At 67.4% G+C, this 94,479-nt stretch carries 94 protein-coding genes and 1 riboswitch; of the genes, 60 read left to right on the forward strand and 34 right to left on the reverse strand.

The features are described 5' to 3' along the window. Positions 1-23 precede the first annotated feature (23 nt). Complete coding sequence (locus tag B9C99_RS18325) at positions 24-1,196, reverse strand: Rieske 2Fe-2S domain-containing protein (RefSeq protein ID WP_088898848.1); 1,173 nt, start codon at positions 1,194-1,196, stop codon at positions 24-26. A 205-nt stretch (positions 1,197-1,401) separates the two neighbouring features. On the opposite strand from B9C99_RS18325, the gene B9C99_RS18330 reads away from it, so the two are divergent. Both B9C99_RS18330 and B9C99_RS18335 read left to right on the forward strand, forming a co-directional pair. Further along, positions 1,402-2,211: a mycofactocin-coupled SDR family oxidoreductase gene (locus tag B9C99_RS18330; protein ID WP_172415002.1), complete on the forward strand. Its 810-nt coding sequence runs from the start codon at positions 1,402-1,404 to the stop codon at positions 2,209-2,211. Beyond that, positions 2,211-3,044: a mycofactocin-coupled SDR family oxidoreductase gene (locus B9C99_RS18335; protein WP_088898850.1), complete on the forward strand. Its 834-nt coding sequence runs from the start codon at positions 2,211-2,213 to the stop codon at positions 3,042-3,044. Before B9C99_RS18330 ends, B9C99_RS18335 begins: the two co-directional genes overlap by 1 nt. Positions 3,045-3,116: 72 nt before the next feature. Here B9C99_RS18335 and B9C99_RS18340 read toward each other — a convergent pair whose 3' ends face one another. After that, complete coding sequence (locus tag B9C99_RS18340) at positions 3,117-4,769, reverse strand: NAD(P)/FAD-dependent oxidoreductase (RefSeq protein WP_088898904.1); 1,653 nt, start codon at positions 4,767-4,769, stop codon at positions 3,117-3,119. 386 nt (positions 4,770-5,155) lie between these two features. Here B9C99_RS18340 and dnaK point away from each other — a divergent pair, with 386 nt between their 5' ends. The 5 genes from dnaK to B9C99_RS18365 all read left to right on the forward strand — a co-directional run bounded on the left by dnaK (position 5,156) and on the right by B9C99_RS18365 (position 10,926). After that, complete coding sequence (gene dnaK / locus B9C99_RS18345; protein ID WP_088898851.1) at positions 5,156-6,997, forward strand: molecular chaperone DnaK; 1,842 nt, start codon at positions 5,156-5,158, stop codon at positions 6,995-6,997. Beyond that, a complete protein-coding gene (grpE, locus tag B9C99_RS18350) occupies positions 6,994-7,638 on the forward strand; it encodes a nucleotide exchange factor GrpE (RefSeq protein WP_088898852.1) in 645 nt (214 codons plus the stop codon). Before dnaK ends, grpE begins: the two co-directional genes overlap by 4 nt. A 32-nt stretch (positions 7,639-7,670) precedes the next feature. Further along, positions 7,671-8,843: a molecular chaperone DnaJ gene (gene dnaJ / locus B9C99_RS18355; protein ID WP_088898853.1), complete on the forward strand. Its 1,173-nt coding sequence runs from the start codon at positions 7,671-7,673 to the stop codon at positions 8,841-8,843. Further along, on the forward strand, positions 8,843-9,247 hold the full coding sequence (locus B9C99_RS18360; RefSeq protein ID WP_088898854.1) for a helix-turn-helix domain-containing protein: 405 nt from the start codon (positions 8,843-8,845) through the stop codon (positions 9,245-9,247). The genes dnaJ and B9C99_RS18360 overlap by 1 nt, the downstream gene beginning before the upstream one ends. 143 nt (positions 9,248-9,390) lie before the next feature. After that, positions 9,391-10,926, forward strand: a complete 1,536-nt coding sequence (locus B9C99_RS18365) for an FAD-binding protein (RefSeq protein WP_088898855.1) — start codon at positions 9,391-9,393, stop codon at positions 10,924-10,926. Positions 10,927-11,006: 80 nt separating this feature from the next. Here B9C99_RS18365 and B9C99_RS18370 read toward each other — a convergent pair whose 3' ends face one another. The 7 genes from B9C99_RS18370 to B9C99_RS18400 all read right to left on the reverse strand — a co-directional run bounded on the left by B9C99_RS18370 (position 11,007) and on the right by B9C99_RS18400 (position 17,254). After that, on the reverse strand, positions 11,007-11,459 hold the full coding sequence (locus B9C99_RS18370; RefSeq protein WP_088898856.1) for a hypothetical protein: 453 nt from the start codon (positions 11,457-11,459) through the stop codon (positions 11,007-11,009). Between the two features lie 96 nt (positions 11,460-11,555). Next, complete coding sequence (locus tag B9C99_RS18375) at positions 11,556-12,545, reverse strand: LLM class flavin-dependent oxidoreductase (RefSeq protein WP_088898857.1); 990 nt, start codon at positions 12,543-12,545, stop codon at positions 11,556-11,558. A gap of 114 nt (positions 12,546-12,659) precedes the next feature. Further along, on the reverse strand, positions 12,660-13,154 hold the full coding sequence (locus B9C99_RS18380) for a flavin reductase family protein (protein ID WP_088898858.1): 495 nt from the start codon (positions 13,152-13,154) through the stop codon (positions 12,660-12,662). A gap of 78 nt (positions 13,155-13,232) precedes the next feature. Further along, a complete protein-coding gene (locus B9C99_RS18385) occupies positions 13,233-13,622 on the reverse strand; it encodes a nuclear transport factor 2 family protein (RefSeq protein ID WP_016695964.1) in 390 nt (129 codons plus the stop codon). Positions 13,623-13,669: 47 nt separating this feature from the next. Continuing rightward, positions 13,670-14,584, reverse strand: a complete 915-nt coding sequence (locus B9C99_RS18390) for an LLM class F420-dependent oxidoreductase (protein WP_253250128.1) — start codon at positions 14,582-14,584, stop codon at positions 13,670-13,672. Between the two features lie 114 nt (positions 14,585-14,698). Further along, positions 14,699-16,165: an FAD-dependent oxidoreductase gene (locus B9C99_RS18395; protein WP_088898860.1), complete on the reverse strand. Its 1,467-nt coding sequence runs from the start codon at positions 16,163-16,165 to the stop codon at positions 14,699-14,701. A gap of 114 nt (positions 16,166-16,279) precedes the next feature. Next, the gene (locus tag B9C99_RS18400) at positions 16,280-17,254 is read right to left on the reverse strand and encodes an alpha/beta hydrolase (protein ID WP_088898861.1); all 975 of its coding nucleotides are present in this window, start codon (positions 17,252-17,254) and stop codon (positions 16,280-16,282) included. Between the two features lie 209 nt (positions 17,255-17,463). Between B9C99_RS18400 and B9C99_RS18405 the strand changes: the two genes are divergently transcribed. Then, entirely contained in the window at positions 17,464-18,384 is a 921-nt protein-coding gene (locus B9C99_RS18405; RefSeq protein WP_088898862.1) for an alpha/beta hydrolase, read from the forward strand. Positions 18,385-18,445: 61 nt separating this feature from the next. On the opposite strand, the gene B9C99_RS18410 is transcribed toward B9C99_RS18405, so the two are convergent. The 3 genes from B9C99_RS18410 to B9C99_RS18420 all read right to left on the reverse strand — a co-directional run bounded on the left by B9C99_RS18410 (position 18,446) and on the right by B9C99_RS18420 (position 21,021). After that, positions 18,446-19,087: a Dabb family protein gene (locus B9C99_RS18410; protein ID WP_253250122.1), complete on the reverse strand. Its 642-nt coding sequence runs from the start codon at positions 19,085-19,087 to the stop codon at positions 18,446-18,448. Next, entirely contained in the window at positions 19,080-19,427 is a 348-nt protein-coding gene (locus B9C99_RS18415; protein WP_088898864.1) for a hypothetical protein, read from the reverse strand. The genes B9C99_RS18410 and B9C99_RS18415 overlap by 8 nt, the downstream gene beginning before the upstream one ends. Positions 19,428-19,527: 100 nt before the next feature. Continuing rightward, positions 19,528-21,021, reverse strand: coding sequence for an MFS transporter (locus tag B9C99_RS18420; RefSeq protein ID WP_253250123.1), 1,494 nt, complete (start codon positions 21,019-21,021; stop codon positions 19,528-19,530). A 219-nt stretch (positions 21,022-21,240) separates the two neighbouring features. Between B9C99_RS18420 and B9C99_RS18425 the strand changes: the two genes are divergently transcribed. Beyond that, positions 21,241-22,695, forward strand: a complete 1,455-nt coding sequence (locus B9C99_RS18425; RefSeq protein ID WP_088898905.1) for an FAD-dependent oxidoreductase — start codon at positions 21,241-21,243, stop codon at positions 22,693-22,695. Positions 22,696-22,825: 130 nt separating this feature from the next. Next, the gene (locus tag B9C99_RS18430) at positions 22,826-23,869 is read left to right on the forward strand and encodes a hypothetical protein (protein WP_088898866.1); all 1,044 of its coding nucleotides are present in this window, start codon (positions 22,826-22,828) and stop codon (positions 23,867-23,869) included. 120 nt (positions 23,870-23,989) lie between these two features. On the opposite strand, the gene B9C99_RS18435 is transcribed toward B9C99_RS18430, so the two are convergent. Beyond that, positions 23,990-24,382 carry a VOC family protein gene (locus tag B9C99_RS18435; protein ID WP_088898867.1) on the reverse strand — a complete coding sequence of 131 codons (393 nt, stop codon included), beginning with the start codon at positions 24,380-24,382 and terminating at the stop codon, positions 23,990-23,992. Between the two features lie 295 nt (positions 24,383-24,677). Here B9C99_RS18435 and B9C99_RS18440 point away from each other — a divergent pair, with 295 nt between their 5' ends. The 9 genes from B9C99_RS18440 (at position 24,678) to B9C99_RS18480 (ending at position 35,429) form a co-directional block, all read left to right on the forward strand. Further along, complete coding sequence (locus B9C99_RS18440) at positions 24,678-25,922, forward strand: ABC transporter substrate-binding protein (protein WP_088898868.1); 1,245 nt, start codon at positions 24,678-24,680, stop codon at positions 25,920-25,922. 30 nt (positions 25,923-25,952) lie between these two features. Then, positions 25,953-28,751, forward strand: a complete 2,799-nt coding sequence (locus tag B9C99_RS18445; RefSeq protein ID WP_088898869.1) for a branched-chain amino acid ABC transporter permease/ATP-binding protein — start codon at positions 25,953-25,955, stop codon at positions 28,749-28,751. Beyond that, entirely contained in the window at positions 28,748-29,536 is a 789-nt protein-coding gene (locus B9C99_RS18450) for an ABC transporter ATP-binding protein (protein ID WP_225623620.1), read from the forward strand. The genes B9C99_RS18445 and B9C99_RS18450 overlap by 4 nt, the downstream gene beginning before the upstream one ends. 126 nt (positions 29,537-29,662) lie before the next feature. Then, positions 29,663-30,439 carry an SDR family oxidoreductase gene (locus B9C99_RS18455; protein WP_143543572.1) on the forward strand — a complete coding sequence of 259 codons (777 nt, stop codon included), beginning with the start codon at positions 29,663-29,665 and terminating at the stop codon, positions 30,437-30,439. 198 nt (positions 30,440-30,637) lie between these two features. Next, on the forward strand, positions 30,638-31,585 hold the full coding sequence (locus B9C99_RS18460; protein ID WP_088898871.1) for an SMP-30/gluconolactonase/LRE family protein: 948 nt from the start codon (positions 30,638-30,640) through the stop codon (positions 31,583-31,585). 34 nt (positions 31,586-31,619) lie between these two features. Further along, complete coding sequence (locus B9C99_RS18465; RefSeq protein ID WP_088898872.1) at positions 31,620-32,525, forward strand: SDR family NAD(P)-dependent oxidoreductase; 906 nt, start codon at positions 31,620-31,622, stop codon at positions 32,523-32,525. Positions 32,526-32,566: 41 nt separating this feature from the next. Continuing rightward, positions 32,567-33,817, forward strand: coding sequence for a cytochrome P450 (locus B9C99_RS18470; RefSeq protein ID WP_225623619.1), 1,251 nt, complete (start codon positions 32,567-32,569; stop codon positions 33,815-33,817). Positions 33,818-33,826: 9 nt separating this feature from the next. Then, positions 33,827-34,147 carry a 2Fe-2S iron-sulfur cluster-binding protein gene (locus tag B9C99_RS18475; protein WP_016695983.1) on the forward strand — a complete coding sequence of 107 codons (321 nt, stop codon included), beginning with the start codon at positions 33,827-33,829 and terminating at the stop codon, positions 34,145-34,147. Beyond that, positions 34,134-35,429 carry an FAD-dependent oxidoreductase gene (locus B9C99_RS18480; protein WP_253250124.1) on the forward strand — a complete coding sequence of 432 codons (1,296 nt, stop codon included), beginning with the start codon at positions 34,134-34,136 and terminating at the stop codon, positions 35,427-35,429. The genes B9C99_RS18475 and B9C99_RS18480 overlap by 14 nt, the downstream gene beginning before the upstream one ends. Before the next feature lie 64 nt (positions 35,430-35,493). Here the strand turns inward: B9C99_RS18480 and B9C99_RS18485 are convergent, their stop codons facing one another. The 5 genes from B9C99_RS18485 to B9C99_RS18505 are packed head-to-tail and all read right to left on the reverse strand — an operon-like array spanning position 35,494 to position 40,594. Next, positions 35,494-36,186 carry a GntR family transcriptional regulator gene (locus tag B9C99_RS18485; RefSeq protein ID WP_088898875.1) on the reverse strand — a complete coding sequence of 231 codons (693 nt, stop codon included), beginning with the start codon at positions 36,184-36,186 and terminating at the stop codon, positions 35,494-35,496. Continuing rightward, positions 36,173-37,534: a CaiB/BaiF CoA-transferase family protein gene (locus B9C99_RS18490; RefSeq protein WP_088898876.1), complete on the reverse strand. Its 1,362-nt coding sequence runs from the start codon at positions 37,532-37,534 to the stop codon at positions 36,173-36,175. Before B9C99_RS18490 ends, B9C99_RS18485 begins: the two co-directional genes overlap by 14 nt. Then, positions 37,531-38,631: an acyl-CoA dehydrogenase family protein gene (locus B9C99_RS18495; protein ID WP_088898877.1), complete on the reverse strand. Its 1,101-nt coding sequence runs from the start codon at positions 38,629-38,631 to the stop codon at positions 37,531-37,533. Before B9C99_RS18495 ends, B9C99_RS18490 begins: the two co-directional genes overlap by 4 nt. Next, positions 38,628-39,785: an acyl-CoA dehydrogenase family protein gene (locus tag B9C99_RS18500; protein ID WP_051033106.1), complete on the reverse strand. Its 1,158-nt coding sequence runs from the start codon at positions 39,783-39,785 to the stop codon at positions 38,628-38,630. The genes B9C99_RS18495 and B9C99_RS18500 overlap by 4 nt, the downstream gene beginning before the upstream one ends. Then, a complete protein-coding gene (locus tag B9C99_RS18505) occupies positions 39,782-40,594 on the reverse strand; it encodes an enoyl-CoA hydratase/isomerase family protein (protein WP_016695989.1) in 813 nt (270 codons plus the stop codon). Before B9C99_RS18505 ends, B9C99_RS18500 begins: the two co-directional genes overlap by 4 nt. Before the next feature lie 124 nt (positions 40,595-40,718). On the opposite strand from B9C99_RS18505, the gene B9C99_RS18510 reads away from it, so the two are divergent. Further along, positions 40,719-41,477 (forward strand): SDR family NAD(P)-dependent oxidoreductase, encoded by a 759-nt coding sequence (locus B9C99_RS18510; RefSeq protein WP_016695990.1) that lies wholly within the window; start codon positions 40,719-40,721, stop codon positions 41,475-41,477. Beyond that, positions 41,474-41,875, forward strand: a complete 402-nt coding sequence (locus B9C99_RS18515; RefSeq protein ID WP_088898878.1) for a VOC family protein — start codon at positions 41,474-41,476, stop codon at positions 41,873-41,875. The genes B9C99_RS18510 and B9C99_RS18515 overlap by 4 nt, the downstream gene beginning before the upstream one ends. Positions 41,876-41,957: 82 nt before the next feature. Here B9C99_RS18515 and B9C99_RS18520 read toward each other — a convergent pair whose 3' ends face one another. Then, complete coding sequence (locus B9C99_RS18520) at positions 41,958-42,728, reverse strand: IclR family transcriptional regulator (RefSeq protein ID WP_253250125.1); 771 nt, start codon at positions 42,726-42,728, stop codon at positions 41,958-41,960. Between the two features lie 214 nt (positions 42,729-42,942). Between B9C99_RS18520 and B9C99_RS18525 the strand changes: the two genes are divergently transcribed. The 6 genes from B9C99_RS18525 to B9C99_RS18550 are packed head-to-tail and all read left to right on the forward strand — an operon-like array spanning position 42,943 to position 50,216. Next, the gene (locus B9C99_RS18525; protein ID WP_088898880.1) at positions 42,943-44,145 is read left to right on the forward strand and encodes a Rieske 2Fe-2S domain-containing protein; all 1,203 of its coding nucleotides are present in this window, start codon (positions 42,943-42,945) and stop codon (positions 44,143-44,145) included. Between the two features lie 40 nt (positions 44,146-44,185). Further along, positions 44,186-45,370, forward strand: a complete 1,185-nt coding sequence (locus tag B9C99_RS18530; RefSeq protein WP_088898881.1) for an acyl-CoA dehydrogenase family protein — start codon at positions 44,186-44,188, stop codon at positions 45,368-45,370. A 28-nt stretch (positions 45,371-45,398) separates the two neighbouring features. Beyond that, entirely contained in the window at positions 45,399-46,310 is a 912-nt protein-coding gene (locus B9C99_RS18535) for a VOC family protein (RefSeq protein WP_088898882.1), read from the forward strand. Next, entirely contained in the window at positions 46,307-47,962 is a 1,656-nt protein-coding gene (locus B9C99_RS18540; RefSeq protein ID WP_088898883.1) for an NAD(P)/FAD-dependent oxidoreductase, read from the forward strand. The genes B9C99_RS18535 and B9C99_RS18540 overlap by 4 nt, the downstream gene beginning before the upstream one ends. 2 nt (positions 47,963-47,964) lie before the next feature. Further along, positions 47,965-49,959 (forward strand): NAD(P)/FAD-dependent oxidoreductase, encoded by a 1,995-nt coding sequence (locus B9C99_RS18545; RefSeq protein WP_172415003.1) that lies wholly within the window; start codon positions 47,965-47,967, stop codon positions 49,957-49,959. Next, positions 49,956-50,216 carry a hypothetical protein gene (locus B9C99_RS18550; RefSeq protein ID WP_088898885.1) on the forward strand — a complete coding sequence of 87 codons (261 nt, stop codon included), beginning with the start codon at positions 49,956-49,958 and terminating at the stop codon, positions 50,214-50,216. Before B9C99_RS18545 ends, B9C99_RS18550 begins: the two co-directional genes overlap by 4 nt. 53 nt (positions 50,217-50,269) lie before the next feature. On the opposite strand, the gene B9C99_RS18555 is transcribed toward B9C99_RS18550, so the two are convergent. Both B9C99_RS18555 and B9C99_RS18560 read right to left on the reverse strand, forming a co-directional pair. Further along, the gene (locus B9C99_RS18555; protein WP_088898886.1) at positions 50,270-51,478 is read right to left on the reverse strand and encodes an NADH:flavin oxidoreductase; all 1,209 of its coding nucleotides are present in this window, start codon (positions 51,476-51,478) and stop codon (positions 50,270-50,272) included. A 54-nt stretch (positions 51,479-51,532) separates the two neighbouring features. Beyond that, positions 51,533-52,177 carry a TetR/AcrR family transcriptional regulator gene (locus B9C99_RS18560; RefSeq protein ID WP_088898887.1) on the reverse strand — a complete coding sequence of 215 codons (645 nt, stop codon included), beginning with the start codon at positions 52,175-52,177 and terminating at the stop codon, positions 51,533-51,535. A gap of 79 nt (positions 52,178-52,256) precedes the next feature. Between B9C99_RS18560 and B9C99_RS18565 the strand changes: the two genes are divergently transcribed. The 7 genes from B9C99_RS18565 to B9C99_RS18595 all read left to right on the forward strand — a co-directional run bounded on the left by B9C99_RS18565 (position 52,257) and on the right by B9C99_RS18595 (position 58,908). Continuing rightward, a complete protein-coding gene (locus B9C99_RS18565) occupies positions 52,257-53,105 on the forward strand; it encodes an SDR family oxidoreductase (RefSeq protein WP_088898906.1) in 849 nt (282 codons plus the stop codon). A 118-nt stretch (positions 53,106-53,223) separates the two neighbouring features. Beyond that, positions 53,224-54,117, forward strand: a complete 894-nt coding sequence (locus B9C99_RS18570) for an SDR family NAD(P)-dependent oxidoreductase (protein ID WP_016692886.1) — start codon at positions 53,224-53,226, stop codon at positions 54,115-54,117. Between the two features lie 2 nt (positions 54,118-54,119). After that, on the forward strand, positions 54,120-55,004 hold the full coding sequence (locus B9C99_RS18575) for an SDR family NAD(P)-dependent oxidoreductase (RefSeq protein ID WP_088898888.1): 885 nt from the start codon (positions 54,120-54,122) through the stop codon (positions 55,002-55,004). Between the two features lie 50 nt (positions 55,005-55,054). Beyond that, entirely contained in the window at positions 55,055-55,540 is a 486-nt protein-coding gene (locus B9C99_RS18580; RefSeq protein ID WP_225623617.1) for a hypothetical protein, read from the forward strand. A gap of 118 nt (positions 55,541-55,658) precedes the next feature. Then, positions 55,659-56,531 (forward strand): alpha/beta hydrolase, encoded by an 873-nt coding sequence (locus tag B9C99_RS18585; RefSeq protein ID WP_253250126.1) that lies wholly within the window; start codon positions 55,659-55,661, stop codon positions 56,529-56,531. Between the two features lie 119 nt (positions 56,532-56,650). Next, complete coding sequence (locus B9C99_RS18590; protein ID WP_059384655.1) at positions 56,651-58,363, forward strand: 3-ketosteroid-delta-1-dehydrogenase; 1,713 nt, start codon at positions 56,651-56,653, stop codon at positions 58,361-58,363. 29 nt (positions 58,364-58,392) lie between these two features. After that, a complete protein-coding gene (locus B9C99_RS18595) occupies positions 58,393-58,908 on the forward strand; it encodes a hypothetical protein (protein WP_059384654.1) in 516 nt (171 codons plus the stop codon). A gap of 25 nt (positions 58,909-58,933) precedes the next feature. Here B9C99_RS18595 and B9C99_RS18600 read toward each other — a convergent pair whose 3' ends face one another. Further along, positions 58,934-59,725, reverse strand: coding sequence for an FAD-binding oxidoreductase (locus tag B9C99_RS18600; protein WP_059384653.1), 792 nt, complete (start codon positions 59,723-59,725; stop codon positions 58,934-58,936). A gap of 197 nt (positions 59,726-59,922) precedes the next feature. Here B9C99_RS18600 and B9C99_RS18605 point away from each other — a divergent pair, with 197 nt between their 5' ends. Further along, positions 59,923-61,476 carry an AMP-binding protein gene (locus B9C99_RS18605; protein WP_059384652.1) on the forward strand — a complete coding sequence of 518 codons (1,554 nt, stop codon included), beginning with the start codon at positions 59,923-59,925 and terminating at the stop codon, positions 61,474-61,476. Between the two features lie 100 nt (positions 61,477-61,576). Here B9C99_RS18605 and B9C99_RS18610 read toward each other — a convergent pair whose 3' ends face one another. From B9C99_RS18610 to B9C99_RS18625, 4 genes are read right to left on the reverse strand one after another with little or no spacing between them, the layout of a single operon-like run. Then, positions 61,577-62,101 carry a hypothetical protein gene (locus B9C99_RS18610; protein WP_026061274.1) on the reverse strand — a complete coding sequence of 175 codons (525 nt, stop codon included), beginning with the start codon at positions 62,099-62,101 and terminating at the stop codon, positions 61,577-61,579. 55 nt (positions 62,102-62,156) lie between these two features. Beyond that, positions 62,157-62,435 (reverse strand): hypothetical protein, encoded by a 279-nt coding sequence (locus tag B9C99_RS18615; RefSeq protein WP_059384651.1) that lies wholly within the window; start codon positions 62,433-62,435, stop codon positions 62,157-62,159. Between the two features lie 32 nt (positions 62,436-62,467). Continuing rightward, complete coding sequence (locus B9C99_RS18620; RefSeq protein ID WP_016692896.1) at positions 62,468-63,169, reverse strand: hypothetical protein; 702 nt, start codon at positions 63,167-63,169, stop codon at positions 62,468-62,470. Next, positions 63,166-63,489 (reverse strand): type VII secretion target, encoded by a 324-nt coding sequence (locus B9C99_RS18625; RefSeq protein ID WP_232622146.1) that lies wholly within the window; start codon positions 63,487-63,489, stop codon positions 63,166-63,168. Before B9C99_RS18625 ends, B9C99_RS18620 begins: the two co-directional genes overlap by 4 nt. A 226-nt stretch (positions 63,490-63,715) precedes the next feature. On the opposite strand from B9C99_RS18625, the gene B9C99_RS18630 reads away from it, so the two are divergent. From B9C99_RS18630 to B9C99_RS18640, 3 genes are all read left to right on the forward strand, one after another. Next, positions 63,716-64,183, forward strand: coding sequence for a hypothetical protein (locus B9C99_RS18630; RefSeq protein ID WP_186455207.1), 468 nt, complete (start codon positions 63,716-63,718; stop codon positions 64,181-64,183). Positions 64,184-64,228: 45 nt separating this feature from the next. Beyond that, positions 64,229-64,795: a hypothetical protein gene (locus B9C99_RS18635; protein WP_006553007.1), complete on the forward strand. Its 567-nt coding sequence runs from the start codon at positions 64,229-64,231 to the stop codon at positions 64,793-64,795. Positions 64,796-64,892: 97 nt separating this feature from the next. Further along, positions 64,893-65,459: an ester cyclase gene (locus B9C99_RS18640; RefSeq protein WP_039585569.1), complete on the forward strand. Its 567-nt coding sequence runs from the start codon at positions 64,893-64,895 to the stop codon at positions 65,457-65,459. Here B9C99_RS18640 and B9C99_RS18645 read toward each other — a convergent pair. Then, complete coding sequence (locus B9C99_RS18645; RefSeq protein WP_088898907.1) at positions 65,440-66,600, reverse strand: FAD-binding oxidoreductase; 1,161 nt, start codon at positions 66,598-66,600, stop codon at positions 65,440-65,442. The two genes, B9C99_RS18640 and B9C99_RS18645, sit on opposite strands and share 20 nt — an antisense overlap. Before the next feature lie 270 nt (positions 66,601-66,870). Here B9C99_RS18645 and clpB point away from each other — a divergent pair, with 270 nt between their 5' ends. From clpB to B9C99_RS18690, 9 genes are all read left to right on the forward strand, one after another. Beyond that, positions 66,871-69,426, forward strand: coding sequence for an ATP-dependent chaperone ClpB (gene clpB, locus B9C99_RS18650; protein WP_088898890.1), 2,556 nt, complete (start codon positions 66,871-66,873; stop codon positions 69,424-69,426). Between the two features lie 67 nt (positions 69,427-69,493). Beyond that, positions 69,494-70,405 carry a hypothetical protein gene (locus tag B9C99_RS18655; protein WP_088898891.1) on the forward strand — a complete coding sequence of 304 codons (912 nt, stop codon included), beginning with the start codon at positions 69,494-69,496 and terminating at the stop codon, positions 70,403-70,405. Positions 70,406-70,434: 29 nt separating this feature from the next. Continuing rightward, on the forward strand, positions 70,435-71,094 hold the full coding sequence (locus B9C99_RS18660) for a hypothetical protein (RefSeq protein ID WP_016691486.1): 660 nt from the start codon (positions 70,435-70,437) through the stop codon (positions 71,092-71,094). Between the two features lie 79 nt (positions 71,095-71,173). Further along, entirely contained in the window at positions 71,174-71,956 is a 783-nt protein-coding gene (locus B9C99_RS18665; RefSeq protein WP_016691487.1) for an SDR family oxidoreductase, read from the forward strand. A gap of 159 nt (positions 71,957-72,115) precedes the next feature. Further along, complete coding sequence (locus B9C99_RS18670) at positions 72,116-72,703, forward strand: LemA family protein (RefSeq protein ID WP_172415004.1); 588 nt, start codon at positions 72,116-72,118, stop codon at positions 72,701-72,703. 86 nt (positions 72,704-72,789) lie between these two features. Beyond that, positions 72,790-73,329 carry an orotate phosphoribosyltransferase gene (pyrE, locus tag B9C99_RS18675; protein WP_016691489.1) on the forward strand — a complete coding sequence of 180 codons (540 nt, stop codon included), beginning with the start codon at positions 72,790-72,792 and terminating at the stop codon, positions 73,327-73,329. Between the two features lie 4 nt (positions 73,330-73,333). After that, positions 73,334-74,449, forward strand: a complete 1,116-nt coding sequence (galT, locus tag B9C99_RS18680; protein ID WP_088898893.1) for a galactose-1-phosphate uridylyltransferase — start codon at positions 73,334-73,336, stop codon at positions 74,447-74,449. Further along, a complete protein-coding gene (galK, locus tag B9C99_RS18685) occupies positions 74,446-75,567 on the forward strand; it encodes a galactokinase (RefSeq protein WP_088898894.1) in 1,122 nt (373 codons plus the stop codon). Before galT ends, galK begins: the two co-directional genes overlap by 4 nt. A gap of 23 nt (positions 75,568-75,590) precedes the next feature. Further along, entirely contained in the window at positions 75,591-76,313 is a 723-nt protein-coding gene (locus B9C99_RS18690; protein WP_088898895.1) for a lysoplasmalogenase family protein, read from the forward strand. Here B9C99_RS18690 and B9C99_RS18695 read toward each other — a convergent pair. Beyond that, on the reverse strand, positions 76,310-76,750 hold the full coding sequence (locus tag B9C99_RS18695; RefSeq protein WP_016691493.1) for a hypothetical protein: 441 nt from the start codon (positions 76,748-76,750) through the stop codon (positions 76,310-76,312). The genes B9C99_RS18690 and B9C99_RS18695 overlap by 4 nt on opposite strands. Positions 76,751-76,817: 67 nt before the next feature. Here B9C99_RS18695 and B9C99_RS18700 point away from each other — a divergent pair, with 67 nt between their 5' ends. From B9C99_RS18700 to B9C99_RS18715, 4 genes are all read left to right on the forward strand, one after another. Further along, entirely contained in the window at positions 76,818-77,600 is a 783-nt protein-coding gene (locus B9C99_RS18700) for an SDR family oxidoreductase (protein WP_088898896.1), read from the forward strand. A 59-nt stretch (positions 77,601-77,659) separates the two neighbouring features. Beyond that, a complete protein-coding gene (locus B9C99_RS18705; protein WP_088898897.1) occupies positions 77,660-78,268 on the forward strand; it encodes a hypothetical protein in 609 nt (202 codons plus the stop codon). Between the two features lie 2 nt (positions 78,269-78,270). After that, positions 78,271-78,957: an RNA methyltransferase gene (locus B9C99_RS18710; RefSeq protein ID WP_016691496.1), complete on the forward strand. Its 687-nt coding sequence runs from the start codon at positions 78,271-78,273 to the stop codon at positions 78,955-78,957. A gap of 77 nt (positions 78,958-79,034) precedes the next feature. Continuing rightward, positions 79,035-80,177 (forward strand): glycoside hydrolase family 76 protein, encoded by a 1,143-nt coding sequence (locus B9C99_RS18715; RefSeq protein WP_037190006.1) that lies wholly within the window; start codon positions 79,035-79,037, stop codon positions 80,175-80,177. A gap of 97 nt (positions 80,178-80,274) precedes the next feature. Here the strand turns inward: B9C99_RS18715 and B9C99_RS18720 are convergent, their stop codons facing one another. Further along, positions 80,275-80,973, reverse strand: a complete 699-nt coding sequence (locus B9C99_RS18720; RefSeq protein WP_088898908.1) for a VTT domain-containing protein — start codon at positions 80,971-80,973, stop codon at positions 80,275-80,277. 212 nt (positions 80,974-81,185) lie between these two features. Between B9C99_RS18720 and fbaA the strand changes: the two genes are divergently transcribed. Continuing rightward, positions 81,186-82,220: a class II fructose-bisphosphate aldolase gene (gene fbaA, locus B9C99_RS18725; protein ID WP_016691499.1), complete on the forward strand. Its 1,035-nt coding sequence runs from the start codon at positions 81,186-81,188 to the stop codon at positions 82,218-82,220. Positions 82,221-82,351: 131 nt separating this feature from the next. Here the strand turns inward: fbaA and B9C99_RS18730 are convergent, their stop codons facing one another. Next, on the reverse strand, positions 82,352-83,359 hold the full coding sequence (locus B9C99_RS18730; RefSeq protein WP_088898898.1) for a hypothetical protein: 1,008 nt from the start codon (positions 83,357-83,359) through the stop codon (positions 82,352-82,354). Between the two features lie 79 nt (positions 83,360-83,438). Here B9C99_RS18730 and B9C99_RS18735 point away from each other — a divergent pair, with 79 nt between their 5' ends. The 3 genes from B9C99_RS18735 to B9C99_RS18745 all read left to right on the forward strand — a co-directional run bounded on the left by B9C99_RS18735 (position 83,439) and on the right by B9C99_RS18745 (position 86,047). Then, a complete protein-coding gene (locus B9C99_RS18735) occupies positions 83,439-83,855 on the forward strand; it encodes a DUF3151 domain-containing protein (protein ID WP_006552986.1) in 417 nt (138 codons plus the stop codon). 12 nt (positions 83,856-83,867) lie between these two features. Beyond that, a complete protein-coding gene (locus B9C99_RS18740) occupies positions 83,868-85,031 on the forward strand; it encodes an aromatic acid exporter family protein (RefSeq protein WP_016691501.1) in 1,164 nt (387 codons plus the stop codon). Positions 85,032-85,117: 86 nt separating this feature from the next. Next, the gene (locus B9C99_RS18745) at positions 85,118-86,047 is read left to right on the forward strand and encodes a cation diffusion facilitator family transporter (RefSeq protein ID WP_016691502.1); all 930 of its coding nucleotides are present in this window, start codon (positions 85,118-85,120) and stop codon (positions 86,045-86,047) included. Position 86,048: 1 nt separating this feature from the next. On the opposite strand, the gene B9C99_RS18750 is transcribed toward B9C99_RS18745, so the two are convergent. After that, positions 86,049-86,597 carry a histidine phosphatase family protein gene (locus B9C99_RS18750; protein WP_088898899.1) on the reverse strand — a complete coding sequence of 183 codons (549 nt, stop codon included), beginning with the start codon at positions 86,595-86,597 and terminating at the stop codon, positions 86,049-86,051. Positions 86,598-86,677: 80 nt separating this feature from the next. Then, positions 86,678-86,747, forward strand: a riboswitch (cobalamin riboswitch). Positions 86,748-86,801: 54 nt separating this feature from the next. Here B9C99_RS18750 and B9C99_RS18755 point away from each other — a divergent pair. Genes B9C99_RS18755 through B9C99_RS18770 form a run of 4 tightly spaced genes read left to right on the forward strand, consistent with a single transcriptional unit; the run spans position 86,802 to position 90,085 of the window. Beyond that, positions 86,802-86,996 (forward strand): CbtB domain-containing protein, encoded by a 195-nt coding sequence (locus B9C99_RS18755; protein WP_016691504.1) that lies wholly within the window; start codon positions 86,802-86,804, stop codon positions 86,994-86,996. Positions 86,997-87,010: 14 nt separating this feature from the next. Next, positions 87,011-87,775 (forward strand): CbtA family protein, encoded by a 765-nt coding sequence (locus tag B9C99_RS18760; RefSeq protein ID WP_016691505.1) that lies wholly within the window; start codon positions 87,011-87,013, stop codon positions 87,773-87,775. A 4-nt stretch (positions 87,776-87,779) separates the two neighbouring features. Continuing rightward, positions 87,780-89,258, forward strand: coding sequence for a cobyric acid synthase (locus B9C99_RS18765; RefSeq protein WP_016691506.1), 1,479 nt, complete (start codon positions 87,780-87,782; stop codon positions 89,256-89,258). Continuing rightward, positions 89,255-90,085, forward strand: a complete 831-nt coding sequence (locus tag B9C99_RS18770) for a cobalt-precorrin-6A reductase (RefSeq protein WP_088898900.1) — start codon at positions 89,255-89,257, stop codon at positions 90,083-90,085. Before B9C99_RS18765 ends, B9C99_RS18770 begins: the two co-directional genes overlap by 4 nt. Here the strand turns inward: B9C99_RS18770 and B9C99_RS18775 are convergent. Both B9C99_RS18775 and B9C99_RS18780 read right to left on the reverse strand, forming a co-directional pair. Beyond that, on the reverse strand, positions 89,988-90,536 hold the full coding sequence (locus B9C99_RS18775) for a hypothetical protein (RefSeq protein WP_088898901.1): 549 nt from the start codon (positions 90,534-90,536) through the stop codon (positions 89,988-89,990). The two genes, B9C99_RS18770 and B9C99_RS18775, sit on opposite strands and share 98 nt — an antisense overlap. A 122-nt stretch (positions 90,537-90,658) precedes the next feature. Continuing rightward, positions 90,659-91,180 (reverse strand): hypothetical protein, encoded by a 522-nt coding sequence (locus B9C99_RS18780; RefSeq protein ID WP_016691509.1) that lies wholly within the window; start codon positions 91,178-91,180, stop codon positions 90,659-90,661. 112 nt (positions 91,181-91,292) lie between these two features. Between B9C99_RS18780 and B9C99_RS18785 the strand changes: the two genes are divergently transcribed. After that, a complete protein-coding gene (locus B9C99_RS18785) occupies positions 91,293-91,982 on the forward strand; it encodes a haloacid dehalogenase type II (protein ID WP_088898902.1) in 690 nt (229 codons plus the stop codon). A gap of 106 nt (positions 91,983-92,088) precedes the next feature. On the opposite strand, the gene B9C99_RS18790 is transcribed toward B9C99_RS18785, so the two are convergent. Next, complete coding sequence (locus tag B9C99_RS18790; RefSeq protein WP_088898903.1) at positions 92,089-94,173, reverse strand: LuxR C-terminal-related transcriptional regulator; 2,085 nt, start codon at positions 94,171-94,173, stop codon at positions 92,089-92,091. Between the last annotated feature and the right edge of the window lie 306 nt (positions 94,174-94,479).

Consider the following 94,479-nt stretch of genomic DNA (forward strand, 5'->3'; position numbering starts at 1 on the left):
GTGGGGGATGCGACGAGGGGCCTCTAGGGGGTCGCGGTCGAGTCTTCGGCCTGCTTCGCGAGGTTCTCCGCGACCTCCTTCTGCCAGCTCGCGACCGCCCGGGTGGTGTCGATCTCGAACTCGAAGCGCTTGGTCATGTCCTCGGTGATGTCCTCGACATCGACGTAGAACTGCTGGTACCAGCGACGCAGCTGGTAGACCGGGCCGTCCTCCTCGGACAGCAGCGGATTGTCGATGGGTGCCTTGTTCTTCCAGATCTCGACGTCCTGCTCGAAACCGAGCTGCACACCCTCGGCGAACTGTGCGGCCATCCCGGCGGCCATCTCGTCCGACACACCCGGGAGCTTCTTGACGATCGCGCCGTACTGCAGCACGAACTCGTTGTTGCTCACCGGGTAGTGGCAGTTGATGAGCACCGTCTCGATGGTCTGGCCGTTGGCATCGGATTCGAGCCAGTCGATCATGTACGACGGGCCGAAATAGGTCGCTTCCGAACGCAGTTCGGCGTTGGGGTCGTCGTAGTTGGTGCCGCTGATGACGTCCTCGCGACCGGTCGAGTGCATGTACTGCGTGGCGGTGTGGCCCTCGAAGACGTTCTTGAAGTAGCGCGGGAACGAGTAGTGGATGTAGAAGAAGTGCGCCATGTCGACGACGTTGTCGACGATCTCGCGGCAGTGCGAACCCTTGATACGCAGGCTCTTCCAGCTCCAGTCCGTCCACTCGTCGGTGCCGTAGCCGGCGATCTCCGGGATGGTGACGTCCTCCGGCGGCGGATTGCCCTGCGGGTCGTTCCACACGTACAGCTGGCCGTTGCGCTCGAGGGTCGTCCAGGCGCGGGTCTTTGCGATCGGCGGGACACGCCGGGCGTAGGGGATGTCGGTGCACTTGCCCTTGCCGTTCCAGCGCCAGTCGTGGAACGGGCACGCGATCGAGTCGCCCTTGACCTCGCCGCGGCTCAGGTCGCCACCCATGTGCCGGCAGTAGGCGTCGAGGACGTTGAGCTGCCCCTTGCTGTCGGCGAACACGACCAGCTTGGTGCCGAAGGCCTCGATGGAGTGCGGCTTGCCGTCCTGGAAGTCGCGGAGCAGGCCGAGGCAGTGCCAGCCACGGGCGAAGCGGGTGGGAGCGGCCGCGGCCTGGATCTCGCGGATCTCGACGTCGTCGTCCGGTGTGGAGCGTGCGGTGTCGATGGACATGAATTCCTCCGTGCCGTCAGTGGTGGAGAGACTTGTGATGCGCCTCATGGAACTCGTCGGCCACTCGCCGCGTGAAGCGTGTCTCCCGCTGGATGGAACGCGACAAATCGGTGGGGAGGACGCCTCCCGTCACACGGGAGAAGACCTCCCGGATCGGCGTCGCCGGTCGTTAGCGTCGCGGCACATCACGGCGAAAGGAACGTTCATGGCACGGATGACCGGGAAGGTCGCGCTGATCACGGGCGCCGCAGGTGGGCTGGGGCGCGCATGCGCGACGCGGCTGGCGGAGGAGGGTGCCGACATCGTCGCGCTGGATCTGCCGGGTGGTCGCACGGAGGCCGAACTGGACGAAACCGCTCGCCTCGTCCGCGCGACGGGCCGCCGGATCGTCACCGGAACAGCGGACGTCCGCGACTTCGACGCGGTGGTCGCAGCGGTGCGGGCCGGAGTGTCCGAGCTCGGCCCGCTCGACGTCGTCGTCGCGAACGCCGGCATCAGCGACAATCCGGGCCTGTCCTGGGAGATCGACGACGAGATCTGGAACCGGTCGATCGACGTCAACCTCACCGGTACCTGGCACACCGTCAAAGCCGGTGTCGCCGAACTCGATCCCGACGGTGGATCGGTGATCATCGTCAGCTCCACCGCCGCGATCAAGGCCGTACCGGGCGCGTCGCACTACTCGGCGGCCAAGCACGCGGTCACGGGCCTGGCCAAGACCCTGGCGAACGAACTCGGGGCGCGGGCGATCCGCGTCAACACCGTTCATCCGGGTGCGGCGGCGACATCGATGACGCTCAACCCCGCGACCTTCGCGCGGCTGCGTCCCGACCTCGAGGCGCCCACCGCCGACGACGTCGCGGAGGTGCTGTCGACGAAGACGCTACTGCGTGTGCCGTGGGTCGAACCGGCCGACGTGAGCAACGCGGTGCTGTTCCTCGCATCCGACGAATCCCGTTACGTCACCGGCCTGCAGATGGTCGTCGACGGCGGTCTGACCCAGAAGGTGGCGTGATGAGTGGACGTCTGGACGGCAAGGTCGCGCTGATCACCGGCGCGGCGAGGGGGATGGGACGCGCCCAGGCGGTGCGGTTCGCGCAGGAAGGCGCCGACATCGTCGCCGTCGACGTGTGCGCCCCGGTGGACCACGCGACCACTCCCGGCGCGTCACCCGCCGATCTCGCCGAGACCGTGCGACTCGTCGAATCGCTCGGCCGGAAGATCTGTGCCTTCGAGGTGGACGTGCGCGATCAGCCGTCACTCGACGACGCGGTGGCGCAGGGGGTCACAGCGCTCGGCCGGCTGGATGTCGTGTGCGCGACCGCGGGCATCAGCTCGTCGGGCCGGGCGACGGAGATGGACTCCGAACGCTGGCAGACCATGCTCGACGTCAACCTCACCGGCGTGTGGCGCACGTGCAAGGCCGCGATCCCGCACATCGTGGCCGGTGGTCGCGGGGGCTCGATCGTGCTCGTCAGTTCGATCGCGGGTCTGCGCGGGCTCGTGAGCGTCGGCCATTACACCGCCGCCAAGCACGGCGTGGTGGGGTTGATGAAGTCGCTCGCCAACGAACTCGCCCCGCATCGGGTGCGGGTCAACACGATCCACCCCGCCAACACCCGGACCACGATGGTGGAGAACCCGGCCACGATGCGCACCTTCTGCCCGGGTGTCGAGAACCCGACGCGGGAGCAGTTCGAGGCGGCCCTGCAGTCGATGCACCTGCTCCCCGTGCCGTTGATCGAACCCGAGGACATCGCGAACGCGAGCCTGTTCCTCGCATCCGAGGAGTCCCGCTACATCACCGGTGTCACCCTGCCCGTCGACGCCGGGCACTGCATCAAGTAAGCACTGGGTCGGACCACCACCGGTTGCGCCCGGACGAATTGCTCGACGGGCGCAACCGGTCGGTCCTTTGTCCTACCGTCCGGGGTCTCGGCCCTCGAGGATCGCGAACCCCTTGTACCCGGATTCGGCCACTTCCGTGATGATCTCGCGGTAGACGCCGAAGCCACCGAGGAAGGGCATGAACACGCGGGGCCGCCCGGGAATGTTCGCGCCGAGGTACCAGGAGTTCGCGGAGTTCAGCAGCGACGCCTCGGCCCGGTTGCGGCATTCCTCCACCCAGTCGGCGACGGCCTCCGGCGTGCCCTCGATACCGGCGGCGCCGCGCGCATCGAGATAGGCGATCGCGTCCGCGACCCAGTCGACGTGGAGTTCGGAGTGCAACACCATGTTCGCGAGGACCGACGGACTGCCGGGGCCGGTGAGGTTGAAGAAGTTGGGGAAGCCGTCGATGCCGAGTCCGAGATAGGTCTGCGGGCCGGCCGCCCACTTCTCCTTCAGGGTGCGGCCACCGCGGCCGACGATCTCGAGCTTGTCGAGCGAACCGGTCATGGCGTCGAAGCCGGTCGCGAGGACGATCACGTCGAGGTCGTAGTGCGCGCCGGTGGTGACGATGCCGGTCTCGTCCATACCGACGAGCGGCGTGCTGCGCAGGTCGACGAGTTCGACGTTGTCGCGGTTGTACGTCTCGTAGTACCCGCTGTCGGTGACGATGCGCTTGGCGCCGATCGCGTGGTCCTTGGGGATCAGCAGCTCGGCGACCGCGGGATCGTCGACGACCGCGCGGATCTTCTCCTCCCAGAACGCACGGGCGGTGTCGTTGGCAGCGGGATCGGTGAGCTGATCGGGGAACGCCTTGGAATAGAGGACGCCGCCGAGCTTCCAGCGTTCCTCGTAGGCGGCGCGTCGTTCGTCCTCGGAGACCTCGAGTGCCGACTTCGGGTGCGGCCGGTGCGGCGAGCCGCCGCCGGATTCCCGTGACAGCCGGCGCCGTTCGGCGTAGTTCGCCTTCTGCTCGGCGCGGGTGGTGTCGTCGAGCGGCACGTTGCCGGCGGGGATGCTGTAGTTCGCCGAGCGCTGGAAGACGAACAGCCGCTCGGCCTGCTCGGCGATGATCGGGATCGACTGGATGCCCGACGATCCGGTGCCGATCACGCCGACGCGCTTGCCGGTGAGATCGACGCCGTCGTGGGGCCAGCGGGCCGTGTGGACGATGTCGCCGGTGAAGCGGTCGAGGCCGTCGAATGCCGGGGTGTTCGCGTTCGACAGCGGCCCGGCGGCCACGACGAGGAAGCGGGCCGAGACCTCGTCACCGCGATCGGTGCGCACGGTCCAGCGCAGGGCGTCCTCGTCGAGGACCGCGGAGGTGACGCGGGTGTCGAACCGGATGTCGCGGCGCAGGTCGAAGCGGTCGGCGACGTGCTCGAGATAGGCGAGGATCTCGGGCTGGGTGGCGTACTTCTCGCTCCAGTTCCACTCCTGCTCGAGTTCGGGGGAGAAGGAATAGGAGTAGTCGATCGACTCGACGTCGCAGCGCGCGCCGGGGTAGCGGTTCCAGTACCAGACCCCGCCCACCCCCGACGCGGCCTCGAACGCGCGGACCGTCAGGCCCTGGCTGCGGAATCGGTGGATCGCGTGGAGGCCGGCGACGCCGGCCCCGACCACGACGACGTCGTACGAGGTGGCATCGGGTGCGGTGACGACGGATCGGAAATGCTGTCCGTTCAACTTGGAGTCCTTCCACGAGCGCGAACGGTCCGGTCCCGGAACGGACACGGAGGTTCATGAAGTGGCCTCACGCTAGGGCTGCGGGAACGGGCGGGGCACCGGTCTCTCCCGCCCAGCGGGTCGTTTCCGCGGACGCGGGGGAGCAAGCGGAACAGCGCGATCCCGACGTCTGCGTGATCTGCGTCACGCTCGGAACAAAAGTCCACGACCTGCCGTTGGACGAGTCAGACAACTTGAGCGCATGAGACTCAACTTAACTTGACGGCGTGGACCGCTCGGGTGCAGGCTTGAGTCGACCGCGCTCACCTGAGTCGAACGGGCTCAGGTCGGGCATGGAACGTTTTCGCGGCGCGCACGCGTCGCGGCAGGAACATTGGAGGAAAATTATGGCTCGTGCGGTCGGCATCGACCTCGGAACCACCAACTCGGTCGTTTCCGTTCTGGAAGGCGGCGAGCCCGTTGTGGTCGCCAACGCCGAGGGGTCCCGCACCACCCCGTCCGTCGTCGCATTCGCGAAGAACGGTGAGGTTCTGGTGGGCCAGCCCGCCAAGAACCAGGCGGTCACCAACGTCGACCGCACCATCCGTTCGGTCAAGCGCCACATCGGCACGGACTGGACCGTGGCCATCGACGACAAGAAGTACACGCCGCAGGAGATCAGCGCCCGCACGCTGATGAAGCTCAAGCGCGACGCCGAGGCCTACCTCGGTGAGGACATCACCGACGCGGTCATCACCGTCCCGGCGTACTTCAACGACGCCCAGCGTCAGGCCACGAAGGAAGCCGGCACCATCGCCGGCCTCAACGTCCTGCGCATCGTCAACGAGCCCACCGCGGCTGCCCTCGCCTACGGCCTCGACAAGGGCGAGAAGGAGCAGACCATCCTGGTCTTCGACCTCGGTGGCGGCACCTTCGACGTCTCCCTCCTCGAGATCGGTGACGGTGTCGTCGAGGTCCGCGCGACCTCCGGCGACAACCACCTCGGTGGCGACGACTGGGACGAGCGCGTCGTCAACTGGCTCGTCGAGAAGTTCAAGGGCCAGCACGGCGTCGACCTGACCAAGGACAAGATGGCCCTGCAGCGTCTGCGCGAGGCTGCCGAGAAGGCCAAGATCGAGCTGTCGTCCTCGCAGTCGACCTCGATCAACCTGCCCTACATCACCGTCGACGCGGACAAGAACCCGCTGTTCCTCGATGAGCAGCTCACCCGCTCGGAGTTCCAGAAGATCACCGGCGACCTCCTCGAGCGCACCCGCGCTCCGTTCCAGCAGGTCGTCAAGGACGCCGGCATCTCCGTCGGCGACATCGACCACGTCGTGCTGGTCGGCGGCTCGACCCGTATGCCCGCCGTCACCGACCTGGTGCGCGAGCTCACCGGTGGCCGCGAGCCCAACAAGGGTGTGAACCCCGACGAGGTCGTCGCCGTGGGTGCAGCCCTGCAGGCCGGCGTCCTCAAGGGCGAGGTCAAGGACGTGCTGCTGCTCGACGTCACCCCGCTGTCGCTGGGTATCGAGACCAAGGGCGGCGTGATGACCAAGCTCATCGAGCGCAACACCACGATCCCCACCAAGCGGTCGGAGACCTTCACCACCGCCGACGACAACCAGCCGTCGGTGCAGATCCAGGTCTTCCAGGGCGAGCGTGAGATCGCGGCGCACAACAAGCTGCTCGGCTCGTTCGAGCTCGGCGGCATCGCCCCGGCTCCGCGCGGTGTCCCGCAGATCGAGGTGACCTTCGACATCGACGCCAACGGCATCGTCCACGTCACCGCCCGCGACAAGGGCACCGGCAAGGAGAACACGATCAGGATCCAGGAGGGCTCCGGCCTCTCCCAGGAGGAGATCGACCGGATGGTCAAGGACGCCGAGGCGCACGCCGAGGAGGACCGCAAGCGTCGCGAGGAGGCCGAGGTCCGCAACCAGGCCGAGTCGCTCGTGCACCAGACCGAGAAGTTCATCAAGGAGAACGAGGACAAGGTCCCGGCCGACGTCAAGGAGAAGGTCGAGGCTGCGATCAAGGAAGCCAACGACGCCCTCGCCGGCTCCGACATCAACGCGGTCAAGGCCGCCGTCGAGAAGCTCGCGACCGAGTCGCAGGCCCTCGGCCAGGCCATCTACGAGGCGCAGGGCGCCGAGGGTGCCGCTGCCGGTGACGGCGCGGCCGCAGGTGCCGACGACGTCGTCGACGCCGAGGTCGTCGACGAGCCGAACGATTCGGAGAAGAAGTGAGTGCCGACAAGCCCGAGCAGGAACCGGTGACCGTCACCGACAAGCGACGGATCGACCCCGAGACCTTCGAGGTGCGCGACCCCGCCGAGGAGCCGCGCGCCGAGGAGGGCGAGGTGATCGAGTCGGTTCCTGCGGAGGGTGAGGCCGAGAAGGCCGAGCAGACCGAAGGACAGTCGCAGGAGGCGAAGGAACTCGCCGAGCGCACCGCCGACCTGCAGCGCGTGAGCGCGGAGTACGCGAACTACCGTCGCCGCGCCGAGGCGCAGCGCACGGCGATCGCGGAGGAGGCCAAGGCCTCCGTCGCGGCGAAGTTCCTCGACGTCCTCGACGACCTCGACCGGGCCCGCGCCCACGGCGACCTGGAGACGGGTCCGCTGAAGGCACTGTCCGGCAAGCTGACCGGTGTGTTCGACAGTGTCGGACTCGTCGCGTTCGGCGAGGAAGGCGACGCCTTCGATCCCGAGCTGCACGAGGCCGTCCAGATGGAAGGCGACGGTCACCACCCGGTGCTCGGGACGGTGCTCCGCAAGGGTTACCGCTTCGGCGACCGCATCCTGCGGCACGCGATGGTGACGGTCACCGACGGCGATCCGGCGGACACGCCGGGTGACGCGCCGTCGGCCGAGCCGGGCACAGAGTAAGAACAAGAAAACGCGAGAGGAGGAGACGCCCGGTGAGCCAGCGGGAGTGGATCGAGAAGGACTTCTACAAGGACCTGGGCGTCTCCCCCGACGCAACGCAGGACGAGATCAAGAAGGCCTACCGGAAACTGGCGCGGGACCTGCATCCCGACGCCAACCCCGGTGACACCAAGGCCGAGGAACGCTTCAAGGCCGTCAGCGAGGCCAACGCCGTCCTGTCGGATCCCGCCAAGCGCAAGGAATACGACGAGACCCGGCGCCTGTTCGCCTCCGGCGGCATGCCGGGTGGCTTCCGTCCCGGCGCCGGCGGATTCTCCGGTGGCACCGGAGCGACCTTCGACATCGGCGACCTGTTCGGCGGCGGCGGCGACGGTGGGCTCGGCGACCTCTTCGGTGGCCTGTTCAACCGCGCCGGTGGCGGCACTGCTTCCACCGCCGGCCGTTCGCGTCCACGCCGCGGATCCGATGTCGAGACCGAGACGACGCTCGACTTCCGCGACGCCGTCCAGGGCGTCACGGTTCCCCTGCGGATGACCAGCCCGGCGCCGTGCACCACCTGCCACGGCAGCGGTGCCCAGCCGGGAACGAGCCCGCGGGTCTGCCCGAACTGCAACGGAAGCGGTGTGGTCTCCCGCAACCAGGGCGCGTTCGGATTCTCGGAACCGTGCGACGACTGCCGGGGCAGTGGATCGATCATCGACAACCCCTGCAGCGACTGCCGCGGTACCGGCGTGCAGAACCGCACCCGCACCATCACCGTGCGGGTTCCCGCGGGCATCAAGGACGGTTCGCGTATCCGTCTCGCCGGTCAGGGCGAGGCCGGTCTGCGCGGCGCCCCGTCCGGCGACCTGTTCGTGACGGTGCACGTGCGCCCCGACCGCGTGTTCGGTCGTGAGGGCGACGATCTGACCCTCGTGCTGCCCGTCAGCTACGGCGAACTCGTCCTCGGTGGCACCGTCTCGGTGCCGACCCTCGACGGCCGCGTCGGGCTGAAGATCCCGCCGGGAACGGCCGACGGCCGGGTCCTGCGGGTCCGCGGACGAGGCGTCCCCAAGCGCGGGGGTGGCGCCGGTGATCTTCTCGTCACGGTGAAGGTCGCGATCCCGCAGAATCTCGACGAGAAGGCGACGGAAGCGCTGCACAACTATCTTCGTGCAGAAGAGGCAAGCGGTTTCGATCCTCGAGAGGGATGGGCAGGTGCGTGATGAGCGAGACGAGAATGCCGCGGGATCTGTCACCGGACCCCGATGCGCGCGTCTACGTCATCTCGGTGGCGGCAGAACTCGCCGGGATGCATGCGCAGACGCTGCGTAACTACGACCGGCTCGGACTCGTCACCCCGCACCGCACCAGCGGCGGCGGCCGCCGGTACTCGCCGCGCGACGTCGAACTGCTGCGCGAAGTGCAGCGCCTCTCCCAGGACGAAGGTGTCAACCTCGCCGGGATCAAACGGATCATAGAGCTGACCAACCAGGTCGAGGCGCTGCAGCAGCGTGTCGCCGAACTCCACGCAGAGGTCGCCCAGTTGCGTTCGACGCGCGGCGATCTGGTGCCGATTCCGCGCAGCAACGCCCTCGTGGTGTGGAAGCCGCGCAACAGACGAGACTGACCGCACCGCGGTCGAGCGGGACTGATCCGCCGGAACGGTCGAGAACGAAAATCTCCCGCCCAGCGAGACGATCGCCCTGTGCGGACCCGACGTCTGCCTAGTGTGGCGTGTTCCACACGAACGGTCGACGGAAGGCAACAGTCATGGCGGAGTGGGCGGAAGAATGCGACGTCCTCGTGGTGGGGTCGGGAGCCGGAGGGTGCTGCGGTGCGTACACCGCTGCGCGCGAAGGGCTGTCGGTGATCCTCGTCGAGGCGTCCGAGTACTTCGGCGGCACCACGGCGTACTCCGGGGGCGGCGGCGTCTGGTTCCCCACCAACGCGGTCCTGCAGCGCGCCGGTGACGATGACACCCTCGAGGACGCGCTGACCTACTACCACGCGGTCGTCGGCGACCGCACCCCGCGCGAACTGCAGGAGGCCTACGTCCGCGGCGGCGCCCCGCTGATCGACTATCTCGAGTCCGACGACGACCTCGAATTCATGGTCTACCCGTGGCCCGACTACTTCGGCAAGGCGCCCAAGGCCCGTGCCCAGGGACGTCACATCGTCCCGTCGCCGCTGCCCATCGCCGCCGATCCCGAGCTCAACGAGTCGATCCGCGGCCCGCTCGGCCGCGAACGCAACGGCGAACCCCTGCCCGACATGCTCATCGGCGGTCGCGCGCTCGTCGGACGATTCCTCATCGCCCTGCGCAAGTACCCGAACGTGAACCTGTACCGGAACACCCCGCTCGAGGAACTGATCGTCGAGGACGGAACCGTGGTGGGCGCGATCGTCGAGCACGACGGCGAGCGACGGGCGATCCGCGCGCGCAAGGGCGTCGTCCTCGCCGCCGGTGGCTTCGATCAGAACGACGAGATGCGCGGCAAGTACGGGGTGCCCGGCGCCGCGCGGGACTCGATGGGCCCGTGGTCGAATCTCGGCAAGGCCCACGAGGCGGGCATCGCCGTCGGCGCCGACGTGGATCTGATGGATCAGGCCTGGTGGTCGCCGGGATTGACCCACCCGGACGGACGCTCGGCGTTCGCGCTGTGCTTCACGGGCGGTATCTTCGTCGACCAGGACGGTGCGCGGTTCACCAACGAGTACGCACCCTACGACCGTCTGGGCCGCGACGTCATCGCCCGCATGGAACGCGGCGAGATGACAGTGCCGTTCTGGATGATCTACGACGACCGGAACGGTGAGGTCCCGCCGGTCGGGGCGACGAACGTGCCGCTCGTCGAGACCGAGAAGTACGTCGACGCGGGACTGTGGAAGACCGCCGACACCCTCGAGGAACTCGCCGAGCAGATCGGTGTGCCCGCCGAATCCCTGAAGGCGACCGTCGCGCGGTGGAACGAGCTGGCCGCGAAGGGAGTCGACGAGGACTTCGGTCGCGGGGACGAACCCTACGATCTCGCCTTCACCGGCGGTGGTTCCGCGCTGGTCCCCATCGAACAGGGCCCCTTCCACGCGGCGCAGTTCGGCATCTCCGACCTCGGCACCAAGGGCGGTCTGCGGACCGACACCGTCGGGCGCGTGCTCGACAGCGAGGGCGCCCCGATCCCCGGCCTGTACGCGGCGGGCAACACGATGGCCGCACCGAGCGGCACCGTCTACCCCGGCGGCGGCAACCCGATCGGCGCGAGCGCGCTGTTCGCGCACCTGTCCGTGATGGACGCGGCGGGACGCTGACACAGAGGCGCGACGCCGACGCACATACGAACCGGGCCCGGAGGGATACGCAGGTATCCTTCCGGGCCCGGTTCGTCGTCTCAGGGTCGGGTGACGGCGAAGTCCGCTGTCATGAACGGATATCCGTCCTCCACCGTGGTCGCGACCTCGAAGCCGTGCCGGTTGGCACCTGCGATGTGGGTGCCGTCGCCGTTCGCGACGCCCGTGCCGTAGTTGTTGGCCATGAGCGCCACGGTCGCGTCGCCGGGCATCGTGTAGTCGATCTGGATGCCGAACCCGCGCCGGTCGGCGCTGCTCGCTGAGACCGTCTCGGTGGAACGGGCCGGGACCACCGCGGCCGGCTCGTCCACCCATCTGCCGTAGGGGTTCTCGGTCGACGTGAGCACCATCGGTGCGTCGGTGTCGTTGCGGATCGTCACCGAGATGGTGGGCCCGTCGGTGGGAAGGGAATCGGCTGTCGCGGCGGCCGGTGCAGTGATCGCCGCTGCGGCGGTCAGCACTGCCGCTGCAACAGCGCGGGTGCGGTACTTCATCGTGCTCCTGGCGGTTGACGACTCGTGGTTCTCAGCCGTGCCTGGCCGGCCGCTGAAGTGTACCCGTCGGTAGCCCGATCCGCCGGTGTTCGGCGATCAGGCCGGGACGAGGTCGCTGACCTGCGCAACAAGCTCGAGCGAGCGCAGCCACGCGTCGCGTCCGGGAGCCGACGACACGACGATCAGCTCGTCGGCCTGCGCGCGCTCGGTGAACCGGTCGAGGTAGTCGCGCACCTCCTGCGGCGTGCCCACGGCGGTGTACCGGAGCATCTCGAGAACCTGCATGCCGGCGGGGGAGTCGAGCAGCATGTCGATCTCCTCCTCGGTGAACGTGCGCCCGCGTCCGACCATCTGGACGACCCGGGCCCGCTTGGTCGCCTCGAACAGCGACTGCGCTTCTTCGGTGGTGTCGGCGGCGATCACGCCGACACCCGCGATGACGTGCGGCTCCGGGTGGTCGGGGGAGGGCTGGAACTCGCGGCGGTACAGCCGCACCGCGTCCTCGAGGGCCTGCGGCGCGAAGTGCGACGCGAAGGCGTACGGAAGACCGAGCAGGGCAGCGAGTTTCGCGCCGAACAACGACGAGCCCAGGATGTACAGCGGAACGTCGGTGCCCTTACCGGGGATCGCGTCGACTCCCGGGATCCGTGACTCGCCCTTCAGGTACGCCTGCAGTTCGAGGACGTCCTGCGGGAAACTGTCGGCCGAGGTCGGGTCGCGGCGTAGCGCCCGCATGGTCTTCTGGTCGCTGCCGGGGGCGCGGCCGAGACCGAGGTCGATGCGGCCGGGATGCAGCGTGGCGAGGGTGCCGAACTGTTCGGCGATGGTCAGCGGCGAGTGGTTCGGCAGCATGATGCCGCCGGCGCCGAGACGGATCGACGACGTGTGCGCGGCGACGTGCGCGATGAGCACGCTCGTCGCCGACGAGGCGATCGTCGGCATGTTGTGGTGTTCGGCGTACCAGATGCGCCGGTAACCCCACTGCTCGGCGAGCTGGGCCATCTTCACGCTGGCGTCGAAGCTCTCACGGGCGGTCTCGCCCTTGCCGATGTGTGCGAGGTCGAGGATGGAGAGGGGAACGGTCACCGGTAATCCTTCGCGTCGGGGCCCGGTATCGGCCGCCGGGCACACCTTCGGACCAACCTCGGCCGGTGACCGTCTATTCCCTCACCCGTCGTTCCACATCGCCGACGTTCGGTGTCACCGCCGTTCGAAACCGCCGTAGGTGCCCTGGAAGAACAGCAGCGGACCGCGGGAGTGCAGCGACGTCAGCCCCGTGACCCGGGCGAGCACGATCGTGTGGTCGCCGGCCTCGTACTCGGTCTCCACGGTCGCCTCGACCCGCGCGAGGGCTCCCTCGAGCGCCGGAGCGCCGTTGTCGCCCGGCTCCCAGCGCACCCCGCGGAACTTGTTGCCGCCGCTCACCGCGAACGCACCGCACAGGGTGCGCTGGCTCTCGGACAGGACGTTGACGGCCAGGTTGCCGACCTCCCGGATCCTCGGCCAGGTCGTCGACGTGCGGGCGGGACAGAACGAGATGAGCGGCGGGTCCAGCGAGACCGACACGAACGACTGGCATGCGAATCCCAGCGGTTCGTCGCCGTCGAGCGCGGTGATCACCGTGACACCCGTGCAGAAGTTGCCCATCACGTCGCGGATCCGTCGGGGATCCAGTACCGCGTGTTCCGCTGTCATCGAAGCTCCAATCGATCGGCGTTCGTTCCAGTGTCCGTCACCGTGGCGGGGGCTGGCGAACCGTGCCCCGTCCACCGGTCAGCGAACACGCATGTCGCTCGGTGCCCAGACCGCCCGCATGCTGGTGATTCGCCCCTCGTCGTCGAACGTCATGATGTCGATGGGCTCGATCTCGTAGGTCTGCTCGCCCGCCTTCGTGACCACACGGAAGTGGAACGCCGCGGTCGACCCGCCGATCCGGAGCGTGAGCAGTTCGGTGGTGTTCTCGGTGGCCTCGACACCCTTGTAGAACTCGGCGATCGCGGCCCGGCCCACGCGCGGTTCGCTGCCGACGGGATCCTCGAGGGTGGCGTCGTCGGCGTAGAGGGCGGCGATGTCGGCGGCCACGCCCGCGGCCACGGCATCGAGATAGGCGTGCACGGTGGTGCGGATGCGCTGGGTGCGGGCGTCTGCTTCGGACACGGTCATATCTGTTCCTCGGATCTGATGATGGTCAAGGGGCGACTTCGTCGACGTTATTCGCGTCGTGGTGGATATGGGGTCGCGCTCCCGCGCAGCGGGAGATCCGCGGCGTTCCCGAACGCCTCCCCGTACAGCTCCGTGAGAGCCTCGAGCTGCTCGCAGTAGTGGCCGACCGACTCGGCGGTCACGCCGGCGCCGATGATCGTCGCTCCCGCCGATACGGCGCGATCGAGCCTCCTTCTCGTCCGGTCCGGGTCGCCGATCGGATCCAGACCCGCAGCCGGCAGCACGACCTCGAATCCGGACTGCACCTGTCGCTCGGCCAGCATCGCCTGCACGTCGTCGAACGACAGACCGAAAGGAACCCAGCCGTCTGCCAGTTCGCACGCCCGTCGCAAGGAGCGTGGTGTACGCCCGCCGATCCACAGCGGCACCCGCGGTTGTACCGCGTTCGGTTCCACGACCATGTCGGAGAACTCGAAATACTTTCCGCGATAGGACGGTACGCGCTCGGAGAGTGCGGCACGCAGCGCTGCCAGGGAATCGTCCGCCCGCGCACCACGATCGGTGAAGGGGGCATCGAGCAGATCGAACTCCTCTCGTAGCGTGCCGACGCCGAGGCCCAATATCAGCCGACCTGCGCTGACGGTATCGAGAGTGCCGTAGCGCTTCGCGATCTCCAACGGATGGTGATAGCCGAGCACCAGTACCTGCGTGGCGAGCCGGATCCGTTCGGTCCGTCCCGCCAGGTAGCCGAGTGTCGCCGACGGATCCCAGTACGTTCCGCCACGGACTTCGGCCACAGGCACCGGCACGGCCACGTGTTCGCTGCAGGTGAGGTGATGAAATCCCAAACGGTCGGCGGTCACCGCGATCCGTGCCAGTTCGTCGATCCCGGCGGTTGCTTCCCATTCGTTGCACGCACCCGGAAGTCGCGTGACGATCGGACTGGTGATTCCGATCCGCACCTTCGGATCTCGGTTCGGCACAGGGGCCATGACAGGACACTCCTTCGCAACGTCGTCTCCGGGCAGTCTGCGCGCGGCGGGCGCAGGACGCACGAACCGTCCCGGTCTCCGGACTCAGCCGATACGACGGGCGGCGTGTTCGCCGGCGATGCGGCCGAACACGAACGCATCGGCAATGTGGAAACCGCCGTCCTTGGCCCAACTGAATGTCGAGCTCACCGTGCCTGCGGCATAGAGTCCCTCGATGACCGTGCCGTTCGTGGCGAGGACACGGGCGTGTTCGTCACGACGAGGCCCACCGTTGGTCCACGCCAGCATCGGTCCGCTGCGGTAGGCGTAGAAGGGGGGGTCGAGAAGTGGCACCAGCGTGGCGGCGGAACGCCCGAAGCGCTCGTCCACCCCCGCAGCGCATGCAGCGTTGTACTCCGAGACGCTTTCTGCGAGAGCATCTGCGGGCAGTCCTGTCACCGCGGCAAGCTCTTCCAGCGTGTCGCCGCGTCGTATCCAGCCGGCTTCGATCTCCGTCATGTTGTCGGAGCTCCACCGATAACCGTTCATCAACACGTTCCATCCGACCGGGAGGATGTCGGCCGAGCCGCTGATCGGACCGGCCGACCTCGTCTTCTCGTCGAACACGACCCACATGGGGCGATGCGGATGCAGAACGTACCGCCCGTCGATCAGCGCCTGTCCGTGCCCCGACGGGACGAACTCGTCCACGAATCGACGGCCCGTGTCGTCGACCCAGATCACCCCACGCGAATGGACGAACATCGCGAAGTAGCCGTGGCGGGAGGCCGGGTCGGTGATGCCGTTGACCGCCATCATGTTGTCCATGTGCCACAGATCCGCCCCGACCTCCTGTGCCATACGGAGGCCGTCACCGGTCGCGGCCGTGCTTCCCCACACCGGCACGTCCTCGAGTCCGAGGTGAGTGCGTACCAGTTCGGGGTCGCCTTCGAAGCCACCGGTGGCGAGCACGACGCCGCGCCCGGCGTCGATCCGTTCACCGCCGGCGGTGACGACGCCGGTCACCGAACCTGTGAGCGCGTCGGTCGTCAGGCGCGCAACGGGCGTCTCGTACCGCACGTCGATGCCGCGATCGTGCAATGCCTTCTCCAGGACCGCGAAGAGTCGACCCTGGCCGAGTGTCCCCTCGACACAACGCAATCCTCCGTAGCAGTCGCTCCCGGGCAGCTCGGGATACTCCGCTCCGGCCGCGTTGAAGTGACCGTGCGGCCCCACCTCGACACCGAGCGATTCGACCCATGCGGACACCTCTCGGGTTCCGTGGGACCACGCTCGGACGACGGGCTCGGGCAGGGGCCGATCGTCGCCGCACAGCGCGCGCAGATACACAGCAGCGCGTTCGGGATCGTCGTGATGGAACCAGCCGCTACCCGATACCCGTGTGTTCCCGCCGGCCTCGCCGGGACCGGTCTTCTCCAGTACGACCACTCGGGCACCCGCGTCGTGGGCGGCCAGAGCGGCGGCACAACCGGCGGCACCCATCCCGACCACCACGACGTCCGCGTGTTCGATCTCGTCGTGTTCCACCTGGGATCCGGGTTCTCGGGACATTGCTGCCTCCCTCGGCATCTACGAGCGAACCGGGTTGCGCGCTCGCGGACAAAATACGAGGAGTTTCACGGCTCCGGGACGGTCATGGTCTGCTCACCGGGAGGGTTTCCGGGATCAGGCGATCGGAGCGAACCGTGCGGCGACCAGGGCACCGACCTCCGTCATCGCGGCCCTGGCCCGTGCCAGTGCGTGGGTCTGCATGAAGAATCCGTGCCCGACCCCCGGATAGCGGATGACGGCCGTCGGCACCCCCGCTTCCTGCAGGCGTCGTCCGTAGTCCTCCACACCGTCCCGGAGGGGATCGGCATAGCCGCAGATCACCACCGCAGGAGGGAGCCCACTCAGATCGGTCGCCAGCACCGGGGTTCCGTACTCGTCGTCCTCTGCCGGATCATCGCCCAGATACAGCGATTTCATCCAGTCGATGTCCTCGGCCCTGAGAAAGGGACTGTCGCCGAAGTGGCGCATGGACGGTCGATCACATCGGCGCTCGAGGCCGGGGTACACCAGTACCTGCTGAGCGATCCGGGGCCCGCCTTCGTTGCGGGCCCGGAGAGCTGTGGCCGCGGCCAGCCCGCCGCCGGCGCTGTCTCCGCCCACCCCGATACGGTCCGGATCCAGACCCAGATCGTGAGCGTTGTCGTGTGCCCATCGGAGTGCCGCCCAGGCTTCGTCGTGGGCCACGGGATAGCGGTGTTCGGGGGCGAGTCGGTAGTCGACGTTGATCACCACGGCCCGCGTCGATTCGGCGACCTCGCGCGCGAGCCGGTCGAACGAATCGAGGGTGCCCATGATCATGCCGCCGCCGTGGAACCAGACCAGTGCGGGTGCGTGTCGATCCGGCGCCGAACGAGGGCGGTAGATGCGCACGGGAACGGTGCCGTGGGGTCCGGCGAGTTCCCTGGACTGCACGGAGCGCATGTCGGGGCCGGCGGGCCGGACGATCGACTCGAGGGAGTGGCGGGCTGCTTCGACCCCGGTGTCCCGCAAGGAACCGACGCCTCGCGCGCGGATCGCCTCGACCAGCTTCCTCACGTCGGGGTCGTAGACGTCGTCGGGTGCGGACGTGGCACCGTGCGCGGTGGTCATGATGTCGCTTCCTCCGGGTCTCCGGTCACCGTCGATCGGTGACCGTCGGGTGTGGACTGCTCCTCATCCTCGTGGCCGGGTCCGTCCGAGCGAAGGCTTCGTCCCACTGAAGTGACGTATTTCGGTCGACCGCTGGTCGGGAGATCGGGTTCCGGACCTGTCGCCCCCGGTCTTAGCGTGACCGGACGCACCACATCGAGGAGACCCACATGTCATTGCATCCTGAAGTCGAGTCCATGCTGAAAGCCCTGGATGCGGGCTTTCCGGATGTCACCACGGTTCCGCCCCCGGAACTCCGTGACCTGATCCGCAGTCGTCGTGCACCTCTTCAGCACCTGCCCGCCATGCGGGATGTCCACGACATCACCATCGACGGGCCCGGTGGAGACCTCGCGCTCCGTGTCTATCGGCCCGAGAGTTCCGAGGGCGCGATTCCGGTGGTGGTCTTCGCCCACGGTGGTGGCTTCGTGTTCTGCGATCTCGACAGTCACGACGAGTTCTGCCGTTCGATGGCGGAGGGGGTCGGCGTCGTCGTCGTGTCCGTCGACTACCGACTCGCACCGGAACATCGTGCGCCGGCAGCGCACGAGGACATGTACGCGGCACTCGAATGGGCGGCCGGCAACATCACGACGTACGGGGGAGATCCCACGCGCATCGTGCTCGCAGGTGACAGTGCCGGGGGGAACCTCGCCGCCACCGTCGCCCTCGCAGCGCGCGGCGGTGGGGGGCCTGCAGTGTTCGGCCAGGCGCTGTTCTATCCGGTCATCGACGACGACTTCGACACGGAGTCGTACCGGAAGTACGGGTCGGGGTACTACAACACCACCAAGGCGATGAAGTGGTACTGGGAGCAGTACGCCCCGGACGGCAGGGACGATCCCCGAGTGGTCCCGACGCGGGCCGATTCGCTTGCAGGACTGCCGCAGGCTGTCGTGATCACCGCCGAACTCGATCCACCGTGCTCGTCCGGTGACGATTACGCGCAACGACTCGCGGACGCCGGTGTGGAAGTACGGCATCGACGATTCGACGGTCTCTTCCACGGATTCCTGACGTTCCCGTCGCTGTCGCTGACGGAGCCTGCACGGCAGGAGATCTGGAAGATGATGCGCTCACTGTTCGAGTGACCGCACCCTGCTGAAGACGAGTCCTCGGACCATCACCGATGGTCCGAGGACGTCGTCGTTCTCACTCGATGGCGATGTCGTCGACGGAGCAGAAGGTGTGGCACACCCGTTCGCGGACAATCACTTCCGGACACTCCGGGTCGAACCAGCGGTCGACGATGCTCCAGTGGACCGGATGATTCAGGTACTGGCCCATGAGAGCGTCGTGATCGGTGAACTCCTGCTCCCACACGTGCGTCCATTCGGTACGGCCCACCGAATCCGCTACCCGGCTCAGGCGCCAGGCGACGATCGAGGGGATGTACCCCGGCATCTTCAACAGGTCACCTTCGAACTCCTCGACGGCTTCGACCGAGGCGTCGGGGTCGACCCGCACCAGAAGCGCGCGGTAGACCGTGTGCGGCTCGTCCGGACGTCTGTGCGCCGAGGAGGCCGGATAACCGACTCCGTCCACATACATCGCGGGGGGTGTACGGAGGGTGACGTCGAAATCGCCGATGTGGCGAGCGGCGATCTCTGCGGAAGGAAAACGGAGGTGCACAAGGACATTGCCACCGTTGATCACGCCGGGCAGGGTGGGAGCCACGAAGTGTCCGAGCGTGTCGAGTTCCTTGGCGGCGATCCGAACGGTGTCGACGTATTCGGCGCAGTCCGCAGTGCTGGCGGACTCGTCGAAGTGCACAACTCTGACCACGTTAAACATCGGCAAGTCCTTCGATGTCGGCGGCCTGGGCGGCCATCGTCCGCGAGCGCTCGGTGATGTACTGATCCATATCCGACCACCACAGTCCGAGTTCGGGGTCTCGTCGTCCCTGTCGGGTCATGTTCCACCACGACTTCACGCCGTCGACCGACCACATGATGGTGACCACGTTGGTTTCGTCGTCGGACCAGACCGGAGGACTGACGAGGATCCGGTCGAGTGTCATTCCTCGTCCACGTCCCCCCGGTACGTATTCGGCGATGTATCTGTCGACGAACGTACGTGCACATCCCGGTTTCGTGACCACACGGTCGACCACGAAGATATTCTCGTCTGCCATATCGAGAACCTACGGTCGTCGGGGAGTCCCAGGACGACCGTATCCCGCTTCGCGGGAGGGTTTTCCCGGAGGAACGAACGGGCCCACGCCGGGTGCGCTTTCAGACTGCGGCGCCGGACATGTCGGCGTCGTCCCGGCCGTCGCTCACAGGCGAGTCGACGGCCTGCGCCTGTTGCGGCCGGCCGATGAACAAACAGATCGCCGCCACGATCAGCGAGCACAACACGAACCAGCCGACCGCCAGGTCGAGCGACGCCGATGTCGGCATGGTGGTGTCCGGCACGGTCCACAGCGAGAGCATGACCGACACGATCGCAACGCTGATGGCGGAGAACGCCTGTCGGGCTGTGGCCAGCACTCCGGTCGTGACGCTGGTGACGTCCTCCGGCACGGATTCGATGACGATCTTCGGGTAGCCGGTGTAGGCGAACGCTGTTGCCACAGCGGCAACGACGAAGACGGCGATCATGACGGGCAGCGACTTGTGACCCACGAGAATCAGGAGGTTGGCCACGGCGAACAGAGCTGCTCCGATGAAGAACGCGGTCCGGCCACCCCAGCGCCCTGCGACCATCCCCGCTATCGGGGACGCCGCGAATCCGACGATGGCCCCGATGCCGCCGATGAGACCTGCCACGGTTGCCGGCATGCCGAGTCCGACGGGCATGGAGGTCGGAGCCTGCAGGATCAGGGGAGTGACGATCTGGACGGCTCCGACCGGGCCGAGCGCCAGAACCGCGACGGCGATCAGATTGAGAGTCATCCGCTTGGTTGCCAGTGCCCGGAGATTCACGAGGGGCTCTGCCAGGCGCAACTCCCACACCGTCCACACACTCAGGACGACGAGCCCCCCGATGATGAGGGCGAGAACGCCGAAACCGGCCCAACCCCAGGTCGGTCCCTGCGTGATGCCGTAGAGGAGGGCCACCAGGCCCGGGGTCAGCAGTGCAGCACCCAGATAGTCGAACCGGGGGAGGTCCGTGCGCGTGTGGGTGCCGGGTAGGGCGAACGCTGCGACCACGGACGCCACGACGGCGAGCGCGGCGGCGAAGACGAAGATCATGTGCCAGTCGGCCACATCGAGCAGTACTCCCGCGACGAAATAGCCACCCGATCCGGCCAGCAGGGCCGCGCCGCTGATGTATCCCACAGCGAGGGCCACCTTGCTCGGCGGGAGTGCTTCTCGTGCAAGCCCGTAGCAGAGCGGCAGGATCGCGCCGGCGGCGCCCTGCACACCTCGGCCGAGGATGATCGCGCCCATCGAATCGCCGAAGACGCTGATGACGGAGCCGAGTGTCGACACCATCATCGCGATGATCAGGACCTTCTTGCGGCCGTACATGTCGCCGAGGCGGCCACCCACGAGCGCTGTCGTCGCGGCGACGAGCATGTAGGCGGTCACCGCCCATCCGGTCGTCGAGGCCGGTGCATCGAAGATCTCGCCGAACCGTGGCAGGGCGATGAAGATCATCCCGGCTTCGAAGGCACTCACGCATTCCGCCAGGACCAGGGCAGCGATGACGAAGGTCGTGGACCTGGTCACCACTGCGCTGTCGCGGCGATCATCGGCGGGCGGGGTCGAGGGATCGGACATCCGTTGTCCTCCTGAGACGAGGGTGGTTTCACCGCCCGATGCGGTGAAACGTTCGTTCTTCGTCGGTTCACGCCGATCGAACCGATTCGGGACGAGTGTCGGCGGCACCGCCGTGGATGCGGCGCCCATCGACCGCTGAGCGGGAGACTTCGTCCCATTTGCGCCGGAAGAGTGGGACCGTGCGGCCGAGTGCCCTTCCGCTACTTCGAGGAGAACACGATGTCCGACGATTCCGTGCGTCCCGTACCCGAATCCGAGATCTCGACGTGGGATCTCTCCGCAGACGTCGTTGTCGCCGGCTACGGAATTGCCGGTGTCAGTGCTGCTGTCGAGGCTGCGCGTGTCGGCGCCGACGTCCTCGTCCTCGAGCGGTCCGGCGGTTGGGGCGGCGCAGCATCGATGGCAGGTGGATTCATCTACCTCGGCGGCGGAACACCGTTGCAGAAGGCGTGCGGCTTCGACGACACGGTCGAGAACATGAAGGCATTCATGAAGGCTGCGCTGGGCCCCGCCGTGGACGAAGCAAAGGTCGACGCGTACTGCGAGGGCAGTGTCGACCACTACAACTGGCTGGTCGAAGCCGGGGTTCCGTTCAAGGAGGAGTTCTGGGGCGAGCCCGGCTGGGAGCCGGCGCACGACGAAGGGCTGATGTACTCCGGAGGCGAGAACGCAGCACCGTTCGCGGGCGTGATTCCTCCGGCTCCGCGTGGACATCTACCGAAGATGGACAACAAGAAGACCGGTGAGCGCGGGGGCGGGTACATGCTGATGAAGCCCCTCGCCGAGACAGCCGAGAAACTGGGTGTGAAAGCAGAGTACGACATTCGGGTCCGGACGGTGGTCGTGAACGACGACGGCCGGGTCGTGGGTGTGGTCGCGCGCAGGTACGGCACGACGATCACCATCCGCGCCCACCGCGGTGTCGTGCTCGCAATGGGGAGCTTCGCATTCGACGAGGAGATGGTGCGCGATCACGTGCCGGCCCTCCTCGGGCGGCCCGGATCTGCGATCGACGCTCACGACGGTCGGGCGATCCGGATCGGACAAGCGCTCGGTGCTGCGACGGCGCACATGGATGCTGCCGAGGTCGCCGTCCACACGTCACCTCAGCTCATGGTGCGCGGAATCATCGTCAACGCGCACGGACAGCGGTTCATCACGGAAGACACCTATCCGGGGCGGATCGGGCAGGCGATGCTCTTCCATCAGAACAACGAAGCCTTCCTGATCCTCGATCAACGCGCGTACGACGAGGTGCTGGGAGGGGTGTCGGCCGGTCCGCAACCGACGTGGGTATGTGAAACGGCCGCAGAACTCGAGGCGGAGATGGGCCTCCCTGCCGGAACGCTGACCTCGACACTGAGTGTCTACAACATGCACGCCGAGGACGGATCCGACCCGCTGTTCTCCAAGAACGAGAAATGGGTGCGGCCGATCGGAACGCCGATCGCCGCATTCGACCTGAGAGGTATGACGAGCGGGTTCCCCCTGGGCGGATTGAAGACGGACACGGACTCCCGCGTGCTGCACATCTCGGGAGAGCCGATACCGGGTCTCTTCGCGGCCGGGCGGTGCACCGCAGGCGTCTGTGCCGGCGGTTACGCGAGCGGTGCCAGTCTCGGCGACGGCAGCTTCTTCGGCCGTCGGGCAGGTGCCGCCGCTGCACGTGGGTAGAAGGCAGGCGATCTCGACGGGAAACCCTCCCGCTCTTCGGAATCCGTCAGATTCGATGCGATCGAAAGTGCTTACTGTCACGCGGATCACCGTTCCGCCGGGGCTGATGCCGCGGCAGAGAGGAGCCCCAATGACCACCCTCGAGCGTCATCCGATGATTCCCGTGGCGCCACCGTCCGTGATCGAGAACTTCTACACACCGGAGGAGATCGAGACGATCTTCTCCGTGATCCGGAAGAACGGCCCGTGGCGTCTCATCCTTGCTCATCATTTCTCGTCGACCGAGGAGTATCTCGCGATCTCCGGTGGGAAGGATCGTAAAGCGGACGCGACACTGTCGGACTTCGTCGCACCGGTGTTCCGGGGATTCCTCGGCAACGACGGCGTGGTCTTCTATCCCGAACTACACGACATCTACTTCGGGCGTAAGCTTCTCGACACCGCACGGTCGCTCCACGGAGCGAAGTACGGCATGGTGCACGACCTGCTCTTCAACCTGTGCGGGCCGTCGCACAGCTACGATCCGGGACACTTCGACACTGCTGTGTTCCGCGGCATGGGCTTGTTCAACACGCCGATCTGGCTGTTGGCGATCATGTCGAAATCCGGCCTCTTCGACTCGTGGGAGGTCAAGTCGGCCCAGGTCCTCACGTATTTCAACCGGTCCGATATCGACGGGGGTTTCACGTACTGGCCGGACGGACCGGACGAGGACCCTGCTCGGATCGCGGCCCCGTTCTGGAACACCGCATTCCTCACGGACAACTCCCGGATGTACCACCGCAGAGAATCCAACGGGGCAAGGGATCAGCGTGACTATCCCGAGTTGGACATGACCACCCGATTGCACGCCGTCGGGGACGCGGAGTGGTCGGTCCGCAACGGAGACGAGGAGATCCGCCGTTTCGGCGAGGCCGACATGCGGCTGCTCGTCCACTACACGGCTCTGCTGTTCGACGACATCGACGACGTCCGCCGCTACCAGGACCATACCGACGACCTGACCCCCGACAAGGTCTTCGGCATCCTGATCGACGACATGCGTGCCAAGGGTCATGCCGTCGACGAGCCGGGCGATCCGATGAACGACATGGCGTTCGTGGCGGCATTGACCGAGTTCTACAAGATGGCACCCGGCCGCTATCCGGCGGAAGCTCCTCTCGAAGTGCGATGAGAGCTCGCTCTCCCGTGTCCTGCCCGCGCTGGACACGGGAGAGTGGCGCCGAGGCATGGGTTCGTTGCCGAGTCGCCGTGCCGGCAGCGTGGATGCACCCTGGCTCGGATGGTCGGCTGTCTACAGCTTCTGGGTGATCTCGATGAGGTGTCCCTCGGGATCCTTGACGAAGGCGACGGCGAACCCGAGGTCGGACATCTTCTCGATCGGTGTGTCGACGGTCCCGCCGGCCTCCTCGACCGTACGCACGGTGGCGGCGACGTCGGCCACGTCGAATCCGAGCACGGCCTCTCCCGCCGGGGGAGTGGCTCGCTCGACGTACCGCCACACGATCAGTGAGGAGTCATCACCCCGGTCGCTGGTGAGGATGATCTCCTCCACGGCGTCCTTCCCTTGCCCCACGGTGAGTCGGTTCTTCTCCCTCATGCCGAAAACTGCTGTATAGAAAGCGGCTTCGGTCTCGATGTCGTCGACGAATATCTTCGTGAAAGCGAAACGCGGGGGCTTGCTCATGGATCTCCTTGTCGGACCGGTCCCGGTGATGAAGCAGAAGTTGCACGCGACGAGCGGGGCGAGGAACTCCCGAGTGGAGAATGACGGCAGACGTCGGCAACAGAACTCGCATCTCCCGCTGAACGGACCGCCCGGATGCTCCTCCCGTTGAACGGGAGACCACCGTCCACCGGCCTCGAGCGTGCGCACATAATTCAGCGTCCACGTCGGGGGTGATGCAGATCACTGGGCGAGAAGAAATGTGTCCGGCATCTCGTCCGGTCGGACATCACCATCCTCTGAAGGAGTCCGCGTTATGAATTCGAGCGGTCGGAATCGACAGTTCCGGACGGTTGCGGGAACGAGCGCATTGCTGCTCGCCGGAATGTTCGGCCTCGCAGCATGTGCAAGCGACGAACCGCAGGACGACACAGCGGCGGCGGTCTCATCCACCTCCGCCCTGCCGAGCGACCCGGCGACCGGCGAACCGGTGAAGATCGGTTTCGTCTCGACCGAAGGGGGTGCCGCTGTATCGCTGCCGGAGATGCGTGAGGGAGCCGAGGCCGCGGTCGAGTACCTCAACAACAACGGTGGCGGACTCGCGGGCCGGCCGGTCGATCTCGTCGTCTGCAAGCAGCAGGAGGAGCCCACGTCGGCGACGGCCTGCGCGAACCAGTTCGTCGAACAGCAGGTGGCGGCCGTGCTGTCGCCCGGTACATCGATGGGCCCGGCGATCGTTCCGATCGTCATCGGGGCAGGTATCCCGTACGTCACGCTCAACGGTGTCGCACCGATCGAACTGACCTCACCCGAGGTTGCATCGTTGTCCGCAGGCCTTCCCGGAACACTGACCGCGGCCGCGACGGCAGCGCAGCAGGAAGGGATGTCGACGTTCACGATGTTCGCCAGTGACGGCGGTGGAATCGCGGCGATGATCGACCAGATGGGCAAGCCGATCTTCGAGGGCTTCGGAGTTCGGCTGGACGTGGTTCCGGTCGCTCTGGGCATTCCGGATCCGACCCCCGTGGTGACAGCCGGGCTGGCGGACAACCCCGATGGGGTCAGCTTCATCGGCGACGCCGCCACCTGCACTTCGGTGCTGAAGGCCGTGCAGACGACAGCGCCGACCGTGAAGAAGGTGCTGATCCCGACCTGCCTGGACGAGAACGTGGTCAAGGCGATCGGTATCGACAACGTCAAGGGCAACATCGGAATCACCGCGACGGATGCGCTGTCGGACCGGCCGGACACCGTACTGTTCCGGTCGATTCTCGCCGAGTACGCCCCTGACCTGTCCCCGACGGGATACGGCTCGACCGGCTACCAGACCGTGATGGCTCTTGCCGGCGCAACGGACGGCATCACCGGGGAGGTCGACGCGGCATCCATCCGTGAGGCACTTCGGACCAGTGAGAACGTCGAGATGCCGGCCGGCGGAGGAATCACCTTCACCTGCAACGGAACCGCATTCCCGATGATGCCGTCGATCTGCTCGTCGCAGATGCTGATCGGTGAGATCGACGATCAGGGTATTCCCGTCGACCTCACGGTCACGGGCTGACGGACCGGCCGAATCCCACAAGGACACGACATGACCGACCATCTCGCCTATCTCGTACTGGGTCTCGGCAACGGAGCCGTGTACGCAGCCATCGGGCTGGCACTCGTGATGACGTTCAAGAGTTCCGGCGTCGTCAACTTCGCCACCGGTGCCGTGGCCCTCTACACCGCCTACACGTATGCGTTGTTGCGTACGGGTGAGCTGATGGTCCCGATTCCGGGGCTGCCCCGAACGGTCGATCTCGGTGGACCGCTCGGGGTCGCCCCGGCGATGGCCCTGTCGCTCGTGATCGCGGCGCTGCTCGGCCTGATCTTCTATGCTCTGATCTTCCGGCCGCTCCGTGACGCACCGGTGATCGCCAAGGCCGTGGCGTCCATCGGTCTGATGATCGTGCTGCAGGCATTGATCGCCCTGCGTGTGGGGACCGAGATCGTGGCTGTGGAACCGATCTTCGCTCTCGACAGCATCGCTATCGGCGCCCGGCAGGCGCCGACCGACCGGATCTGGCTGGCTGCCACGATCATCGCGATAGCTCTGGTGGCCACACTGGTGTTCCGGTTCAGTCGCTTCGGAATCGCGACGGAGGCGGCGGCCGAGTCGGAGAAGGGTGCTTACCTGACGGGTCTTTCACCGGATCGGATCGCGTTCAGCAACTGGGCACTGTCGTCCGTGGTGGCCGGCCTCGGTGGCATCCTCATAGCGCCGATCGTGGCCCTGAATCCCGTTGCGTACTCGATGTTCATCGTTCCCGCCCTCGCGGCGACCCTCGTCGGGAACTTCCGGTCGATCTGGCTGACCGTGGTTGCAGGAATCGTGATCGGGGCGCTGCAAGCGGAGACCACGAACCTGCAGGCCACCTTCGACTGGTTCCCGCGAGCAGGTGCGGCGGAGGCCATCCCGCTGTTGCTGATCCTCGTCTTCCTCGTCTTCAAAGGACGACCGCTGCCCGATCGCGGCAGTGTCGTCCGCCAAAGGCTCGGTCACGCGCCTCGTCCCGAGCGGATCCTCGCTCCCGCGCTCGTGGCCGTCGCGATCGCCGTCGTCGCGCTGCTCGTCACCGGGGGCAGTTATCGCGCCGCGATCATCAGCAGCATCATCTTCGCCGTGATCGCACTGTCCCAGGTGGTGGTCACCGGCTATACCGGGCAGGTGTCGCTGGCGCAGCTCACGCTCGCAGGAGTGGGTGCCTACTCGATCAGTGTCCTCAACACGCATCTCGGGATCCCGTTCCCGTTCGCGCCGCTCATCGGTGCGCTGTTCGCGATGGTGATCGGTATCGTGATCGGGCTGCCGGCCCTTCGGGTGCGCGGTCTGCCCCTCACGGTGGTCACGTTGGCGCTGGCGGTCTTCCTGGAAGCGTTCTGGTTCCGCAACCCGCAACTCAACGGCGGTGTCGCGGGTGCTCCCGTCGACAGCCCTCGGTTGTTCGGATTCGATCTGGGGATCGGTGCGGGGGAGGGCTATCCACGACTCGCCTTCGCCCTGATGTGCCTGGCGGTGCTCGTCGCAGCGGCACTCGGGGTGGCATGGCTACGGCGCAGCCGCCTGGGGACCGACATGCTCGCGGTCCGGGCGAACGAGCGGTCTGCCGCGGCATCCGGAATCGACGTCCCCCGAACGAAGTTGGCGGCATTCGCCATCGGCGCCTTTCTTGCCGGACTCGCCGGATCGCTCATGGCGTATCAACAGACGTTGGCGACACCGGAACCCTTCACGGTGTTCCTCGGAATCACCCTGTTCGCGATCATGTACATCGCCGGCATCACGTCGATCACGGGTGCAGTGCTGGCCGGGATCATCGCGCCCGGCGGACTGCTGTTCCTGCTCGTCGACCGGTTCCTGCACGTCGGTGACTACTACGCGGTGATCAGCGGAATTCTGCTCATCGTCACGATCATGGTCAATCCGGACGGTATCGCCGGGAAGCTGCCACGGATCCCCTGGCCGTCGAGGCGGAGGACGTCCCTCGACGGAGCAGCGGACGCCCGCGAGGTCGAACCGGTGGCCGCGCAGGTGCCGGCGTCGAAGACGGGTGGCCCGCTCCTGTCCGTGCAGAACCTCGATGTGAAATACGGTGCGGTGCACGCGGTGTCCGGGGTCTCCTTCAATGTCCGTGCCGGAGAGATCGTCGGGCTCATCGGGCCGAACGGTGCGGGAAAGACCACCGTCATCGACGCCGTCACCGGCTTCGCTCCGGCGACCGGTGCCGTCGTCCTGGACGGGGAGGACGTCAGCGATCTGCGGCCCTACCGCCTCAGCAGGAGAGGGCTCGGCCGCAGTTTCCAGGACGTCGAACTGTACGACGACCTGTCGGTCGTCGAGAACGTGACCGTCGGTGCGGCGAGAGGACACGAGTCCTCCGCGGTAGCGGTTTCGGAGCGGGTGCGCAGGGTCCTCGACACGGTGGGTCTCGGGGATGTCGCGGATGCCGAGGTGTCGACCCTGTCCCAAGGCAGGCGTCAGTTGGTGTCGGTGGCCCGCGTGCTGGTCTCGTCGCCGAAAGTGGCGCTGCTCGACGAACCGGCCGCAGGCCTCGACAGCTCCGAGAGCCGCTGGCTCGGCGACCGGCTCCGCGCCGCTCGCGACGCCGGTACGTCGATCCTGCTCGTCGATCACGACATGGAACTCGTCCTCACGATCTGCGACCGCGTCGTCGTCCTGGATCTGGGGCGGGTGATCGCATGCGGTACACCGGAGGAAGTCCGGGCCGACGAAGCTGTGATCAGCGCGTATCTGGGCCTGCCGCCTGCTCCGGCGGAGACCGGGCACGACACGGTTCCCGCATCTGCGGCCGCACCGGCCCTCGATCCCCAGGAGGCGCTCTCGTGAGCGGACTGACGATTCGAAAACTCTCGACGGGCTACCTACCGCAGCGTCCCTGCGTCCGGGACGTCGACCTACGCGTGGAGAAGGGAACGATCACCTGCCTGCTCGGACCGAACGGAGCCGGCAAGACCACGCTCTTGCTCTCCCTCGCCGGGTTGCTACCCCGGTTCGGTGGCGACGTGGTCGTGGACGGACTCGATGTGGTTCCGGGCCGGCCGCGTGATGCCGTGCGTTCGGGAATGGTCCTCGTCCCCGACGACCGGGCACTCTTCCGAGAACTGAGCACGACCGACAATGTCCGGCTCGCGGTACACGATCGCCGTCGCCGTTCCGGCGCCGTCGACGAGATGCTCGAATACTTTCCCGCATTGGAGAAGCGGCTCCGTGTCGCCGCGGGTCGCCTGTCGGGTGGCGAGCAGCAGATGCTGGCGATCGCCCGGGCGATCCTCCAGCGGCCCAAGGTTCTGCTGATCGACGAACTGAGTATGGGCCTGGCCCCCGTGATCGTCGACGAGATCCTTTCGGTGCTACGGCGGTTGGTGGAGGAGCGGGAGATGTCCGTGCTCCTCGTCGAACAGCATGTGCGCCTTGCGCTCGATGTCGCCGACCGTGCCGCCGTACTGGTGCACGGGTCGGTGGTGCTGTCGGAGGACGCGGCATCGCTCGCTGCCGATCCCGGCCGGATCGAACACGCCTATCTGGGGTCCGTGCAGCACAACGACTCCGTGGAACACACCGGCTCCGTGCAGCACAACGGCAAGGAGAGCCGGGCCACCGCGGACACGTGATCCGAGGACGAACCACATTCGGTCTCCCGCTGTGCGGTCGGCTCCGAACATCCGAGGACGTCTGCCCGGTAGACGAAGAGACGGGTGGTGTCGCGCGGTGCGCCACCGGACAGGGAGAGGTGTCGCATGCGGTTGGACGGGAAGGTCGTCGTCGTCACGGGAGCCGGAAACGGTATCGGACGGCAGACAGCGTTGACGTTGCTCGAACGGGGAGCCCGGGTCGCGCTCGTTGATCTGAAAGAGGAGTGGTTGCGCGAGACGCAGGCACTCACCGGTGACCGGAACGCGAAGGTCTCGCTGCACGTCGTGGACGTCACGGATCGGGTGGCGGTGGATGCGCTGCCCGCAGCCGTCCTCGCCGAACATGGACGGATAGACGGTCTCGTCAACGTTGCCGGCGTCATCCACCGGTTCGTCCCGGTCCTCGAACTCGAACGGAGCGAGATCGAACGCGTTCTGCAGGTCAATCTCTGGGGCGTGGTCAACATGTGCCTGGCATTCGTGCCCGAGCTCCGGCAGCGCCCGGAGGCCTCGCTGGTGAACATCGCCAGTCTGGCCGGTCTCGTCCCGTTCGCAGGCCAGACGGTCTACGGCGCCTCCAAGGGAGCGGTCAAACAGTTCAGCGAGGGTCTGTACCAGGAACTCTCGGATACCGGCGTGGTGGTCACGACCGTTTTCCCGGGCAACATCAGTACGAATCTCAGCGGCAACTCGGGCGTGAAGATGATCGATGCGGGTGGTCGCAAGGTGCGTGCCACGACACCCGAGCGGACAGCGGAGCTGATCGTCTCCGGAATGGAGAAGGGCAGCTTCCGCGTGGTCATCGGCCAGGACGCGAACATCCTCGATCGGCTCGTCCGCCTTGTGCCCCGGTGGACGACGAATCTGTCGCCGGGCAGATGAAGAGCGTGCTCGGCACGCCCGCGAAAGGAAGCTGACCGCTCAGCGGGATGCACCCCGTATGCGGGATTTTCCGGGACCTAATGTCCCTCGTGAACGTAGTTGTGACGTAGTTCACGGCCCTCTCCCGGGTCGTCCTCGTCGCGTTGGCAGAACCACCGTGGACATCTGCGCCCGGTCCCTCTCACTGGAAGGCACGACATGACCAACGTAGTTGCCGACACCGCCGCCGCTGTCGCAGAGGCGAAGGCGCGCATCGTCGAACCCCGCAAGATCGCGAGCGGGTTCTCGTGGCCCGAGTGCCCGCGCTGGCACGACGGCGCCCTCTGGTTCACCGACATGTACACCTCGACACTGAAAACCCTCGACGCCGACGGCAACGCGACGGTCGTCGTGGACGCGTCGGGCCGTCGTGCAGGGACCGACGTTCCGATCCACCTCGGCGGTTTCGGATGGCTCCCGGACGGCCGGCTGATCGTCACCTCCATGCGTGAGAAGCTCGTCCTCGTCCACGGCGGGAAGGGGCCCGACGACCTCGAGGTACTCGCCGATGTCTCCGCACTCGCGCCGGCCCCCATCAACGACATGGTCGTCGACGCGGAGGGCCGCGCATACGTCACCCAGCTCGGATTCGACCTGTTCGCCGGTGCCGAGCCGGTGGCGTCCCCGATCATCGTCGTCGAGCCCGACGGGACCGTGTCCACGGCCGATGAGGTCGGACCGCTCATGTGCGCCAACGGCATTACCATCAGCGCGGACGGAACGAAGGTCTACACCGCAGAGGTGACGGCGCAGAGACTGACGGTCATCGACCGCGCCGCCGATGGATCACTGTCCAATCCTCGTCCGTTCGCCGCCTGCCCGTTCCTTCCCGACGGAATCGGACTCGACACCGAGGGCGGCGTGTGGGCGGCGATGCCCGGCAGCGGTTACGTGGCCCGCTTCACCGAGGACGGCATGACGGACGCCGTTCCGGTCCCGCTCGAGAACGGCGTCGCCTCGGCCTGCCTGCTCGGTGGCCCCGACCGCACCACGCTCTACATGACCGTCGGTGTCGAGGTCTTCGACTTCGAGAAGTCCGCTCGGGAAGCACTGGGAACCATCTGGGCAGCAGACGTTTCCGTGAGCGGCGGCGACACCCGTCCCTGACTCCGACACTTCCCACCACATCCGAGGACACATCATGACATTGGATTTCAACGACCGCGTGGTCGTCATCACCGGAGCAGGTCGCGGAATCGGCCGCGCCCACGCCGAACTGCTGGCCGCGCGTGGTGCCGCAGTGGTGGTCGGTGACCTGGGTGCCACCATCGACGGCTCCGGCGTCGACGGCGACGACCCGGCAGCGGAGGTCGCCGCGGTGATCACCGCGGCGGGTGGACGTGCCGTGGCATGTGCGGCCGACGTCTCGACGGAGGAAGGCGCCAACGCCCTCGTCGACATCGCCCTGGCGGAATTCGGCCGGCTCGACGCCGTCATCAACAACGCGGGCATCGTGCGTACCGCACCGTTCGACGAAGTTCCCTACGAGGAGTACCAACGTCATCTCGACGTCCACTATTTCGGTGCGCTCCGGCTGTGCCGTGCGGCCTGGCCGCACCTGCTGAAGTCGCCTGCCGGTCGCGTGGTCAACACCATTTCCCAAGCGATGCTCGGTAATCCGGACATGTCGCACTACGGCGGATCGAAGGGCGCACTGTTCGGCCTCACCCGGAACCTGGCGGTCGAAGGTCTCGCCTCGGGGGTAAAGGTCAACGCCATCGCTCCCGGCGCCGGCACCCGGATGGCCGAGGCGTCTGCGGACACCCTGTCGCCCGAGGTGATGGAGTACATGCGCACCCAGTTGCGCCCCGAGCATGTCGCTCCGGTCGCTGCATACCTGGTCCACCCGGACTGCACCGTCACCGGTGAGGTGTTCAACGTCGCCGGCGGCATCGTCAACCGTCTCGCTCTGGTCAACACGGTGGGCATCCACGACCCCGATCTTACGGTCGACACGGTGGCCGAGCGGTTCGAGGAGATCATGGCGATCACCGCCGACGCTGCGCCGCAGGTCGTCGCCCCCGCCGAGGTTCCCGCTTCGTCCTGAGCGGAATCTCCCGACATCGGTTCAGCCCCAGGAGAATTACAGTGAGCTCAACGGAAACGTCCACGACTCCCACCGGCCGGGTGGTCGACACCTCCTACCCGTTCGCGGCCGTCCCTCCGCAGGATGCCGTCCAGCGGTACGTCGCCATCTCGGCCGAGCGGCCCATGACGAAGATGACGATGCCGATCGGCGGTGACGTCTGGGTCATCCACCGGAACGCTGCAGCCCGCGACATGCTCAGCGATCCCCGCTTCGTTCGGAAGCCCTTCCGGACCGGTGAGCGGGCCGTGCCCTACTTCGTGGAGTTCCCGGACTTCCTGAAGTCGACGATCCAGTTCGAGGATCCGCCGCACCACACCAAACTTCGCAAACTCGTACAGAAGTCCATCTCCCCGAAGCGCGTGCGCGCCATGCGGGAATCTGCGGTCGAGTTCGCGAACGAGCTCATCGACGAGATGGTGGACAAGGGTGCGCCGGCGAATCTGGTCAGCGACTACGCCGTGGCGTTGCCGATCCAGATGCTGTCCAACCTGCTGGGCGTTCCGCCGGAGGATCGTCCGAAGTTCCAGAAGTGGAGCGCTGCCACGCTCGCGGTGGCGAACATGCCCGAGGACGAGGTCGTGCAGAACATGACCGAACTCTTCATGTACCTGAGTGCTCTGATCGAGGATCGGCGCAAGAATCCCCGGGAGGACCTCCTCAGCGATCTGGCCAATGCGCCGGACAAGGACGATTCGCTCACCGACGGGGAGATCCTTCCCATCGCGATGATCCTCATCGTGGCAGGCTTCGACAACACGGCGAATTTCATCTGCTCCGGTGTCCTGTCGCTCCTGAAGAACCCAGACCAGCTGGCGGTCCTCCTCGAGGATGTCGACGCCGTGGCACCCACTGCGGTCGAGGAGATCCTCCGCAACGGCCGTATGTCCATCTACGACACCGTTGCAGGAGGCGGGGGGCTCGTTCCGTTCGTCGCCACCGAGGACGTGGAGATCGACGGCCAGGTCATTGCCGAGGGGGAGGCCGTGCTGGTGGATCCCGCTTCGGTCAATCACGACGCGGTCGCAGTCTCGGACCCCGGTACCTTCGACGTACGTCGAAAGGACAACCCGCACCTGACGTTGAGTTACGGCCTGCACCACTGCCTCGGAGCACCACTGGCGCGGATGGAGATGCAGGTCGCGATCACCGAGTTGTTCAAGCGGCTCCCGGGCCTCAGGCTCGCTGGTGAGGCAGTGGTGGACAACGACAACCTCACACAGCCCATCGTCGATCTCCCCGTCACCTGGTAGGGACCCGACATGCCCAAGGTGTTCTATGTCCAACCGGACGGGACGGAACGCGTGATCGACGGTGTGCCCGGCGATTCCGTGATGTCGACAGCCGTCCGCAACGGTGTGTCCGGGATCGTCGGACAGTGCGGTGGTTCGCTCTCGTGCGCGACCTGTCATGTCTACCTCGCCGAAGAGGACCGGCATCATTTCGATGCTCCTTCGGAGGACGAGGACGACATGCTGGACTGCACCGCGAGTGATCGTGAGGACTCGTCACGACTGTCGTGCCAGTTGATTCTCCGCGAGGGGGTCGACCTGCACGTGACGATCCCCGATGAACAGGCGTGAGATGACCGGCGACCGGGCCGGCACCGGCGCACCACCACGCAGTGTGGTGGTCGTCGGTGCCTCGCACGCGGCGGTGCAACTGGCCGATCGGCTCAGGTCCGGCGGGTACACCGGACCTCTGACGTTGATCGGTGACGAGACGCATCCGCCCTACCACAGGCCGCCCTTGTCGAAGGCATGGCTGAAGGGGGAGTCGACGCCGGACCGGCTGATGCTACGTGCGGAAGATCACTACTCGGACAACGAGATCGAAGTGTTGCTGGGTACAACCGTCCGCCGGGTCGAACGTGACGTTGACGGCGTCACGCTGCACCTGGAGCGCTCCGACGGGTCCGTCGGGACGCGCGCCTTCGATCGGCTCGTGCTCGCCACCGGCGCTCGGGCACGACGATTGGCGATTCCCGGTTCCGACCACCGGGACGTCCTGGTGTTGCGTGGACTCGACCATGCACACCGACTGGCGGAACGTGTCACTGCCGGACCGGTCGTGGTCATCGGCGGTGGTTTCGTCGGAGTCGAGGTCGCCGCCACACTCCGGGGACTGGGTGTCGCTGTCACGGTGGTGGAGGCGGGCCGGCAGCTGATGGGTCGTGCTGTCGGAGCAGGAACGGCCGAGTTCCTGCTCGCGGCGCACCGGGAGATGGGCGTGGACGTCGTCCTCGATGCGAAACCCGTCGAGATCCCACTCGACGGTGATCGGGTACGTGCGGTCCGTCTCGACGACGGTCGCGAGATCGCTGCAGCGACGGTCCTCGTAGGGGTCGGTGCGGAACCGCGCACCGAACTCGCAGAACAACTCGGCCTCGCCTGCGATCGTGGCGTCCTGGTCGACGAGCGTTGTGTGACCTCGGACGGGAGAATCCTCGCCATCGGTGATTGCACCGTGCAGACGACGGGTGAGGGAACCCGGGTACGTCTCGAATCCGTCGACAACGCCACCGAGCAGGCGAACGTGGCAGCTGCGACGTTGCTCGGAAGTGAGGCAGTCGAACGGCCCGTGCCGTGGTTCTGGTCCGACCAGGGGCCGTGGAAACTGCAGATCGTCGGAATGATCGGCGGGCACACGGAGGTGCTGGTCCGTACCGATCCGAGCAAGCCTCGGCGCCGCGTCGCACTCTATTTCGAGGACGACCGCCTGCTCGCCGCCGAATGCGTCAACGCGCCCGCCGACTTCGTCGCACTGCGGTCCGCGCTCGCACGTGGGCACCGGCCGTCCCGGGAACTGCTCTCGGACGAGACGGTTCCGTTGAAGAAGCTGTTGGGGGCCGTTCGAACGGCATGAGGTGACCCGATCGGCCGGCCCGGCGTGATTGCCCCGGGCCGGCCGTCACCCGTGGGGTGCCGAGTTACGAACCTCCGCGAGCGGTGTTCCGCAGAAGCATGCTCGTGCCGGCTTCACCGCCGCGGCGATGCTCGTTCATCAGGCCGATCAGACGCTCGTTGTCGTGGTCGGCGAGCGCGTCGATCATCGCATCGTGTTCCGCGATCACACGTCGGCGCACTTCGGCATCGAAGAGATACGCCGCGTGATACGGCATCGCGAGTCGCCACAATCGGCGGATCTCCGAGACGACCAGACCGAGCGGCGAGCGGTCGAACATGGCGAAGTGGAAGTCCTGGTTCGCCAGGCGCATCTCCAGCAGGTCTCCACGTTCTGCCGCCTCGGCGACGCGCTCGCCCAGCCTGCGGACCTCGGCGAGCGCGTCGGCATCCAGGGCGGGGAGGGAGGCAAGAACCTCCCGTTCGAGGGCATCGCGCATCAGGTAGATCTGGTCGAACTCGGACTGCTCGAGCCGGACGACGGTGTACCCGGCGTTGCGGCGATGTTCGATGAGCCCCTGCGAGGCGAGCTGGAGTAGTCCTTCCCGGATCGGGAGCCGGCTGACTCCCAGCCGTTCTGCCATCTGCTCCTGACGGATCGGTTGGCCGGGGAGCAGATCACCGGTGACGATCATCCGCTCGATCTCGGTGGCGACCCAGTCGGCGCCGCGAACGGTTGCCGGGGGACCGGGCTCGGTGACGTCGTCACCGGTCCGCATCGCTCGTGGGCTCACCTCGGTCCTCTCCTGCGTCGTCCTCCCGGGTCGTCCCCGCATGCGTCGTTCGTGAACGGCCCAGCGCGCCGGTGGCCCGCAGAGCGGCGACAGTGTCTGCGCTGTATCCCATCGAACACAGCACCGCTTCGGTGTCGGTTCCGAGCGGAACCGCCGTCCTGGGTGTCCGTGTGGCCGTCCGCCCGAGCTTTATCGGCACACCCAGGCCACGATAGTCGACGGTGTCGAGGAAGAGCCCGCGGTGAACGGTCTGGGGCGCAGTGAGGGCCTGGTCGACGGTGTTGACCGGGCTGGCCGCGACACCGGCGCGTTCGAGTTCGACCGCGAGATCGTCGCGTCGCCATCCGGCGACGAGACCGCCGAGCAGGGTCGCGAGTTCGTCGCGATTCTGCGACCGCACGCCGTTGGAGACGAATCGCGGGTCGTCGGCGAGATCCGGCCTGCCCAGGACGGTCACCAGGGAGCGGAACTGCCGGTCGTTGGCGGCACTGATGAAGAAGTCACCGTCGAGGGCAGCGAAGACCTGATACGGCACGACCGTCGGGTGGTAGTCGCCGGTGCGCTGGGGCACCTTCCCGCTCGAGACCCAGTTCGATGCGTGGGGGTGCAGGAGCGAGATCACCGAGTCGAGCAGGGTGATGTCCACGAGTTGACCGCGGCCGCTGCTGTCCCGCTCCCTCAGCGCGAGCAGGATGCCGCTGACCGCCATGTGGGACGCGACGATGTCGACGATCGGAACTCCGACACGCAAGGGATTGCCGTCGGGATAGCCGTTGACGCTCATCAGGCCACCGAAGGACTGCAGCACCGCGTCGTATCCGGGTAGTCCGCCCATCGGCCCGTCCACACCGAACCCGGTCACCCTGCAGTAGACGAGCCGGGGATTCTCCTCGGCGAGCACGGTCTCGTAGTCGAATCCCCAACGAGTCATGGTGCCGGCCTTGAAGTTCTCGATCACCACGTCGGCGCCACGCAGCAGATGCGACAGTACTTCGCGGCCCGCGTCGGTCCGGAGATCGAGACAGATGTTGTCCTTGCTGTGGTTGAGACCCGCGTAGTACGCACTGCTCTCGCCGGAATCGTCGAAAGGTGGTCCCCATCCGCGTGTCTCGTCGCCGGACGGCGCCTCCACCTTGATCACCTCGGCGCCGTGGTCGGCGAGGGTCTGGGCCGTGTACGGCCCGGCGAGGACCCTGCTGAGGTCGAGTACCCGGAGTCCGGCGAGCGCGCCGACTCCGGTGCTGCGATCGGCCGCCCGCCACGCGGCACGACCGTCGATCGCGGAATCGGCCGTCGATGTGGGCGTGTGACCGGGGGAGGTGGAGACGTTCATGCCGGGCTCCTGTACGCCGTCGATGCGCTGTCGTGCTCTGTTCGTGTTCCGGTGACGACGTCCCAGACGTCGATGCCGTCGTCGAGGATCCGGCTCGCGAGGTCCTCCGTCCAGAGTTGCTCGGAGCCGAATCGGTCGCGCCCGCTCCACAACGCGGTGGTGAAGCGGCCGAGGTGGTGTTCGGAGGTCGTGCCGATGGCACCGTGGATCTGATGGCCGGCGGCAGCGACGGAGTGCGCGGACATCGCGGTCACCACTTTCGCGGCTGCTGTCGTGAGCGGGCCGATCTCCGGGTCGTCGTGCGTGGCGATCGCGGAGTCGACGGCGATCTCCATCATTGTGGTCCGGGCGGCGAGCTGTGCCAGCTGTTGCTGGACGGCCTGGAATTTCGCGATCGGGCGCCCGAACTGGAGGCGCTCGGATGCATAGCGAACGGTGTGGTCCCGTACTGCCGTGGCTGCAGCCGCCGTCGCGGCCGCGTAGGCGAGAGCGCCACGGTGCCGGAACTCGGTGAGGGGAACCGGTGAACTTCCGTGGAAGACGACCGGTGCGTCCCGGAAGACGATGTCGGCGTAGGAAACACCGGTCAGGTCGGTTTCTGCCGAGACGTCGGCGCCGCCCCCGGACATCGACACGACGGCGACCGAGGAACCGTCCGTGCCGTTCTCGGGAGGGAGGATCACGACGAGGGTGTCCGCGTCGGCCGCGTAGGGGACATCCGTCACCGTGCCGTCGAACAGGAGGGTGTCGCCCCGGCGGTGGATCGAGCATCGACCGTCCCCTCGTGCCGCGGTCGCGATCTCCGCGGTCAACTCGTGTCCGGCTGTGGCGGCGAGCCAGGCTGCGAGGATGCCGTGCTCGACGAGGGGCACCACTGCGCCGTGCCGCGCTGCGGTCGTCACGACTGCGAGTGCGTCGCCGAGTGTCGCGCCACCCCCACCGGCGGCTTCCGGTACGCCGACGGTGACGAAGCCGCCGTCCACGAGCTGCGTCCAGAGCGCGCCGGACATGCCGTCCGCAGGCGTGGCCGGATCGACCCCCACGTGCTCGATGATCGCCGCGGTGGTCTCCGCCAGCTCGGTGGTGAACTCGCTCATCGAACCTCCGATCCGCGCGCGATGATCCCGCGCAGAATCTCGTTGGTGCCACCCCTGAGGGTGAACACGGGTGTGTGCAGAACACTGTGGGCCAGCATGCGCGTCAGCGGATCGGCTCCGTCGCGCCGGGCGACGAGGTTGCTCGAAGCCCGCACGGCTTCGACCAGATCGCCCTCGAAGGTCGACCCGAGATCCTTCACCATCGCTGCGAGGATGTCGGGCTTGCGGCCGGCCGTGAGCTCGGCCGCGACCCGCAAGGACATCCGGCGCAGAGCCCACGCCCTGGCTGTGAGAGTGCCCAGGGTCTGTCTCTGTGCGGGAGTCGCCCCGTTTTCCGCGAGGTGGGCCGCCCATGCGCGCAGCAGGGGCATCGTGCTCAGATAGCGCTCGGGACCGGATCGCTCGAACGCGAGTTCACCCATGACCTGGGTCCAGCCGTTTCCGCGCTTGCCGAGGAGAGCCGATGCCGGCACCTGCGCGCCGTGGAAGACGACCTCGTTGAAATGTGCCTGTCCGTCGATGCTCCGCAGGGGACGGATCTCGATGTCGGGGTTGGGGAGGTCGACGACGAACTGGGACAGGCCGCTGTGGCGGTCGCCCGGTTGTCCGTCGGTGCGGGCGAGTAGCACCATCGCGTGCGCGAGGTGGGCTCCGGTGGTCCAGACCTTGGTGCCGGTGATCGTCCACGAACCGCCGTTGTCGACGGCGCGGGTACGCACCGAGGCCAGATCCGAGCCTGCGTCGGGTTCGCTCATGCCGATGGCGAAGAAGGCTCGGCCCGAGGCGATTTCCGGAAGGTACCGCTGCTTCTGCTCTTCCGATCCGTTGGCGAGGATGCTCGGTGCCATCTGGCGGTCGGCGATCCAGTGTGCCGCGACGGGGGCGCCGTGCGCGAGCATCTCCTCGCTGACGACGAAACGTTCGAGCGGGCTGCGTCCGTGCCCGCCGTACTCCGTGGGGACCGTCATGCCGAGCCAGCCTCGTCCGGCCACACGAGCGCTGAAGTCGGGGTCGAACCCGGTCATCCAGCTGTCCGTGTCGGGAACGAACCGGCCCGTGCTGATCTCCTGGGACAAGAAGGCCCGTACCTCGGCGCGGAGGTGCCCGAGCCCGGAGTCGATGTCCTCGAGGTGCTCGGTTCCGGTGGCGGTCACGAGCGGCCCGGTCCTCGCGACGACCACGATGCGTGGCCTTTCCGGGCCATCGACCACATCTGCACGCCGCGTTCGATCTCCAGCGCCGATTCCCAGCTCACGGCGGGTGGGCCGAGTTCGAGGCGCGCGCTCGTCATGATGCGTCGCGTCAGTTCGGGATCGGCTGCGGCCGTGCGGGTGAGCTGCTCGACGGTCGCCGGTATGTCCTCGGCGGCCACAGCGATGTAGGCGAGTCCTCGTGCCACGGCGTCGGATCCGCTCAGGGACTGTCCGCACGCCGCGAGGGCGATCGCGCCGGACCAACCCATCGCACGTCCCAGCAGGGAGATGTGGCCGCCACCCGGATGGATGTTCCGAGCGGAGAAGCCGCTGTCGAGGACGGTCTCGGGCGTCACCACCATGATGTCGGCGGCCATGGCGAGGTTCAGACCTGCCCCGACAGCGCCACCGGTCACCACGGCGACGGTGGGTACCGGGAGCGACCCGATGCGTACGAAGGCGTTGTAGACCGCCGACGTGCGTTGTACCGCTTCGGGAGAAGCGGGATCGGTGGACGAGGATGCGAGGTCGCGAGTGTCGGCGCCGCTGCAGAAATAGCTCCCGTTCGCGTCGACGACCACGGCACCGATGGTCGTATCCCGTTCGACGCGGTCGCAGAACGCCGAGATCTCGGCTGCCATGTCCAGGGTGATCGCGTTCTTGCGACGAGGATTGTTCAAGGTGATGCGGGCGAGACCGTCTGCGACGGAACAGAGAATCGGCTCCGTCGGGCCGCCGCCCAGCTCAGGTTCGGATGAGATCTGGGTCATGCGGAGACCGTAACAGATGCGTAGCGATTATTGGATCCAATATCTGTTGACAATAAATGGTTCTCTGTTGTGCACTGGCTCACATCACGATTCGTCGAATCATGTTCGACGGGAAGGAGTACCTGTGTTCAGTCTTGCCGGACGCATCGCGCTCGTCAGCGGTGCCGGTCAGAGTGTCGGTGAGGGAATCGCGAAGGTCCTTGCGCGGCAGGGGGCCTCGGTCATCGTCAACGATCTGTTCCCGGACCGCGCCGAGAAGGTCGCCGCGGCGATCGTCGAGGAGGGGAACACGGCGGTCGCATCGGCCTTCGACGTCACCGACTACGACGCCACGCTCGAATGCGTACGGGCGGCGGAGGAGACACTCGGCGGACACGTCGACATCGTCGTCAACAATGCGGGCATCGCGGAAGGACGCGTCATCAAACCGTTCCGCGAGTTGTCGCCCGAGGAATGGCGCGCTCCGATCGATCTCAACATCTACGGCGCGATGAACTGCATCAAGGTCGCCCTCGACGGGATGTGCGAGGCCGGCTGGGGACGGGTCGTCCAGATCTCGTCGGGTTCTGCACGCACGGGTCAGAACATCAATCAATCGATGTACGCAACGGGTAAGAGCGGAATCGAAGGGTTCATCCGGCACCTGGCGGCCGAGACCGGGCAGTACGGCGTGACGGCGAACATCGTGGCACTGGGGCATCAGAAGAACCTCGAGGAGAAGATGAGTCCGGAGATGATCGAGCAGATCCTCCGGACGATCCCGATCGGCCGCCTGGGCGATCCCATCGAGGTCGGTGCGTTCTGCGCCTACCTGGCCTCGAACGAGGCGGGCGGAATCACCGGTCAGACACTGGACTTCAACGGTGGGTCCCAGACGCGATGACCGTGCAGGAGACGGGTACGCCGACGTTGCTCTCGCTCACTGCGCTGAGAGTCGCCGACCTGGGAAGATCTGCCGAGTTCTACACCCGGGGATGCGGATTCGCGCACGACAAGGATCTGGACACACCGACATTCCGCGCGTCGATCGTCCGGGCCGGTGCCGCGGGCCTCGAACTCGTCGTGCCGACCGGCATCGAGGGGGAGACCCCACACGAACACGGCAACATGTTCGTCAAGATCGTGCTGAACACCGACGACGTCGAGGGGAGGATGTCCACCGCATGTAGGCACGGTGGCGTCGAGGAGGCACCGGCAACGGAACTCGAGGCCTACGGGATGGTGATCGGCACGGTTCGCGACCCGGACGGCTATCTCGTGGAGTTCGTGCAGCGAGGCTGATCCGTACCCTCGGCCCTCGCCATACTCTCGACATCACAGCGGTGGGCGCGGAACACATGTGTTCCGCGCCCACCGCCGTCGGCTAGTGCGTCGAAAGATCCGACGCGACACAGCGCTGCCAGATGTCACCGGCCAGAACGCGTAGCGGCCCGATCATCTTGTGGTGATCCAGCACGCTGACGGGGGCGCACACGGACAGCCCGGCGAGATTCCCGTACATGTGATCGGGCGGACCGATCGACACCCCGACACAGGCTATGCCGGGGAATGCCTCGGCACGGTCGAACGCGGCTCCACGATCACGCACCTGAGCCAGCTCGTCCTCGAAGCGGCTCCGTGCGGAAGGTGCTGTCCCGGAGGCAATCCGGTCACGGTCCGGACGGTGCTGCGACGAGACCGCCGAGTACGCCATGATGACCTTGCCGAGGGCGGTCGAGTGGGCCGGCACGCGTTGGCCGACGGCCGTCGGGGTCGAGCCCGATGTGCGTCCGTTCACCTTGGCCAGGTAGACGGTGTCGCCGCGGTCCACAACCCCCAATTGCACCGTGAACCCCGAGCGATGCGCGAAGGCATGCATCAGGGGACGCGCATGATGCAGGAGCCGGTTCTGATTGAGCGCGGCCTGACCCAATTCGTACGCCTTCACCCCGAACTCGTACGTCTGCTCGGGTGACCTCGCCAACCAGCCCGCGTTGGCGAGTTGTTCCAGAAGGCGGTGCGCCGACGAGCGGGGGAGCCCGGTGCGGGCCGTGACCTTGGCCAGCGTCATCGGGCCCGTGCTCAAGGCCTCCAGGACCAGGGAAATCCGGTCCACGACGGACACGGGCAGACCATCGGTGCGTGACGTACTCACATTCTCCTCCTGAACACCCCCCAGGTGTGATGGGCGTCACCATATCCGCGAAGCGCCACGTACGGCAACCATGGAACCGACCGTGCCAGGTAGATCCCTGTGACCGAAACTGCCCTCCCGCTCTTCGGGAGACGGACATCACATCGACGTCCGGGTTCTCGATCCTGGTCCCTGGTGCGACGGGCGAGTCGTCGCGATCAGTCGATCAGGAGGCATCGTGGGTTCCGCAGACACCGAAGATCAGGTCCGAACCATCGATGTAGGCACGCCGCCGGAGCGCTACGCGCGAGGATGGCACTGCTTGGGGCTCGTACGCGATTTCGCGGACGGCAAGCCCCATCAGGTCGACGCGTTCGGGACCTCGCTCGTGGTGTTCGCCGGTGAGGACGGAAAGCTCAACGTTCTGGACGCCTACTGCAGGCACATGGGTGGAAATCTGGCGCAGGGATCCGTGAAGGGCAACACCATCGCCTGTCCGTTCCACGACTGGCGCTGGCGCGGTGACGGGAAGTGCGCCGAGATCCCCTATGCGCGTCGTGTTCCACCGCTCGCCCGCACGCGGACGTGGCCGGTGGCGGAGGTGAGCGGTCAGCTCTTCGTGTGGCACGACCCGCAGGGCAGCAAGCCGCCGGCGGAGCTCGCCGTTCCGGAGGTTCCCACCTACGGCGATCCCGGGTGGACCGACTGGGTGTGGAACTCGATCGAGGTGACCGGATCCCACTGTCGCGAGATCGTGGACAACGTCGTCGACATGGCGCACTTCTTCTACGTCCACTACGGAATGCCGACCTACTTCCGAAACGTGTTCGAAGGTCATACCGCCACCCAGGTCATGTGGTCGCTGCCCCGGGCGGACGCCGTAGGCGTCAGCCAGACCACCAATTACAGTGCCGAGAGCAGATCCGATGCAACGTATTACGGTCCCTCGTACATGATCGACAAGCTGTGGAGCGCCGGCCGTGATCCCGAGTCGCCGCCGAACATCTACCTGATCAACTGCCACTACCCCATCTCTCCCACCTCCTTCCGCCTGCAGTACGGCGTGATGGTGGAAAGGCCCGAGGGAGTGCCCCCGGAGCAGGCAGAACAGATCGCCCAGGCCGTCGCCCAGGGCGTCGCGATCGGATTCGAGCAGGACGTCGAGATCTGGAAGAACAAGTCGCGGATCGACAATCCCCTGCTGTGCGAGGAGGACGGTCCCGTCTACCAACTGCGGCGGTGGTACGAACAGTTCTACGTCGACGTCGAGGACATCCGACCCGAGATGGTCAACCGGTTCGAGTACGAGATCGACACCACGCGCGCCCTGACGAGCTGGCAGGCCGAAGTCGACGAGAACGTCGCTGCCGGACGTAGTGCCTTCGCCCCGAACCTCACCCGGGCTCGTGAGGCGGCCTCCGCCGAATCGGGATCCTGACCCCGCAATTCCGCATCATCACATACCTCCTGGAGAAACCATGAGTTACGAAGTGCTCGACAACATCGTCGCGATGGCCGACGAGATCCGGGCGGGGGCCGACGATTCCGACCGGCTCGGTCGGCTGACGGACGACATGGCCGCCGGTCTCCGGCAGTCCGGGATCATCCGGTTGCTGCAGCGGAAGAAGTACAACGGGTACGAAGCACATCCTCGGGAGTTCGCCGAGACGGTGATGAAGACGGCGAGCATCTACGGTTCCGCGGGATGGGTCGGCGGGATCGTCGGCGTCCATCCGTGGCAGCTCGCTTTCGCCGATCCCAAGGTGCAGGACGAAGTGCTGGGCACGAATTCCGATACCTGGCAGGCGTCCCCGTACATGCCCGGGGGCGTCGCGGTTCCCGTCGACGGCGGGTACAGGTTGAACGGGCGGTGGCAGTTCTCGTCGGGAACCGATCACTGCGAGTGGATCTTCCTCGGCGCGTTGGTGGGTGGTGAGGACGGCGCACCGGTCATGCCCCCCGTCGGCCTGCACGTGATCCTTCCGCGTTCCGACTACGAGATCATCGACGATTCCTGGGATGTCGTCGGTCTGCGCGGTACCGGCAGCAAGGACATCGTCGTCAAGGACGCGTTCGTTCCCGAGTACCGGGTGATGAACGGCGGAGCGGTGATCGACGGGACCGCGGCCAAGGAGTACGGCGTCACCGAGACCCTCTACCGGATGCCGTGGTCGACGATGTTCCCGCTCGGTATCACCTCCGCCACCATCGGGATCTGCGAGGGCGTACTCGCGGCGGGTGTCGACTATCAGCGCGGGCGCGTGGGTGCGGCAGGGACTGCCATCAAGGACGATCCGTACGTCCTGCACGCCCTCGGCGAGGCCGCTGCCGAGATCGACGCGGCCCGGCAGCAACTCCTGGCGAACGTCGATCGGATCTGGGATCTCGTCGATGCCGGCAAGGAGGTCGACTTCGAGACCCGGGCGACGTCGCGCCGCAACCAGGTGCGCTCGGCATGGCGTGCCGTCCGCGCCGCAGACGAAGTCTTCGACCGGTGCGGCGGAAACGCCCTCCGCGTCGACAACCCCTTGCAGCGCTTCTGGCGGGATGCGCACGCCGGCCTGCACCACGCCATCCACGTCACCAGCACCACCTATCACGCGTCGGCCATGGCCTCCCTCGGAATCGACGTTCCGGACGGACCCCTCCGCGTGATGATCTGACACCCCTTGCGCACTCGAAAGGAATTCTGTGACTGAGATCAAGAGCCTCGGCTACGTTCGCGTCCAGGCCACCGACATGGCGCGTTGGCGCGAGCTCGGGTTCGATGTGCTCGGCTTCGCGCCGGGCACCGGTCCGGAGGACGACGCACTGCACTTCCGCATGGACGAACGTCCGGCTCGGATCACCGTCGAACCGGGCGACACCGACCGCGTGACCGCGGTCGGCTGGGAAGTCAGGGACGGTACCGCCCTCCGGGCCCTCGCGGACCGACTGACCACCGCGGGATACGAATTCGAGGCCATGCCCTTCGAGATGTGCGAGCGGCGGCGCGTCGAAGGTGGCCTGATCATGAAGGATCCGGGTGGCACCCCGCTCGAATTCTTCTTCGGGCCGGCTCTCGACCACAGTCCCGTCGTCACACGCTACGGACAGAAGTTCGTGACGGGACCACAGGGCCTCGGGCACGTCGTCATGCCCACCACCGCCTTCGACGAATCGTTCCATTTCTACGTGGACGTGCTCGAATTCCTTCCGCGAGGGGCGTTCCGGTTGCCGACTCCTCCCGGTATGGACCCGATGCGGATCCGGTTCCTCGGTGTCAACCAGCGCCATCACAGTCTGGCCCTCATGCCCAGCCCCGAGGATCGGGACCCGGGCCTCGTCCACGTGATGGTGGAGGTCGATTCGCTCGATGCAGTCGGCCGTGCCCTCGATCAGGTGACCGCCCGGGACTTCCCGGTGTCGTCCACGCTGGGTCGCCACACCAACGACAAGATGGTGTCCTTCTACGTCCAGGTCCCCGGCGGATGGGACATCGAATACGGCACCGAGGGCATGCTCGTCGACGAGACCTATTACACGGCCGAGGAGATCACCGCCGACAGCTACTGGGGTCACGAATGGCTGTGGGCCAAGCAGTTGCAGGAGGCGACCGAATGATTCCCGTGACCACCTCGAGCGATGTGGACGCGGTCGTGATCGGCGCGGGCATATCCGGGCTGTACGCCGTGTACAAGCTCCGGAAGCGCGGGATGACCGTCCACGGTTTCGAATCCGCTGCAGGAGTGGGAGGAACCTGGTTCCACAACCGCTATCCGGGTGCCCGCTGCGATGTCGAGAGTATCGACTACTCGTACTCCTTCGACGAGGAACTGCAGCAGGAATGGACGTGGACCGAGCGGTTCGCCACGCAGGAGGAGATCCTGGCGTATCTCGAACACGTGGCGGACCGGCACGACCTGCGAAGCGCCTTCGAGTTCCTCACCCGGGTGGTGTCGACCGTGTACGACGAGGAGTCTGCGCTGTGGACCGTCACCACCGACACCGGTCGATCGGTCAGGGCGCGATTCTGCATCATGGCCACCGGGGTGCTGTCGGCGACGAACCGACCCGACATTCCCGGTTGCGACACGTTCGCGGGCGAGTCCTACCACACCGGTGAATGGCCCCACGAGCCCGTCGAATTCACCGGTAAGCGCGTCGGCGTGATCGGAACGGGATCGTCGGGCATCCAGTCGATTCCTGTGATCGCGAAGGAAGCGGACCACGTCTTCGTATTCCAGCGGACCCCCAACTACTCGATCCCGGCCGGCAACCGGCCGCTGACCGCCGAGCAGATCGCCGAAGTCAAGGCGACATATCCGGAGCGTCGGCGACTGGCACGGATGAGCGGCGGAGGCACACCGTTCACCCCGTACCCGAAGGGCGCGATGGAGGTCGACGAGGCCGAGCGTCGCAGGGTGTACGACGAGTGGTGGCAGCGTGGAGGTTACCTCTTCGCGAAGGCGTTCCCCGATCAGATGATGGACCGCCGGGCGAACGACACGGCCCGCGAATACGTCGAGGCGAAGATCCGGGAGATGGTCGAGGACCCGGAGATCGCGAACCAGTTGATCCCGAACGACCACCCCATCGGCACGAAGCGCATCGTCACCGACGACGGGTACTTCGAGACGTTCAACCGCGACAACGTGACCCTGGTGAACCTGCGCACCACTCCGATCGTCGAGATCACCGAGAGCGGCGTGCGCACGAGCGAGGATCACCATGCGCTGGACATGATCGTCTTCGCGACCGGATTCGATGCGATGACGGGTGCGCTGGCCCGGATCGACATCCGAGGCCGCGGCGGACGCACCCTCCGTGAGGAGTGGTCCGCAGGACCGCGAACCTATCTGGGGCTCGCGTCCCACGGGTTCCCCAACATGTTCTTCATGGTGGGTGCGGGCAGCCCGAGTGTGCTGGCGAACATGGTGCTCATGGCGGAGCAACAGGTGGACTGGATCTCCGACTGCCTCGACCATCTCGACGAGCACGATGCCGCCTCGATCGAACCGACCGAACGGGCCGTCGAGGAATGGGTCGCCGAGTGCAACGAGAAGGCCGCCGGCACCCTGTTCCCCTCGGCGAACTCCTGGTACATGGGCGCCAACATTCCCGGCAAACCACGGGTGTTCATGCCGTACATCGGCGGATTCGCGAACTACGGCAACATCTGTGCCGAGATCGCGGCAGCCGGTTACAAGGGATTCGAGATCGTCCGGCGAGCGGCGATCGGGACACCCACCGAACTCGCGTCGAAGAAGGGCTGATGATGACCGAGACGATCTCCCTCGGCTCGGGTGCCGAGGACGTGGAGGACCGCGAAGGCCGGCTGCATGCCGCCATCGACGTATGCGACCCGGCACCGCTTCTCATGTCCCTGGTCCACGCCACCGGCGACACCACTCTGCTCGACGAGTTCGCGCCACGCCTGACGATCGGCGAGCCGGGAAACCACTACCGCACCGGGACGCGTCCGACGCCGCCGCCGGGGCAGTACCCGGACGACGTGGTCGCAGATATCCGGGCGCGTGCCCACGAACTGCTCACGCCGGATGCCGAGGACCGGCTGGGTGTACCCGAGCCGGAGCTGTTCCTCCGCATGGCGACGGTCGCGACCTCGGAGCGCGTCGACGAGGAGTTCGTTCCGATTCTCCGCGAACAAGCGGGTTTCGTCCTTTCCGAACGCTGCGTCCCGGTCACACGGAAACCGACGCCGGAATTCTCCGTGATCGTGATAGGTGCCGGGATCGTCGGCATCAATGCCGCGATCAAGCTCGGCGAGGCAGGTTTCACCTACCGCGTGTTCGAAGCCCGTGACGAGATCGGCGGAACCTGGTCGCGCAACACCTATCCCGGTGCTGCCGTCGATACACCCAGCCACTACTACTCGTATTCGTTCGAACTCAATCCGGGATGGTCCAAGTACTACCCGACGGGTACCGAATACCAGAAGTACCTGAAGGGGGTCGTCGACACCTACGGAATCGCGGAGAACATCTCCTTCCGTACACGGGTGCAGTCCGCGCGGTGGCTCGACGATCAGCACGTATGGGAGGTGGCCGTCGAATCCGTCGACGGAACCCGCGAGGTGCACCGCGCCAAGGCCGTCGTGACAGCGCTCGGGATGCTCAACGCGCCGAACATTCCGGATGTCGAGGGGATGGACACCTTCGGCGGCACCATCGTGCACACCGCCGAATGGGACGACAACCTCGACCTCACCGGTAAACGCGTCGTCGTTCTGGGTACGGGATGCACGTCCGTCCAGGTGGTCGCGAGCATCGTCGATCAGGTGGAGGCACTTGACGTCGTCGTCAGGTCGCCGCACTGGATCGTCCCGGAGAAGGCTGTCGTGAACCAGGTTCCGGACGGCGAGAAATGGGCGTTGGCGCATCTTCCTCGATACCACGAGTGGTTCCGATTGCGCTCGTACTGGTTCGCATCGGACAACCTCTACGTGATGCCGCGCATCGACCCCGAATGGGCGAAGACGCACTTCTCGGCCTCACCGGCGAACGAGATGGTGCTGCAGACGGCACTGAACCACCTGCACGCCAACTTCCCCGACCGTCCGGATCTCGTCGAGAAACTGACACCCGACTTCCGTCCCTACAGCAAGCGGATCGTCAAGGATCCGGGCTTCTACGCGGCGCTCACCCGTGATCACGTGACCTTGCACCGCGCGTCGTTCCGGGAGGTGACACCGGAAGGCGTGGTCACGACCGAGGGCGAGTTCGTACCCGCCGATGTCATCGTTCTCGCAACGGGTTTCAAGCTGGAGTTCACGACCTCGATCGACATCGTGGGGACAGGAGGACGCACCCTCGCCGAGCAGTGGAAGGGCGGTGACGACCCGCGGGCGTATCTGGGCATCCAGGTGTCCGGTTTCCCGAACCTCTTCGTCACCGCGGGTCCGAACTCCGCGCCCAACCACGGTGCCGGCCACAACATCCTCAGCGAGGAGCACGTCCACTACATCGTCGAGTGTCTGCAGTACCTCGTGGAGAACGGGCACGACGCGATGGATGTGCGGCAGGATGTGCTCGACGAGTACAACCGCAGGGTGGACGAGGCGCTGGACAAGACCGTGTGGGTGCATCCCGGTGCCGAGACCAACGGCTACTACCGGAACAGCGAAGGACGCGCCGTCGTACCGTGCCCGTGGCGGCTCGTCGACTACTGGACCCTGCTCCGCGAACCGCATCCCGACCACTTCGAGTTCATCGACCCGGCGCTCACGGGAGTAGAGGGAACTTCGGCATGACGATGCAGGCACTGTCGTGCGAGAAGTGCGGAGTCGGTGTGCTCGTCGAGAAGTTCAGCCCTGCCCACACCTCGATCCAGTGGGAATCCGATACCTCGGAGTGCCCGCTCATCTCACGGAACGGTTCGGTTCCCGGTGACCACGGCCGGGAGTGCAGCGCGCTGCGCGACAGCATCGACCGTGCGGTCGCGCAGCGCGTGCTGACCGAATCGCACATCGAACTGCCTGTCGGGCAGAAGCTGCCCCGATTGCACTGAGAGCGACGACGGGCCCCGCAGCAGAACCGTGCTGCGGGGCCCGTCTGCTGCTGTCAGGAGAGGGATTCGACGACCAGCGGGCACCGCGTTCCCGTGAAGATGCTGGCCGCGCAGCGATTGCAGTGGATACACAGCGACCGGGTGTCCCTGTCCCGCTGGATCTGCGCGATCAGATCGGGCTCGCGCAGCAGTGCTCGGGCCATCGCGACGAACTCGAAACCCTCGCGCATCGCGACCTGCATTCCGTCGAGATCGGTGATGCCGCCGAGCAGCACGAGCGGCAGGTCGAGTTCGTCGCGGAACTGACGGGCGTACTCGAGGAAGTACAGCGGTTCGTACGGATAATGCTGGAAGACGAAGTTGCCGAACATCTTCATCCCGAGTTGCAGGATCGGAATCTGTGTCTCGGCCATCTCGCGTAGCGGTACGTCGCCGCGGAACAGATACATGGGATTGAGCAGCGACGAACCGCCGGTGAGTTCGAGTGCGTCGAGGTGACCGTCCGATTCGAGCATCTTCGCGAACGGCAGGGACTCGTCCAGCCAGAATCCCCCGGACACTCCGTCGGCCATGTTCATCTTGGCCAGCACAGCGATCTCACCGTCCGCTGCCTCCGCAACGGCGGCGAGGATGCGGCGGGCGAACTCGGCACGGTTGGCCAGGGAGCCGCCCCAGCGATCCTTGCGGCGGTTCACCTTCGGGCTCAGGAACGAACTGGCGAGGTAATTGTGTCCGAGGTGGACCTCGACCGCGTCGAATCCGACTTCCCGGGCGTATCGTGTCGCTTCACCGTGCGCGGCGATGATCCGTCGGATGTCGTCCTCGCTCGCCTTCCGGTCGATGCTCATCGACAGGGGATTCGGGCGCGCGGAGGGCGCCAGCGAGGGGAGACCGTTCGATCGCGAGTTGGCCACGGGGCCGGCATGGCCGATCTGGGCGGACACCTTCGCACCGGTGGCGTGCACGGCATCGGTGAGCCGTCGAAGACCGTCGAGGGCCTCCGGACGCCAGTAGATCTGATCCTTCTCGGTGCGTCCTTCGGGTGCCACCGCCAGGTAGGCAACGGTGGTCATCCCGACGCCTCCTTCACCGACCCTGACATGGAAGTCGACGAGACGGTCGCTGACCAGGGCGTTCGGGCTGGCGCCCTCGAAGGTTGCGGACTTGATGATTCTGTTGCGCAGTGTGATCGGTCCGAGGCGCGCAGGCGCCAGCGGATCGACCGTGGGCGCGGTAGCAGATTCGGGGTCGACTGTCGTCATGGTGATCTCCGTATTCTCGGGCTGTGAGAGGACTTCCAGGCGGAGAGTGCTGATTCAGGCGGGACGTGCAGAGGAGCGGGGGACGATGTCCATCCAGCGCAGCATCGCGTCGACGGCGTCGGCAGGATCCCCGTGGGCACCCTCTTCCGCCCACTCCGTCAACGCCGCGAACGCCGCGGCCTGGTATGCGGTCGCCAACGCGCGCGCGATCGCTGCCGGGACTTCGGGGACGCGTCGGCCGATGTAATCGGCCAGTTCGGTGATCCACGGCCGGTACGCCTCCGACGACATCGCGGCGAGTTCGGGTGTGCCCGCGATGAGACGGAGCCAATCGCGTCCGACGCGCTGGATGTGCGGACGGTGCGAGATCGATTCGACGATCGCCGTGCGTACGGCATCGGTCAGTGGAGCGGTCTCGGGTGCGACGGAGAGAGATGCGCGCAGACGTTCGGTCGCGGGGACCACACCGATCCAGGCGATCGCGGACTTGACGGAGAAGTGCCTGATGAGGGTGCGGGCACTGATCCCGGTCGCTTCGGCGAGGTCGTTCCAGCTGGTGTCGGCATATCCCTGTCGGGACCAGAGACGGAAAGCAGCCTCGGCGATCGCTTCGGTATCGATGACCGATGGTCGGCCACGCCTGCGTCCACCCGCCGATTCGGTGGATGCTTTCGGCGGATCGGAGGATTCCTGACGCACATTCCGAGAACACCATTTTTGTCCTACTCTGTCAAATATCTTTCACCGAGAAACGGTGCGTGAGAACGAAGGAGACGACGTGGGCGTCTATGTGGTGACAGGATCTGCATCGGGCATGGGGCGCGCCGTCGCAGAACAACTTCGCGCCGCCGGGCACACCGTCATCGGTGTCGATATCGGAGAGGCGGAGGTTGTCGCGGACCTGTCGACACCGCAGGGCAGGAAGGGCGCCGTCGAGAAGGTGCTCGAGGCCGCCGAGGGCCGGCTGGACGGCGCCGTGCTCGCTGCGGGACTCGGGCCGGCGCCCGGCCCGGAACGCCCCCGGCTCATCGCGGAGGTCAACTACTTCGGGGTCGTCGACCTCCTGATGGGTTGGCGTGCGGCCCTCGAAGCAGCGGGCAACGCCAGGGTGGTTGTGTTCTCGAGCAATTCGACGACCACCACGCCCGCTGTACCGGGTCGGACGGTCAAGGCGTTTCTGCGAGGGGACGCGGACAAGGCGGTGCGATCGGTCCGGCTGTTCGGCAAGGTCGCGCCTGCAATCATCTACGCGGCGTCGAAGATCGCCGTCAGCAGATGGGTTCGCCGCACCGCCGTGCAGCCGGAGTGGGCGGGTGCCGGTATCCGGCTGAACGCTCTGGCGCCGGGAGCGATCATGACACCGCTGCTGGAGAAGCAGTTGTCCACTCCTTCCGAAGCGAAGGCGATCCGCTCGTTCCCCGTACCGGTCGGTGGCTTCGGTGATGCCGGGCAGCTTGCTGCATGGGCGGTCTTCATGCTGTCGGACGCTGCGGATTTCCTGTGCGGCAGCGTGGTGTTCGTCGATGGTGGTTCCGACGCGTACTTCCGTGCCGACGACTGGCCCCGGTCGGTTCCGATTCGCGGGCTTCCGTCCTATCTGCTCCGGTTCCGCAGATCGGGGAAGTAGTCGGAGTGACCTCCCGCACAACGGGAGGGAACGGTCCGCCCGTACGGGCTGCGGCATAGCTTCGGAGTGGTTCGACGAGAAGTCCGAGCACACAGACGAACAGGCAGCAGGAACCGACATGACACAACGACTGACCGGACGTACCGCTCTCGTGACCGGAAGCAGCCGGGGGATCGGCCGGGCGATCGCGCGACGTCTCGCATCCGAAGGTGCCACCGTAGTGGTCACGGCTCGTTCCATGTCCCCGTCCCGATCGCTCCGGGACGGGCAGGAGCACGTACTCGAGGGCACTCTGGACGAGACGGTGCAGCTGATCGAACAGGCAGGTGGTCGCGCAGTGCCGATCGCGGCGGATCTCGAGGACCGCGACCAGCGCGCGGGACTGATCGACGCAGCGGCGGACGCCGTCGGAGGGCTCGACATCCTGGTCAACAATGCGGGATTCGCCGACTACTCGTCGATCGAGAAGATGAGCGAAGAAACGTTCGACAGGACTCTGGAGCACTACCTGAAGGTTCCCTTCCTCCTCTCGCAGGCCGCCATCCCTCACATGCGCAAGTCCGGTGCGGGGTGGATCGTCAACATCGGCTCGTCCACCGGTATGAGCCCGATCCGCCCGTTCCGCGAGTACAACAAGACCTCCGGTGACGTGATCTATGCGTCGGCGAAAGCTGCTCTGCACCGGTTCACCCAAGGCCTCGCCGCGGAACTCGTCGACGACAACATCGCCGTCAATGCGGTCGGGCCGTCCACGGCGATCATGACCCCGGGCGCTGCCGCACTGCTGCCCGAGGGGTACGAGACGGAACCACCGGAATACCTGGCGCAGACCGTCCTGGAGATGTGCACCTTGCCCGCCGCCGAACGTACCGGTCTGGTGGGCTTCAGTCTGCATTTCCCGTGGTCTCAGGGGATCCCGGTGAAGAGTCTCGACGGCAAGGACGAACTTCCTCGTCGCGAGCCGCCTGCCTGGTGCAATCCCAACATCGCCGACGACGGACTGAGGGCGTGAGCATGCAGACGAGCAGTGCGCGGGAACGGTTCTCCCGGGGCGTGGCCGTGGTGACCGGCGCCGCCGCCGGCATCGGTGAAGGTCTGGCACGGCATCTCTCGTCACTGGGGATGACGGTCGTCGTCTCGGATATCGACGGCGGTCGAGCGGCGAAGGTCGTCGACGAGATCGTCGCCGCAGGGGGCAAGGCGGAACCGTATGCCGTCGACGTCGCCGACCCCGACGCCGTCGAGGCGATGGCGAGCGAGGTCTTCGAGCGTCACGGCAGCGTCGAACTCCTGGTGAACAATGCCGGCGTCGAGTCGGCCGGCCTGCTGTGGGAGATCGACCGCGAGCGGTGGCAACGGCTGATGCAGATCAACGTCGACGGTGTCTTCTATTGCCTGCGATCGTTCGTCCCGCGGATGATCGCAGCGGGAACTCCGTCGTGCATCGCCAATCTGTCGTCTGTCGGTGGACTGAATGCCGTTGCGGTGCAATCCCCGTACATCGTGAGCAAGCATGCGGTGCTCGCGATGACGGAGTGTCTGCACCAGGACCTGGCCATCGTCGGTGCACCGATCCAGGTGAGTGCCGTGATCCCGCATTCGATCCGGAGCGAGATCTTCCTGTCGGCGCAGCGTGAGGCACCCACGGACAACCCGACGGCGAACGCGGTGTTCGCGGCCATGCAACGCGACAACGTCGAGAAAGGGCTCGATCCGCTCGTCGCCGCCGAGCACATGGTCGAGCAGATCGCGCGCGGCGAGTTCTGGATCCACTCGGATGACGACCTGTGCATCGCCGCAGTACATCGGCGTGCGCACCAGCTCCTCGATCTCGCGCCGCCGGCCGACCCACAGGCGATGCTCACACGAATGGGTATCACCGCCGGACGCGACCGGTGACAGAGCTTCCGGATTCCCCGACCATCCGCCCCGACTTCCAGGAGAGTTCCATGAACGAGTCGACCGTGGATCCGGGCACCGTCAGCGCCCTCGTCGCGGCCTGGTGGTTCCATTACGACGAATGGAATCCCATCGAACTTCGGGCGCTCATGGCCGACGACATCGCCTTCAGTTGCGCGAGCGACACGGGTGAGACCGACTACGAGGACTTCATCCGCGTCGACGTGCGTGGCGCCGCCAATGTGATGGCGTGGAAGGACGACCACCGGCGCAACAGCCCTTATCCGCTGCGCCACAACGGCACCAATGTGTTCGTCACCGGCGTCGCGGACGGAGAGGTCGAGTTCTCGTCCTACATCTTCGTCACCAAGATCGTCGACGGTAGGCCGTTCAACGTATCGAGTGGCATCGTGCGCGGCAGCATCCGGGCCACCGAAGCGGGACCGGTCTTCAGTGCTGTCCACGTCGTCCTCGATACCCAGGACTCGGTGAGATACGCCGATCACTTCGCAGAGGTGTCCGCGCGAGTTCTCTGATCCGAACGGCCGCCACCGCGATCGGAACCGTCCCGGCCCGTACGAGACGTCGACGAAACGAGAACATATGCCGCTCTCACCGGAAGCCCAGCGGGTGGTCGATGCATCTGCAACACGCATGGCGAAGCCCATGCACGAGACGCCTGTGGAGGATCTGCGTGCCGCTCTCGCTGCACACGCGATTCCGGCAACGACACCCATTCATCATCGACAGGACAGCGTCGTTCCCTCTGCCGGTGGTGGCGTTCCCGTGCGCGTCTACCGGCCGTCCGACGACCCGGGGTTGCCGGTGGTGCAGTGGATGCACAGTGGAGGATTCGCCGTCGGAAATCTCGACCAGAACGAGGAGTACCTGCGGAAGTTGAGCATCGCATCCCGGTCCGTCATCGTCTCCGTGGACTACCGGCTGGCGCCGGAACACCCCTGTCCGGCGGCGCTCGACGATTGTCGGAGTGTTTGGGAATGGATCACCTCTGCGCCCGATGAACTTCGGCCCGTCGACGTGACGCGAGCAGTGATCGCAGGCGAGAGTGCCGGTGGCACTCTGACCTTCGCGTTGGCCCAGCAACTCCACGAGACCGGTCTTCCATGTCCTCTCGCGCAGATCTCCCTGTACGGGACTGCGGTGATGGAAGTGACCAATCCCGAGTACGCCACGGCACTGCTGTCCCCGGAGGATTGTCACTGGTTCTGGGACATGTACGTGCCGGATCCCGCCGACCGGCGTTCTGTGCAGGCATCTCCGGGCCTCGCCGGCGACCTGGTCGGCCTGCCGCCCGCCTTCGTCGCCACCGCCGAAGTGGACCCCACGCGCGACGGCACCGAGGAGTACGCGCGGCGTATGCAGGAATCCGGTGTGCCGGTCGAACTACGGCGGTACGACGGGATGATGCACGGTTTCGCGACCATGACAGCCGTGCTACCTGCTGCGGAGGAGTTGTTCCACGAGATCGTCGCCTACCTCTCCGGCGTCTTCGCCTCGCCGGAATGATCGGACCGTCGGAGACCGATCGTCCGTCCTCGCGTTCTCCCGGTGATCGGGATCACGCATGTTACGACTCCCGGAGCTGCCATACCGTCCGGAAGACAACGATGTGAAGGAGACAGTCGATGGCCAAGACCCCTGTACCGGCCGTGACCACAGCCCGCGACACGACCGTGGACCTGCTCGTGATCGGGTCCGGTACCGGCATGGCCGCCGCGCTCACCGCGCACGAGGCGGGCCTGTCCGCCCTCATCGTGGAGAAATCGGCCTACGTCGGCGGATCGACCGCCCGTTCCGGCGGTGCGTTCTGGGTGCCGGCCAATCCGGTACTCGACGCGGCGGGAAGCGGCGACACCATCGAGCGCGGCCACACCTACGTGCGGACGGTCGTCGACGGCACGGCGCCGGTCGAGCGGGGCGAGGCCTTCGTCGACAACGGTGTCGCCACCGTCGAGATGCTCCAGCGCACCACCCCCATGAAGCTGTTCTGGGCAGAGGGCTACTCCGACTATCACCCCGAACTGGCGGGTGGTTCGGCGGTCGGCCGCAGCTGCGAGTGCCTGCCCCTGGACCTGTCGGTCCTCGGTGAGGAGCGCGGTCGACTGCGTCCCGGCCTCATGGAGGCGAGCCTGCCGATGCCCACCACCGGTGCCGACTACAAGTGGATGAACCTCATGCTGCGCGTGCCGCACAAGGGTTTTCCGCGCATCTTCAAGCGGCTCGCCCAGGGTGTCGCCGGTCTCGCCGTCAAGCGTGAATACGTCGCCGGTGGACAGGCGATCGCCGCCGGACTGTTCGCGGGTGTGCTGAAGGCCGGTGTGCCGGTGTGGACCGAGACGTCGCTGGTGCGTCTGCTCACCGACGGCGACCGTGTCACCGGTGCCGTCGTAGCGCAGAACGGACGTGAGGTGACGGTGACCGCGCGTCGCGGGGTGGTGCTCGCCGCCGGCGGGTTCGACCACGACATGGAGATGCGCCGCAAGTTCCAGTCCGAGCGTCTGCTCGACCACGAGAGCCTCGGGGCGGAGACCAACACCGGCGATGCGATCAAGGCGGCCCAGGAGGTCGGTGCCGATCTCGCCCTCATGGACCAGGCCTGGTGGTTCCCCGCCGTCGCGCCGACCCGCCCGGGCAAGCCGCCGATGGTCATGCTCGCCGAGCGTTCGCTGCCCGGCTCGTTCATCGTCGACCAGACGGGACGCCGGTTCACCAACGAGTCGTCCGACTACATGTCGTTCGGACAGTTGGTGCTCGAACGCGAGCGTGCCGGCGATCCGATCGAGTCGATGTGGATCGTCTTCGACCAGAAGTACCGCAACAGCTACGTCTTCGCGGCCGGGGTGTTCCCGCGCCAGCCGCTCCCGGAGGCCTGGTACAAGGCGGGCATCGCCCACCGCGGCACCACCGCTGCGGAACTCGCGGCGTCGATGGGCGTGCCGGTGGACACCTTCGCCGCGACGTTCGGCAAGTTCAACGAGGACGCGGCGGCGGGAACGGATTCCGAGTTCGGACGTGGCGGCAGTGCCTACGACCGCTACTACGGTGACCCGACCGTCCAGCCGAACCCGAACCTGCGACCCCTCACGCACGGCCCGCTCTACGCGGTGAAGATGACGCTGAGCGATCTCGGCACGTGCGGTGGCGTGCGCGCCGACGAACGGGCGCGGGTCCTCCGCGAGGACGGCAGCCCCATCGCCGGTCTCTACGCCATCGGCAACACCGCGGCCAACGCGTTCGGCCACCGCTATCCCGGTGCCGGCGCCACCATCGGGCAGGGCCTGGTCTTCGGGTACATCGCGGCACGCGACGCAGCATCGTCGGACGCACCGGTCGCCTGAGCGGACGATCCGAGAGGTAGGGAGGGCATGTGACGATCACGAACGGGGACGTCCGTTCCCTCCCTACCGTGCTGTCCCTCTGGGGAGCCGGGCCCCGTCCCGAAGACGGCCCGGTGGACGAAGTGGACGTCGTGTTCTTCGCGCCACCCACCACCGACGCGCTGACCTGCCGGGCCCGCGACAACCGTGACGAGGCGTCCGGCCGGCTCGACCGGACACTCGGATACGTCGATGAGATCGGGCGGGTCGTCGCCGAGGTCTTCGTGTCCGGATCGGCGCGTCCGGGCGGTGAGCACGGTGTGCCCACCCCGTACGCCGACGAACTGCTGCATTCGGTTGTCGAACGGTTCGACCTCGCCGATGTGCGGCGGCTCCGGATGCGCTTCTACGAGCACTCCGCGGGTCCCGGATCACCGACCTGGTCGGTGACCGTGTTGCAGCGTTACCGCACCGATCACGAGAACGTCGAGGACGTCGCGCTCGTCGGCACGGACTCGTCCGGGTCGGTCGTCGCCCGTGCCTGGGTGACCGCGGCCGCTTCGTAGAGCGCCGGCCGGTGCGCCGGGGCACTCAGTACGGGTCGTAGCGGATGTTCTCGACCGGGGTACCGGTCTCGATCAGCCGCTGAGCGGTGGTGCGCACCATGGCCGCCGGGCCGCACACGAGCACCTGGTGGTCGCCGAACGCACCGTAGGACGTGACGACCTCGTCGACGCTGCCCTCGAGCAGTTCGTCGGGGTCGGGTCCGAACTCGTCGATGCGCGGGGCGATGCGATCGAACCAGGGGTCGGGGATGTCGGGGATCTCGAGGGTCTCCACGACCGGCACCACCGTCAGCCACGGCAGCGCCTCCGACAGGAGCATGAGCATGTCGGCGGCGTACAGGTCGCGCGGGTTGCGGGCGCCCGTGAACAGGAAGGTGCGGGGCGGATCCGGGCGACGCGCCGTGTCGAGGATCAACGACCGCAGCGGCGCGAGGCCCGTGCCGCCGGCCACCATGATGACGATGCGGCCGGTGTCGTCGATGTGGAGGTCGCCGCCGCGGGCGGCGCCGATCTGCCACACGTCGCCCGGTTGGGTGTCGGCGACGATCGCGCCGCTCACCCAGCCACCCGGGACCGTGCGCACGTGGAACTCGAGCTTGCCGTCCAGCGACGGTGGCAGCGCGGGGGAGAGGCGACGCGGCAGCGTGGGACGTTGCGGCACGGCCACGTCGACGTACTGCCCGGGGCGGAAATCGACGATCGCGTCGTCGCATTCGAGACGCACGACGACGAGGTCGTGCCGGAGCCGATGATGTTCGACGACGGTTGCGGTGACTGCCGTTTCGGTCTCGCTCGGTGACGGCGTGGCCGACTGCATGCGTGATCCCCCGGTGGTGTGCTGTGACGTGCCCAAGACTCTAGGCGAGAAATCGGCGAAAAGGCAGAGTGGAACGTGTTTCAGTTTTCGGCATCGAGAGGTTATCGTGACGAACGGCAGGTGATGGTCACCACAGCGGAGAACGCCGACCGGTGACGTCACACAACGGACCGTCACAGCACACCGGAAGGACGACCATGCCCGAGGAGTACGCCGACCTCTACCGCCCCGCATTCACGCCCGATCTCCTCATCACCGCGCTCGACCGCAGCGCCGACCGGCCCGCCCTGCACCTCGGTGACGTCGTCCTCACCGGAGCCGAGATGCGCGCTGCCATCAGCCGGTTCCAGCAGGCGCTCGCGTCCGTCGGGGTCGGGCAGGGATCGGCGGTGGCGATGCTGTCCAAGAACCGGCCCGAGGTGCTCATCTCGATGGGCGCCACGATGGTCGCCGGCTGCCGCAACACGGCCCTGAACCCCATGGGTTCGCTCTCCGACCACCAGTACATCTCGACCGACGCCGAGATCGAGACCCTGATCTTCGATCCCCGCCACTTCGAGGAACGCGCCGCGGAGCTGCGCGAGCAGGTGCCGACCCTGAAGAACCTGTTCTCCCTCGGCCCGTCCTCGGTGGGCACCGACATCCTCGCCCTGTCCGAGGAGTTCACCGAGCAGCGCCTCGTGTCCGCGCCTGTCGACATCGAGGACACCTCGTCCATCGTCTACACCGGCGGCACCACCGGGAAGCCGAAGGGCGTGATGGGCTCGTTCCGTTCGGGCGCGGCCCTGAATCAGATCCAGATGGCCGAGTGGCAGTGGCCCGAGCAGCCGCGCTTCCTCGTGTGCACCCCGCTCTCGCACGCGGGTGCGGCGTTCTTCGTCCCCACGCTCCTGCGCGGCGGATGCCTCTACGTGCTGCCGCACTTCGATCCTGCGCTCGTGCTCGAAGCGATCGAGAAGCATCGCATCAACGCGACCATGCTCGTGCCGACGATGATCTACATGCTGCTCGACCATCCCGATTTCGACAGCCGCGACCTGTCGAGCCTCGAGACCCTGTTCTACGGTGCGTCGGCGATGTCGCCGTCCCGCCTGCGCGAAGGGATCGAGCGGCTCGGCCCGGTCTTCTTCCAGTTCTACGGCCAGTCCGAATGCGGCATGACCATCTCGGTGCTGCGCAAGGAAGAACACCTCCCCGACGATCCGAGCCGCCTCGCGTCGTGTGGTCGCCCCGTGCCGTGGCTCGACGTCCGTCTGCTCGACGACGACCTGAACGAGGTGCCGCAGGGCGAACTCGGCGAGATCTGTGTGCGCGGCCCGCTGGTGATGAAGGGCTATCTGAACAAGCCGGAGGAGACCGCCGAGGCGCTGCGCGGCGGATGGCTGCACACGGGTGACGTCGCGCGCGCCGACAAGAACGGCTTCATGACGATCGTCGACCGCAAGAAGGACATGATCGTCACCGGAGGCTTCAACGTCTTCCCCCGCGAGATCGAGGACGTCATCTCGTCGCACCCGGCGGTCGCGTCGGTGGCCGTCGTCGGTGTGCCGGATACCAAGTGGGGCGAGGCCGTCAAGGCGTGTGTCGTGCTGCGCGACGGTCAGTCGGTGCCGGCCGAGGAACTGATCGAGAAGGTGCGTGCCGCAAAGGGTTCGGTGCACGCACCCAAGTCGGTCGACTTCCTCGACGCGCTGCCGCTGACTCCGCTGGGCAAGCTCGACAAGAAGACGCTGCGGGCGTCCTATCGCTGACCCTGCTCTCGTGACGGCCGGTCCCGGCAATCGATCGCGGTTGCCGGGGCCGACTGTGCGTCAACCGGATTCGTGGACCTGGATATCCCGATGTCCTGCCTCACCACTGGTGCGCGACGTCCAGCACCACCCGGGAACCGCTACCGGGCCCGTCGAGGGTGAACACCCGGAACGGCAGCCGGGCCCGTACCCCGACCCCGAGGGTGGTCTGGCCTTCGAAACTGTTGGCCCACGCCACCTGCCGCAGAGTCCGGTACCCGCTCACGTCGACGACCTCGCGCCGGTTCGCCGGTACGTAGTAGGCGGGCGCGAGGACGACCACCTGGAGATAGGCGCCTCCGCGCAGAGGGACCTCGAACCCTGATCCGTCCTCGTGGACGGCAGGGACGTAGCCGACGCGGTAGCCCGCGGCCGGCCCGGCGAGATCGACGACGATCCGGTCGAAGCACTCGTGCCGTCCCGCCCGCACGGCGGTGAACGGTGAGGCGACCATCGTCGGGTTCACCTTGTCCAGCGAACCCCAGTGGATGCCGCAATAGGGCGTTGCGGCCGACGCGGTCGGGCCCGTCAGCCCGATCCCCGCGATGACGACGATCATCGCGAGCCACACGTGAATCCTGCTCATGTCCGTTCCTCTGTGTGTGGCTGATGATGGATCATCGCAAGAAGTGTGATCTGCGTTACATATGAGGGTCGGGACGCTCCTCGACGAGATCCTCGAAGGTCGTCTCCTTCAGCGACTCGAGGACCGGGGCGACCAGACGGTCGAGCATCGACGAGAACACTTCTGTACCGGCGAGTTCCCGCACCCCCAGCTCACCCGACGTCACCTGCTCGACGAGCTTCGCGAAGGCCGGGTCGCCCGTGGCGTCGGCGATCGACCGCAATGACGTGACGATCTCGCGGGACAGGGTGGCATCGCCGCGCGCGACGTCGACGACGATCTCGGGTTCGTCCATGTCTTCTCGATTTCTGTGCGGCACCGTGGTGCTTAGACTGCGGGGAGGCCCGGGATCTCGATGTTCTCGATCTTCGCGAGATTTCCGGCGAGCACACCGATGAGGCCCTGGATGGACGTCCACACTGTGGTGTGGACGTCGATCGCCTTCCTCCACTGGTCGCTGATGATCACCAGGTCCACCACGGAGGACGCTGCAATGGCCGCCGAGCCCAGAACGCCGACACCGGTTGCGGCGGCGATACTCGTCGCCGCGATCCTGATCAGAACTCTGATGGCTGCATCGGTTATGACCGAGAGGATTTCGGCGAATGCCTGGTTCAGTTCGTACATCGACACGGCGATCTTCTCCAATTGCTCAGAGATCCCGTGAACGGCCCGGGCCTGTTCGTCGAGGGCGTTCTGCAGATCGGTGAGATAACGACCGGCGGCCCCGCCCGCCGATCCGCCCCACGGGGCAACCGTGCCGTGGACGTCGTCGACGGCCGTCGCGTACGCACGGTGGAAGGTGGCCAGCCTGTTCACGCCATCGCTCGTGCGCAGCACCGACTCCCAGTCGCCACCGCAGTGCTGGGCCGCGTACACCCACGGATCCGTGCCCACCACGAACTTGCAGAGTTCGGCGACGTAGAAGCTCGGGGAGAGGTAGTACATCCCCAGGGTGCGTTCGAGCAGGTCCGGTATGGGATCGGACGCGGTGGGTTCGACGAGCGCATCGTCCGGACGAGCGCTCACCAGCCGATGTCCGGATCGGTGCGCTCGAACTGCGCCGAAGTGCCCAGTTCGGTGTCCTCGTATGTCCGTGCGGATTCGGTCATCGCCGTCGCCGCCCGGTCGATCGCCACACCCAACTCGTCGTAGAGAGCCGTCAGCCGGGCACGGGCCGTGTGCACCCGTTCGACGACATCGAAGTAGATCAGTCCCCCGGTCTCAGGAGGCGTCAGCCAGCGATCGGCGTAACGGCGTGCACCATCCGCCTGGTCGGCCAGATCGCGCAGATCGTGTGCTGCAGCGCGTAGGTCGTCCGGGTCCACATACAGATTCGATCGTGTCAAGACATCCCCCAGTCGTGATCGGACGAGAGTGTAGGCCATCGCAACGGCGTTTGCGACGCCCGCTACAGTGCACGCCGTGACGACCGGGGGGAACACGAAAAATGGTCTTGCGCATGTGCGTTTCGAGACAAAGGACCGTGACGATGCGATACCGACACGACTGGGGGGCCGACCCGTCCAGCTGACGGTGAAGGATGAGCTTCCACCCGTGTGTCCTGTGCACGGGGTGCCGGAGGTCGAGCGCGTGCACACCTGGGTCACCACCTATCGCAAGATCCGGCACAGTCGCGCGCAGATCCGCATCATCGGTACCGAAGCTGCGGCGAAGGCCAGTACGTGGCGTGCACGTGCGCAGCACAAGCCACACGTGATCGCGTTCGACGTACCGATGTGTGCGCGGTGCGTCCGGATCGATCGGCTGACACGGTGGGCGATGTGGCTGTGCATGCTGGGCGGACTGGTCTGCCTGCTCGTCGCGGTGCAGATGGCGGCCCTCGGCTGGGCCCGCGAGTACATGGCCCTGTGGTCGCTGTTCGTGTTCGGAATCTTCCTCGTTCCGACCCCGGCGATCTTCGTCAGACAGATGCGTCAGGGCTGGTGGGGTTTCGAGGCTCCGATCGACGGGTCGGCCCTCGTTGTCGCGTACGCCCACCCGAATTTCGTGGCCGAGACGGAGAGGCGACGCGGCCGATAGATCCTCGGCTTTCACCGGGGAGTGCGGCCTGACATACTCCCTCGCATGGTGAACGGGGACGCCCAGCGGGTCGAGGTGCGGTTGGCAGTCGAGTATCCGGGCTCGGGAGCGACGAGCACGCTCGGAGACGGTTCGATGCGACCGATCGATCCCATCCCCCCGATCTGCCCGCGCCACGGAGAGCCCGAGACCGGACGTGTCCGGGTGACGGTCGCGGCCGACGCGTCGGAGCCCCGCCAGGGATCGAACCGGTTCGGTTCGGCGCTCGAGGCCGCCTACACGGTGCAGGTCGCCGCGGTGGACTGGCCTGTGTGCGCTCGCTGCGTCGCCGTCCGCACGCGGTGGCAGATCGCCGCCGCCGCGACCTGCACGGTCCTCGGCGTCATCTTCCTCGCGCTGGTGTTCGCGCTCGTGCAGGGCGCTCCCAAGATCTACGGTCTCGCGCTGCTCAGTGTCTTCGGTCTGTCGTTCCTCCCGATCTACGTCGCCCTGCGGGTGCTCGAACCGAAGCGGGCGTCGCTGGGAATGTCCGTGGCCGAGGACGGTTCGGAACTCGTCATCTCGCAGGCGCATCCGGAGTTCGCGCGGGCGGTCGCGGCGCAGCGGATGTAGCCACCGTTTCCCTTCTCCTGCGGCGTTGACTTCCCGACCGGCCGGTTCATACTCGAACCGGGGGTCGATCGTCTCGTTTCACAGGCAGGAGAGTGCCGTGAAGATCGAACATTCCACTCCGGCGTCCACCTCGGAACTCGGTTCGGAGGAGAAGAGGGCTCTCGCCGTGCGGTCCATGATGATCATGGTCGACGGTGACCGCAGCGTCTTCGAGGAGGTGGTGTCCGCCGATGCGGTCAACCACGAGGCGAAGGACGAACCGCCGGCCGCGAGAGCGCCGGGGCCCGAGGGTTTCTTCGCGACTGCACTGTGGTTGCGCGAGGCCTTCGCGGACCTGAGGTTCGAGGTGAGGCACGTCGTGGAGGAGGACGGTCTCGTCGTCGTCGACTCCGTCATGTCGGCCCGGCACGAAGGTCCGTTCGTGACCTACGACGAGTACGGGCGCGTCGATCAGGTGTTCGCGCCCACGGGGAAGCGGTTCTCGGTGCGGCAGACCCATTGGCTGCGGGTGGCCGACGGCAAGGTGGTCGAGCACTGGGCCGTACGCGACGATCTCGGAATGGCGAAGCAGGCCGGATGGGTGCCACCGAACCCCATCTCGCTGACGCGGAACGTTCTCGCAGCACGGAAGCTGCGCAAGCAGATCAGAGCGGGTCGAAGCTGATGTTCTGACGCGGCGTTCCCGCTGCCGACAGCGCGTACAGCGTCGTGCGGATCATCGACGGCGACCCGGCGATCTGGATCTGACGGTCGGCCCACGGGCCGAACTGCCCGGCGACCTTACCGAGCTTGCCGTACATCGGCCGGTTGAGGCCGGTGGGCGGTTCCTTCACGGGAACCGGGTGCCACCAAGGGTTCTCCTTCTCCTCGAGCACCGGCACGATGGTCAGCCATGGGTTGGTCGTGGCGATCTGCCACAGCGTCTCGAGGTCGTACAGATCGCACGGATACTTGCCGCCGTAGAACAGGTGGACGCGCGGGTTGTCGCCGCGCATCGCCATCTCCATGATCTGGGCGCGCATCGGCGCGAGGCCGGTGCCGGACGCGATCATCAGCACGTCCTGGCCGCTCTCACGGTCGACGTGCAGGCCGCCGAGCGGTGGGCCGATCGTCCATCGGTCACCGACGGCGGTCTCGCCGACGAGCGCGGGGCTCACCCATCCGGTGGAGACCCGGCGGACATGGAATTCGATCTGCCCGTACGGATTCGGGGGAATCGCAGCGGACAGGTACCGCCACATGTGCGGGCGCTGCGGGATCTGCACGCTCATGTACTGGCCCGCGTAGTAGGGGATCGGGCTGTCGGCCTCGAGCCGGATGATCGCCAGATCGGGGAGCACGCGTTCGTGGCCGACGACGGTGGCGCCCCACGAGGCGGGCAGGTCGTCGGTGGCCGCGGCGGTCGCCATCGTCTCGACGACCCCGTCGACGACCTCGGCCCATGTGCGTTCGAGCGCGGCCGTCCACAGGATCAGGGGAGTGCATTCGCGGACCGCGGCGAGCAGTGCGTTGCCCGCGACGCGGTAGTGCAGCGGCTCGACCCCGTACTTCCGGTGGTCGCGCGCGAGCTGGGCGAGGAACCTGTCGACGGTGCCCGGCTCGTGGAGGCGGGCGACGACCCAGCCGACCGCGGTCGCGAAACGCTGCCGCATCGACTCCATGCCGGCGGGGAACAGTGAGCGGATGCCGGTGGACTCGCTCCACATGGCGGTGTAGAACGCCGTCGCGAACCGTTCGGCTCCGGTGGGGGTGGCGATGATCGACGCGAAGCTGAGCTGAACCCGGGCGATGGCGAAAGCCTCCACGCCATCCTCCCTGTATCCGTGCTGCGCGAACGCCGCCACTGTAGTCGGTTGCAGGGCGCCCGGCCACTGACCGCCGGGTCCGTCACAACCTGCGAGCGGTTTGTGATCAGAGTCACTACACTCAGGAAAGTTGAGTGGAACAAACTCAACTTACGATCAGTTGAAGAATTCGACATCACCGAGACCTGCCCGATGCAGGGAATCGGCTGCAGAATCGACATGGGGCACTCGCCTGCGCGTGGAGTGCACCGAGAAAGAAAGGGGCGCGCAGTGGACTCGTTCAATCCGACGACCAAGACCCAGGCCGCACTCACCGCCGCACTTCAGTCGGCGTCCGCTGCGGGCAACCCGGAGATCCGTCCGGCACACCTGCTCGTGGCACTGCTCGACCAGACCGACGGCATCGCCGGCCCGCTGCTCGAAGCGGTGGGCGTCGACCCGGCCGCGGTCCGCAGGGAAGCCGAGGACCTCGTCCGTCGCCTTCCGCAGACCAGTGGTGCGACCACCACGCCACAGCTCGGGCGTGAGGCGATTGCGGCCATGACCGCGGCGCAGAAACTCGCCACCGAACTCACCGACGAATTCGTCTCCACCGAGCATGTCCTCGTCGGCCTCGCCGGTGGCGACTCCGACGTCGCGAAGCTCCTCGCCGGGCACGGCGCGACGCCGGCCGCCCTGCGCGACGCCTTCACGACCGTCCGCGGCAACCGCCGCGTGACCTCCGCCGATCCCGAGGCCAGCTATCAGGCCCTGGAGAAGTACTCCACCGATCTGACGGCGCGGGCGCGCGAAGGCAAGCTCGACCCGGTCATCGGTCGCGACAACGAGATCCGCCGTGTCGTCCAGGTGCTCTCCCGCAGGACCAAGAACAACCCGGTCCTCATCGGTGAGCCGGGTGTCGGCAAGACCGCCATCGTCGAGGGCCTCGCTCAGCGCATCGTCGCCGGGGACGTCCCCGAGTCGCTGCGCGGCAAGACCGTCATCTCCCTCGACCTCGGCTCGATGGTCGCGGGCGCGAAGTACCGCGGCGAGTTCGAGGAACGCCTCAAGGCCGTGCTCGACGAGATCAAGGAATCGGCCGGGCAGATCATCACCTTCATCGACGAGCTCCACACCATCGTCGGTGCCGGCGCGACCGGCGAGTCGGCGATGGACGCCGGCAACATGATCAAGCCGATGCTCGCCCGCGGTGAGCTGCGGCTGGTCGGTGCCACAACCCTCGACGAGTACCGCAAGTACATCGAGAAGGACGCGGCCCTCGAACGCCGCTTCCAGCAGGTTCTGGTGGGGGAGCCGAGTGTCGAGGACACCGTCGGCATCCTGCGCGGCCTCAAGGAGCGCTACGAGGTGCACCACGGCGTGCGCATCACCGACTCCGCGCTCGTCGCGGCGGCGACGCTGTCCGACCGGTACATCACCTCGCGCTTCCTGCCCGACAAGGCCATCGACCTCGTCGACGAGGCGGCCTCGCGCCTGCGGATGGAGATCGACTCGCGTCCCGAGGAGATCGACACCGTCGAACGCATCGTCCGTCGCCTCGAGATCGAGGAGATGGCGTTGCAGAAGGAGAGCGACGAGGCCTCGAAGGAACGCCTCGAGAAGCTGCGCGCCGAACTCGCCGACGAGCGGGAGAAGCTCAACCAGCTCACCACGCGCTGGCAGAACGAGAAGACCGCGATCGACTCCGTGCGGGAGATCAAGGAACAGCTCGAATCCCTGCGCGGTGAGGAGGAACGCGCCGAACGCGACGGCGACCTCGGCAAGGCGGCCGAGCTGCGCTACGGCCGCATCCCCGAGCTGGAGAAGAAGCTCGAGGCGGCAGCCGCCGCGTCGGGTACCACCGCCGGTGGCGACCTGATGCTCAAGGAGGAGGTCGGCCCGGACGACGTCGCCGACGTCGTCGCGGCATGGACCGGCATCCCCGCCGGCCGCATGCTCGAGGGCGAGACCGCCAAGTTGCTGCGGATGGAGGACGAACTGCGCAAGCGGGTCGTCGGCCAGGACGTCGCGGTGCAGGCCGTCTCCGACGCGGTGCGTCGTGCACGTGCCGGTGTCGCCGACCCGAACCGTCCGACAGGGTCCTTCCTGTTCCTCGGCCCGACCGGTGTCGGCAAGACGGAGCTGGCGAAGGCGCTCGCCGACTTCCTGTTCGACGACGAACGCGCCATGGTGCGGATCGACATGTCCGAGTACAGCGAGAAGCACTCGGTGGCACGCCTCGTCGGTGCGCCTCCGGGCTACGTCGGCTACGAGGCCGGCGGTCAGCTGACCGAGGCCGTGCGGCGCCGCCCCTACACGGTGGTGCTGTTCGACGAGGTCGAGAAGGCCCACCCGGACGTCTTCGACACGCTGCTGCAGGTGCTCGACGACGGTCGTCTCACCGACGGCCAGGGGCGCACGGTCGACTTCCGCAACACCATCCTGATCCTCACGTCGAACCTCGGTGCGGGTGGCGATCGGGAGCACATCATGGCGGCGGTGCGGGCGGCGTTCAAGCCGGAGTTCATCAACCGGCTCGACGACGTCGTGATCTTCGACCCGCTCTCGGAGGAGCAGCTCGAGAAGATCGTCGACATCCAGCTCGACCAGTTCGCCGACCGCATGTCGGCACGGCGACTGACGTTGGACGTCTCGAACACCGCGCGGTTCTGGCTGGCGGTACGCGGCTACGACCCGCAGTACGGTGCACGTCCGTTGCGCCGCCTGATCCAGCAGGCGGTCGGCGACCAGCTCGCCAAGAAGCTGCTCGCCGGTGAGATCAAGGACGGAGACACCGTCCACGTGGGCGTCAGCGAGGACGGCGACCACCTCGTGATCAGCGCCTGACGGCACCCGTGCGCGGTCTCGGTGGCAGGAGCCGCCGGGGCCGCGCGCGCCTACTCTGGAAGGCGTTATGACGAATCCCCAGGATCCGCGCACCCCGCAGGAACGGGCCTACGCACTCGACGAGTCGTCGAACGGGACGGACGACGACGCGACCCGCGTGCTGCACACCGACGACCCGACCGAGGCGTACGGGCGGCCGGTCACCAACCCGACGGTGGCGTACACCCGCTACGAGCAGTGGGGCGCGCAGGGGAGCGAGTACCAGCCCACCCAGGCCTATCCCTCCCCCCAGGGTCCTTCGTTGCAACAGCCGTATCCGCCTCGGCCGGGCTACCCGCCCCCGCACGGCTATCAGCCCACACAGGTGCTCCCCGGATACGACCCCGGTAACCCGCAGACGGCGATGAACCCGGGACCGGGAACGCCGGGGCACGGAATCCCCGGGCAGCCACCCACGGGTCCGGTACCCGGCGCGGATGCCGGGAAGCCGCGCGGCCCGCGCTGGGGACTGATCGCGCTCGCCGCGGTGGTCCTCATCGCGCTCGGCGGCACCATCGGGTTCCTGCTCAGCCGGCCCGACGACTCCACCTCGCGGGTCGCGTCGGATCGCGCCCCGGCCACCGTCGCGCCCCCGCCGACGGCGACTCTCCCGCCGGCACCCGAACCGACCACACCGGGACTGCCGCTCGACCGGATCCCCGGCGGACTCGGCGAGGTCATGGGCGACGCGGGCGCGGTCGTGGGCACGATCACCGCGAACGACGGCGGCAGCATCACCCTCGGCGTCATCGGTGGTTCGACGGTCACCGTCGTCCTCACCCCCGACACCGAGATCATCACCCTGACCGGCAACACCGCCGACAGCCTCGAGGTCGGAGCGACCGCCGTGGCGACCGGCAGTGCCGTCGAGCAGGGACGGATGACCGCCGAGACCGTCGTCAGCGCGTCCCTCCCATCCTTCGGTGGTTCGGGCCGCTGACCCGCTAGGCTGACTCGACGATGACTGTCATGTGGTTCTCTCTGGCCGCGGTCGCACTGCTGGGTGCGGTCGCGCTGCTCTACGTCGACCGGACGCGGCGGGAACAGTCGGGTCGTATCCGGGAGATCTGGGCCAAGGCGCAGGGCTACAAGTACACCTCCGCCGAGGACCACCTGCCGTCCACCTGGCACCGCGCGGCGCTCGCCAAGCAGGAATATCTCGGCGCGATCGACATCGTCCGCGGGGTTCGCCGCGGCGAGGAGTTCGTCCTGTTCGACATCGAGGAGACCGCGACGATCATCGCGGTCCGCCGCAAGGTCGGCTCCGACGTCGACATCGATCTGCGGCTCAAGTCGACGCCGCCGCCGAAGGATCCCGACATGAACCTGCTCGGTTCGATCGGGCCGCGCATCGTCTTCGCCACCGACCTCGAGATCGCACGCCGCGTGTGCGACCAGCGGATGGTCGCGTTCACCGAGTCCATCCCCGACCACGTGCAGATGCTGTGGAGCGAAGGCGAGTGGACGCTCGGTTCGATCCCCATCGGCAGCACCGGACGCGAATGGGACTCGGCCATCGAGACCGTCGCGCGGCTGTCGGGCATCCTCCACGTGCTGCCGCCCGTCGTCGAACCCGAGGAACTCGACCGGGGGTCGCAGGATCCGGGACGGCCCTCCGCCCGTCACTGAGGCGGAACGCCGAGAATTGTCACTGAGGTAGATCCTCGAGAGGTGGTCGCGCGCGTCGCGTGTCGTTAGTGTGGCGGCCATGACTTCCGCCCGCCCTGTCGCGCTCGTGACCGGCCCCACCTCGGGAATCGGTGCGGGTTTCGCCCGCACCCTCGCGAGTCGCGGTTACGACCTCGTGCTCGTCGCCCGCACCCGTCCCGCCCTCGACGAACTCGCCGCCGAGCTGAAGCAGAAGTTCGGGGCGGCATCGGAGATCATCGTCGCCGACCTGGCGAGCGCCGACGGTCGCGATCTCGTCGTCGAACGACTCGGTCGCGGTGTCGACATGCTCGTCAACAACGCCGGCTTCGGCACGACCGGCGAGTTCTGGACCGCCGATCCGGCGCTGCTGCAGGCACAGCTCGACGTCAACGTCACCTCGGTCGTCGCGTTCACCCGTGCCGCGCTCCCGTCGATGATCGAGGCGGGCCGGGGCGACATCGTCAACGTCGCGAGCGTGGCCGGTCTGCTGCCCGGGCGCGGTTCCACCTACTCCGGCAGCAAGGCCTATGTCGTGTCGTTCACGGAAGGGCTGGCCGGTGGCCTCGCCGGCACGGGCGTACGGGTGCAGGCACTGTGCCCCGGCTTCGTGCGCACCGAGTTCCACCAGCGCGCCGGGATCGACATGTCGTCCACCCCGAACCTGATGTGGCTCGACGTCGACCAGGTGGTGCGCACCTCGCTCGCCGACCTCGACAAGGGCAAGGTCCGCAGCATCCCCGGGCTGCAGTACAAGGTGCTCGCCACGGCGGGACGACTGGTGCCGCAGAACCTCGTGCGGAAGCTGACCAACACCTTCGGCAACGGTCGCGGCCGCACCTGATCGTCGCCGGACGAACTGACGGCGGGCGTTGCCAGATCACGGTACGGATACACCGTGTAGGACACGCCGGGTGCAGTCTTCGACGCGATTCGTGCGCTCGGTACATTTCTGCGCGTGACGTCTGTGGCTGTGGTGCTCTGTGTTGCTGTCGTGGTTACGGTGGTGCTGTGGTTGCGCACAGGCGTGCGCCGTCTTCGGACGTTGCAGCAACGCCACCGGGAGAGCCTGCGCCTGCTCCTCCACGAACTCGACGACCGCTACGATCTCGTGCCCGCGCTCATCGCGGCGTCGGCCGGTGCCGGCGTCGAACGTGAGCGCATCCGGCCCGTCGTCGGCGCCCGCTCGCTCGCCATCGGCGTGCGCGACCAGCGACTCGGCCTCACCGAGCGCGCCGGTGCGGAGAACGCGCTGTCCGCGACGCTCCACGAGTTGATCGGTGGACTCGAAGGGGTCAACCACTGGCCGTTCATCCGGGTCGCCCGGGAACTGCAGACCCGCGAGCAGCGCATCGCCGGAGCCGTCCGCGTACACAACGACCTCGGCGGCGCCCTGAACACCGCGGTCGGCCGATTCCCCACGTCGTTGTTCGCGAAGCTCGCGGCCGTCGGCCCGGTCGTGCTGTTCGAGGCGCCCGCGCCCGTCGCCGCATCCGAGCCGGCCCGCAGGCACGAGACCGTCGATGCGAAGGTTGTCGAGAACGACGTCCGGTCGGAGTCCGAGGCGACCTCCGACACCGTCGCTGCCTGACCTGCGACCCGCAGCGACTAGGCTCGTTCCCCGACACGAGCGCGACCGCACCGGCGTCGCGCCGCCGAACGACGGGTGAGGACGCAATGAGTGACCGCGACGAACTGGCAGCACTGGTACGCGAGCTGGCGGTGGTGCACGGCCGCGTGACCCTGTCGTCCGGTAAGGAAGCCGACTACTACGTCGACCTGCGCCGCGCGACCCTGCACCACAAGGCCGGCCCGCTGATCGGCAAGCTCTTGCGCGAACTCGTCTCCGACTGGGACTTCGACGCCGTCGGCGGCCTGACCATGGGTGCCGACCCCGTCGCTCTCGCCGTCATGCACGCCCCCGGACGACCCATCGACGCCTTCGTCGTCCGCAAGGCCGCCAAGGCACACGGCATGCAGCGGCAGATCGAGGGACCGGACGTCACCGGCAAGCGCGTGCTCGTCGTCGAGGACACCACCACCACCGGCAACTCGCCGCTCACCGCCGTCAAGGCGCTGCGCGAGGCCGGTGCCATCGTCGTGGGTGTCGCGACCGTCGTCGACCGCGCGACCGGCGCCGACGAGGTCATCGCCGCCGAAGGCGTCGAGTACCGTTCCCTGCTCGGCCTCGCCGACTTGGGTCTGGACGACAAGTAGCCGCGTGGGGGCGCGGGTCCGGCAGACCGTCACGCATCTCGCGGACGGCCGGGAACTGATCTACTTCGACGACACCGAGCCGTTCGTCTCCGGTGCCGCGACCCGCGACCTCCACGACCGCCGCGACCTGCCGCCGGTCGCGGCGACCTCCGAGATGCGCCGCGACCCGCTGACGGGGGAGTGGGTCACCTTCGCGGCCCACCGCATGGATCGCACCTTCCTGCCGTCGGCCGTCGACTGCCCGCTGTGTCCGAGCAGGGCCGACGCGTGCACCGAGATCCCGGCCGACGACTACGACGTCGTCGTGTTCGAGAACCGTTTCCCGTCGCTCGGGGCGCCCTCGGCCGGTGAGGATCTCGTCGACGACGAGGGTCTGTGGCCACGACGACCGGCGACCGGCCGCTGCGAGGTCGTCGCGTTCACCCCCGACCACGACGCCCGGTTCGCCGACCTCTCCATGCCGCGGGCGCGTACCGTCATCGATGCGCTCGCCGCCCGCACCGCCGCGCTGTCGCAGCTGCCGGATGTCGAGCAGGTCTTCTGTTTCGAGAACCGGGGTGTGGAAATCGGTGTGACACTGCAGCATCCGCACGGACAGATCTACGCCTATCCGTTCGTCCCGGCGCGCTCGCAGGCCCTGCTCGACCGCGCCCGCGAGCATCGCGGGCGGACCGGCAGGTCGTTGCAGGGCGATATTCTCGACGCCGAACGACGCGCGGGCACCCGGCTCGTGGTCTCCGGCGACGCGTGGTCGGCCTATGTTCCCGCCGCGGCGCGCTGGCCCGTCGAGGTGCACCTCGTCCCGCACCGCGACGTCCCGGATCTCGCCGCCCTCGACGAACACGAACGCGACGAACTCGCCGCCGTCCAGCGCGACCTGCTCGGCCGCGTCGACCGGTTCTTCCCCGGTGTCGACCGCGCCCCCTACATCGCCGCCTGGCACCAGGCACCGGTCGGTGCACCTCGCGGGGACGTGCGGCTGTTCTGCCAGATCTTTTCGTTGCGGCGGGCCCCGGACAAGCTGAAATATCTCGCCGGATCCGAATCCGCGATGGGCGCGTGGATCAGCGACACCACCCCCGAACGGATCGCCGAACGCCTTCGCGAGGTGGCGCCATGACACTCGCAGCGACCGCCCGCGCACTGTTCGCGGCCGAGTTCGGCACCGAACCCGAGGGCTGCTGGTGCGCTCCCGGGCGCGTCAATCTCATCGGTGAGCACGTCGACTACGCCGGGGGTCTGTGCCTGCCGATGGCGATCCCGCAGGTCACCGTCGTCGCGGTACGTCGCCGCTCCGATCATCTGCTGCGCGTGCGCAGTTCCGGTTTCGACGGCGTCGACCTCGATCTGCGCGACCGGCACGTCGACGGCTGGGCCGCCTACATCGCCGGCGTGATCTGGACGCTCGACCCGCCGGGATTCACCGGCGCGGACATCGCGGTCGCATCGGACGTGCCCGTGGGAGCGGGACTCTCGTCGTCCGCGGCGCTCGAGACGTCGGTCGCGGTGGCACTCGCCGACCTGTCCGGGTTGCCCCTCGACGACGACGGTCGTGACCGGCTCGCCGCGGCGTGCGTGCGCGCGGAGAACGACTACGCCGGTGCTCCCACGGGTGGGCTCGACCAGCGGATCGCCCTCCACGCCCGCCTCGGCCACGCGCTGCTCCTCGACTTCGCCGACGGCAGCAGCGAACACATCCCGTTCGACGCGGAAGCCCGTGGGCTGACCGTGCTGGTCGTCGACACCGGCACCGGACACGAGCTCGCCGACGGACAGTACGGGCAGCGCCGCCGTGAGGTCGAGGACGCCACCCGACTGCTCGGTGTGGAGAGCCTGCGCGACGCCTCGTCGGCGGACCCGATCGACGATCCCGTCCTGCGTCGCCGCGCCCGGCACGTGATCGACGAGATCGCCCGAGTTCAGGAGGCCGCGGAGTTGTTGCGGGCAGGGCGGATCCGGGATCTCGGACCCCTGCTCGATGCGTCGCACCGTTCGTTGCGCGACGACTTCGAGGTCAGCTGCCTCGAACTCGACACCGCCGTCGACGCGGCCGTCGCTGCCGGTGCACTCGGCGCCCGGATGGTGGGCGGCGGTTTCGGCGGGTCGGCGATCGCGCTGTGCGAGGACGACCGCGTCGACCCGGTGCGACAGGCCGTCGCCCACGCCGCTGCACGTCGCGATCTTCCGGCGCCGACCTTCCTGCGCGCCACGGCGTCCGGCGGTGCGCGCCGCTGCTGACCCCTCCCGGGTACTGTGCGCGCATGGGTTGGTTCAGTCGCACGAGGTGGGGTATCGAGCACGCGGTGTTCGCGGCGGTGTCGGCCGCCACCGTCGTCGGGGGAGTGTCGGGGAACGAGACGCTGCAGCGGGTCGCCAAACCGCTCATCGCACCGGCGCTCGCCGTGCGGGTGCTGCGCCGCTCCCGCGACACCGATCGCGCCGACACCGCCCTGCTGGTCGCGGGTCTCGCGGCCGCCACCCTCGGCGACATCGCCATGATCCGCTCCGACGAGGACCGTCGGATCCTGAGCGGTGCAGCCTGTTTCGGCGTCATGCAGACCGCCTACTCGAGCATCCTCGTCCGGCGTGGTGCGCGGGTGTCGAAGCCGGTCGCGGTGCAGCGTGCCGGGGCTCTGGCCGGTGCGGCCGGTCTGCTCGCCGCCCGCAACCGCTCGGTGGCCGCGCCGCTGACCGGATACGGCGCCCTGCTCGCCACCACCGCGACCCTCGCCGGAGACCCCGCACTCGCGCCCGGTGCGCGAGTGCGCGCGGGTCTGCCCGTGCCGGGTGCCGACCGGCGCAGTTGGCTCGGTCTCGGCGGCCTGATCTTCACGCTGTCCGACGGATCGATCGTGGTGCGCCGCACCCTGCTGAAGGACGAGAAGACGCGCGCGGCGGCGGAAGGATTCGTGCTGGCCACCTACGTCGTGGCCCAGCTGCTGCTCGTGGAAGGGCTTCTCGCTCTCACGAGCCGGGACCTCTAGGGGTAGAGGACGATCCGGTCGCGGTCGAGCGGATCCACCCAGATGCTCACGACCTCACCGGCCACGTAGCGGTGCAGGTCGCGGCGGTCGACCTCGTAGACGACCGTGCCGCGATAGGGTTCCGATCCGGGCACCGTGAGCTCGAGGTCGAGCCGCGTCAGTTGACCGGTCGAGGTCATGTCGAGCGGTGTCGCGGAACGGATGGTCGCCCATCCCTCGTAGCCCTCGCGTTCGATGCGGCGCATGACCTCCGAGCGGCGACCTGCGAGCGCCACCGACAGGCCGAGCACGGTGCCGTACAGGCTGACGAGGAAGACCACCTGGAAGCCCTCGGTGCCGGGTTCGGAGATCGGCAGGAACAGGTTCATCCACAACGCGAGAACGACGACATATCCCACGGTGACGAATGCGACGGTGGCGACGATACGACGATTCACAGCTCCTCCGATCCCAGCCTATCCCCGCTGTGCGCCGTCGGCTCCCGCCCGCGATTAGGGTGATCCCATGTCCGTTCCCAGCGTGGTGATCACCGGAGCCGCCGCCGGTATCGGCCGCTCCACAGCCCTGCTCTTCGCCCGTCACGGTTACCGCGTCGGTGCCTTCGACATCGACACCGACGGGCTCGCGAGCCTCGCCGAGGAGGCCGCCTCGATCACCGCGGGACGGATCGTCACCGGTGCCCTCGACGTCACCGACACCTCCGCGTGGACCCGCGCCCTCGAGGAGTTCTGCACCGACGGCCGGCTCGACGTCCTCGTCAACAACGCCGGGCTGCTGTCGTCCGGGCCGTTCGAGGACATCCCCGCGAGCCGGCACCGCCAGCTCGTCGACGTCAACGTCACCGGTGTCGTCCTCGGTTGCCACGCGGCCTTCCCGTATCTCCGCGACACCCCCGGCGCGCACATCGTGAACATGTGCTCGGCGTCGGCGCTCTACGGACAGCCCGAACTCGCCACCTACAGCGCCACCAAGTTCGCGGTGCGCGGCCTGACCGAAGCACTCGAACTCGAGTGGGCCCGCCACGACATCAAGGTGCAGGCACTGTGGCCGCTGTTCGTCGACACGAACATGGTCGACGGGATGGACATCGGCTCGCGACGCTCCCTGGGCGTGAACCTCGGCGCCGACGATGTCGCCCGCGCGGTGTTCGACGCGACCCGCCCCACGCGGCGCTCGGGACGCGTGCATCGGCCCGTGGGCCGGCAGGCGACCGTGCTCGCCACACTCGCCCAGGTGTCGCCCGGATGGATGAATCGCCTGGTCAACCGGCGCCTGACCGGCCACTGACACCGCTCGATAGAGTGACACCCGCACGTCGTCGGGAAGGGTGTTGCGTGAGAATTCGGATGTGGCCGGTCGCAGTCGTCGCGGGTGCGGCACTGTTCGTCGCAGGATGCGGAGGCTCCGCGGACGGGCCGGAGGCCGACTCCGGAGCGACGTCGACGACGACCTCGGCGGCTGCCCCGACGACCCCGTCCACGACGGTCGCTCCGAGCACCACCGAGGAGACGACCCCCTCGACGACCGAACCGGCTCCCGAGCCGGAGACCTCCACGGAGGAACCCGCTCCGCTCGCGCAGGTCGAGTACCAGCGCAACGAGTCGTACTACTTCAGCAGCCCCGACGGCACCTTCGAATGCGGCATCGTCCGGCTGCCCACCCGCACCGAGGCGGGCTGCGAGGGACCGACCGATCCGATCCCGCCGCGCCCCGAGGACTGCATGGTCAACTGGGGACTCGGCATCCGCGTGCAGGACTCCGGTGAAGGGGAGTTCGTGTGCTCCGGCGGACCGGTCTACCTCTCACCCGACGGGGCGAGCCCCGCACTGCCGCCGGGATCGCCGCTGTCGCAGCTCGGCTACACCTGCGCCACCACCGCAGCCGACGTGACCTGCACCAACGACGCCACCGGTCACGGTTTCCGCGTCGCCGCAGGTTCGAACGAGACGTTCTGACGGTGACCGACACGCATTCCGAACCGGCCGTCGAGGACGTGGCAGGCCCCACCGAGTGGGGTGAACACCCGCACGGCGTCGGACCGTGGATCGAGGAGTTCGGCACCGAGCCGCCGACCGATCCGCGCTACGATCCCGAACTGCTCGCCCACGGCGACCGACGCAACGTCGTCGACGCCTACCGCTACTGGACCCGTGAGGCGATCGTCGCGGACATCGACCGTCGCCGGCACCCGCTGCACGTCGCCATCGAGAACTTCGCGCACGACGCGAACATCGGAACGGTCGTCCGCACCGCCAACGCGTTCGCCGTGGGCACCGTGCACATCGTCGGACGACGCCGATGGAACCGGCGCGGAGCGATGGTCACCGACCGCTACCAGCATCTGCTCCACCACCCCGACGTCGATGCGCTCGTCGCATGGGCGGCCGAGCAGGACCTCGAGATCGTCGCGGTGGACAACACCCCCGGCTCGGTCCGGTTGGAGACGGCGACCCTGCCGCGCCGCTGCCTGCTGCTGTTCGGGCAGGAGGGACCCGGCGTCACCGAAGCGGCCCGCAACGTCGCGTCGATGACGGTCTCCATCGCCCAGTTCGGCTCCACGAGGTCCATCAACGCGGGTGTGGCCGCGGGGATCGCGATGCACGCGTGGATCCGGCAGCACGCCGATTTCTCGGACGCCTGGTAACACCTGCCCCGCATTCCGGGATGAAAGTCGCGCGGACCGTCGTCGGGACGGCCGCCGGTCGGGCAGTGTGGAGGGTGATGAACACCGCAGCAGGACAGCGTTCGGACGGAGTCGAAGCCGCCCGGTGGTCGCAGCGGGCCGACGCCGCAGAGGGTGCGATCGTGTCGCGGCACATCCGTCGTCTCTGGGCCCTGCCCGGCACCGCGCTCGGGGTGGTCGGATGGCCCGCCGTCCGACGCGAGCGACTGTTCCTCTCCTGGCATTACTGGTGGCAGGCGCACCTGATCGACACCGCCGTCGACGCCGCCGAGCGCGACGCCACCCCGCGCCGCCGGCGCCGTGTCGTGCGGCTCGCGCGCACCCACCGCATCCGCAACCTCACCGGCTGGACCAACAACTACTACGACGACATGGCGTGGCTCGGCCTGTCGCTGGAACGGGCCGAACGGCATCTCTACGTCGACCACCGCGGCGCGATCGCGACCCTCGTCGACGAACTCGTCGACGCCTGGCAACCCGAGCACGGCGGCGGCATCCCGTGGCGTCGACGGGACAACTTCTTCAACGCCCCCGCCAACGGTCCGGCGGCGCTGCTGCTCGCCCGCACCGGCAAGGTCTACCGCGCCGAGGAGATGGCCGACTGGATCCATGAGGTGCTGCTCGACCCCGAGACGGGTCTCGTCCTGGACGGCATCCGCGACGGTGTGCACGAACGCGCGATCTACAGCTACTGCCAGGGGGTGACGCTCGGCCTCGAGACCGAACTCGCCCTGCAGCTCGACGACCCGCGGCATCGTCGCAGGGTCCACGCGCTCGTCGCCGCGGTCGACGACCACCTCACCGAACGCAGCGTCGTCACCGGCGGGGGAGGCGGCGACGGGGGACTGTTCAACGGGATCCTGGCCCGCTATCTCGCGATGGTCGCCACGACACTGCCCGTCGTCGACGGCGACGACATCCGCGCCCGCAACGTCGCGGCACGGATCGTGCTGGCGTCGGCGGAGGCCGCCTGGGAGAACCGGCTGCAGGTCGAGGAGTTGCCCGTCTTCGGCCGTGATTGGTCGAAGCAGGCGCGGCTACCGGGCCTGGGCACCTCGATCGCCCGGTTCGCGGGCGGCACCGTCCGTGAGTCGGCCGTCGCCGAACGCGACATGTCGGTGCAGCTCGGCGGGTGGATGCTCATGGAGGCCGCCTACGCCGTCGCCGCCTCGCGGTCCTGAATCTGCAGCCGCCTCGCGGTCCTGAAACGGAAGAAGGTGGATCCCGGCCCGTTCGTTCGACGGGCGGAATCCACCTTCTGCGGTGTGAGGACCGTTCCTACTTGCTCTCGATGCGGTTGATCGGCATCGTCGCGGGCTCGGCCTCGGCGGCCGGCGCCTCACCGTTCTTGGCCGCACGACGCGAGCTGAGCACGCGCTTGCCGACCTCGGTGATGATCGGGATCACCGAGACGAACACGATGCCCAGGAAGATGATGTCGATGTTGTCGGCGATGAACGTGATCTGGCCCAGCAGATAGCCGAGCAGCGTCACACCCGCGCCCCACACGATGCCGCCGAGGACGTTGTAGACGATGAACACGCGGTAGGGCATCTTCGCGGCGCCCGCGACGAGCGGAGCGTAGGTGCGCACGATCGGCACGAAGCGTGCCAGGAAGATCATCGCGGGACCGTGGCGCAGGAAGAACTGGTGCGCCTCGTCGATGTAGGCCTGCTTGAAGAGCTTCGCATCGGGCTTGAACAGCCTGGTGCCGCCCCTCGCGCCGATGAGGTAACCGACCTGGTCGCCGAGGACGGCCGCGATCGGGATCGTCACCATCAGCACCCACAGCGGGGCGAACGGCTCGACCTCCGCCGACTTGGCCGCCGCGATCAGACCCGCGGTGAACAGCAGCGAGTCGCCCGGGAGCAGCGGGAACAGCAGTCCGGACTCGATGAAGACCACGAGCAGCAGCCCGATGAGCATCCAGGTTCCGAACGAATTGAGCAGATTGACCGGATCCAGAAACCCCGGCATCAGGGCCAGATTGGTCACGGACTCCGAGGCTTCGAACACAGTCACGCGGTCCAGGGTACCGGCGGGGTCCACCTGTCCCCGAATCCCGGCATCGGGCGCGGGACGGCCCGAGTATCGAGGAGGCGTGTCACTTGACATACTGCAGGGACAACCCGGGCACCCACCACACCCCGGTGGGATGCCGATCGACTCTCATCTGGAGGACAGCCGCTGTGCCTATCGCGACTCCCGAGGTCTACGCCGAGATGATCGCCCGCGCGAAGGAGCACTCCTTCGCGTTCCCGGCCATCAACTGCACGTCGTCCGAAACGATCAACGCCGCCATCAAGGGCTTTGCGGACGCCGGCAGCGACGGCATCATCCAGTTCTCGACCGGTGGCGCCGAGTTCGGCTCGGGCCTGGGCGTGAAGGACATGGTCACCGGTGCCGTCGCACTCGCCGAGTTCGCTCACGTCGTCGCCGAGAAGTACGACGTGACGATCGCCCTGCACACCGACCACTGCCCGAAGGACAAGCTCGACGGCTTCGTCCGTCCGCTCATCGCGATCTCGCAGGAGCGCGTGAACAACGGACAGAACCCGCTGTTCCAGTCGCACATGTGGGACGGCTCGGCCATCCCGATCGACGAGAACCTCGAGATCGCGCAGGAGCTCCTCGCTGCCGCCAAGGCCGCGAAGATCATCCTCGAGATCGAGATCGGCGTCGTCGGCGGTGAAGAGGACGGCGTCGAGAACGCCATCAACGACAAGCTCTACACCACGGTCGAGGACTTCGAGAAGACCGTCGACGCGCTCGGCGCCGACAAGGGCCAGTACCTGCTCGCCGCGACCTTCGGCAACGTCCACGGCGTCTACAAGCCGGGCAACGTCAAGCTCAAGCCGTCCGTCCTCGCCGAGGGTCAGGCCGCCGCGTCGAAGAAGCTGGGTCTGCCCGAGGGTTCGAAGCCGTTCGACCTCGTCTTCCACGGCGGCTCGGGCTCGCTGAAGTCGGAGATCGACGAGGCGCTGAGCTACGGCGTCGTGAAGATGAACGTCGACACCGACACGCAGTACGCGTTCACCCGCCCGATCGCGGCACACATGTTCAGCAACTACGACGGTGTGCTCAAGATCGACGGCGAGGTCGGCAACAAGAAGACCTACGACCCGCGCAGCTACCTCAAGAAGGCCGAGGCGTCCATGACGCAGCGTGTCATCGAGGCCTGCAACGACCTCAAGTCGGCGGGACGCTCGGTCTCGGCCAAGTAATACCTACCGATACCCGAAGGGCGCCGACGTTCTCGTCGGCGCCCTTCGTCGTCCCTGCGGTGTGCAGAAATCGTCGCGACACGCCGAAGGCGAACGACGATTTCTGCACACTCGTGGTTGCTGTCGTCCCGTTATTCGCTGCAGACCTTCCACTGCTCACCGTCGAGCGTGAGGTCGAAGGTGCGGTCGGTGACATCGGCGGGATTGTTCACCGTGTGCGCGGTGACCTGCGCGATGGCGGTGCCGTCGGTGATCTGGATGCGGTCGACGCTCGTGATCACCGGGATCTCGCCCTGCTCGACGGCGAGCCGGTGGATGTCGCGGAAGTTCTCCGGATCGACCGTCTCGTAGAAGTCGGAGAGCGCTCCGCAGGTCGACTCCTGCAAGGTCGCGAGGTCGCCCGATTCGAGTGCTCCGACGAAGGTGTCGATGCTCGAGCGGATCCGGCTCTCGGGGGAGTTGTCGGCGCGGTCCTTCATAAACACGAACACCCCGGCCGCGACGATCGCGACGACCACCAGCACGGCTGCTGCTCCGGCGGCCATCAGCCAGCGTCCGCGGCTCTTGTCGCGGGCCGGCGGGATGCGCGTGGGCGTGGGCTGGACGGCGACGCGGGCAGGCTCGGGCTGCACCGGCGGTTCCTCACCGCGCGGCACGATGCGTTGCGGCGGCGCCTTGGGCACGTGGCTGCGGACCGGGATCTGCACGGTGGGCGCGTCGGCGGCGGAGGTGGCCTCGGGCTCGGGTGTGGGCGTGGGTTCCGGTTCGGTGGCCGGACGGGACTCGGTGGTCTCCGGTTCGACGACGGGAAGCGCCACGGTCTCGTCCGTGGTGATGCTCTCGTCCGTAGCCTGCTTGGGCTCGTCGGCCTGCTCTGCTTTGTCGCTGCTCGCGTCGGCATCAGCGGACGCCGCCTCGGTGGTCGGCTTCTCCGGTTCCTCGGAGACCTGCTCCGCCGGCTCGTCGGCCTCCTCGGCTTTCTCGGACGCTGCTTCCTCGGGCGCCGCATTCTCGGCCGCTGCTTCCTCGGCCGTCGCCGGTTCGACGGCGGGTTCGTTCTCCGTGCCCTCGGCCGGTGTTTCGACAGGAGGGGTCGTCGAAGTCTGCTCGGGTGACTCTTCGTTCTTCGGGTCCGACAACGTGCTGCACCTCGCTCGACGGCCTGCGGTTACCCGGGGACTCTATCGAGCCTTCACGACGGAAGGGCAGAATGACCCCATGACGTCTTTCGGTGATCTTCTCGGACCGCAGCCCACCCTTCTCCCCGGCGACGACGACGCGGAGTCGGCCCTGCTGAACAACGAGGACCCGGCGAAGGTCGCAGCCGACCATCCCACCGCCTCGATCGCATGGGCGTACCTCGCCGAGGCCGCACTCGACAGTGGCGAGACGATCCAGGCCTACGCCTACGCACGCACCGGATACCACCGCGGCCTCGACCAGCTGCGCCGCAACGGCTGGAAGGGTTTCGGTCCCGTGCCCTACAGCCACGAACCCAACCGCGGCTTCCTGCGCTGCGTCGCCGTGCTCGCCCGGGCCGCCCGGACCATCGGTGAGTCGGACGAGCACGCCCGCTGCCTGGACCTGCTCGAGGACTGCGACCCGCGGGCAGCGGAAGAACTCGGCGTCGAATAGCCGCCGCCGTACATGTCTGTATCGAACAGACTGTCCGCGGCGACCCGGCGTCGACCCACCCGTCAGGGAGCTCGTAAACGCCTGACCGACTCGTTCGAACGGCTGCGCTCATCGGCGCTGCCGATCGTGCAGTGCGCGCTGGCGGCGGGTCTGGCGTGGTGGGTCGCGAAGGATCTGGTCGGGCACCAACAGCCCTTCTTCGCGCCCATCGCGGCAGTCGTCTCCCTCGGGCTCGGCCTCGGCGCCCGGTTGCGGCGTTCCGTCGAACTCGTCTGCGGTGTGACCGTCGGGATCGGCGTGGGCGACCTGCTCGTCTCGCTGATCGGCAGCGGACCGTGGCAGATCGCGCTCGTCGTGACGATCGCGATGAGTACGGCGGTCGCGTTGAACAGCGGCCCGATCTTCGCGATGCAGGCCGGGAACTCCGCGGTGCTCGTGGCGACGCTGCTGCCACCCGGTGGCACCGGTGGGCCCGACCGCATGGTCGACGCCCTGGTCGGTGGTCTCACGGGGATCGCGGTCGTCGCCATGATCCCCACCCATCCGGTGCGACGTGCCCGGCGCAACGCCGCCGAGATCCTCGCGACGGCGAGTGAGGTCCTGAGGAAGGTCGAGACCGGGCTCGTCGAGAACAACCCGAAACCGATCGAGGACGCCCTCAAGCAGGCGCGGGCCACCCAGCCCGCGATCGACTCGATGCGCACCCACCTCAAGGGCGGTCGGGAGATCAGCCGGATCTCGCCGCTCTACTGGAACAGCCGGGGCCGGCTGGCGGTACTGACCTCCGCGGCCGATCCCATCGACCACGCGATGCGCAACATCCGGGTGCTCGCGCGCCGGTCGCTGACCCTCGTCCGCGACGACGAGATCCTCGATCCGCGGCTCGTGCAGCGGTTCGTCGAGGTGGCCGATGCGGTGGACGTGCTCCGCGAGATGGTTCTCGCTGAGCCGGGGGAGCAGCCCGACCAGGCCGAGGCCGCGCGTGTGCTGCGCAGCATCGCCAAGAAGATGGATCCCGACCTCATCGCCGGGGCAGGGGTCTCGGCGACGGTGGTGTTCGCGCAGATGAGGTCGCTGATCGTCGACCTGCTGCAGACCGCCGGACTCAAGCGGATCACCGCGATCGCGACCCTTCCCCCCACCGTCGAACATCCGGCCTACGACCCGGACGAATAAGCGCTTCCGCCCCCGCCGGGCACGTAGCCGTTGAAACATATGCGCATTCGTGCATACGATGGCCCGAAGTTCGGAGAGGGAGTTCGATGGGTTCGGGTCACGGGCACTCACACGGCGTCGGCCACGGTCACGGTCAGGGCGCCGGTCCCACGCGCGCCGTCATCCGGCGCATGGCCTTCGCACTGGGCATCCTCGGAGCGTTCTTCGTACTCGAGGCGCTCGTCGGTCTCCTGATCGGCTCCCTCGCCCTGCTCGCCGACGCGGGCCACATGCTCACCGACGTCGTCGGGGTGTCCATGGGCATGGTCGCCCTCATCCTGGCCCGGCGCGGGAGCAGTGCGGCGTCGCGCACCTTCGGCTGGCACCGCGCCGAGGTCCTCACCGCGATGGTCAACGCGGTGCTGCTGCTCGGCGTCGCCGGCTGGGTCTTCTACGAGGCGATCGACCGCATCGGCGACGCCCCCGAACTCCCCGGCCTGCCCATGATCGTCACCGCCCTCGCGGGACTGGCCGCCAACATCGTCGTGATGCTCATGCTGCGGGCGGACGCGAAGGACAGCATCGCGGTGCGCGGCGCCTACATGGAGGTGCTCGCCGACGCCGTCGGATCCGTCGGCGTCCTCATCGCGGGCGCACTCGTCATGATCTTCGGCTGGAGCCTGGCCGACGTCGTCGTCGGTGTGCTCATCTCCCTGTGGGTCGTGCCGCGCGCCCTGCGACTGGCCGCCGAGTCGCTGCGCATCCTCACGCAGACCTCGCCCGCACATCTCGACGTCGACCTCCTGCGCACCGACCTGCTCGCGCTGCCCGGCGTGTGCGGCGTGCACGACCTGCACGTGTGGACGCTTACCACCGGCATGGACGTCGCGACCGTGCATCTCGTCAGCGACCACGACCCGCAGTGGATCCTCGACTCGGCGCGCACCGCGCTGTCGTCGCACGGGCTCGAGCACGCCACCGTCCAGGTGGAGTCGACGGTCGACGGCAAGCAGTGCGAGAAGGACGTCACCTGGTAGCTCATCGCGCGAATCGATTCGGACGCAACGTCCATCGGCCCGGCCCGCCGTAGAGCCGGACGACGTCGAGCGGTCCCACGTCGACCCTCCGGAACGACGACGCCGGAGCATCGAGAGCGCACACCGTTGCCGCTCGCACGACCGCGGGGTGCGTCACCACCCCGACACGTTCGTAGCCGTCGTCCTGCGTCGCCAGCCAGGTGCCGATCCGGTCGATGAGGTCCTCGACGGACTCGCCGCCGTGTGGTGCCGCCGCCGGCTCGGTCAGCCACATCGTCAGGTCGTTCTCGGGCAGCTCGTCCAACCCCACCCCGCACCATCTGCCGTAGTCGAGCTCGCGCAGCGCCGGGTCGATCTCGGCGAGGACGCCGAAGGCGTGGACCGTGTCGACCGCGCGTCGCTCCGGTGCACACACCCACCGGTCGACGACCGGCACCGCGGCGCGTCCGAGTTCGCGCCGGCCTCGTTCGGAGATCGGCTCGTCGCACGGAAACCGGGCCTGCTCCGTCGCGTGCGTGGAAGCATGTGCGACGAAGAACAATCGGGTCACGGCAGTTACGTCCTCTCCGCTTGACATCGCAGACCGCGCGGTGCGAAGGTGCGTCGGTAAAGATGTGCCGAGGTGTAGGCAATCCGGTGGGAAACCGGAGCGGTCGCGCCACTGTAACCGGAGACGTCGAAATCTCCGGAAGCCAGAAAACTCCCGCGGCACATGACGGAATCGAATGGGACGCGAAATCCCAGGAGGATTGTCATGGCTGTTGTCCACACCCCCGCCGAGTCGCTCGGCTCCGCCGCACTCGCAGTCGCTCTCGCCGCAGTGATCGTCGCGGCGTTTCTCGTTCTCTACCTGGTCGGATTCGATCAGGGCGCGATCTCGCGCACCGGCATGTTCATGCACGAGTTGATGCACGACGGCCGGCACCTCCTCGGTCTTCCGTGCCATTGAGAACGGGGACCACGATGCCCGGAACCTACCTCCACCTGCTGCTGCGGGGCCTGCTCGCCGGACTCGTCGCGGGTCTGCTCGCCGGGGGTGTCGCCTTCGTCGTCGGCGAACCCCACATCGAATCGGCGATCGCGCTCGAAGAAGCTGCCGGCGAAGCGCATTCGCACGACCACACTGCGACCACCGGGGAATCCCACGGTCACAGTCACGGCGACGACGCGCTCGTCGGCCGAACCGGTCAGAAGGCCGGACTGTTCCTCGCGACGACCCTCGCGGGTCTCGCGCTCGGCGCCCTCTACGCGTCGGTGCTGCACTTCGCGCGTCGCCTCACCGACATGCCGGGCTGGAAGCTGGGGTTGTTCGGGGCGGCCGGAGCGTGGCTCGCCGTCGAGGCCGTCCCGTTCGTGAAGTACCCGGCCAATCCGCCGGCCGTGGGTGATCCCGACACCATCGATCAACGCACCCTGCTGTGGCTCGCCTCGGTCGTTCTCGGACTCGTCGCGATCGCCGTGACCGTCGCGGTGGCGAAGGCCCTGGCTGCCCAGGATCTGCACACCGTCCGCATCGCCGGACCGACGGTCGCATTCCTCGTCGTGGTGGGTCTCGGATATCTCGCCTTGCCGAGCATCGACGAGGTCGGGGAGGGCTTCCCCGCGTCGTTGCTGTGGGAGTTCCGGGTCGCGTCGTTCACCGTGCAGCTCACCCTGTGGGCGGTGCTCGGTGTGGTCTTCGCGTACCTCACCGAACGCGCGTCCCGTCGCGTGACGATCCCGGCCTGACGACATGGGTTCGGGTCTGCTCGTCGCCGGAACGACCTCGGATGCAGGGAAATCCGTGGTCGTCACCGGGATCTGCCGATCCTTGTCGCGGCGCGGCCTGAAGGTCGCGCCGTTCAAGGCGCAGAACATGTCGAACAATTCGATGGTGACGAGTGAGGGCGCGGAGATCGGGCGCGCCCAGTGGATCCAGGCGGTGGCCGCACACGCGACCCCCGAGGCCGCGATGAACCCGGTGCTGCTCAAGCCGGGCAGCGACCGGCGCAGTCACGTCGTGGTTCTCGGGCAACCCGCCGGAGCCCTCGAGGCAGGTGAGTTCGCTGGTGGGAGACAGCACCTCGCCGACGCGGCGTTCGGCGCCTTCGAGGACCTCCGCCGCAGATTCGACGTGGTGGTGTGCGAAGGTGCCGGCAGTGCGGCCGAGATCAATCTGCGCGACCACGACTATGTGAACATGGGCCTGGCGCAACACGGTTCGATGCCGGCCGTCGTCGTCGGCGACATCGACCGCGGAGGTGTCTTCGCCTCGATGTACGGGACGCTGGCCCTGCTCGACGCGGCGGATCAGCAGTTGATCCGCGGCTTCGTGATCAACAAGTTCCGCGGCGACGTCTCGCTCCTGAAACCCGGACTCGACTCGCTCGAACGACTCACCGGCCGCCCGGTACTCGGCGTGCTGCCGTGGCAACGCGACCTGTGGCTCGACTCCGAGGATTCGCTCGCCCTCACCTCCCGCCCCGTGCACGACGGTGACGGCGCACTGAGCATCGCCGTCGTGATGCTGCCGCGCGTCAGCAATTTCACCGACGTCGACGCACTGTGCCTCGAACCGGACGTGCGGGTCCGTTTCGTCGACGACCCGCGGGCGCTCGCCGGTGCCGATGTGGTGATCGTGCCCGGAACACGCGCGACGCTCGCGGATCTCGCGTGGCTGCGCTCGCGAGGACTCGACACCGCGATCGTCGACCACGCCCGCCGAGGTGGACCGGTCCTCGGTATCTGCGGCGGCTTCCAGATGCTCGGCACGCGCATCGACGACCCGCACGGCGTCGAGGGTGTGCCCGGCGCGAGCACGCCGGGTCTCGGATTGCTCCCAGTTCGAACCGAATTCGGACACGAGAAGGTTCTCCGGCTACCCAGGGGGTCGGCGTTGGATGCGGCTGCCTCCGGATACGAGATCCACCACGGACGCGTCACCGTCGACGGCGGCACCGATTTCCTCGGCGGCACCCGCAAGGGATCGGTGTTCGGCACCATGTGGCACGGCGCCCTCGAAGGGGACGCCCTGCGACGGGCATGGCTGCGCGAGGTCGCTGCGGCGGTGGGTCGCGGGATCCGCACCGGACAAGTGAGTTTCCCGGCCGCACGCGAGGCCCGCATCGAGGCGCTCGCGGATCTCGTCGACGAACATCTCGACATGGACGCTCTGCTCGCCATGCTCTCCGACGGGCGAACCCTGCCCGTGCTGAGGGGAACCCTTCGGTGACGGTCCTGATCCTCGGTGGGACGGGGGAAGCCCGTTCCCTCGCCGCGGCATTGGGCGACACGGACATCGCGTTCGAATCCTCCCTGGCCGGCCGGGTCCGCAATCCACGCCTGCCCGTCGGCCCGGTGCGCATCGGAGGGTTCGGCGGCGCGGACGGTCTCGCCCGGTACCTGACCGAGCGCGGTATCCGAGCCGTCGTCGACGCGACCCATCCGTTCGCCGCGGGCATCAGCGCGAACGCCGCCGCGGCATGCGCTGCCGCGAACGTGCCGCTCGTGCGCCTGCAGCGACCCGGTTGGCACGACGACCACGGCCGGTGGACGTGGGTCGCCGACCACGACGGCGCCGCGTGCGCTGCCGCGACCGGCCGGAGGATCTTCCTCAGCACGGGACGGCAGACCCTCGACCGCTTCGTCGGGCCGCTCGCCGCGCACGATGTGCTCGTCCGCGTCGTCGACCCGCCGGTGATCGAAGTGCCACAGGGCTGGTCGGTGCTGTTGGGACGCGGCCCCTACACCGTGGGTGACGAACGGAAGCTGCTGCTCGACAACAGGATCGACACCCTCGTCACGAAGGACTCGGGTGGCTCGCTCACCCGCGGCAAACTCGATGCCGCCGACGAACTGGGCGTGCGCGTGATCGTCGTGCGTCGCCCGCCCGCACCCCGCGGTGTCGCCACGGTGGCGTCCGTGGCGGCAGCGCGGGAGTGGATCCTCCGGGTCGCGGAGGTCAGACCTGCGGACCTTCGGAACGCAGATCGTCGACCTTCTTCATCGCCTCGCGCAGTTCCCGGAGCCACTGCTCCGAGTGCTGTCCCACGAGCCTGACCGTCCACTTCAGTGCGTCGGAACGGGACCGCGCGACACCCGCGTCGACGAGGGTGTCGAGCACTTTCCGTTCGGGTTGGCGCAGTCGCGTCATGACCGGGACGGCGAGGTGGGTGAACAGGTCGGTCCGGTCGCCGACCTTCACACCCCAGGCCACCTTGCGGCCGTAGCGGGCCTCGGCCTCGTCGGCGATGCGCATCCGGTCGGCGCGCGTGGTCTCGCGGAATCGAGCGATGCGTCCGTCGATCTCGGTGTCGCTCGTGCCGTCGGGTACCCCGAGGGGGCCGACGACGAAGATTTCCTCTCTGTCGATCTCGATGTCGGGCGCTCCGGTGAACCAGTCGTCGGGGAGCCTGCCGGCGAACCACTCGGCGGCATCGCTCGCGTCGGGGACGTCGGCCTGCTGCCAACCGCCTGTTCGTCCGAATCCGTGGATGTGTGAATGTCGCATGATGTCCTCCCGGGGACGCGACCGGGGTGCGTGTTGCACCGATCAACCTGTGCGTGTTGCACTGATTACAGTGTTGCACTGCAAGCGTGACGCGCGCCACTGCCGATCGGTGAACGGTGCGGTCAGCGACCGTTCCGGGGAGTCAGAATCCCGGAGGTGACCGGAGGAGCGCTGCGCAGGGGAGCGGTGGAGAGCACGACGGGTAGCCACACCGCCGTGGACGCCATCACCGCGGCCCAGCACAGATACAGGCCGACGTGCGGTGCGTGAGAGGTGTGGGCGACCATCCCGGCCTGCGACCAGACGGCGAACAGTCCCACCATCGACGCCGCACCCGAACCGAGCATCGCGATCGTCGCGGCACCCCAGCGCCTGCGGAGCAACGCGACGAGCGGTACGAGGATGCCGAACACCACCACGAAGACATCGAAGACACGGAGGGGGAGCGTGGCGGCCTCGGAGTCCCAGCGCAGAAGGGTCGTCAGGGACGTCACCGAAGTGGCCTGGGGAAGCAGCAGACCCACGACCAGCAATGCGACGCACCCGGCCAGGATCCGGACCCGCGAGCGGCCGACGATCACCTCACCGGCGACGCGGTGTTCGATCCGATCGAGATCGTGACGGAATTCCGCCAGGTCGTCCATAGTGCACCCCCGGAGCGCGGCGACGCTTCGGTCCCAGTATGCGACGCGGGTCACATCGGCGTGCGGATTCTGCACTCCGTTTCAGGAAGGCGCAAGCGGGCATGCTCCAGGCGTGAGCCGATACGACGCGTACATCTTCGACGTGCAGGGCACGCTGATGGACTTCTACACCCCGGTCACCCGGGCGGTCGCCGAGGCACTGGGTACCTATGCCGATCCGGCGACCGTGGGCGACCTGGTGCGGGCCTGGAGGAGCGACTACTACGAGCGCATCCTCCGTCTCGATCAGTCGGTGGAGAAGTGGTATCGCGTGCAGGACTCCTACGTCGACGGACTCGGCGACGTGTGCGAGCAGTTCGGGATCGATCTTCCCGAGGACGTGCGCGTCGAGACGGCGCGGGCCTGGCAGCGCCTCGAGGCGTGGCCGGACGTGCGGCCCGGGCTGAAGGAACTCCGTTCGCAGGCGGTGGTGTCGACGCTGTCGAACACGGACATGGCCACGATGATCACGCTCTTCCGCGACCAACAGCTCGAAGCCGACGCCATCCTCACGGCCGAACTGTTCGGTGCCTTCAAGCCCGAGCGGTTCCTGTACGAACGCACCTGCCGCTATCTCGGGGTCGATCCGTCCCGGGCCGCGATGGTCGCGTCGCATCCCTACGATCTGCGGGCCGCACGCAAGGTCGGCCTGAACACCGTCTTCGTGTACCGGCCGCTCGAGAACGGCCGGGTCGAGGACGCGGTCGACGACACCGAGGGGGAGTTCGACCATCGCATCGAGGACCTGCGGGACATTCCGTGACAGGTTGTCGACCGTGGACACCGACGTGCTGTCGGAGCTGGTACGTATCGGCTACCACCACATGACCACGGTCGAACACACACTCTGAGACGGCCGGACCCGAGCGTCAGTCGAGCATGAGGTGCCGGGCGGCGATCACCGCGTCCTTCCCGGAGTTCACGCCGAGCTTCCGGTACAGCGACCGCAATTGCGTCTTCACCGTGTTCACGCTGACGAATTCGACCTTCGCGATGGTGCGTGCCGAGCGACCCGCGATCAATCCGTCGAGGACAGCGCGTTCGCGCGGCGTCAGTCGCACGACCGGTTTCGACTTCGGATAGGTGGCGGTGTCGAGTGCCGTCGGTTCCGCGGCGGTCGGCAGGTCGACTCCCAGCGAGCCGAGATGCCGGGCCATCAGCGGCGAGACCATGGTGAACGGTCGTAACAACCCCGTCTGCTGCGACAGCGCGATCGCCCGGTCGAGATGAGGGCGGGCCTCGGTGTCGCGTCCGAGCGCGCACGCGGCAGCGGCGCCGAGCACGGCCAGTTCCATCGCCTGGCGGGGCGTGCAGTTCGGATCGGTTCCGTAGTGGTGCACGAGCGCTTCGCTGCCGGCCGGATCGCCCGTCAGCAGACGCATGCGGGCATGGACGGGTGCGGTGAACAGGTGGGTGGAGTCGGCGACGAGATTCCGCGCCCGGTCGAAATCGCCGAGCGCCAGTTCGAGATCGGCGCGTATCGCGTTCACGAGTACCGCGTTGTACCCGGCGTGGAGTTCCGGGTGCTTCCGGATCTCGGCCTTGATGCGCCGCAGCCCGTCCATCGGAGTATGGGTGAGCAGCGCGAGCGAGCCCTGTGCGTAGAGGGTGAGTGCCCACAGCTCGTTCGGAGCCGTGGACGCTTCGATGTCGACGAGGATGTCGAGCGCGACGTCGGATTCGAGTCGGTCGATCGCGAGCAGTGCCGCCGCGATCTGCTCGGCTGTGTGCGCGAGTCGTGCGTTGTTGCGGTGGTGCCGCCGAGGCGACCGATCGGTGGAGAGCGCCGCGCGTGCCTCCGGCCCTTCTCCGCGCAGGGCATGCATGAGTCCGAGTACGGCAGCGGCGTCCTCGCCGACGGGGGTCCCGGCCCCGGCGGAACGGGCTCGGCGCAGCATGCCCATCGCCTCGTGCGGACGCACCGCGAAGAAGTAGGTCAGGCCGGCCTGGAAGCAGAAAGCGGCGTCGGAGACGACCGTCGTCTCGGGCGTCCCCGACGAGGACACCGCTCTCGACGCGAGGTCGTCGCAGATCGACGCCGCCTCGGCGAACCGTCCCTCCTTCCGCAGGGCGACGACCTGCCCGAGCAGCGCAGCGCTGTCCGAGCCGCGATCGACGGCCCCCGGCACCACGAGGTAGGTCCTCGTCGGTTCGGCCGGCAGGTCGGCCACGGCCCGTCGCAACAACGACCGGCGGACGGCGTCCGGGTACGCCCGGGCCGGGCTCCCGGGCACGGATTCGACCAGGCCGAGGGACTTGAGGGTGGTGACGAAGGTCGGGGCGTCCACACCCGACTCTGCGAGGGACGCGCAGGTCAGCGAGTCGGTCATCGCCGACATCAGAACCGGTCGCAGCAGGTGTGCGAGGAGCGGTTCGTTCTTGATCGTCCGTGCTGTCACCGAGTCGATCACCGCGTCCACGATGCGGTCGAGGTGCTCGAGCTCCGTCGCTCCGGGGATCGGTGCGGAGGACAGGGCTGTGGGGAGACGGCCGATCACGGCCGGTAGCCCTCCGGTGCGGTGAACGATCCGCTCCACGACCCACCGCTCCTGCGGAACACCGGCATCACGCAGATATGCGGTTGTTTCGTCGACGGTGAAGGCGAGGCCGGCGGAGGTGAGGATCCTCGTGTCGGAGGGCATGCCCGCACCGGCGGAACTCGTGGTGCGGGTCGCGACGACGATGCGCAGGGTCGGTTCGTCGGCGAGCAGGGTGCCGATGCCCTCGGCGACGTCCTCATCGAGTCGCGTGCCGTCGAGGACGAGGGTGACGGGTGTGTCCGCGGTCGAGAGGGCAGTTCGGAGGGCGGCGAATCCCCGGCTCGTGCGCGAGGCGTCGATGTCGATGCAACGGCGTACGGAATCGAATATCCGGGTCCAATAACGGTCGGCGGCAGAATCCGCAGTGGACGGACCGACGTACGCAATGACGCGACAAGGTTCGGGATCGGTCATGAGCCATGTCCGCAGAAGTGTCGTCTTCCCCGAGAAACGGTGGCCGCGAAGGATCACCAGACGTGGGGCATCGGACAATTCCGAGAACAGGCGACCGCGACAGTAAGGAAAAATCTCGACACCTCCACGTCGGCTTCCCCCTGCTCAACGGTTCCGTATTTCTTTTTCCGATCTACGAAGGGTAAGTCCCGGGGAGTGGTGGGAATCGGCTGAGCGCATCCGGCCAGGTCCGCGGCGTGTCGCTCCCTCGCCGAGGGTGGGCCATCGCGTAGTGATCAACGAGTTACCTCTCACAGTGACTCACAG

Origin of the sequence: Rhodococcus sp. BUPNP1, assembly GCF_002215235.1 — a bacterium.
GTDB lineage: Bacteria > Actinomycetota > Actinomycetes > Mycobacteriales > Mycobacteriaceae > Rhodococcus.

What these genes read in the sequence shown, in the direction of transcription:
- B9C99_RS18325 (WP_088898848.1), bottom strand. Translation starts at nt 1,196, where the DNA reads ATGTCCATCGACACCGCACGCTCCACACCGGACGACGACGTCGAGATC.
- B9C99_RS18330 (WP_172415002.1), top strand. Translation starts at nt 1,402, where the DNA reads ATGGCACGGATGACCGGGAAGGTCGCGCTGATCACGGGCGCCGCAGGT.
- B9C99_RS18335 (WP_088898850.1), top strand. Translation starts at nt 2,211, where the DNA reads ATGAGTGGACGTCTGGACGGCAAGGTCGCGCTGATCACCGGCGCGGCG.
- dnaK (WP_088898851.1), top strand. Translation starts at nt 5,156, where the DNA reads ATGGCTCGTGCGGTCGGCATCGACCTCGGAACCACCAACTCGGTCGTT.
- B9C99_RS18360 (WP_088898854.1), top strand. Translation starts at nt 8,843, where the DNA reads ATGAGCGAGACGAGAATGCCGCGGGATCTGTCACCGGACCCCGATGCG.
- B9C99_RS18365 (WP_088898855.1), top strand. Translation starts at nt 9,391, where the DNA reads ATGGCGGAGTGGGCGGAAGAATGCGACGTCCTCGTGGTGGGGTCGGGA.
- B9C99_RS18370 (WP_088898856.1), bottom strand. Translation starts at nt 11,459, where the DNA reads ATGAAGTACCGCACCCGCGCTGTTGCAGCGGCAGTGCTGACCGCCGCA.
- B9C99_RS18380 (WP_088898858.1), bottom strand. Translation starts at nt 13,154, where the DNA reads ATGACAGCGGAACACGCGGTACTGGATCCCCGACGGATCCGCGACGTG.
- B9C99_RS18385 (WP_016695964.1), bottom strand. Translation starts at nt 13,622, where the DNA reads ATGACCGTGTCCGAAGCAGACGCCCGCACCCAGCGCATCCGCACCACC.
- B9C99_RS18395 (WP_088898860.1), bottom strand. Translation starts at nt 16,165, where the DNA reads ATGTCCCGAGAACCCGGATCCCAGGTGGAACACGACGAGATCGAACAC.
- B9C99_RS18400 (WP_088898861.1), bottom strand. Translation starts at nt 17,254, where the DNA reads ATGACCACCGCGCACGGTGCCACGTCCGCACCCGACGACGTCTACGAC.
- B9C99_RS18405 (WP_088898862.1), top strand. Translation starts at nt 17,464, where the DNA reads ATGTCATTGCATCCTGAAGTCGAGTCCATGCTGAAAGCCCTGGATGCG.
- B9C99_RS18410 (WP_253250122.1), bottom strand. Translation starts at nt 19,087, where the DNA reads ATGTTTAACGTGGTCAGAGTTGTGCACTTCGACGAGTCCGCCAGCACT.
- B9C99_RS18415 (WP_088898864.1), bottom strand. Translation starts at nt 19,427, where the DNA reads ATGGCAGACGAGAATATCTTCGTGGTCGACCGTGTGGTCACGAAACCG.
- B9C99_RS18420 (WP_253250123.1), bottom strand. Translation starts at nt 21,021, where the DNA reads ATGTCCGATCCCTCGACCCCGCCCGCCGATGATCGCCGCGACAGCGCA.
- B9C99_RS18425 (WP_088898905.1), top strand. Translation starts at nt 21,241, where the DNA reads ATGTCCGACGATTCCGTGCGTCCCGTACCCGAATCCGAGATCTCGACG.
- B9C99_RS18430 (WP_088898866.1), top strand. Translation starts at nt 22,826, where the DNA reads ATGACCACCCTCGAGCGTCATCCGATGATTCCCGTGGCGCCACCGTCC.
- B9C99_RS18435 (WP_088898867.1), bottom strand. Translation starts at nt 24,382, where the DNA reads ATGAGCAAGCCCCCGCGTTTCGCTTTCACGAAGATATTCGTCGACGAC.
- B9C99_RS18440 (WP_088898868.1), top strand. Translation starts at nt 24,678, where the DNA reads ATGAATTCGAGCGGTCGGAATCGACAGTTCCGGACGGTTGCGGGAACG.
- B9C99_RS18445 (WP_088898869.1), top strand. Translation starts at nt 25,953, where the DNA reads ATGACCGACCATCTCGCCTATCTCGTACTGGGTCTCGGCAACGGAGCC.
- B9C99_RS18455 (WP_143543572.1), top strand. Translation starts at nt 29,663, where the DNA reads ATGCGGTTGGACGGGAAGGTCGTCGTCGTCACGGGAGCCGGAAACGGT.
- B9C99_RS18460 (WP_088898871.1), top strand. Translation starts at nt 30,638, where the DNA reads ATGACCAACGTAGTTGCCGACACCGCCGCCGCTGTCGCAGAGGCGAAG.
- B9C99_RS18465 (WP_088898872.1), top strand. Translation starts at nt 31,620, where the DNA reads ATGACATTGGATTTCAACGACCGCGTGGTCGTCATCACCGGAGCAGGT.
- B9C99_RS18475 (WP_016695983.1), top strand. Translation starts at nt 33,827, where the DNA reads ATGCCCAAGGTGTTCTATGTCCAACCGGACGGGACGGAACGCGTGATC.
- B9C99_RS18480 (WP_253250124.1), top strand. Translation starts at nt 34,134, where the DNA reads ATGAACAGGCGTGAGATGACCGGCGACCGGGCCGGCACCGGCGCACCA.
- B9C99_RS18485 (WP_088898875.1), bottom strand. Translation starts at nt 36,186, where the DNA reads ATGCGGACCGGTGACGACGTCACCGAGCCCGGTCCCCCGGCAACCGTT.
- B9C99_RS18490 (WP_088898876.1), bottom strand. Translation starts at nt 37,534, where the DNA reads ATGAACGTCTCCACCTCCCCCGGTCACACGCCCACATCGACGGCCGAT.
- B9C99_RS18495 (WP_088898877.1), bottom strand. Translation starts at nt 38,631, where the DNA reads ATGAGCGAGTTCACCACCGAGCTGGCGGAGACCACCGCGGCGATCATC.
- B9C99_RS18505 (WP_016695989.1), bottom strand. Translation starts at nt 40,594, where the DNA reads ATGACCCAGATCTCATCCGAACCTGAGCTGGGCGGCGGCCCGACGGAG.
- B9C99_RS18515 (WP_088898878.1), top strand. Translation starts at nt 41,474, where the DNA reads ATGACCGTGCAGGAGACGGGTACGCCGACGTTGCTCTCGCTCACTGCG.
- B9C99_RS18530 (WP_088898881.1), top strand. Translation starts at nt 44,186, where the DNA reads ATGAGTTACGAAGTGCTCGACAACATCGTCGCGATGGCCGACGAGATC.
- B9C99_RS18540 (WP_088898883.1), top strand. Translation starts at nt 46,307, where the DNA reads ATGATTCCCGTGACCACCTCGAGCGATGTGGACGCGGTCGTGATCGGC.
- B9C99_RS18545 (WP_172415003.1), top strand. Translation starts at nt 47,965, where the DNA reads ATGACCGAGACGATCTCCCTCGGCTCGGGTGCCGAGGACGTGGAGGAC.
- B9C99_RS18550 (WP_088898885.1), top strand. Translation starts at nt 49,956, where the DNA reads ATGACGATGCAGGCACTGTCGTGCGAGAAGTGCGGAGTCGGTGTGCTC.
- B9C99_RS18555 (WP_088898886.1), bottom strand. Translation starts at nt 51,478, where the DNA reads ATGACGACAGTCGACCCCGAATCTGCTACCGCGCCCACGGTCGATCCG.
- B9C99_RS18570 (WP_016692886.1), top strand. Translation starts at nt 53,224, where the DNA reads ATGACACAACGACTGACCGGACGTACCGCTCTCGTGACCGGAAGCAGC.
- B9C99_RS18575 (WP_088898888.1), top strand. Translation starts at nt 54,120, where the DNA reads ATGCAGACGAGCAGTGCGCGGGAACGGTTCTCCCGGGGCGTGGCCGTG.
- B9C99_RS18580 (WP_225623617.1), top strand. Translation starts at nt 55,055, where the DNA reads ATGAACGAGTCGACCGTGGATCCGGGCACCGTCAGCGCCCTCGTCGCG.
- B9C99_RS18585 (WP_253250126.1), top strand. Translation starts at nt 55,659, where the DNA reads ATGGCGAAGCCCATGCACGAGACGCCTGTGGAGGATCTGCGTGCCGCT.
- B9C99_RS18590 (WP_059384655.1), top strand. Translation starts at nt 56,651, where the DNA reads ATGGCCAAGACCCCTGTACCGGCCGTGACCACAGCCCGCGACACGACC.
- B9C99_RS18600 (WP_059384653.1), bottom strand. Translation starts at nt 59,725, where the DNA reads ATGCAGTCGGCCACGCCGTCACCGAGCGAGACCGAAACGGCAGTCACC.
- B9C99_RS18605 (WP_059384652.1), top strand. Translation starts at nt 59,923, where the DNA reads ATGCCCGAGGAGTACGCCGACCTCTACCGCCCCGCATTCACGCCCGAT.
- B9C99_RS18610 (WP_026061274.1), bottom strand. Translation starts at nt 62,101, where the DNA reads ATGAGCAGGATTCACGTGTGGCTCGCGATGATCGTCGTCATCGCGGGG.
- B9C99_RS18615 (WP_059384651.1), bottom strand. Translation starts at nt 62,435, where the DNA reads ATGGACGAACCCGAGATCGTCGTCGACGTCGCGCGCGGCGATGCCACC.
- B9C99_RS18635 (WP_006553007.1), top strand. Translation starts at nt 64,229, where the DNA reads ATGGTGAACGGGGACGCCCAGCGGGTCGAGGTGCGGTTGGCAGTCGAG.
- B9C99_RS18655 (WP_088898891.1), top strand. Translation starts at nt 69,494, where the DNA reads ATGACGAATCCCCAGGATCCGCGCACCCCGCAGGAACGGGCCTACGCA.
- B9C99_RS18660 (WP_016691486.1), top strand. Translation starts at nt 70,435, where the DNA reads ATGTGGTTCTCTCTGGCCGCGGTCGCACTGCTGGGTGCGGTCGCGCTG.
- B9C99_RS18665 (WP_016691487.1), top strand. Translation starts at nt 71,174, where the DNA reads ATGACTTCCGCCCGCCCTGTCGCGCTCGTGACCGGCCCCACCTCGGGA.
- pyrE (WP_016691489.1), top strand. Translation starts at nt 72,790, where the DNA reads ATGAGTGACCGCGACGAACTGGCAGCACTGGTACGCGAGCTGGCGGTG.
- galK (WP_088898894.1), top strand. Translation starts at nt 74,446, where the DNA reads ATGACACTCGCAGCGACCGCCCGCGCACTGTTCGCGGCCGAGTTCGGC.
- B9C99_RS18690 (WP_088898895.1), top strand. Translation starts at nt 75,591, where the DNA reads ATGGGTTGGTTCAGTCGCACGAGGTGGGGTATCGAGCACGCGGTGTTC.
- B9C99_RS18700 (WP_088898896.1), top strand. Translation starts at nt 76,818, where the DNA reads ATGTCCGTTCCCAGCGTGGTGATCACCGGAGCCGCCGCCGGTATCGGC.
- B9C99_RS18705 (WP_088898897.1), top strand. Translation starts at nt 77,660, where the DNA reads ATGTGGCCGGTCGCAGTCGTCGCGGGTGCGGCACTGTTCGTCGCAGGA.
- B9C99_RS18715 (WP_037190006.1), top strand. Translation starts at nt 79,035, where the DNA reads ATGAACACCGCAGCAGGACAGCGTTCGGACGGAGTCGAAGCCGCCCGG.
- B9C99_RS18720 (WP_088898908.1), bottom strand. Translation starts at nt 80,973, where the DNA reads ATGCCGGGGTTTCTGGATCCGGTCAATCTGCTCAATTCGTTCGGAACC.
- B9C99_RS18735 (WP_006552986.1), top strand. Translation starts at nt 83,439, where the DNA reads ATGACGTCTTTCGGTGATCTTCTCGGACCGCAGCCCACCCTTCTCCCC.
- B9C99_RS18740 (WP_016691501.1), top strand. Translation starts at nt 83,868, where the DNA reads ATGTCTGTATCGAACAGACTGTCCGCGGCGACCCGGCGTCGACCCACC.
- B9C99_RS18745 (WP_016691502.1), top strand. Translation starts at nt 85,118, where the DNA reads ATGGGTTCGGGTCACGGGCACTCACACGGCGTCGGCCACGGTCACGGT.
- B9C99_RS18755 (WP_016691504.1), top strand. Translation starts at nt 86,802, where the DNA reads ATGGCTGTTGTCCACACCCCCGCCGAGTCGCTCGGCTCCGCCGCACTC.
- B9C99_RS18760 (WP_016691505.1), top strand. Translation starts at nt 87,011, where the DNA reads ATGCCCGGAACCTACCTCCACCTGCTGCTGCGGGGCCTGCTCGCCGGA.
- B9C99_RS18765 (WP_016691506.1), top strand. Translation starts at nt 87,780, where the DNA reads ATGGGTTCGGGTCTGCTCGTCGCCGGAACGACCTCGGATGCAGGGAAA.
- B9C99_RS18775 (WP_088898901.1), bottom strand. Translation starts at nt 90,536, where the DNA reads ATGCGACATTCACACATCCACGGATTCGGACGAACAGGCGGTTGGCAG.
- B9C99_RS18780 (WP_016691509.1), bottom strand. Translation starts at nt 91,180, where the DNA reads ATGGACGACCTGGCGGAATTCCGTCACGATCTCGATCGGATCGAACAC.
- B9C99_RS18790 (WP_088898903.1), bottom strand. Translation starts at nt 94,173, where the DNA reads ATGACCGATCCCGAACCTTGTCGCGTCATTGCGTACGTCGGTCCGTCC.